This window comes from Paraburkholderia tropica (assembly GCF_900109265.1).
Classification (GTDB): domain Bacteria; phylum Pseudomonadota; class Gammaproteobacteria; order Burkholderiales; family Burkholderiaceae; genus Paraburkholderia; species Paraburkholderia tropica.
In genome coordinates this window covers 57,295-172,637 of sequence record NZ_FNZM01000010.1, presented here as the reverse complement: position 1 = coordinate 172,637, position 115,343 = coordinate 57,295, and the positions used below count along the sequence as shown (strand labels likewise).

At 64.8% G+C, this 115,343-nt stretch carries 97 protein-coding genes, 1 tRNA gene and 1 pseudogene (1 of these 99 running past the window's edge); 26 read left to right on the top strand and 73 right to left on the bottom strand.

The window, feature by feature from the left end:
* Both BMY06_RS18255 and BMY06_RS40185 read left to right on the top strand, forming a co-directional pair.
* Positions 1 to 298, top strand: partial view of a cupin domain-containing protein gene (locus BMY06_RS18255; protein ID WP_074984452.1) — the 3' portion only. The gene continues 953 nt to the left of window position 1, outside the view; the window shows 298 of its 1,251 coding nt (coding positions 954-1,251); its start codon lies off the left edge, out of view; the stop codon is at positions 296 to 298.
* Positions 299 to 529: 231 nt separating this feature from the next.
* Positions 530 to 805, top strand: coding sequence for a hypothetical protein (locus BMY06_RS40185; RefSeq protein ID WP_074984450.1), 276 nt, complete (start codon positions 530 to 532; stop codon positions 803 to 805).
* Positions 806 to 1,033: 228 nt separating this feature from the next.
* Here the strand turns inward: BMY06_RS40185 and yoaA are convergent, their stop codons facing one another.
* The 3 genes from yoaA to BMY06_RS39620 form a co-directional block, all read right to left on the bottom strand.
* Positions 1,034 to 3,274, bottom strand: coding sequence for a DNA repair helicase YoaA (yoaA, locus tag BMY06_RS18240; RefSeq protein ID WP_074984449.1), 2,241 nt, complete (start codon positions 3,272 to 3,274; stop codon positions 1,034 to 1,036).
* Between the two features lie 75 nt (positions 3,275 to 3,349).
* Positions 3,350 to 3,583, bottom strand: coding sequence for a DUF465 domain-containing protein (locus BMY06_RS18235; RefSeq protein WP_074984447.1), 234 nt, complete (start codon positions 3,581 to 3,583; stop codon positions 3,350 to 3,352).
* An 82-nt stretch (positions 3,584 to 3,665) separates the two neighbouring features.
* Positions 3,666 to 4,589: a hypothetical protein gene (locus BMY06_RS39620; RefSeq protein WP_074984445.1), complete on the bottom strand. Its 924-nt coding sequence runs from the start codon at positions 4,587 to 4,589 to the stop codon at positions 3,666 to 3,668.
* Positions 4,590 to 4,874: 285 nt separating this feature from the next.
* On the opposite strand from BMY06_RS39620, the gene BMY06_RS18225 reads away from it, so the two are divergent.
* Positions 4,875 to 7,220 carry a Tex family protein gene (locus BMY06_RS18225; protein ID WP_074984444.1) on the top strand — a complete coding sequence of 782 codons (2,346 nt, stop codon included), beginning with the start codon at positions 4,875 to 4,877 and terminating at the stop codon, positions 7,218 to 7,220.
* A gap of 147 nt (positions 7,221 to 7,367) precedes the next feature.
* Here the strand turns inward: BMY06_RS18225 and BMY06_RS18220 are convergent, their stop codons facing one another.
* From BMY06_RS18220 to ndk, 17 genes are all read right to left on the bottom strand, one after another.
* Positions 7,368 to 9,254, bottom strand: a complete 1,887-nt coding sequence (locus BMY06_RS18220; protein WP_065060226.1) for a potassium transporter Kup — start codon at positions 9,252 to 9,254, stop codon at positions 7,368 to 7,370.
* A gap of 305 nt (positions 9,255 to 9,559) precedes the next feature.
* Positions 9,560 to 10,135 carry a phosphoribosyltransferase gene (locus BMY06_RS18215; protein ID WP_065060227.1) on the bottom strand — a complete coding sequence of 192 codons (576 nt, stop codon included), beginning with the start codon at positions 10,133 to 10,135 and terminating at the stop codon, positions 9,560 to 9,562.
* 23 nt (positions 10,136 to 10,158) lie between these two features.
* Positions 10,159 to 11,505 (bottom strand): adenylosuccinate synthase, encoded by a 1,347-nt coding sequence (locus BMY06_RS18210; RefSeq protein WP_065060228.1) that lies wholly within the window; start codon positions 11,503 to 11,505, stop codon positions 10,159 to 10,161.
* A gap of 189 nt (positions 11,506 to 11,694) precedes the next feature.
* Positions 11,695 to 12,846, bottom strand: a complete 1,152-nt coding sequence (locus tag BMY06_RS18205) for an ATP phosphoribosyltransferase regulatory subunit (protein WP_065060229.1) — start codon at positions 12,844 to 12,846, stop codon at positions 11,695 to 11,697.
* A 123-nt stretch (positions 12,847 to 12,969) separates the two neighbouring features.
* Complete coding sequence (locus BMY06_RS18200; RefSeq protein ID WP_065060230.1) at positions 12,970 to 13,161, bottom strand: DUF2065 domain-containing protein; 192 nt, start codon at positions 13,159 to 13,161, stop codon at positions 12,970 to 12,972.
* Positions 13,162 to 13,205: 44 nt separating this feature from the next.
* Positions 13,206 to 14,105 (bottom strand): protease modulator HflC, encoded by a 900-nt coding sequence (hflC, locus tag BMY06_RS18195; protein ID WP_074984442.1) that lies wholly within the window; start codon positions 14,103 to 14,105, stop codon positions 13,206 to 13,208.
* 12 nt (positions 14,106 to 14,117) lie between these two features.
* Positions 14,118 to 15,590, bottom strand: a complete 1,473-nt coding sequence (gene hflK, locus BMY06_RS18190; protein WP_065060232.1) for an FtsH protease activity modulator HflK — start codon at positions 15,588 to 15,590, stop codon at positions 14,118 to 14,120.
* An 83-nt stretch (positions 15,591 to 15,673) separates the two neighbouring features.
* Positions 15,674 to 16,846 carry a GTPase HflX gene (hflX, locus tag BMY06_RS18185; RefSeq protein WP_173816756.1) on the bottom strand — a complete coding sequence of 391 codons (1,173 nt, stop codon included), beginning with the start codon at positions 16,844 to 16,846 and terminating at the stop codon, positions 15,674 to 15,676.
* A 73-nt stretch (positions 16,847 to 16,919) separates the two neighbouring features.
* On the bottom strand, positions 16,920 to 17,156 hold the full coding sequence (gene hfq / locus BMY06_RS18180; RefSeq protein ID WP_027814901.1) for an RNA chaperone Hfq: 237 nt from the start codon (positions 17,154 to 17,156) through the stop codon (positions 16,920 to 16,922).
* Positions 17,157 to 17,320: 164 nt separating this feature from the next.
* Positions 17,321 to 18,658 carry a ribosome biogenesis GTPase Der gene (der, locus tag BMY06_RS18175; RefSeq protein ID WP_065060365.1) on the bottom strand — a complete coding sequence of 446 codons (1,338 nt, stop codon included), beginning with the start codon at positions 18,656 to 18,658 and terminating at the stop codon, positions 17,321 to 17,323.
* 499 nt (positions 18,659 to 19,157) lie between these two features.
* The gene (gene bamB / locus BMY06_RS18170; RefSeq protein WP_074984576.1) at positions 19,158 to 20,303 is read right to left on the bottom strand and encodes an outer membrane protein assembly factor BamB; all 1,146 of its coding nucleotides are present in this window, start codon (positions 20,301 to 20,303) and stop codon (positions 19,158 to 19,160) included.
* An 87-nt stretch (positions 20,304 to 20,390) separates the two neighbouring features.
* Positions 20,391 to 21,020, bottom strand: coding sequence for a tetratricopeptide repeat protein (locus BMY06_RS18165; RefSeq protein ID WP_065060235.1), 630 nt, complete (start codon positions 21,018 to 21,020; stop codon positions 20,391 to 20,393).
* A 133-nt stretch (positions 21,021 to 21,153) separates the two neighbouring features.
* The gene (gene hisS, locus BMY06_RS18160) at positions 21,154 to 22,491 is read right to left on the bottom strand and encodes a histidine--tRNA ligase (protein ID WP_065060236.1); all 1,338 of its coding nucleotides are present in this window, start codon (positions 22,489 to 22,491) and stop codon (positions 21,154 to 21,156) included.
* 124 nt (positions 22,492 to 22,615) lie between these two features.
* Complete coding sequence (gene ispG, locus BMY06_RS18155; RefSeq protein ID WP_074984440.1) at positions 22,616 to 23,938, bottom strand: flavodoxin-dependent (E)-4-hydroxy-3-methylbut-2-enyl-diphosphate synthase; 1,323 nt, start codon at positions 23,936 to 23,938, stop codon at positions 22,616 to 22,618.
* A 114-nt stretch (positions 23,939 to 24,052) separates the two neighbouring features.
* The gene (locus tag BMY06_RS18150; RefSeq protein ID WP_074984439.1) at positions 24,053 to 25,192 is read right to left on the bottom strand and encodes a helix-turn-helix domain-containing protein; all 1,140 of its coding nucleotides are present in this window, start codon (positions 25,190 to 25,192) and stop codon (positions 24,053 to 24,055) included.
* 220 nt (positions 25,193 to 25,412) lie between these two features.
* Positions 25,413 to 26,576 carry a dual-specificity RNA methyltransferase RlmN gene (gene rlmN, locus BMY06_RS18145; RefSeq protein ID WP_065060239.1) on the bottom strand — a complete coding sequence of 388 codons (1,164 nt, stop codon included), beginning with the start codon at positions 26,574 to 26,576 and terminating at the stop codon, positions 25,413 to 25,415.
* A 122-nt stretch (positions 26,577 to 26,698) separates the two neighbouring features.
* Positions 26,699 to 27,124 (bottom strand): nucleoside-diphosphate kinase, encoded by a 426-nt coding sequence (gene ndk / locus BMY06_RS18140; RefSeq protein ID WP_027814909.1) that lies wholly within the window; start codon positions 27,122 to 27,124, stop codon positions 26,699 to 26,701.
* Between the two features lie 325 nt (positions 27,125 to 27,449).
* Between ndk and BMY06_RS18135 the strand changes: the two genes are divergently transcribed.
* Entirely contained in the window at positions 27,450 to 28,145 is a 696-nt protein-coding gene (locus tag BMY06_RS18135; RefSeq protein WP_065060240.1) for a Bax inhibitor-1/YccA family protein, read from the top strand.
* Between the two features lie 122 nt (positions 28,146 to 28,267).
* Here the strand turns inward: BMY06_RS18135 and BMY06_RS18130 are convergent, their stop codons facing one another.
* The 10 genes from BMY06_RS18130 to BMY06_RS18085 form a co-directional block, all read right to left on the bottom strand.
* Positions 28,268 to 29,041, bottom strand: a complete 774-nt coding sequence (locus BMY06_RS18130; protein WP_074984437.1) for an MBL fold metallo-hydrolase — start codon at positions 29,039 to 29,041, stop codon at positions 28,268 to 28,270.
* A 7-nt stretch (positions 29,042 to 29,048) separates the two neighbouring features.
* Complete coding sequence (bamC, locus tag BMY06_RS18125; RefSeq protein WP_065060242.1) at positions 29,049 to 30,188, bottom strand: outer membrane protein assembly factor BamC; 1,140 nt, start codon at positions 30,186 to 30,188, stop codon at positions 29,049 to 29,051.
* Between the two features lie 105 nt (positions 30,189 to 30,293).
* The gene (dapA, locus tag BMY06_RS18120; protein WP_074984436.1) at positions 30,294 to 31,199 is read right to left on the bottom strand and encodes a 4-hydroxy-tetrahydrodipicolinate synthase; all 906 of its coding nucleotides are present in this window, start codon (positions 31,197 to 31,199) and stop codon (positions 30,294 to 30,296) included.
* A gap of 45 nt (positions 31,200 to 31,244) precedes the next feature.
* Positions 31,245 to 31,916, bottom strand: coding sequence for a class I SAM-dependent methyltransferase (locus BMY06_RS18115; RefSeq protein ID WP_124263162.1), 672 nt, complete (start codon positions 31,914 to 31,916; stop codon positions 31,245 to 31,247).
* Between the two features lie 8 nt (positions 31,917 to 31,924).
* Positions 31,925 to 33,127, bottom strand: a complete 1,203-nt coding sequence (locus BMY06_RS18110) for a tryptophan--tRNA ligase (protein WP_065060244.1) — start codon at positions 33,125 to 33,127, stop codon at positions 31,925 to 31,927.
* Positions 33,128 to 33,131: 4 nt separating this feature from the next.
* A complete protein-coding gene (locus BMY06_RS18105; protein WP_065060245.1) occupies positions 33,132 to 33,797 on the bottom strand; it encodes a site-2 protease family protein in 666 nt (221 codons plus the stop codon).
* Positions 33,798 to 33,923: 126 nt separating this feature from the next.
* The gene (locus BMY06_RS18100; RefSeq protein WP_074984434.1) at positions 33,924 to 34,559 is read right to left on the bottom strand and encodes an L-threonylcarbamoyladenylate synthase; all 636 of its coding nucleotides are present in this window, start codon (positions 34,557 to 34,559) and stop codon (positions 33,924 to 33,926) included.
* A gap of 176 nt (positions 34,560 to 34,735) precedes the next feature.
* Positions 34,736 to 35,566 carry a 3',5'-nucleoside bisphosphate phosphatase gene (locus BMY06_RS18095; RefSeq protein WP_074984432.1) on the bottom strand — a complete coding sequence of 277 codons (831 nt, stop codon included), beginning with the start codon at positions 35,564 to 35,566 and terminating at the stop codon, positions 34,736 to 34,738.
* A 106-nt stretch (positions 35,567 to 35,672) separates the two neighbouring features.
* Complete coding sequence (locus BMY06_RS18090; protein WP_074984431.1) at positions 35,673 to 36,569, bottom strand: alpha/beta fold hydrolase; 897 nt, start codon at positions 36,567 to 36,569, stop codon at positions 35,673 to 35,675.
* A gap of 70 nt (positions 36,570 to 36,639) precedes the next feature.
* Positions 36,640 to 37,539: a ferritin-like domain-containing protein gene (locus BMY06_RS18085; RefSeq protein ID WP_074984429.1), complete on the bottom strand. Its 900-nt coding sequence runs from the start codon at positions 37,537 to 37,539 to the stop codon at positions 36,640 to 36,642.
* Positions 37,540 to 37,776: 237 nt separating this feature from the next.
* On the opposite strand from BMY06_RS18085, the gene BMY06_RS18080 reads away from it, so the two are divergent.
* From BMY06_RS18080 to BMY06_RS18070, 3 genes are all read left to right on the top strand, one after another.
* Positions 37,777 to 38,301, top strand: coding sequence for a gamma carbonic anhydrase family protein (locus BMY06_RS18080; protein ID WP_065060248.1), 525 nt, complete (start codon positions 37,777 to 37,779; stop codon positions 38,299 to 38,301).
* 63 nt (positions 38,302 to 38,364) lie between these two features.
* Positions 38,365 to 39,312, top strand: a complete 948-nt coding sequence (gene hslO / locus BMY06_RS18075; protein WP_065060368.1) for an Hsp33 family molecular chaperone HslO — start codon at positions 38,365 to 38,367, stop codon at positions 39,310 to 39,312.
* 165 nt (positions 39,313 to 39,477) lie between these two features.
* Positions 39,478 to 39,921, top strand: coding sequence for a hypothetical protein (locus tag BMY06_RS18070; RefSeq protein ID WP_074984427.1), 444 nt, complete (start codon positions 39,478 to 39,480; stop codon positions 39,919 to 39,921).
* A gap of 143 nt (positions 39,922 to 40,064) precedes the next feature.
* On the opposite strand, the gene ftsB is transcribed toward BMY06_RS18070, so the two are convergent.
* From ftsB to BMY06_RS18025, 9 genes are all read right to left on the bottom strand, one after another.
* Complete coding sequence (ftsB, locus tag BMY06_RS18065; RefSeq protein ID WP_065060250.1) at positions 40,065 to 40,490, bottom strand: cell division protein FtsB; 426 nt, start codon at positions 40,488 to 40,490, stop codon at positions 40,065 to 40,067.
* A 101-nt stretch (positions 40,491 to 40,591) separates the two neighbouring features.
* On the bottom strand, positions 40,592 to 41,875 hold the full coding sequence (eno, locus tag BMY06_RS18060) for a phosphopyruvate hydratase (RefSeq protein ID WP_065060251.1): 1,284 nt from the start codon (positions 41,873 to 41,875) through the stop codon (positions 40,592 to 40,594).
* Positions 41,876 to 42,288: 413 nt separating this feature from the next.
* Positions 42,289 to 43,143, bottom strand: a complete 855-nt coding sequence (gene kdsA / locus BMY06_RS18055) for a 3-deoxy-8-phosphooctulonate synthase (protein ID WP_027814924.1) — start codon at positions 43,141 to 43,143, stop codon at positions 42,289 to 42,291.
* On the bottom strand, positions 43,140 to 44,801 hold the full coding sequence (locus tag BMY06_RS18050) for a CTP synthase (protein WP_065060252.1): 1,662 nt from the start codon (positions 44,799 to 44,801) through the stop codon (positions 43,140 to 43,142). The genes kdsA and BMY06_RS18050 overlap by 4 nt, the downstream gene beginning before the upstream one ends.
* A gap of 139 nt (positions 44,802 to 44,940) precedes the next feature.
* Entirely contained in the window at positions 44,941 to 45,756 is an 816-nt protein-coding gene (locus BMY06_RS18045; protein WP_065060253.1) for an alpha/beta fold hydrolase, read from the bottom strand.
* Positions 45,753 to 48,482: a ComEC/Rec2 family competence protein gene (locus BMY06_RS18040; RefSeq protein WP_074984425.1), complete on the bottom strand. Its 2,730-nt coding sequence runs from the start codon at positions 48,480 to 48,482 to the stop codon at positions 45,753 to 45,755. The genes BMY06_RS18045 and BMY06_RS18040 overlap by 4 nt, the downstream gene beginning before the upstream one ends.
* A 67-nt stretch (positions 48,483 to 48,549) precedes the next feature.
* The gene (locus tag BMY06_RS18035; protein WP_074984423.1) at positions 48,550 to 49,338 is read right to left on the bottom strand and encodes a TatD family hydrolase; all 789 of its coding nucleotides are present in this window, start codon (positions 49,336 to 49,338) and stop codon (positions 48,550 to 48,552) included.
* A 135-nt stretch (positions 49,339 to 49,473) separates the two neighbouring features.
* A complete protein-coding gene (gene lolD / locus BMY06_RS18030) occupies positions 49,474 to 50,217 on the bottom strand; it encodes a lipoprotein-releasing ABC transporter ATP-binding protein LolD (RefSeq protein WP_065060256.1) in 744 nt (247 codons plus the stop codon).
* Positions 50,210 to 51,463: a lipoprotein-releasing ABC transporter permease subunit gene (locus BMY06_RS18025; protein ID WP_065060257.1), complete on the bottom strand. Its 1,254-nt coding sequence runs from the start codon at positions 51,461 to 51,463 to the stop codon at positions 50,210 to 50,212. The genes lolD and BMY06_RS18025 overlap by 8 nt, the downstream gene beginning before the upstream one ends.
* A gap of 413 nt (positions 51,464 to 51,876) precedes the next feature.
* Between BMY06_RS18025 and BMY06_RS18020 the strand changes: the two genes are divergently transcribed.
* From BMY06_RS18020 to BMY06_RS18000, 5 genes are all read left to right on the top strand, one after another.
* Positions 51,877 to 52,989 (top strand): regulator, encoded by a 1,113-nt coding sequence (locus BMY06_RS18020; RefSeq protein WP_074984574.1) that lies wholly within the window; start codon positions 51,877 to 51,879, stop codon positions 52,987 to 52,989.
* 17 nt (positions 52,990 to 53,006) lie between these two features.
* On the top strand, positions 53,007 to 54,713 hold the full coding sequence (recJ, locus tag BMY06_RS18015) for a single-stranded-DNA-specific exonuclease RecJ (protein WP_065060258.1): 1,707 nt from the start codon (positions 53,007 to 53,009) through the stop codon (positions 54,711 to 54,713).
* 97 nt (positions 54,714 to 54,810) lie between these two features.
* Positions 54,811 to 55,915, top strand: a protein-coding gene (gene prfB, locus BMY06_RS18010; RefSeq protein ID WP_110328271.1) for a peptide chain release factor 2 whose coding sequence is annotated in 2 segments (ribosomal slippage) — positions 54,811 to 54,891 and positions 54,893 to 55,915 — 1,104 coding nt in all. Because the reading frame shifts where the segments join, the coding sequence is not laid out codon by codon here.
* Between the two features lie 103 nt (positions 55,916 to 56,018).
* Complete coding sequence (lysS, locus tag BMY06_RS18005; RefSeq protein WP_074984421.1) at positions 56,019 to 57,566, top strand: lysine--tRNA ligase; 1,548 nt, start codon at positions 56,019 to 56,021, stop codon at positions 57,564 to 57,566.
* A 348-nt stretch (positions 57,567 to 57,914) separates the two neighbouring features.
* A complete protein-coding gene (locus BMY06_RS18000; protein WP_074984420.1) occupies positions 57,915 to 58,655 on the top strand; it encodes a glycine zipper 2TM domain-containing protein in 741 nt (246 codons plus the stop codon).
* 122 nt (positions 58,656 to 58,777) lie between these two features.
* Here the strand turns inward: BMY06_RS18000 and iscX are convergent, their stop codons facing one another.
* The 12 genes from iscX to BMY06_RS17940 all read right to left on the bottom strand — a co-directional run bounded on the left by iscX (position 58,778) and on the right by BMY06_RS17940 (position 68,303).
* Positions 58,778 to 58,975, bottom strand: a complete 198-nt coding sequence (iscX, locus tag BMY06_RS17995) for a Fe-S cluster assembly protein IscX (protein WP_065060262.1) — start codon at positions 58,973 to 58,975, stop codon at positions 58,778 to 58,780.
* A 25-nt stretch (positions 58,976 to 59,000) separates the two neighbouring features.
* On the bottom strand, positions 59,001 to 59,342 hold the full coding sequence (gene fdx / locus BMY06_RS17990; RefSeq protein ID WP_065060263.1) for an ISC system 2Fe-2S type ferredoxin: 342 nt from the start codon (positions 59,340 to 59,342) through the stop codon (positions 59,001 to 59,003).
* Positions 59,343 to 59,497: 155 nt separating this feature from the next.
* A complete protein-coding gene (gene hscA / locus BMY06_RS17985; RefSeq protein WP_074984418.1) occupies positions 59,498 to 61,369 on the bottom strand; it encodes a Fe-S protein assembly chaperone HscA in 1,872 nt (623 codons plus the stop codon).
* A 93-nt stretch (positions 61,370 to 61,462) separates the two neighbouring features.
* Positions 61,463 to 61,999, bottom strand: a complete 537-nt coding sequence (hscB, locus tag BMY06_RS17980) for a Fe-S protein assembly co-chaperone HscB (RefSeq protein ID WP_065060265.1) — start codon at positions 61,997 to 61,999, stop codon at positions 61,463 to 61,465.
* A 75-nt stretch (positions 62,000 to 62,074) separates the two neighbouring features.
* Positions 62,075 to 62,398 carry an iron-sulfur cluster assembly protein IscA gene (gene iscA, locus BMY06_RS17975; RefSeq protein ID WP_065060266.1) on the bottom strand — a complete coding sequence of 108 codons (324 nt, stop codon included), beginning with the start codon at positions 62,396 to 62,398 and terminating at the stop codon, positions 62,075 to 62,077.
* Between the two features lie 171 nt (positions 62,399 to 62,569).
* Positions 62,570 to 62,974, bottom strand: coding sequence for a Fe-S cluster assembly scaffold IscU (iscU, locus tag BMY06_RS17970; protein WP_065060267.1), 405 nt, complete (start codon positions 62,972 to 62,974; stop codon positions 62,570 to 62,572).
* Between the two features lie 85 nt (positions 62,975 to 63,059).
* On the bottom strand, positions 63,060 to 64,283 hold the full coding sequence (locus BMY06_RS17965) for an IscS subfamily cysteine desulfurase (RefSeq protein ID WP_065060268.1): 1,224 nt from the start codon (positions 64,281 to 64,283) through the stop codon (positions 63,060 to 63,062).
* A gap of 67 nt (positions 64,284 to 64,350) precedes the next feature.
* A complete protein-coding gene (gene iscR / locus BMY06_RS17960) occupies positions 64,351 to 64,884 on the bottom strand; it encodes a Fe-S cluster assembly transcriptional regulator IscR (protein ID WP_065060269.1) in 534 nt (177 codons plus the stop codon).
* Positions 64,885 to 65,038: 154 nt separating this feature from the next.
* Positions 65,039 to 65,521: a low molecular weight protein-tyrosine-phosphatase gene (locus tag BMY06_RS17955; protein WP_065060270.1), complete on the bottom strand. Its 483-nt coding sequence runs from the start codon at positions 65,519 to 65,521 to the stop codon at positions 65,039 to 65,041.
* A 157-nt stretch (positions 65,522 to 65,678) separates the two neighbouring features.
* Entirely contained in the window at positions 65,679 to 65,915 is a 237-nt protein-coding gene (locus BMY06_RS17950; protein ID WP_065060271.1) for a hypothetical protein, read from the bottom strand.
* A gap of 136 nt (positions 65,916 to 66,051) precedes the next feature.
* Positions 66,052 to 67,491 (bottom strand): lactate utilization protein B, encoded by a 1,440-nt coding sequence (locus BMY06_RS17945; protein ID WP_074984417.1) that lies wholly within the window; start codon positions 67,489 to 67,491, stop codon positions 66,052 to 66,054.
* A gap of 89 nt (positions 67,492 to 67,580) precedes the next feature.
* Complete coding sequence (locus BMY06_RS17940; protein ID WP_065060273.1) at positions 67,581 to 68,303, bottom strand: (Fe-S)-binding protein; 723 nt, start codon at positions 68,301 to 68,303, stop codon at positions 67,581 to 67,583.
* A gap of 223 nt (positions 68,304 to 68,526) precedes the next feature.
* On the opposite strand from BMY06_RS17940, the gene BMY06_RS17935 reads away from it, so the two are divergent.
* Entirely contained in the window at positions 68,527 to 69,327 is an 801-nt protein-coding gene (locus tag BMY06_RS17935) for an IclR family transcriptional regulator (protein ID WP_065060371.1), read from the top strand.
* A 101-nt stretch (positions 69,328 to 69,428) separates the two neighbouring features.
* On the opposite strand, the gene BMY06_RS17930 is transcribed toward BMY06_RS17935, so the two are convergent.
* The 3 genes and pseudogenes from BMY06_RS17930 to pbpG form a co-directional block, all read right to left on the bottom strand.
* Entirely contained in the window at positions 69,429 to 69,953 is a 525-nt protein-coding gene (locus BMY06_RS17930; RefSeq protein WP_074984415.1) for a helix-turn-helix transcriptional regulator, read from the bottom strand.
* A gap of 161 nt (positions 69,954 to 70,114) precedes the next feature.
* Positions 70,115 to 70,351: pseudogene (locus tag BMY06_RS40180) on the bottom strand (hypothetical protein); the annotation flags it as partial.
* Between the two features lie 249 nt (positions 70,352 to 70,600).
* Positions 70,601 to 71,776 carry a D-alanyl-D-alanine endopeptidase gene (gene pbpG, locus BMY06_RS17920; protein WP_065060275.1) on the bottom strand — a complete coding sequence of 392 codons (1,176 nt, stop codon included), beginning with the start codon at positions 71,774 to 71,776 and terminating at the stop codon, positions 70,601 to 70,603.
* A gap of 743 nt (positions 71,777 to 72,519) precedes the next feature.
* Between pbpG and BMY06_RS17915 the strand changes: the two genes are divergently transcribed.
* Positions 72,520 to 73,092, top strand: coding sequence for a phasin family protein (locus BMY06_RS17915; protein WP_065060276.1), 573 nt, complete (start codon positions 72,520 to 72,522; stop codon positions 73,090 to 73,092).
* A 321-nt stretch (positions 73,093 to 73,413) separates the two neighbouring features.
* Here BMY06_RS17915 and lpdA read toward each other — a convergent pair whose 3' ends face one another.
* From lpdA to aceE, 3 genes are all read right to left on the bottom strand, one after another.
* A complete protein-coding gene (lpdA, locus tag BMY06_RS17910; RefSeq protein ID WP_074984414.1) occupies positions 73,414 to 75,180 on the bottom strand; it encodes a dihydrolipoyl dehydrogenase in 1,767 nt (588 codons plus the stop codon).
* A 97-nt stretch (positions 75,181 to 75,277) separates the two neighbouring features.
* Positions 75,278 to 76,945 carry a dihydrolipoyllysine-residue acetyltransferase gene (gene aceF / locus BMY06_RS17905; RefSeq protein WP_065060278.1) on the bottom strand — a complete coding sequence of 556 codons (1,668 nt, stop codon included), beginning with the start codon at positions 76,943 to 76,945 and terminating at the stop codon, positions 75,278 to 75,280.
* Between the two features lie 78 nt (positions 76,946 to 77,023).
* A complete protein-coding gene (aceE, locus tag BMY06_RS17900) occupies positions 77,024 to 79,720 on the bottom strand; it encodes a pyruvate dehydrogenase (acetyl-transferring), homodimeric type (RefSeq protein ID WP_065060279.1) in 2,697 nt (898 codons plus the stop codon).
* 295 nt (positions 79,721 to 80,015) lie between these two features.
* Here aceE and fixL point away from each other — a divergent pair, with 295 nt between their 5' ends.
* From fixL to BMY06_RS17880, 4 genes are all read left to right on the top strand, one after another.
* Positions 80,016 to 82,544, top strand: coding sequence for an oxygen sensor histidine kinase FixL (fixL, locus tag BMY06_RS17895; protein ID WP_074984412.1), 2,529 nt, complete (start codon positions 80,016 to 80,018; stop codon positions 82,542 to 82,544).
* The gene (gene fixJ / locus BMY06_RS17890) at positions 82,541 to 83,191 is read left to right on the top strand and encodes an oxygen response regulator transcription factor FixJ (protein WP_065060281.1); all 651 of its coding nucleotides are present in this window, start codon (positions 82,541 to 82,543) and stop codon (positions 83,189 to 83,191) included. The genes fixL and fixJ overlap by 4 nt, the downstream gene beginning before the upstream one ends.
* Positions 83,192 to 83,479: 288 nt before the next feature.
* On the top strand, positions 83,480 to 84,334 hold the full coding sequence (gene folD, locus BMY06_RS17885) for a bifunctional methylenetetrahydrofolate dehydrogenase/methenyltetrahydrofolate cyclohydrolase FolD (RefSeq protein WP_074984410.1): 855 nt from the start codon (positions 83,480 to 83,482) through the stop codon (positions 84,332 to 84,334).
* 313 nt (positions 84,335 to 84,647) lie between these two features.
* Entirely contained in the window at positions 84,648 to 86,744 is a 2,097-nt protein-coding gene (locus BMY06_RS17880) for a M3 family metallopeptidase (RefSeq protein ID WP_074984408.1), read from the top strand.
* Positions 86,745 to 86,855: 111 nt separating this feature from the next.
* On the opposite strand, the gene BMY06_RS17875 is transcribed toward BMY06_RS17880, so the two are convergent.
* The gene (locus tag BMY06_RS17875) at positions 86,856 to 88,154 is read right to left on the bottom strand and encodes an amidohydrolase family protein (protein WP_074984406.1); all 1,299 of its coding nucleotides are present in this window, start codon (positions 88,152 to 88,154) and stop codon (positions 86,856 to 86,858) included.
* Between the two features lie 283 nt (positions 88,155 to 88,437).
* Between BMY06_RS17875 and BMY06_RS17870 the strand changes: the two genes are divergently transcribed.
* Positions 88,438 to 89,136 carry an aspartate/glutamate racemase family protein gene (locus BMY06_RS17870; RefSeq protein ID WP_074984573.1) on the top strand — a complete coding sequence of 233 codons (699 nt, stop codon included), beginning with the start codon at positions 88,438 to 88,440 and terminating at the stop codon, positions 89,134 to 89,136.
* A 77-nt stretch (positions 89,137 to 89,213) separates the two neighbouring features.
* Here the strand turns inward: BMY06_RS17870 and BMY06_RS38770 are convergent, their stop codons facing one another.
* The 3 genes from BMY06_RS38770 to BMY06_RS17860 are packed head-to-tail and all read right to left on the bottom strand — an operon-like array spanning position 89,214 to position 90,862.
* On the bottom strand, positions 89,214 to 89,633 hold the full coding sequence (locus BMY06_RS38770; RefSeq protein WP_124261188.1) for an OmpA family protein: 420 nt from the start codon (positions 89,631 to 89,633) through the stop codon (positions 89,214 to 89,216).
* A gap of 1 nt (position 89,634) precedes the next feature.
* Positions 89,635 to 90,330: a M35 family metalloendopeptidase gene (locus tag BMY06_RS17865; protein ID WP_074984405.1), complete on the bottom strand. Its 696-nt coding sequence runs from the start codon at positions 90,328 to 90,330 to the stop codon at positions 89,635 to 89,637.
* A gap of 1 nt (position 90,331) precedes the next feature.
* Positions 90,332 to 90,862, bottom strand: a complete 531-nt coding sequence (locus BMY06_RS17860) for a PAAR domain-containing protein (RefSeq protein WP_074984403.1) — start codon at positions 90,860 to 90,862, stop codon at positions 90,332 to 90,334.
* 641 nt (positions 90,863 to 91,503) lie between these two features.
* Here BMY06_RS17860 and BMY06_RS17855 point away from each other — a divergent pair.
* Complete coding sequence (locus BMY06_RS17855; RefSeq protein WP_124263161.1) at positions 91,504 to 92,151, top strand: hypothetical protein; 648 nt, start codon at positions 91,504 to 91,506, stop codon at positions 92,149 to 92,151.
* Positions 92,152 to 92,321: 170 nt separating this feature from the next.
* Here BMY06_RS17855 and BMY06_RS17850 read toward each other — a convergent pair.
* Positions 92,322 to 92,398, bottom strand: a tRNA-Met gene (locus BMY06_RS17850).
* 147 nt (positions 92,399 to 92,545) lie between these two features.
* Positions 92,546 to 93,082 carry a PadR family transcriptional regulator gene (locus BMY06_RS17845; protein ID WP_065060287.1) on the bottom strand — a complete coding sequence of 179 codons (537 nt, stop codon included), beginning with the start codon at positions 93,080 to 93,082 and terminating at the stop codon, positions 92,546 to 92,548.
* 235 nt (positions 93,083 to 93,317) lie between these two features.
* Between BMY06_RS17845 and BMY06_RS17840 the strand changes: the two genes are divergently transcribed.
* Entirely contained in the window at positions 93,318 to 94,307 is a 990-nt protein-coding gene (locus tag BMY06_RS17840) for an NAD(P)H-dependent flavin oxidoreductase (protein ID WP_065060288.1), read from the top strand.
* 88 nt (positions 94,308 to 94,395) lie between these two features.
* Here BMY06_RS17840 and BMY06_RS17835 read toward each other — a convergent pair whose 3' ends face one another.
* Positions 94,396 to 95,016: a 2-hydroxychromene-2-carboxylate isomerase gene (locus tag BMY06_RS17835; protein ID WP_065060289.1), complete on the bottom strand. Its 621-nt coding sequence runs from the start codon at positions 95,014 to 95,016 to the stop codon at positions 94,396 to 94,398.
* A gap of 80 nt (positions 95,017 to 95,096) precedes the next feature.
* On the opposite strand from BMY06_RS17835, the gene BMY06_RS17830 reads away from it, so the two are divergent.
* Together BMY06_RS17830 and xth are read left to right on the top strand one after the other, a co-directional pair.
* Positions 95,097 to 95,825, top strand: coding sequence for an SDR family oxidoreductase (locus BMY06_RS17830; protein ID WP_074984400.1), 729 nt, complete (start codon positions 95,097 to 95,099; stop codon positions 95,823 to 95,825).
* A 163-nt stretch (positions 95,826 to 95,988) separates the two neighbouring features.
* A complete protein-coding gene (xth, locus tag BMY06_RS17825; RefSeq protein ID WP_065060291.1) occupies positions 95,989 to 96,774 on the top strand; it encodes an exodeoxyribonuclease III in 786 nt (261 codons plus the stop codon).
* A 75-nt stretch (positions 96,775 to 96,849) separates the two neighbouring features.
* On the opposite strand, the gene BMY06_RS17820 is transcribed toward xth, so the two are convergent.
* From BMY06_RS17820 to glnA, 4 genes are all read right to left on the bottom strand, one after another.
* Positions 96,850 to 98,931 (bottom strand): prolyl oligopeptidase family serine peptidase, encoded by a 2,082-nt coding sequence (locus tag BMY06_RS17820; protein ID WP_074984399.1) that lies wholly within the window; start codon positions 98,929 to 98,931, stop codon positions 96,850 to 96,852.
* A 102-nt stretch (positions 98,932 to 99,033) separates the two neighbouring features.
* Complete coding sequence (gene ntrC, locus BMY06_RS17815; protein WP_065060293.1) at positions 99,034 to 100,608, bottom strand: nitrogen regulation protein NR(I); 1,575 nt, start codon at positions 100,606 to 100,608, stop codon at positions 99,034 to 99,036.
* 40 nt (positions 100,609 to 100,648) lie between these two features.
* The gene (gene glnL, locus BMY06_RS17810) at positions 100,649 to 101,791 is read right to left on the bottom strand and encodes a nitrogen regulation protein NR(II) (protein ID WP_065060294.1); all 1,143 of its coding nucleotides are present in this window, start codon (positions 101,789 to 101,791) and stop codon (positions 100,649 to 100,651) included.
* A 185-nt stretch (positions 101,792 to 101,976) separates the two neighbouring features.
* Positions 101,977 to 103,392 carry a type I glutamate--ammonia ligase gene (glnA, locus tag BMY06_RS17805; RefSeq protein ID WP_065060295.1) on the bottom strand — a complete coding sequence of 472 codons (1,416 nt, stop codon included), beginning with the start codon at positions 103,390 to 103,392 and terminating at the stop codon, positions 101,977 to 101,979.
* A 504-nt stretch (positions 103,393 to 103,896) separates the two neighbouring features.
* Between glnA and BMY06_RS17800 the strand changes: the two genes are divergently transcribed.
* Positions 103,897 to 104,364 (top strand): rhodanese-like domain-containing protein, encoded by a 468-nt coding sequence (locus tag BMY06_RS17800; RefSeq protein WP_065060296.1) that lies wholly within the window; start codon positions 103,897 to 103,899, stop codon positions 104,362 to 104,364.
* A gap of 154 nt (positions 104,365 to 104,518) precedes the next feature.
* Here the strand turns inward: BMY06_RS17800 and BMY06_RS17795 are convergent, their stop codons facing one another.
* The 5 genes from BMY06_RS17795 to hrpA all read right to left on the bottom strand — a co-directional run bounded on the left by BMY06_RS17795 (position 104,519) and on the right by hrpA (position 113,549).
* Positions 104,519 to 105,376 (bottom strand): competence/damage-inducible protein A, encoded by an 858-nt coding sequence (locus tag BMY06_RS17795; RefSeq protein WP_074984397.1) that lies wholly within the window; start codon positions 105,374 to 105,376, stop codon positions 104,519 to 104,521.
* A gap of 34 nt (positions 105,377 to 105,410) precedes the next feature.
* Positions 105,411 to 106,244: an EI24 domain-containing protein gene (locus BMY06_RS17790; protein ID WP_065060298.1), complete on the bottom strand. Its 834-nt coding sequence runs from the start codon at positions 106,242 to 106,244 to the stop codon at positions 105,411 to 105,413.
* A gap of 188 nt (positions 106,245 to 106,432) precedes the next feature.
* The gene (locus BMY06_RS17785; protein ID WP_074984396.1) at positions 106,433 to 107,461 is read right to left on the bottom strand and encodes a sterol desaturase family protein; all 1,029 of its coding nucleotides are present in this window, start codon (positions 107,459 to 107,461) and stop codon (positions 106,433 to 106,435) included.
* A gap of 29 nt (positions 107,462 to 107,490) precedes the next feature.
* Positions 107,491 to 108,531: a YVTN family beta-propeller repeat protein gene (locus tag BMY06_RS17780; protein ID WP_065060300.1), complete on the bottom strand. Its 1,041-nt coding sequence runs from the start codon at positions 108,529 to 108,531 to the stop codon at positions 107,491 to 107,493.
* Positions 108,532 to 108,731: 200 nt separating this feature from the next.
* Positions 108,732 to 113,549, bottom strand: coding sequence for an ATP-dependent RNA helicase HrpA (gene hrpA / locus BMY06_RS17775; RefSeq protein WP_244144391.1), 4,818 nt, complete (start codon positions 113,547 to 113,549; stop codon positions 108,732 to 108,734).
* A 23-nt stretch (positions 113,550 to 113,572) separates the two neighbouring features.
* Here hrpA and argA point away from each other — a divergent pair, with 23 nt between their 5' ends.
* Positions 113,573 to 114,976: an amino-acid N-acetyltransferase gene (argA, locus tag BMY06_RS17770; protein WP_065060301.1), complete on the top strand. Its 1,404-nt coding sequence runs from the start codon at positions 113,573 to 113,575 to the stop codon at positions 114,974 to 114,976.
* 41 nt (positions 114,977 to 115,017) lie between these two features.
* Positions 115,018 to 115,293, top strand: coding sequence for an oxidative damage protection protein (locus tag BMY06_RS17765; RefSeq protein ID WP_065060302.1), 276 nt, complete (start codon positions 115,018 to 115,020; stop codon positions 115,291 to 115,293).
* The last annotated feature ends 50 nt before the right edge of the window (positions 115,294 to 115,343 follow it).

Here is a 115,343-nt window from a genome sequence, read left to right as displayed (position 1 = left end):
CAATGTGGTCTTCGACGCCCCCGAAAAACCCCTCGACGAGGCCCGTTTTGTTGCGCGCGCCGCGAAAAGCGGGATAAGACTCGACCGCAGGACGATCCTGCTTTACGATGCGCGGTCGTACTACCTGAACGGGGAACAGTACTTGCTCAGAGAAGCCCGAAAGTGGCTGCCGGCCTTGGCCGACAACCGCTTTCTGGATGGGAAACGCTTTGTAACACTCTCACACGATTCGTGTGTGACAGCGTTACTACACGAATGGTATTGTGCGGGCTGGATACGGACCGGGGAGCTTGCGTAAGCGCTTCGGACTGTTATACCGTACTAATATAGTGCTTGTATGAGAAAGACAACGTATTGTCCCCGGATTTGTCGACGGTCGATACGAAAGTGCCTATAATTTCCGCCCAGGCCGTAGGGAAGATTCACGCTCTTGCAGTGCATCTCCACCAGCGGCTCAGGTCGGTGTTGGGGCACATTACCGGTATTATTTTGCGCTGTTGCTTACCTTTAACCATAAAAGGACGTGATCATGAAGAAATCCCTCCTCGTAGCATCCCTGCTGGCAGCTGTTGCACTCGCTGCGTGCAACAAGAGCAGCGACCAAGCCGCTGCGCCGGCTAGCGACGCAACGGCTGCTTCGGCACCGGCTGCTGCCGCTTCGGACGCTGCTGCTGCTGCTTCGGGCGCTGCTGCTGCTGCGAGCGACGCTGCTGCTTCGGCTACGGCTGCTGCTTCGGACGCTGGCGCTGCTGCTTCGGACGCAGGCGCTTCGGCTGCTGCTCCGGCATCGGGCGCAAGCCAGTAAGCTGCATTCGCACGAGGCCCGTGCCGAGCTTCGGCTCCAGCGGGCATCGCTGCGAACCGCGGTGCAGCCTGGCGACATCGTCAGTCGCACAGCGGGCAAGCAAAAAAGCCACGAACGCAAGTTCGTGGCTTTTTTGTTTTCTCTATCGAGATATCGAGACTTTCTTCATGCGCCGCGCATGTAACAAGCGCGACGCATCTGCAAGCGCGTATTACGCGCACAGCCTGTTCAGCTCGCTTGCGCGCCCTCTTCTTCGCCATCGAAGAACGCCTTGACGACTTCGATTTCGCGCGTGCGCTTGAACGGCGGCAGACTTTGCCAGATGCGACGCCCATAGGGCTTATCGACAAGACGCGTATCGCAGATCATCAGCACGCCGCGATCGGTCTCCGCGCGAATCAGGCGGCCCGCGCCCTGCTTGAGCGTGATCACCGCTTGCGGAAGTTGATGTACCGCAAAAGGACTCAAGCCTTTCTTGGTCAGCGCATCGAGTCGCGCGGCCAGCACGGGATCGTCGGGCGGCGCGAACGGCAGCTTGTCGATGACGACGAGCGAGAGCGCATCGCCGCGCACGTCCACACCTTCCCAGAAGCTCTGGCTACCCACCAGAATCGCGTTACCGTAAGCGCGGAAGCGTTCGAGCAATTCGGTGCGGCTCGCGTCGCCCTGCACGAGCAAGGGCGTGTTCCAGCCGCGCGCCTCGATCGTGTCGCGCAGCTTCGCGGCGATGCGATCAACCGCGCGCAGCGTCGTGCACAGCATGAACACACCGCCACCCGATGCCTCGATCGCCGGCAAGGCCGCATCGAACACGGCGTCGGTGAATTGCGGCGACGACGGCTGCGGCATATTGCGCGGCACGTACAGCAAGCCCTGCTCGGGATAATCGAACGGACTCGGCAAGGTCATCGAACGGCGCGAGCTCAAGCCCATTTGCGCCGCGTAGTGCGTGAAGTCGCCGCGCACCGACAAGGTCGCCGACGTGAAAATCCATGTGCGCGGCACGCCCGCGCGCTGCTTCGCGAAGATCGGCGCAACCGAGAGCGGCGTCTCGTGCAACTGCACCGTGTGCGAGAACACTTCGACCCAGCGGACCTTTTCGTCGTCGCTCGGGTATTCTTTGGCGGCTTCGCCCTCGCCTTCGGGCTTGCGCGCCGGCTCGGCCACTGCGGCGCCGGTCCAGCCCGCGAGAATGCCCTGCAACTCGCGTGCGCGGCGCAGGCACGTACCCAGCGATTCCGCACGCTCAGCCTGACCGGCAAGCGCCGTCGCGAGCGTGCCCAGTTCGGTCTGCAACGCGTCGAGTGCGTCGAAAAGCGGATGGTCTTCCGGCAACTGCGTGATCGACAGCCGCAGCGAATCTTCCTTGAACGCGAGCCGAACGTCGCGCGCGGCGCGTTCGACACCGGCGGCCAGTTTCACCCACTCCACCGCATCGCGTGCATGCGCCAGGCCTTCGGCGACGCAATCGCGCGCAAGTTCGAGGAACTGCGCCGTCGAGAGCGTCTCGCCGAAGAACAGCGTGGCGGTTTCAGGCAGTTGATGTGCTTCGTCGAAGATGATCGTGTTCGCGCTCGGCAGCAATTCGGCCATGCCGGTGTCGCGCAGCATGATGTCGGCGAAGAACAGATGGTGATTCACCACCACGATGTCGGCCTGCTGCGCTTCGCGGCGCGCGTGCATCACGAAGCAATCCTTGTAATGCGGACACTCCTGGCCGAGGCAGTTGTCGCGCGTCGAAGTGACCATCGACCACACGGCCGCCGTCTCCGGCACGCTCGCGAGTTCGGCCTTGTCGCCCGATCGCGTGATCTTCGCGAAGCGGATGATCTCCTGCAGATACGAGGTTTCCTGGCGCGACGGCAAGCGGCCGTTGTCGGCCGTGCGTTGCAGGTAGTAGTGGCACAGGTAGTTCGAGCGGCCCTTGAGCATCGCGACGCTCACGGGCACCGCGAGCGCGTCGCGCACGGTGGGAATGTCGCGGGCGAAGAGCTGATCCTGCAAGTGCTTCGTGCCCGTGGAGACGATCACCTTGCCGCCCCACAACATGGCCGGCACGAGATACGCGTAGGTCTTGCCCGTGCCCGTACCCGCTTCGACGATCAGCGTGTTGTCGCCCGAATCGGCACGCGACGCTTCGTCGCCATTCGCGGCAGCCGGCGCGGGTGCGCCGCGTTCCAGACGGCGCGCCGGACGCGATTGCAACTCGAACGCGGCGGGATCGGGCTGCGCCTGAGCGGCGGCTTCCATCGCCGCGGCCACGGCACTCGCCATCTCGATCTGCGCGGCACGCGGACGATAGCCGTCGATCTCGCGCGCGAGCAAGCCGTCGGCGGCAAAGAGTTCCTGGAGTTCGGCGGCGCGACGCGTGCTCAGCGCGGGCGATGCGGCTTGCGCGGCGCGAGCGTCACCAGCCTGCGCGCCGCCATCGCGTGCAGGCTGGGTTCGGGAAACGGTCGTTGAATTCAAGGCAAGCGGTTCCTGCTCGGTCCTCGAGGCACAGCCCGACTGCGGCCGCGCCCCGGCGCCTGCCGGGACCCGGAATCAGGCGTGCCCGTTCGAGGTCTTCGTTGAATCGGGGTCCAGCTGCAGTTGCAGCAGGATGATGTTGTCCTTGAGCTTGAGCTTGCGCCTCTTCAGCTTCTGCAATTCGAGATCGTCGAAGTCCGACGTCTCGCAGAGCCTCTCGATCTGACGATTGAGGTCGCCGTGTTCCGATTCCAGTTGCAGAATGCGGTCACGAAGGACCTCGCCTTTGACTTCACGATGCTCGCGCATGCTCGCCTCCTCGTCATGATCGGCGCGCGCCGTGCGAAGGGTCGCGCGCCTGAGGTTGCTGACCGGCTGAAAAAGCGTGGTGCTACTGGCCCTGCGATTGCTGTTTTTGTTGCTGTTGCTGCTGTTGCTGCTTTTGATCCTGTTGCTGCTTCTGTTGCGCCTGCTGCTGCGCCTTCTCGGCCGCCTGTTTCTGACGCGCTTCGACGTCGGCCTTGTGCTTCGCCGCTTCGTCCTGCTTCTGCTGGAAGCGTTCAGCCTTCTGGTTGCGCTCCTGCGCCTTCTGCTGGCCTTCGGCGCGCGCCTGGTCGAGCTGCTTCTGGAAATCCGATTGCTTCTTGTCGTACGCAGCCTGGTTCGCCGCGCGTTGCGACTGGGCCTGTTCGCCCTGACGCTGCGCCTGATCCAGCGCGTGCTGGCGCAGCTTGTCCTGATACGCCTGCTCGTTCGCGGCGCGCTGCGGCGCTTCGGCCTGGCGCTGCGCCTGATCGAGCTCGTGCTGACGCTGCTTGTCCTCGAACGCCTGCGCGCTCTTCGCCTCATTCGCGGCGCGCTGCGGTGCGTCCGCCTCGTCGCGCGCGCGTTGCAGGGCGGTCTGCTCGTCGCGGCGGCGCGCGTTGTCGGCGCGCTGCTCTTCGTCGAGCTGCAACTGTTTCTGGCGGATGTCCGCCTGCACCACGCGCATCGCGTCGCGCGCCTTGCCCAGACAGTGATTCACGAAGAACGTGTCGTAGCAGTCGTGCTGCGCCACGCCATAGCGATAGTTGTTCTCCGCCGTGCGCCGGTCGAGCACCTTCTGACGCGCGGCAAAATCGTTCTGCACATCGGCGTTCGTTGCACCCGACGCCGCGATCGCAGCCGAAGCCGGCAAGCCCGCAGCCGCCGCGCCCGAACCGATCGGACCGCCCACTTCCACCGGGCTCGCGATTTGCGCGCCGCTAGCCGCGGGAGCGCCCGACACCGCCTGCTGGGCGGCCTCGTCTTGCGCGAGGGCCGGAACGTTCGCCATCGCCAGCAACGCGACGGCACAAACCGCCGCGCGGGCGGAGGTCCGCCATGCAGCGCCTTCGCGCGCGACGGACCGGACAGGTGACAAACGGAATGGGATCAACGTCTTCTGAGGGCAGCGGAACATGGGGGAAATTCTAACACCCCCCGACTCGAGCGCTCCGCCATTTATGGCAAAATGCCCCGCTCCACCGGCCAGCGGGCGTTCCCTCGCGGGTGCGCTCCGCCCGGTCGTCGGACCGAAAACCGGACTGCAAACCGATCCTCGCAGGAATATCCAGACCCTATGACGGAAACCGTAGCACTCAAGATCGTCCAGCGTATCGCCACCGAATTGAACGTTCAACCGCGTCAGGTGGCGGCCGCCGTCCAGCTTCTCGACGAAGGAGCGACCGTTCCGTTCATCGCCCGCTACCGCAAGGAAGTCACGGACAATCTCGACGATACCCAGTTGCGCACGCTCGAAGAGCGTCTGCTGTATCTGCGTGAACTCGAAGAGCGCCGTGCCGCGATCCTCGCGAGCATCGAAGAGCAAGGCAAGCTCACCGACGAACTGCGCACCGCCATCGAGACCGCCGACAGCAAGCAGGTTCTCGAAGACCTCTATCTGCCGTACAAGCCCAAGCGCCGCACGCGCGCGCAGATCGCACGCGAAGCCGGTCTGCAGCCGCTCGCCGACGCACTGCTCGCCAATCCGCTGCTCGATCCGCAGACGGAAGCCGCGCAATACGTGGACGCGGAGAAAGGCGTCGCCGACGTGAAGGCCGCGCTCGACGGCGCGCGCGACATCCTCTCCGAACAATTCGGCGAAACGGCCGAACTGCTCGGCAAGCTGCGCGACTGGCTGCAAAACCAGGGCGTGGTGACGTCGACCGTGATCGAAGGCAAGGAGAAAGAGGAAGGCGAGAAGTTCCGCGACTACTACGACTACTCCGAGACCATCAAGACCGTGCCGTCGCACCGCGCGCTCGCGCTGTTCCGCGGCCGTAACGCGGGCGTGCTGATGGTCAAGCTGGGCCTCGGCGGCGAGCTCGACACGCAGACGCCGCATCCGGGCGAAGGTCATATCGCGCGCCACTTCAACATTTCGAATCTGGGCCGCCCCGCCGACAAGTGGCTCTCCGACGTGTGCCGCTGGTGCTGGCGCGTGAAGGTGCAGCCGCACCTCGAAAACGAACTGCTGACGAACCTGCGCGAACTGGCCGAGACCGAGGCGATCCGCGTGTTCGCGCGCAACCTCAAGGATCTGCTGCTGGCCGCGCCGGCCGGCCCGAAGGCCGTGATCGGCCTCGATCCGGGTCTGCGCACGGGCGTCAAGGTGGCCGTGGTCGATCGCACCGGCAAGCTGCTCGCGACCGACACGATCTACCCGCACGAGCCGCGCCGCGACTGGGACGGCTCGCTCGCGAAGCTCGCGCGCATCGCCGCGCAGACGCAGGCCGAACTCGTCAGCATCGGCAACGGCACCGCTTCGCGCGAGACCGACAAGCTCGCGAGCGAACTGATCGCGAAGCATCCCGAGTTGAAGCTGCAGAAGATCGTCGTGTCGGAAGCCGGCGCGTCGGTTTATTCGGCGTCCGAACTGGCGGCGAAGGAATTCCCGGAACTGGACGTCTCGCTGCGCGGCGCCGTATCGATCGCGCGTCGTCTGCAAGACCCGCTCGCCGAACTCGTGAAGATCGAGCCGAAGGCGATCGGCGTCGGCCAGTATCAGCACGACGTGAACCAGCGCGAACTCGCGCGTTCGCTCGACGCCGTAGTCGAGGACTGCGTGAACGCCGTGGGCGTGGACGCGAATACGGCTTCGGTCGCGCTGCTCGCCCGCGTGTCGGGCCTGAACTCGACGCTTGCGCGCAATATCGTCGATTACCGCGATGCGAACGGTCCGTTCCCGTCACGCGAACATCTGAAGAAGGTGCCGCGCCTCGGCGACAAGACCTTCGAGCAGGCCGCGGGCTTCCTGCGCATCAACAGCGGCGAGAATCCGCTCGATCGCTCGTCGGTGCACCCGGAAGCGTATCCGGTCGTCGAGCGCATGCTCGCGAAGATCAAGCGCACGATCGGCGATGTGCTCGGTAGCCGCGAGGCGCTCTCGGGTCTCTCGCCCGCCGAATTCGTCGATGAGCGTTTTGGTTTGCCGACCGTGCGCGACATCCTCTCCGAACTCGAAAAGCCGGGTCGCGATCCGCGTCCCGAATTCAAGACGGCCACGTTCCGCGACGGCGTCGAGAAAGTCTCCGATCTCGTGCCGGGCATGGTGCTCGAAGGCGTCGTGACCAACGTGGCGGCGTTCGGCGCGTTCATCGACATCGGCGTGCATCAGGACGGTCTCGTGCACGTCTCGGCGATGTCGACGAAGTTCATCAAGGACCCGCACGAAGTCGTGAAGGCCGGTCAGGTCGTGAAGGTGAAGGTGCTCGACGTCGACGTGAAGCGTCAGCGCATCGCGCTCACGATGCGTATGGACGACGATCCCGCGAGCGCGGCGCAGCGCGCCGGTGGCGGCGCGGCGAATGGCGGCGGCCGTGATCGCAATGATCGCGGCGGCAACGCCAATCGCGGTGGTCAACGTTCGCGCGGCGAAGAGCCGGTGAACGCGATGGCGGCGGCGTTCGCGAAGCTCAAGCGCTGAGATCGGCCACACGCGGCGCGGGGCGCGCGAAATGCAAGCCCGCGCCGTGCCTGAAGCGCTTGAAGTCCATGAAGCGCTGAGCCGCGCGAAAATCGCGCAATAAAAAAGCCGCCCGCGGGCGGCTTTTTTGCGTCATCGAGCAGACGATCAGATCTCGATCTTCGTCCCCAGCTCGACCACGCGATTCGCGGGAATGCTGAAGAAGTCGGTCGGCTTGGCGGCGTTCTGGTGCATCCACGCGAACACGCGCTCGCGGAAGATCGACATGCCCGGCAATTGCGTCGGCACCACCGTTTCGCGCGCGAGGAAGAACGACGTGTCCATCATCTCGAACGACATGCCTTCGATGCGGCCGATCTCCTCGAGCACCGCCTTCACGTCCGGCGTTTCGTTGAAGCCGTAATCGGCCTTCACGAGATAGAGACCGCCGCCGATATCCTTCACGCTCACGCGCTCCGCGTTCGACACGTACGGAATATCGCGAATCTTGAACGTGAGAAAAATCGTGCGCTCGTGCAGCACCTTGTTGTGCTTGAGGTTGTGCAGCAGGCTCACCGGCACGAGCGTGTCGCTGCCCGTGAGATAGATGGCGGTGCCCGACACGCGGTGCGGCGGATGCGCGAGCAGACCTTGCAGGAAGGGCATCAGCGGAATGCCGTCGGCAGCCGTGCGTTCCTTCACGATCATGCGGCCTTTGAACCACGTCATCAGCAGGAAGAACAGCAGCGCGCCGATACCGAGCGGCAGCCAGCCGCCTTCCTCGACCTTGAGCAGATTCGCGCCGAAAAAGCCGAGGTCGATGATCAGCAGGCCCGCGATGATGAGCCCGACCAGCCACTTGTTCCACTTCCACAGCTTCGTCATGACGACGCTCACGAGGATCGTGGTCATCACCATGGTCGCGGTCACGGCGATACCGTACGCCGCCGCCAGGTTATCCGAGCTCTTGAAGCCGACCACGATGCACAGAATGATGAACAGCAGCATCCAGTTCACGACCGGCACGTAAATCTGGCCGATGGCGAGATCGGACGTGTGCAGCACCTTCATGCGGGGCACGTAGCCGAGCAGGATCGCCTGGCTAGTCAGCGAGTACGCGCCCGAAATGACGGCTTGCGACGCGATCACCGTGGCGACCGTCGAGAGCACGACGAGCGGCAGGAGCGCCCAGTCCGGCGCGAGCAGGAAGAACGGATTTTCGATCGCGCGATGGTCCTGCATCAGCAGCGCGCCCTGACCGAAGTAGTTGAGGACCAGCGAGGGCATCACGAGCCCGTACCACGCGCAGCGGATGGGCTTCGCGCCGAAGTGCCCCATGTCGGCGTAGAGCGCCTCCGCGCCGGTCAGCACCAGCACGACCGAGCCGAGCACCACGTAGGCCTGCAGCAGATGCGCGCTCATGAACGAGAAGGCGTAGTACGGATTGAGCGCTGCGATCACGCCCGGCTGCTGCACGATGCGCGAGACGCCGAGCACGGCGATGGTGATGAACCAGATCACCATGATCGGCCCGAACAGGCGGCCGACGAGCGCGGTGCCGTGACGCTGGATCCAGAACAGCGCGATCAGGATCACCATCGTGAGCGGCAGCACGAGATGCGTGAGCTTGGGCGCGGCGATCTCCAGACCTTCGACGGCCGACATCACCGAGATGGCCGGCGTGATCACCGCATCGCCGTAGAACATGCAGGCGCCGAAGATGCCCAGCGCGGTGAGCACCACGACCGAGCGGCTCTTGCGGTCGAGCGAGCGCAGCGCGAGCGCCATGAGCGCGAGTACACCGCCTTCGCCGTTGTTGTCGGCGCGCATCACGATGAGCACGTATTTGACGCTGACGACGATCATGATCGCCCAGAACAGCAGCGAGATGACGCCAAGGATGGACGTATTGGTAAGCGGAATGCCGTGAGAAGGGCTGAACGCCTCTTTCAGGGAGTACAGCGGGCTCGTGCCGATATCGCCGAACACCACGCCGATGGCCGCTACGGCCAGGGAAGGTAGCGGCTGTTTTGCCACGTGCGTGCTAGTTGTCATATACGCAGAGATCCGTTTGAGGCGGAAAAATTCGAGCGCTATTCTAAACCGGCTACGGGCGGAACCCGAGTGGCCGTTGTGACCCCGCGACGTACTCTTGTCCCCGCGCAGTTTAGCATTGGCGCTTTGCCGCGGTCAGCCGTCTGTGCCCCGACCGGCGACCTTGCGCGTAAAAACGCGCCGAAACCCGCCGAAACGCACCGACGCGCGCCTCGGCAGCAAAAAAAACGGAGCCTCGAAAGGCTCCGTTGATGGTCTGGCCGCACCGCACCCGCCCGAAGGCTGCGGCGGCACGCCAGCGTGCTTCAACCCTGCGAATTCTGCTGCTGGGCTTGTTGCAGACCGCGCTTGATCCACGCGCCGAGATTATGCGGACGCACCGTGTCCCACTCCTCGAACGGCTGATGAATCCAGGGGTTCGTCGGCAGATGCTGGACGAAATAGTCCGGCTTCACCTTCGAGCAGCCCTTGTACCAGAGCACGGCCGAGCGCACGCCGGTCACGGCCGGGTAACGCTCTTTCAGGTGATCCTGCACGCGCGCGAGCGTGACGCCCGAATCGACGAGATCGTCGACGAGCAGCACGTTGCCTTCGAGGTGACCGCGCGTCATCGTGATGTACTGCGCGATGTCGAGATCGCCCTGCTCCGTGCCAGCCGCTTCGCGGTACGAGCTGGTCGCAAGAATCGCCAGCGGCAGATCATAGATGCGCGAGAGCTGGTCGCCCACGCGCAGGCCGCCGCGCGCGAGACACAGGATCTGATCGAATTTCCAGCGCGACTCGTGCACCTGAAGCGCGAGCATTTCGATCAGCCGGTGGTATTCGTCCCAGCCGACCCACAGGTTCTTGTCGTCGTTGCGCGGGTCCATCATTTGAATCATCTTTGCTTCTACCTTCTTGCTACTTAGACCTTGAACGGATGACGCAGCAGGATCGTTTCGTCGCGATCCGGGCCGGTCGAAACCATGTCGATCGGCACGCCGGCGACTTCCTGCACGCGCTTCAGGTATGCCTGCGCGCTCTGCGGCAGCGCGTCGAACTGCGTGATGCCGATGGTGCTTTCCTTCCAGCCCGCGAAGGTCTCGTAGACCGGCTCGCAGGCCGCAACTTGCGAGGCGCCGCGCGGCAGGATGTCCACGTCCTGGCCGTCGACCTTGTAGCCGACGCAGAGCTTCACTTCTTCGAGGCCGTCGAGCACGTCGAGCTTGGTGATGCACAGGCCCGTCACGCCGTTGATCTGGATCGAGCGGCGCAGCGCGGCGGCGTCGAGCCAGCCGGTGCGGCGCGGACGGCCCGTGACCGAACCGAATTCCTTGCCGACCTTCGCGAGCGTGAGGCCCACTTCTTCCTGGCGATCAGCGTTGTCGGCGTCGTACAGTTCGCTCGGGAACGGGCCCGAACCGACGCGCGTGCAGTACGCCTTGGTGATGCCGAGCACGTAGTTGAGCTTTTGCGGACCGACGCCCGCGCCCGCCGACGCCGCACCTGCGACGCAGTTGCTCGACGTGACGAACGGATAGGTGCCGTGGTCGATGTCGAGCAGCGTGCCTTGCGCGCCTTCGAACAGCAGGTTGCCGCCTTCGTGATTCACGTCGTACAGGCGACGCGACACGTCCGTGACCATCGGCTTCAGGCGTTCGGCGTACGACAGCATCGTGTCGAGCGTCTGCTGATAGTCCACGGCCGGCGCGCCCAGGTACTGGGTCAGCACGAAGTTGTGGTAGTCGAGGTTCTCGCGCAGACGCGCGGCGAACGTTTCCGGCTCGAACAGATCCTGCACGCGCAGACCGCGACGCGCGACCTTGTCCTCGTACGCCGGGCCGATGCCACGGCCGGTCGTGCCGATCTTCGCGGCGCCGCGCTTGGCTTCACGCGCCTGGTCGATGGCGATGTGGTACGGGAGGATGAGCGTGGTGGCTTCGGAGATGAAGAGGCGCTTCTGGACGTCGATGCCCGCTTCTTCCAGCTCGCCGATTTCCTTGAACAGGGCTTCAGGCGAGAGCACCACGCCGTTGCCGATGTAGCAGGCGACGCCGGCGCGCATGATGCCCGACGGGATCAGTCGGAGAATGGTCTTCTTGCCGCCGATGATGAGTGTGTGGCCGGCGTTATGACCGCCCTGGAAACGCACCACGCCTTGCGCGTGGTCCGTCAGCCAGTCGACGATCTTGCCCTTGCCTTCATCGCCCCATTGGGTGCCCACGACGACGACGTTGCGTCCCGGGGTTACATTCACTGCGCTGGCAGACATGGTGTTTCGTTAGCTGGTTAAAAACGTATTCTACCTGGGTTCGGCGACAAGACCGCCTTTTTTTCCCGAATTTCCAGGAATTTCCTTTTGCGCTCAACAGCCTGCGCAGCGAGACGCCCTGCCCGGCAAGTATGCCGGGCGTCGCACTATGTCCGCTTTGTGGCTGCTTTGTGACGGCTTTGCGGTCGTTTAAGCGCGCGCTTCGACGACCCAGACGCCATTGCGCTCGACCAGCGTGCGGTCGCAGGCAAACTCGTCCATGTCGTGATCGTGACCCGGCAGCGCCTGGATGACGACTTCACCCGAATCGCGCAGGGCCGCAACGGCCGCACGCAGCGCCTCGTCGTGCTTCCACGGCGCGAGAATCGCGCTGCTGCGCGCTTCGACCGGCGAAATACGCGCCACTTCGCGCAGATCGAGCGAGAAACCGGTTGCCGCGCGCGCGCGGCCGTAGGCCTCGCCCACCTTGTCGTAACGGCCGCCGCGCGCGACGGCGTTCGGCACGCCGTCCACGTAAGCCGAGAACATCACGCCGCTGTGATACGCGTAGCCGCCCAGATCGGCGAGATCGAGCGCCAGTTCCGCGCCTTCGATTTCGCCGACGAGGAACGCCAGGTCGTCGAGCGCGCGCGCGATGCCGGGCAGCGCCGGCAGACGCTTGCGGGCTTCGTCGATCACGCTCGCGTCGCCGTACAGCGTCGGCAGCGCGCGCAGCGCGTCGCGCGTGACCGGCGCGAGCTTCGCAGTGAGTTCTGCCAGGCGCGGCACGTCCTTTCCGGCGAGCGCTTCATACAATGCGTCGCCGAGCGCGGCAGCCGCCGGATCGGCTTCGAAGATCGCCGCGAGCACGCCCGCGTGCGACAGATCGAGGCGCACCTGCGTGAGGCCCGCGAGACGCAGCGCGTCGAGCATCAGCTGCTGGATTTCGAGGTCGGCTTCGAGGCCGGCGTGGCCATAGATTTCCGCCCCGATCTGGATCTGCTCGCGCGTGGCGTGCAGACCGCGCGGCAGCGTATGCAGCACGTTGCCCGCGTAGCACAGGCGCGTCACGCCTTGACGGTTCAGCAGATGCGCGTCGATGCGCGCGACCTGCGGCGTCATGTCGGCGCGCAGCCCGAGCGTGCGGCCCGAGAGTTGATCGACGAGCTTGAAGGTGCGCAGGTTCAGATCGCGCCCGCTGCCCACCAGCAGCGACTCGAGGTACTCGAGCAGCGGCGGCATGACCATTTCGTAGCCATAGGCGCGGAAGCGGTCCAGCAGGCGGCGGCGCAGTTCTTCGATCTTGCGCGCCTCGGACGGCAGCACGTCGGCGATATTCTCGGGAAGTAACCAGGTCGACATCGGTGAGTCCTACGACAAAAAGGGCCACGCAGGCCGGCGGCGCACGCGAAGGCGCGCCTCACTCGGGCCATGAACGGACCGGACGATAGAAACGGCGCGCCCCTCACGGCGCGCGCCTTGAATTCAGGTGGCGAGCATGAGCAGCACGAGGCCGAGCGCCATCACGATCAACCCGCCAATCCGGATGTGATGCGGCGGCCGTTCCGCAATTCTACGGAAAGTGTCGCGCCACGCCGTCGGAAAGACGAACGGGAACATGCCCTCGATAATCAGCATCAGTGCGATCGCGAGCAACAGGGAGCCGGCTATGTCCATGCGAAGAAATGCGCCGCGCACACGCGCGGCGCCTGTGTCTCAATTTAGTGTTTGCGCGACGCGGCGGGAGCCTGCGGCGCGTCTCCGTTCGGACTGCGCATGAAGCGGAAGAAGTCGCTCGACGAATCGACCACGACGACGTCGCCCGGCTTGAAGCTCTCGCGATACGCCTGCATGCTCTGATAGAAGCGATAGAAGTCCGGATCGCGGCCGAATGCCTGCGCGGCGATTGCAGCGGCCTTGCCGTCGCCTTCGCCCTTGATGGCCTGCGCCTGGCTGTATGCGTCGGCGACCACGTCCTGCTGCTTGCGCTCCGCGTCGTCCTTGATCTGCTGCGCTTCGGCGGCGCCCTTCGCACGCTCGTCGGCGGCGGCCTGCTCGCGCGCCGCGCTCATGCGCTTGTAGACCACGTTGGCGACTTCCGCCGGGTAGTCGATGCGCGTGAGTTCGATGGCGATCACGTCGATGCCGAGCGGCGCGGCGGCCGTCTTGAGCGCGTCGCGCGCGGCATTGGCGATGGCTTCCTGCTGTTGAAGCGCGTCGGACAGCGTGACCTTCGAGAAGGCATCGGCGAGTGCGTCGCGCGACAGCGACGCAAGCCGGTCGGCGAGCGTCTGCGTATCGCCCTTGGTCGCGCCAAAGAGCTTGAGCGGATCGGCAACGCGATAGCGCACCACCGGATTCACGAGCAGCTCCGACTTGTCCGAGGTCGTGTAACGATCGGCGTCGGGCGCGTCGAATGCCTGAATGCGCGTGTCGATAAACGTCGCGACCTGGAACGGCGGCGGCAGCTTCACGTGCAGGCCGGGCTCCGCGAGCGAAGCCTTCGAGCCGCCCGAGGACGACACGACCGCCACATGACGCGGATCGACGACGAAGACCGACGACGAAGCCAGCAACACCACCACCACGAAGGCGACGACGAACGCAATGATCTTGTTCATATCGGCGCTCCGTTATTGCACGTCGTCTTCGCGACCGCGCGAACGCAGTGCGTCGCGCGAACGGAAAGCGTCGCTGGCCGCCTGCGCGGCGTCGCTAGCCGAGGGCGCGGGCGCTGCGCCTTGCTGCTGGGCGCCCTGCTGCGTATTTTGCGGCTGGGCGCTCTGCGGCTGCGTGTCGCTGTTCGCGGACGGCGCGGCGGCATTCGCGTCGGGCGCCGACGCAGCGTTGGCGGCTGCGTTGGGCGCGACATTCTGCGCCGCGGCTCCGGTCGCGGCCGCGGCTCCCGCCGCTGCTGCGGCGCGTTGACGCGTTGCCTCGACGAGCTTGTCGAGCGGCAGATAGATCACGTTATTGCCGGACTTGCTGTCGACGAACACCTTCGTCGTATTCGAGTAGATGTGTTGCATCGTGTCCAGATACATGCGCTCGCGAATCACGGCCGGCGCCTTCGCGTATTGCTCGTAGACGCTGTTGAAACGCTGGGCGTCGCCCTGCGCCTGCGCGACCACGCGGTCGCTGTACGCCTTGGCGTCGTCGATCAGACGGGCGCCGTCGGCTTGCGCGCGCGGCAGCAGCTGGTCGGCGTACGCCTGCGCGTCGCGCTTCGCACGCTCGCGGTCCTGATGCGCCTTCGCTTCGTCGTCGAACGCGGCCTGCACCTGGTCGGGCGCGGTGACGCTCTGGATCGTCACGCCCGTCACGCCGAGGCCGGTCCTGTATTCGTCGAGCGCGTGCTGAATGGTGTCAGCCAGTTGCGCGCGGATCGGTTCGCGGTCGGCGTATAGCAGATCGTTGGTGCTGTGCGCACCCACGACCGTGCGCACCGCCGCCTGCGCGGCCTGGCTCACGGTGAGATCGGGATCGACGCTGCGGAACAGATAGTCGGTCGGCTGCTTGACCTGGTATTGGACGGTGAAGCGCACGTCGAGAATGTCGCCGTCGTGCGTGAGCACCGAGGCGTCCTTCACGTTGGACGGACGCACGAGATTGTTGCGGCCGATCTCGACGCTGCGGATCTGGCCGATGTTGACGATTTCATGCGTCTGGAACGGGAACGGCAGGCGCCAGTGCACGCCCTGACCGACCGTATGGCGATACTGGCCGAATTGCAGCACCACGCCGGCCTGGCCGTCCTGCACCACGAACACGCCGCTGCCGACGTAGATGGCGATCAGCACGCCGAGCACGAGGCCCACGCCGATGCGCGCTCCGTGACCGTTGTCCTGGCGCGGGCCGATGCCGCCGGGGCCCTTGCCCTTCTTGCCGAACAACGACGACAGACGGCGATTGAAGTCGCGCCACATTTCGTCGAGGTCGGGCGGGCCGTCGCCCTTGCCGCCGCCGTTGTTGCCGTTATTGCCCGACGGGCGACGGGTGTCTTCCGTGCGCTGGCCATTGCCCTCGCCACGGCCCCAACGCGGGTCGTTCAACGAGAAAATGGCGCGGGGGCGCTGCCAGCCAGTCCGCTTGTTGTAATCGTTCACCTGAGTTCGTTCACCAGAGTAGACAGCGGGTCATGTGCGTGGGAGAAACCGCCGGGACGCCGCATGGGCGCCCCACGGACCGCTCAGCGGCCGTGCTCGGCTTCCCTGCTGGGTTCGTGCGGCACCGCATTCCAGTCGGTTGCGGCCTGGGGCTGCGACGCCCCGGCAAGCGGTTCGGCGGTCGCGATTTCGGCGATGGCGGCGCGCAGCGCATCCAGTCCGACGCCCGTGCGCGCGCTCAAAAAGACGCGCGAAATATTACCATATTCGTCCCGCTCGACCGTCCCGCCTCGCGCCGCCAGTTCGGGCACGGCGTCGATCTTGTTGAACACCAGCACCTGGCGGATCGTGTCGGCGCCGATCTCGTGCAGCACGTCGTTGACCTGATCGATCTGATCGAGTCGCACGGCGCTCGAGGCGTCCACCACGTGCAGCAGCAGGTCGGCCTGCACGGTTTCCTGCAACGTTGCGCGGAACGCGGCCACCAGCTGGTGAGGCAGTTCGCGGATGAAACCCACGGTGTCGGACAGCACGATCTGGCCCACTTCGTCGCCGAGCCAGACGCGCCGCGACGTCGTATCGAGCGTCGCGAACAGCTGGTCGGCCGCGTAGGCCTGCGCTTTCGTGAGCGCGTTGAAGAGCGTGGACTTGCCCGCGTTGGTATAGCCGACGAGCGACACGCTCATCGTGCGCGTACGTTCGCGCTGACGACGCTGCGTGCCGTGCTGACGGCGCAGCTTGGCGAGCTTGCCCTGCAGCATCTTGATGCGCTCGCCGATCAGCCGGCGGTCGGTTTCGAGCTGCGTTTCGCCCGGCCCGCGCAGACCGATACCGCCCTTCTGACGCTCCAGGTGAGTCCAGGCGCGCACGAGGCGCGTGGCGAGGTACTGGAGCTGGGCGAGTTCGACCTGCAGCTTGCCTTCGTGGCTGCGGGCGCGCTGGGCGAAGATGTCGAGAATGAGGCTCGTGCGATCCACCACGCGGCGGCCGAGTGCGCGCTCCAGATTACGTTGCTGGGCGGGCGACAGCGCGTGATTGAAGATGACGATTTCGATGTCGTTCGCTTCACAGGCGAGACGGAGTTCCTCGGCCTTGCCGCTGCCGATGAACATGGCGGCGTCGGGGCTGGAACGACGCCCGGTGAGCGTGACAGCAGGATGGGCGCCCGCGCTTTTGGCGAGCAGGCTGAGTTCTTCGAGGCTGGCTTCGAAGTCGGTCTTGCCGAAGTCGATGCCGACAAGTGCGGCGTTGATCAAATTAGCTGATGTCAAAATGGAAACGGCCGGTCCGGATCGCCAGCGAGGCGCCCCGGACCGGCCGCGTCATGGGTCAGGACGCTTCCGAATCCGGGTGGAAGTTCACCGGACGGGCCGGGACCACCGTGGAAATGGCGTGCTTGTAAACCATTTGCGTAACCGTATTACGGAGCAACACGACGTACTGGTCGAACGATTCAATGTTCCCTTGAAGCTTGATGCCGTTGACCAGATAGATCGAAACAGGCACGTGCTCCTTGCGCAGCGCGTTCAGAAACGGGTCTTGTAACAGTTGCCCTTTGTTGCTCATAGCAAACTCCGTATTTTTTTGCAGGTTTAACTTAAATTGGCGACGAAGAAAAAGAAATCCGCCGCCAATCGCTACACTATAGCTGATTCTCGCTCCCCCGCGCCTGTACTGGCCGTCCGGCCAGGGCGGTGAACGACCAGGTTAAGCGCGGTAGCGAACGAAGCTCAACTCTTGTCAGTGTAGGGATTCGTCGAGGAACGAAACTCTATGCGCAATGGAGTCCCCGTCAGCGAGAAAGTTTCCCGGAAACGGTTCTCCAGATAGCGTTTGTAAGTATCGGTAATCGCATCGAGCGCATTGCCGTGGATCACGATGATCGGCGGGTTCTGTCCCCCCTGGTGCGCGTAGCGCAGTTTCGGGCGAACCGGACCGCGGCGGCGCGGCTGCTGGAATTCCACCGCTTCGATCAGCGCGCGCGTGAGACGCGGCGTCGGCAGCTTGGCCATGGCGGCGGCGTAGGCGTCGTCCACCGAGCGCATGAGCGCGCCGATGCCGAACTTTTCCGTCGCCGAAATGAAGTGCATCTTGGCGAAATCGAGGAATTTCAGCTTGCGTTGCAGGTGATGCTTGGTGCGGTCGCGTGCGTGGTCGTCCATGCCGTCCCACTTGTTCACGCCCACCACCAGCGCACGGCCCTGCTCGACCACGAAGCCCGCGATATGCGCGTCCTGGTCGGAGATTTCCTGGTGCGCATCAAGCAGCAGAATCACCACGTTAGCGTCGGCGATCGACTGCAGCGTCTTCACGACCGAGAACTTCTCGATGGCTTCGAACACCTTGCCGCGACGGCGCAGGCCGGCCGTGTCGATCAGCGTGTACTTCTTGCCGTTGCGCTCGAAATCCACATAGATCGAATCGCGCGTCGTGCCGGGCATGTCGAACGCGATCACGCGATCTTCGCCGATCAGCGTGTTCACGAGCGTCGACTTGCCGACGTTCGGGCGACCGACGATCGCGATTTTCACGCCGTGCTTGCTGGCGTCGTCTTCGTCCTCTTCCGGACGATCGGTGTAGGCCTGGTCGAGCGCCTCGTTGATCATTTCGGTCACGCCGTCGCCGTGCGCAGCCGAAATCGCGCGCGGGTCGCCGAGGCCGAGTTCGTAAAAGTCGGCGGCCACGGCACTGTATTTCATGCCCTCGGCCTTGTTGACCACGAGGAAGATCGGACGGCCGGTCTTGCGCAGGTAATCGGCGATGTGCTTGTCCTGCGGCGCGAGGCCATTGCGGCCGTCGCAGATGAACACGACGATGTCGGCTTCTTCCACGGCCTGACGCGTCTGGCGCGCCATTTCATGCAGGATGCCGTCCTTCGCGACGGGTTCGAAACCGCCCGTGTCGACGACCAGATACGCGCGATCGCCCACGCGCCCTTCGCCGTAGTGGCGGTCGCGCGTGAGACCGGGCAAATCGGCCACCAGCGCATCGCGCGAACGCGTGAGCCGGTTGAAGAGCGTGGATTTCCCCACATTGGGGCGCCCGACGAGGGCGATAACGGGTTTCATCTGATCTTTTCTACAGTAAGGCGCGGCGCCGGAACGTCCGGCGCGATGCGCGGCAAGCGCCTGCATGGTAGCCCGCAGGGCTGCATCAGTTGCAAATTATCACGAAATGGACACCGGACCCGACGCTCGCGGCCATTGAGCAGCCATTGAGCGGTGATCGGGACCCGGCAGGTGCCGGGTAAAGCCTCGGGCGGACCAGATCGACTTTCTTCTTCGGCCTCGCAGTCCGGCCCGGCGCACTGGCCCGGCAGTCAGAAGCATTCGCCTGGTACAGTGGCCGGTCCCGGAATGCGCGCGACGCGCGTGGCGTCATGCGGGGCCGTGCCGACATGCGCGCGGCCGGCGTGCGCCGGCCCGCTCGACGGCGCGCCGCATCATGCCCGGACGCCGTCCTGATTTCCGCATGTGGCGCTATGACGCACCAAATGCAAGAGGCCGCACCCCGCAGGGGCGGCCCCTTCAGTGCGACCGGCAAGGTGCGCCGGACGCCTTGATTTGCTTAACGCGGACGCAGACCGTACAGGTCGCCGTCCTTCGTCTGCACGACAAGCGTGTTGCCCGCGAGCACCGGGGCGGCAACGATCGGGCTGCCGTCGGTCTTCACGCGCGAGACGAAGCTGCCGTCGTCGAGCGAGAGGAAGTGCACGTAGCCTTGATAGTCGCCCACCACGACTGCGTGACCCAGCAGTGCCGGCACGCTGACGTCGCGATTCTTGAGCTTGTCGGTGGTCCACGTTGGCGCGCCGGTCGACACGCTGTAGGCCTTCACGACCGACCAGTCGTCGCCGCCGACCACGGTGGCATCGTCCTGAGCAATACCGGTCGTGCTCGAGAATGCTTTTTCCCACATCGCACGGCCCGAGTTGGCGTCGAAGCAGCCGAGCTGGCCCTGGAACGTCACCGCGCAGGTCGTGGCGCCGACGAGCGTGGGCGGACCGCTCACGTCGTTGATACGCTCGACTTCGGTCACGCCCTTCGGATACGACACCGGCGTTTCCCAGAATGCGTCGCCGCTTTGCAGGTTGATCGCCGCGAAGGCGCCGCCCGGGAAGCCCGCGAGCACCGCCTGGTCACCCGCGAAGGTCATGCCGGCCGAGACGCGCAGGTTCAGCGGTACCGCGCGATTGCGATAGAGCCACTTCTGCTCACCCGTCTGCGCATTGAACGCGACGATCTGGCCGTCGATCGTACGCACGATCACGAGACCGTTGCCGACCAGCGGCGGCGAAATGATTTCGCCGGGCGCTTTGGCTTGCCACGAGAGCTTGCCGTTCGAGTCGAGGACGTAGACTTCGCCCTTCAGGCCGCCGACGGCCGTCAGGTTGCCGTCGCTGCCGACGCCTGCCGAAATGTCGTCCTTGAGCTTCGTGCTCCAGACTTCCTTGCCGGAAGCGGCGTCGATCTTCTTGACCGAACCGTTGGCGCCGGCGGCATAGACCGAGTCGCCGACGGCGACCGGCGAGAACAGGTAGCGGCCGGCCTTGCCGACGCTTGCCTTCCACACCTGCTGGACGTCCAGCACCGGCTTGAACTCGGTCAGCGGCACCGGCACGCGGCGCTCGTCCTTCGTCGATGAGCAGGCCGCCAGAGCAAGGACGGTCATCGCGCAGGCGACGGGCACAACGGTTCGTTTCAGCAGATTCATCGGTGAACGAAGCATCAAAGGAGTTGAGTTGAATTGTTTGATTCGATTCGCGGGCGACGCGCACACGGCACCACGCCCGCCGCTTGCTTAGCCGCCCAGCGCGTCGAGCTTGAACTGGATCAGTTGACGCTCGGAGGCGTCGGTCTTCGGCAGGCTGTCGAGCGCGAGCTTGTACGAAGCGCGCGCGTCGTCGCGCTTGCCGGCCGCTGCCAGCAGGTCGCCGCGGCCGTCAGCAACGACGCCCTTGAACGGACCCGCATCCGGCTGCGGAATCAGGGCGAGGCCCTGATCGTAGGCCTTTTCGTCGAGCAGCAGCGAAGCGAGACGCAGCTTCGCGACCTGGCGGAATTCTTCGTCTTTCGCGTGGTCGGCGGCCCACTGCAGCTGCGCCTTCGCGCCTGCCGTGTCGCCCGCCATGTAGAGCGCCTTCGCGACCGCGAGCGCCGACATCTGCGCATACGCGGTACCGCCGAAGCGGTCTTCCATATCGCTCGCGACGCGCGTGATGAGCGCCTTGTCGCTGCCGTTCACGGCCTGCTGGACCTGGTCGTACAGCACGGCGGCCTCGGCCGCCTGGCGGCGCTGCCAGAAGTTCCAGCCGTTCCACGCGGCGAGCGCGAGCAGTACGATCAGCACGAGCCACGTAGTGGCGTTACCCCACTGCGTCCACCATGCCTTGAAACTCTCGATCGATTCCTGTTCGTCGTGGTAACTCATCGCGTCGCGATTCCTCGTTTATTCTGAAGCCTGTTATGGGGCGCGCCGCCGCACTTCATGCCGATATTTCAGGCGATTCGTGCCGTCCGGGCGCGCCGCAAATCTTGATCCAATCTTGATTCGAGCGTCGCGATCAGTCGTCGCCGTCTTCGGCGGATGCAACCATCGCATTGATCAGATATTCGGTCAAGTCCTCAAGCGCTACCGTTTGTTGCTCGTTGCGGGCGTCGGCGGCCACTCCGCGCAGCGGTTTAACACCCGCCACACCCTTCGCCACTTCGTCCTCGCCGAGCACCACGGCGAACGCTGCGCCACTCGCGTCGGCACGCTTCATCTGCGACTTGAAGCTCGCCGCCTGACCGTCGGCGCTGCAATGCAGGATCACATCGAGGCCGGTATCGCGCAGACGTTCCGCGACGATGAAAGCCTGATCGCGCGCCGCTTCGCCCTGGTGCACGACGTAGACGTCGCAACCTTCGGCTTCCGGCACGAGGTCCTCTTCCTTGAGCAGTTCGAGAATGCGCTCGATGCCCATCGCCCAGCCGCAGGCCGCCGTGGGCTTGCCGCCGAGTTGCTCGATCAGCGGGTCGTAACGACCGCCGGCAGCGACCGTGCCCTGCGCGCCGAGCTTGTCGGTGATCCACTCGAACACGGTCAGATTGTAATAATCGAGACCGCGCACGAGACGCGGATTGATCGTGAACGGAATGTTGTTCGACTTGAGGATGCGTTGCAGCCCCTCGAAGTGCGCACGCGAATGCTCGCCGAGGAAGTCGATCAGCTTCGGCGCGTTGTTCGCCACTTCCTGCAGCGCGGGATTCTTCGTGTCGAGCACGCGCAGCGGGTTCGTATACAGGCGACGCTTGCCGTCTTCGTCGAGCAGATCGACGTGCTGTTCCAGATACTTGATGAGTTCGACGCGATGCGCCGCGCGCTCTTCCGCCAGACCCAGCGAGTTGATTTCGAGCTTGATACCGGTCAAGCCGAGATCGTCCCAGAGACGCTGGCACATCAGGATGATTTCTGCGTCCGCGTCCGGGCCCGAGAAGCCGAGCGCTTCCACGCCGACCTGGTGGAACTGACGATAACGGCCGCGCTGCGGACGCTCGTGACGGAACATCGGACCGACATACCAGAGACGCTTCGGGCCGTCGTAGAGCATGTTGTGCTCGATCGACGCACGCACGACCGCCGCCGTATTTTCGGGGCGCAGCGTGAGATGTTCGCCGTTCAGCGAGTCGGTGAAGCTGTACATCTCTTTTTCGACGATGTCGGTCACTTCACCGATACCGCGCGTGAAGAGTTGCGTGTGCTCGACGATCGGCGTGCGGATATTTTGATAGCCGTACGAACGAAGCATGGACTTCACGGTGGTTTCGAAGAAGTCCCACAGCGCGGCGTCCTGCGGCAGGATGTCGTTCATGCCCTTCACGCCGGTCAGCTTTTCGGGCTTTCTTTTCTGTTCGCTCATGGTGTTGCGATTGACGATGTTCGGTTGTGCGTGGCGGTCGATCTGCCCGATGGCGCCGCTAATTCAGCAGCCCGGCCATCGGACGCGCGGTCGGAAGCGCGCCGCTCGGGCGCGCCGCAATCTCTTACTGAGCCGCGACTTCGGCCTTGCCGTACTTGCGCGCGACGTAGTCGCTGACGATCTGCTGGAACTCTTCGGCGATGCGCTCGCCGCGCAGCGTCTTGACCTTTTCGCCGTCGATGAAAACCGGCGCGGCCGGGTTTTCGCCCGAGCCCGGCAGGCTGATGCCGATGTTCGCGTGCTTCGACTCGCCCGGACCGTTGACGATACAACCCATGACCGCGACGTTCATGGTTTCGACGCCCGGGAATTCATCACGCCAGAGCGGCATCTGCGCGCGCAGATAACCCTGGATCTGCGACGCCAGCTCCTGGAACAGCGTGCTGGTCGTGCGACCGCAACCCGGGCACGCGATGACCATCGGCGTGAACGAGCGCAGACCCATCGTCTGCAGGATTTCCTGGCCGACCACGACTTCGCCCGTGCGCGATGCGCCCGGTTCCGGCGTGAGCGAGATACGGATGGTGTCGCCGATGCCCTGTTGCAGCAGCACCGAGAGCGCCGCCGTCGATGCGACGATGCCCTTCGAGCCCATGCCCGCTTCGGTGAGGCCCAGGTGCAGCGCGAAGTCGCATCGTTTCGCGAGTTGCTGGTACACGGCGATCAGATCCTGCACGCCGCTGACCTTGCACGACAGGATGATCTTGTCGCGGCCGAGGCCGAGTTCGACCGCGCGTTCCGCCGAACCGATCGCCGACTGGATGAGCGCTTCGTACATCACGCTCTGCGATTCCCACGGCACCGAACGCGCTGCGTTTTCGTCCATCATGCGCGCGAGCAGGTCTTGATCCAGGCTGCCCCAGTTCACGCCGATACGCACCGGCTTGTCGTACTTGATGGCCGCTTCGATCATCTGCGCGTACTGCGTGTCGCGCTTGGCGCCCTGACCCACATTGCCCGGGTTGATCCGGTACTTCGAGAGCGCTTCCGCGCAGGCCGGATGGTCGCGCAGCAGCAGGTGGCCGTTGTAGTGGAAGTCGCCGACGAGCGGCACCATCACGCCCATGCGGTCGAGCTGGTCGCGCACGTGCGGCACGGCAGCCGCCGCTTCCGGCGTGTTGACCGTGATGCGCACGAGTTCCGAACCGGCTTGCGCCAGTTCCTTGATCTGGATTGCCGTACCGATCGCGTCAGCGGTGTCGGTATTGGTCATCGATTGCACGCGCACAGGCGCGTCGCCACCGATCGTCACCAGCTGGCCGCCCCAGCGCACGTGCACGGCGTGCGACTTGCGGCGCAGCGCGTGGCCGCCGAGGATCGGTTCGTTCGACACGATCTGACTGTTGCTGGACGGGGATTGCGTTTCGCTCTGCATCGAAAAACCCATTTACACCTCGCGCGCACCGCCGCTGCTCATGCAGCTGCTGCGCCGCGCGAATTGAAAAAGCGTCGCGGCCGGCTTTTGAATACTTCGCCGGCCGCGACGCATGCCATGTCTCTATCAGGGCAGCACGAAGCGCGCGACATTGCCGCGCGACGACGCGTACTTCGCCGCGTCGACCGGCTGACCGTCGATGGTCATCGACTCGATGCCGGCCTTGTTGCCCACTGTAATCTTCATCGGCGCGGCGGCGCTGATCTCACGCGAGTCGGCGCCGTGGACGAGGCCGGAGAAAACCTCCTTGCCATCCTTGCCGCGCACGCTGACCCAGGTGTCCTGCGTCACGCGAATCGCGAACGTCGAGGTGTCGCCGGCCGCAGCAGCAGCCGATGCGCCCTGCGCGGTCGTTGCGACTGCCGGTGTACTGGCCGCCGCGGCTTGCGTTGCGCTCGCCGCTGCAACCGTTGCCACGGTGGCATTCGTCGCCTTCGCCGCGGGTGCGGCGCTTGCCGCTTGCGGCGCGCTGGCAGTCGCTTGCGCCGCGGCCTGCGCCGGTGCCTGGTCGCCTGCCTGCGCACCGACCTGATCGCCGCTCTGCGCCGCCTGATCGGCCTGCGCACCCGACGCCGCGTCGTCGCCGTTCGCCGTCGCGCCTTCGGCCACCGTTGCCGACGATGCACCCGACTCCGCCGTCGCGCCGTTGGCCATCGACTTGATCCGCGCGAACCATGCCGACGACTCACCACTATTCGTATGCAGCATCGAGAGCGCGATCACCGCGATCACGATGATGCCGAGGCCCCACAGCCACGACGCACGCCGACGCGGCGCACGCGCCCCGCCGCCGCCGAGCGACAGCGACACGCGCCCGCGCGGCAGGTCGGCGCCCGCCGAAGCCGGCATCGACAGATCCTGTTCCGGCACGCCGCGCTCGCGGCGCAGCGCCTGGGTGAGCGGCGCGGGGTCCGCGCCGAGCAGCTTCGCGTAGGCACGCACGACGCCCACCGCGAACGTGGTGTCCGGCAGATGGCTGATGTCGCCCGCCTCCAGCTCGCGCAGCTTCGACACCGCCACCTTCAGGCGCGCCGAGACGTCCTCGACCGACCAGCCCTTCGCCTCGCGCAGTTGCGCGAGACGCGCACCCACTGCGCCCAGCGTGTCCGGCACGGCCTGCACCGGCGACGGCGCGCCCTCCTGCGCCGTACGGCCTGCGTGGGTCTCTGTCCCGTCTGTCCCGAAGGGGTGCTGCGGCTCGCTCATCCCAAAGTCCTTGCGTCGATTCTTTTCAATCCCGGAACCGGCGGGCGCAGCGCGCCCGGCCCCGATTCGCAGACCGTTTTATAACAAAATGCGCGGCCTCTGTGCCGCTTCCGATCGCTTCTGCAACGTTTCTTGTCAAACTCGCCGATGCCGCCGCGTACCCCCGCGCGACCGCACCCGCGTTGCATCCGGCCCGGGCCCCTCGCCCGCGCCGCCGCCCTCAATGCTGCACGGGACGGACTTCGATGACCTTCTGCCCGGCGCGCTGGGTGCGCTCGGCAAGACGCGTGCGGTCCTTCACCTCGCCGGCGAGCTGACCGCAGGCCGCGTCGATGTCGTCGCCGCGCGTCTTGCGCACGGTGGTGACGACGCCCGCATCCATCAGAATCTGCGCGAAACGTTTGATCTGCTCGTTCTTCGAGCGCAGCAGACCCGACTCCGGGAACGGGTTGAACGGGATCAGATTGAACTTGCACGGCACGTCGCGCGTCACGGCGAGCAACTGGCGTGCGTGCTCCTCCGTATCGTTCACGCCGTCGAGCATGCAGTACTCGAACGTGATGAAGTCGCGCGGCGCCACCTTCAGATAGCGCTGGCACGCAGCCATCAGCTCGCGCAGCGGATACTTGCGATTGAGCGGCACGAGTTCGTCGCGCAGCGCGTCGTTCGGAGCGTGCAGCGACACCGCGAGCGCCACCGGCAGGTCGGCGCCCAGGCGGTCCATCATCGGCACGACGCCGGACGTGGAAAGCGTGACGCGACGGCGCGACAGGCCGTAGGCGTTGTCGTCGAGCATCAGGCGCATGGCGGGCACGACCGCGTCGTAATTGAGCAGCGGCTCGCCCATCCCCATCATCACCACGTTCGTGATGACGCGCTCGCCCTTGCCTTCACCGCCGTTGGCACGGCCGCCGGCCTCGCCGAGCAGCGACGCGCGCAGGGCGAACTCCGCCATACGCAGCTGACCGATGATCTCTGCGGTGCTCAGATTGCGTGAAAAACCTTGCTTGCCGGTCGAACAAAACCGGCAATTGACCGCACACCCCGCCTGCGAGGACACACACAGCGTGCCGCGCGTTTCTTCGGGGATGAACACGGTTTCGACCGCGTTGCCATTGCCGACGTCCACGAGCCACTTGCGCGTGCCGTCGGAGGAAACGTTGTCGGAAATGATGTCGGGCATGCCGATACATGCGCGCCCTTTCAGCTTCTCGCGCAGCGATTTGGCCAGATCCGTCATGCCGTCGAAGTCGGCGGCATTGTATTGATGGATCCAGCGCTGAAGCTGTTTGGCGCGAAACGGCTTCTCGCCCAGGCTTTCGCAATAAGCGACAAGCCCTTGGGCGTCGAGATCGAGAAGGTTGACGGTGGAACTGCTCGTCATGTCGAATCCTGCCATTTCAGTGCGAGAGCGCGTGCACCGCCGGTTTCGAGAGAACCCGGCACCGGACGGTGGACGTCATCGCCGTTCGCGACCCTATGCTACTTTGAACTGCCGCTTATCGCTTAACGCGAGTAAACGTTGACTTCCGGGAAGAAGAACGCGATTTCAACGCGTGCCGTTTCCGCTGCATCCGAACCGTGGACTGCGTTTGCGTCGATGCTGTCTGCGAAGTCGGCGCGGATCGTGCCCTTTTCCGCCTTCTTCGGGTCAGTCGCGCCCATCAGGTCGCGGTGCTTCAGGATTGCGTTTTCGCCTTCCAGCGCCTGGATGACGACCGGACCCGAGATCATGAACTCGACCAGGTCCTTGAAGAACGGACGCTCAGCGTGAACAGCATAGAACTTCTCTGCGTCGGCGCGCGAGAGTTGGACCATGCGCGATGCCACGATCTTCAGGCCAGCGTTTTCGAAGCGGCTGTAGATCTGGCCGATCACGTTCTTTGCCACTGCGTCCGGCTTGATAATCGACAGGGTGCGTTCGATCGCCATAAAAACTCCAGAAAATTAAGAGGTTACAAGTTCAAATGAATCCGCAATTGTAGCATGTTCCCATGTATGATTGCGATTGAACCCTGATTGGCGTGCAAACCGCGCCAATCAGGTGAGCGCAAGGTACAAACACCGTACAAACGCCACACAGCCGCGCCTTTCAGCGAGGCTTAAGAATGGCGGCTTACGCTGGTGAAACATAACGGAAACTGTGTGGCATCCCGTTGAAACTCTGGGCGGTCGCACCTATCTTACGAGGGAGCGCGCCACGCATTTGCGCGCGCCCTCAATTACGTGAACCACGCGTCTCACGCAAGGAGAAAGCATGAACGAGTCCTACAACTTCGGCCGTGGTGGCAGCGTCACCAGCGCCGAGACCCGCAACCGCGTACTGCGCAACACCTACTGGCTGCTCGCGCTCTCGATGGTGCCGACCGTCATCGGTGCGTGGGTGGGCGTGGCCACGGGTTTCTCGCTTTTCGCCGCCACCAGCCCGGCCATGAGTCTGCTGGCGTTCTTCGCCATCGCTTTCGGCTTCATGTTTGCTATCGAACGCACCAAGAACAGTTCGGCCGGCGTCTTCGTCCTGCTCGGCTTCACGTTCTTCATGGGCCTGATGCTCTCGCGCCTGTTGTCGTTCATCCTCGGCTTCTCGAACGGCCCGTCGCTCATCATGCTCGCTTTTGGTGGCACCGGCGTGATTTTCGCGGCCATGGCCACGATCGCCACGGTCAGCAAGCGTGATTTTTCGGGCCTCGGCAAGTGGCTGTTCATGGGCGTGGTCGTGATCCTGCTCGCCAGCGTCGCGAACATCTTCCTGCACCTGCCCGCGCTGATGCTCACCGTGTCCGTGCTGGCCATCGTGATCTTCTCGGCGTACATGCTGTTCGACGTGCAGCGCGTCGTGAACGGCGGCGAGACCAACTACATCTCGGCCACGCTCGCGATCTACCTGGACCTGTACAACGTGTTCACGAACCTGCTCGCAATCCTCGGCATCTTCGGCGGCAACCGCAACTAAGCGGCGCCAAGCGGGCCGGACCTGATCCGGCCCCGGTCGCCGCCCGCGCAACGAAAGCGGCGGCCAACAAAAAAGCCCATGACCTTCGTCATGGGCTTTTTTTCGTCTGCAACCTGGCTCGCTCAGAGTGTCAGCCAGTCGAACCCTTCGTCTTGCGATGCCACCCCGGTTTCGGTAGCCGCGTTGCCGAGCACCGCGGCCATCGCCGCGCGCGCCAGTTCCGGCGTGTTGTTCTGCTGGCTCAGATGCGCCGCGATCAGATGGCGCAGCTTCGAGCGGTCGAGCGCGGCGAGAATGTCGCCCGCCGCGTCGTTGTTCAAATGTCCGTGCGACCCGCTGATGCGCGCCTTGAGCGACGCCGGATAACGGCTGCCCGTCAGCATGTCGAGGTCGTGGTTGTATTCGAGCACGAGCGCGTCGCAGCCGCTCAGCACGGTGTTGATATGCGACGTCGATTCGCCGACGTCGGTCAGCACGCCGAGACGGCTCGCGCCGTCGTTGAAGACAAATTGCAGCGGCTCGCGGGCATCGTGCGGCACCGTGTAAGGCAGCACACCCAGCTCGCCGATTTCGACCGTCTCGTCGCCCCAGAGAATGTTGAGCTCGACATTGGCGTCGTCGGCACCGACGGCTTGCGCCGTCCCCCAGCTCATATAGAGCGGGATCGACCAGCGGCGCGCCAGCGTGAGCGCGCTGCCGATGTGGTCGCTGTGTTCGTGCGTGATGAGAATGCCGCTGAGCGTATCGGCGGCGAGGCCCGCGCGTGCGAGCCGCCGCTCGACTTCTTTCGCCGAAAATCCGCAGTCCAGCAGCACGCGCGTGGGCGTCGCGCCGCTGCCTGCTTCTACGACGAGCGCGTTGCCCTCGCTGCCGCTGCCGAGGCTTGCAAAGCGCACGGCGGGATCAGTTCAGCTGGGCGTGCAGCGCGGACACGATGCGCTGGGCGTCCGACGAGGTATCGACCTGACCGCTTTCGTTGAGCACTGCCACCTGGGTGGAGCTGCCGTTCGGGCGCACCGCGATCTGGAACTCCGGACCCTGGTTCTTGTTCGCTTTCTTCGGGTTGTAGAAGAGCTTGCCGAACAGGCCGTCGCCCTTCAGTTCCTGCATCGAATCGGCGTAACGCACGTAGTAGATGCCCTTTTCGCGGTCGCGGTTGTCGACCGTGAAGTTGGTGCGATCGAGTGCGAGGCCCACACGCAGCCAGGCCGTGTCGAACGCTTCAGGCAGGTTCAGCGTGGTGCCGTCCGGACCCGCCGCGACCTTGACCGCGGCCACCGACGGACGCGCGTCGGTCAGCAGCTGCTTCGACTGCGCGTCGGTCAAGCCGAACTTCTGCATGATCTTGGCGAGGAATTCGGCTTCGAGCGCCGGATCGCGCGGACGCTCGACCCACTTCGAACCCGTCTTGTCCTGGCCCGTGAGCATTTCTTCCATCGCGCTATGCGTGACCGAAATGTCGGTCTGGCCATCCGGACCGCGCGACACCAGCGTGCGGAAGCGGTCGCGCGTGCCCGACGAGTACGCGAAATCGATCACGCGGCCAATCGTGCGACGGAACCAGTCGTCCGGAATGTTGGCGCGGTTTTCCGCCCAGTCCGTGGTCATGATGCCGGTGTTGGGCGAATCGGTCGTCAGCGTGAAACCGTTATCGCTCCAGAATTCCTGCAGTTGCGGCCAGACGTCGTCGGGCGTGCGGCCGTCGACCACCAGCCAGCGGCGGTCGCCGTCGCGTTCGACGTGCATGCCGAGCGGGTCTTGCGCGCTGGGCACGCCGAGCACGGCGTTGCCCTGCTGCGTGACGGTGCGCTGCGCGGCGCCGCCGAGCGCCACCGTCGCGGGCGGCGCGACATATTTCTGATCGCCCGGCGCCGAGGACAGATCCTTCGGCACGGCCAGCGGCGGCGCGCTCGACGTGTCCTTGTAGTTGACGCGATCGGACGCGAACATGTCGTTCAGCGACTCGCAGCCTGCGAGCGAGCCGAGTGCGAGCGCCAGCACCGCCATGCGGGTTGCGTGGAGGGAAAAAGCGGAACGTTTCATGTGGACCTTCGTGATACCAGGAACGCTAAGCCTCGGTCTGCCAGAAAACTGTCAGCGCTTGGGCGATGGCGACGTCGATTGAAAATTCGGCGGCTTGGCTGACGATCAGCCCAGCAAACCGGCTTCGCGCAATGCCGTGCGCACCACGTCGTGGTAGCGCGCGTCGAGCGGCGTGAGCGGCAGTCGGATGCCGCTTTCGATGCGGCCGAGTTCCTGCAGCGCCCACTTCACCGGAATCGGATTCGATTCGATGAACAGGTTCTTGTGCAGCGACAACAGCTTCAGGTGGATCTCGCGCGCGGTCTTCACGTCGCCGGCGATGGCGGCCTTGCACAGGTCGCTCATCTGACGCGGCGCGACATTGGCCGTCACCGAGATATTGCCGTGACCGCCCAGCAGCATCAGGGCGATCGCGGTGGGATCGTCGCCGCTGAAAATCTTGAAGCCGTCCGGCGCGTGCTTGATCAGGTGCGCCGCGCGGTCGATGTTGCCCGTGGCTTCCTTCACGCCGACGATGCCCGGCACCTGCGCGAGGCGCAGGATGGTCTCGTTCGTCATGTCGGCGACGGTGCGGCCCGGCACGTTGTACAGGACGACCGGCAGATCGACCGTCTCCGCGATCTTCGCGAAGTGGCGATACATGCCTTCCTGGGTCGGCTTGTTGTAGTACGGCACGACCTGGAGCGTCGCCTGCGCGCCCACGTCCTTCGCGTGCTTCGAGAGTTCGATGGCTTCGGCGGTCGAATTGCCGCCCGCGCCGGCGATGATCGGCATGCGGCCCGCGGCGTGTTCGACGGCCGTCTTGACCATCAGGATGTGCTCTTCGACGTCCAGCGTGGCGGACTCGCCGCTCGTGCCGACCACGACGAGACCATCGGTCCCCTCTTCCACGTGCCAGTCGACCAGTTTGCGGAATGCCGGCAGGTCGAGACTGCCGTCTTCGTGCATGGGAGTGACGATCGCGGGAATGCTGCCGCCGAGCGTAATGCCGTCCTGAGTGCCGTTAGCCATTGAAACGTCAGAAAAATGAGTACGTTAAACCGCGATTGTAGCGGATTAGCCGGTCAGATCGTAACGCGGTACGGGTAGTACCTGAGTCACAGGCCCGTTACCGGAATTTTCGGCCTGATTTGCGTCCGACCCCGAGCGCGGTGCAGCGGAAGATTTTTCCGCCTCGCGCACCGCGCAGATCCGCTGAACGAACGCCTCACGCGGTTGTGAGAGGAATCCGTCTTCGTAGGCGACGACGCGCAGCGTCGGCGCGCAGATCGCCAACAGCTCTCCCGCCGCCAGCAGGAACGCGGGATTCGACGGTTTTCCGACCGTCTCGTTCCCTTGCGCGAAAGTTTCGTAAATAAGTACGCCGCCCGGCGCGAGCGCGTCGATAAGGCGCGCCATCAGCGGACGATGCAGGTAATTCGTGACGACGATGCCGGCGAAACGCACATCGGCGGGCAGCGGCCAGGGCGCGCCTTCGAGGTCGCACTCTAATGTGCCGATGCCGGGAATCTCGCGCATCGTGGCGAGCGCCGCGCCGTCGCGATCGAGCGCGGCCACCGGATGGCCGCGCTGCGCGAACCAGCGCGCGTGCCGCCCCGCGCCGCAGGCCAGATCGAGCACCGTGCCGCCGGGCGAGACCAGATGCGCCCAGCGGCACACCCAGGGCGACGGCTCGCCGAGCCCGTGCATGCCCGCGGCAACGGGCGTGGACCCCGAGATGAGCGTCATCGCGCGCCTTAGCTGTACGAGAGGCCCATCGCCTCGCGCACGTCGCGCATCGTTTCCGTGGCGTACTTGCGCGCGCGGTCGCAGCCGTCGGCGACGATGGCGCGCAGCAGTGACGGATCGTCCATGTACTTCTGCGCGCGTTCGAGCATCGGCTGCTGCTCGCGCAGGATGCCTTCGATCACCGGCTGCTTGCACTCCAGACAGCCGATGCCCGCCGAACGGCAGCCCTTCTCCACCCACGCGTGCGTCGCTTCGTCCGTGTAGACCTGATGCAACTGCCACACCGGGCACTTGTCCGGATCGCCCGGATCGGTGCGGCGCACGCGCGCCGGATCGGTCGGCATGGTGCGCACTTTCTTTTCGATCGACTGGGCGTCTTCGCGCAGCGCGATGGTGTTGCCGTACGACTTCGACATTTTCTGACCATCGAGGCCCGGCATGCGCGATGCCTCGGTCAACAGCACCTGCGGCTCCGGCAGGATGATCTTGCGTGAGCCTTCGAGATAGCCGAACAGACGCTCGCGGTCGTTCATCGACAGGCTCTGCGACTCGGACAACATCGCGCGCGCCTGTTCGAGCGCCTCTTCGTTGCCTTCCTGCTGATAGGCGTTGCGCAGCTCGTGATAGAGCTTCGAGCGCTTGCCGCCGAGCTTCTTCGCGGCCTCGTTGGCCTTCTCCTCGAAGCCCGGCTCGCGGCCGTACATGTAGTTGAAGCGACGCGCCATTTCGCGCGCCATCTCGACGTGCGGCACCTGATCTTCGCCGACCGGCACGAGCGAGGCGCGGTACAGCAGGATGTCGGCGGCCATCAGCACCGGATAGCCGAGGAAGCCGTAGGTGCCGAGATCCTTGTCGCGCAGCTTCTCGATCTGTTCCTTGTAGGTCGGCACGCGTTCGAGCCAGCTAAGCGGCGTGCTCATGCCCAGCAGCAGCGCCAGTTCGGCGTGCTCGGGCACACGGCTCTGGATGAACAGCGTGGCCTGATTCGGATCGATGCCCGACGCGAGCCAGTCGATCAGCACGTCCCAGACGTTTTTCTCGATGACATCCGGCGTCTCGTAGTGCGTGGTGAGCGCGTGCCAGTCGACCACACAGAAGAAGCACGGGTACTCGGACTGAAGCCGGACCCAGTTTTTCAGCACGCCGTGGTAGTGGCCGAGGTGCAGCGACCCGGTCGGCCGCATGCCGGAGAAAATACGGTCTGGGAACATGATGTTATGAGAATAGCGATACGAGGGGACTGAGGATGACGTTCAGGGCCAGTTGACCGACTTGAACCAACGGATACATCCAGAAACGCGAAAAGATGCCGGTCACCAGCAGCGCCATGACGATGAAGAAACCATACGGTTCAATCCGCATGAGCGCAATGCTCGCGCGCGGCGGCAGCAGCGCGGCCAGCACGCGCCCGCCGTCGAACGGTGGCAAGGGGAAGAAGTTGAGCACGCAGAGCACGATATTCACGGTCATACCCGCGCGCGCCATCAGCAGGAAAAACGGCTCGTCGACGCCCGCCGCGCTCAGCGCGATGAGGAAGACGCCCCACAGGATCGCCTGCACGAAATTGCAGAGCGGCCCCGCCGCCGACACCCACAGGCTGCCCCAGCGCGGATTGCGCAGATTGCCGAACGCGATCGGCACCGGCTTGGCGTAGCCGAACACGAAGGCGCCGCTCGTCAGCACATACAGAATGAGCGGCATCGCGATCGTGCCGACCGGGTCGATGTGGCGCATCGGGTTGAGCGAGACGCGCCCGAGGACGTAGGCCGTGTTGTCGCCGAGCAGGCGCGCGACGTAGCCGTGAGCGGCTTCGTGCAGCGTGATCGCGAAAATAACGGGCAAGGCGTAGACGGCGAGCGTCTGAATGATCGTGGATTCCATGGCGGCGTATTGTAACAACGCGCTAGCGGCGCGCCGCGGTGCGCGCGGCCACACGCGCAGCGAATGGCCGGATTGCGCGGTTCGTCGACATCATCGGCGCCGTCGGGATCGCCGCCCGCGCCGCCATCACGCCTCCTCTTCCAGCCCGAACGGCGCGAGCGAACCGCGCCCTGCACGCACGAGCACCGGCTCCGCGCCGGTCAGATCGATGATGCTCGACGGCTCCCACGGACACGCCCCGCCGTCGATCACCAGATCGAGCTGCTTTTCCAGCCGTTCGCGGATCTCGTCGGGGTCGTTGAGCGGTTCCGTGTCGGGCGGCAGGATCAGCGTGGACGCCAACAGCGGCTCGCCCAGTTCTTCGAGGATCGCGAGCGGAATCGGATGCCCCGGCACGCGCAGACCAATTGTCTTGCGCGACGGATGCGAAAGCCGCCGCGGCACCTCTTTGGTCGCTTCGAGCACGAACACGTACGGCCCCGGCGTCACCGATTTGATCAGCCGGTACTGGCGGTTGTCCACCATTGCAAAATTCGCCAGCTCGGACAGATCGCGCACCATCAGCGAGAGCAGCGCCTTTTCGTCGAGATGACGGATGCGGCGCAGGCGCTCGGCCGCGTGTTTGTCGTCGATGCGGGCGGCCAGCGCGTAGCTCGAATCGGTGGGCAGCGCGATCACGCCGCCATCGCGGATGATCTGCACGGCCTGTTTGACGAGGCGCGGCTGCGGATTCTCAGGGTGAAGCCGAAAAAACTGTGACATGGCAGTAATCAGCTGACGAATTCGGAACGGTCGGAACAGTCGATACGGCAGTCGCGCGGCACGACGCGCGACGCGCACGCGCTATCGTAAAGCGTAGCGAACGGATAAAGCGGACGTCGCGCAGCGGTGCAAGGCGCAGGCCGCGCGGCGGGAACGGAAGCGTTGGGCCACGCGGCTTACAGCCATCGCTCCCAGACGGGCTTGAGGTCGGAGGGAAGCGGCGGCAGCGTGCCGGGCTCGATGGCGTCCGGACCTTTGGCGTGGAAATCGGAGCCGCGCGAGGCCTCGAAGCCGAAACGGCGCGCGACGGCGGCATATTCGCCGTACTGGTCGGGCGTGTGGCTGCCCGTGACGACTTCGATCGCTTTGCCGCCCAGATCGATGAATTCGCCGAAGAACGTGTCGAATTCGAGCTGCGTGTAGTTGTAGCGCCCCGGGTGCGCAACGACGGCCTCGCCGCCCGCAGCCTTGATCCACGAAACGGCATCGGCCAGCTTCGCCCAGCGATGCGCCACATAGCCCGGTTTGCCGTCGCCGAGCCAGCGCGAGAACGCGTCCTGGGTGTTCTGCGCGCGGCCGGATTCGACGAGAAAGCGCGCGAAGTGCGTGCGCGAGATCAGGTCGGGATTGGAGACGTACTGGAGCGCGCCCGCATAGGCGTCGGGAATGCCGAGTTCCTCAAGCCGTTCACCGATGGCTTCGGCGCGCGCCGCGCGGCCGTCGCGCGTGCGGGCCAGCCCTTCGACGAGCGCCGGAGCGGTCGGATCGACATGCAGACCGACGATATGCACCGTGCGCGACGCCCACGTGACCGAAATCTCGACGCCCGAGAGATAACGCATGCCGAGCGATTCGGCGGCTTCGCGCGCCTCGCGCTGGCCGCCCAGCTCGTCGTGATCGGTGAGCGCCCACAGCGTCACGCCGCCCGCCTTCGCCAGCTGCGCGACGGCAGCCGGGGCCATCTGGCCGTCGGAAACAGTGGAGTGACAGTGGAGATCGGCGTTCATTGCGGGCATCTGGAAAATGAAGCCTTATTTTACTGCAACGCGGCGAAGCCGTCCGGGGCCGCTCCGACCGCGTTTAGCAGGCATTCGGCCCACATTCGGCGGGCATTCAGGCCGCGCAGAATGCCTCGATGAGACGCGCAATGGCCTCCGGCTGATCGTGATGAACCATATGGCCCGCGTCGTCGATAAAGCGCTCGCGCCAGTCGGGAAACGCCTCGAATCGACGCTTGAATTCGCCGATCGGCACCTTGCCCGCGATGCGCGCGAGCGTTTCCGAATCGGTGGCCTCGACGTGCAGCACCTTGGCGCGCACCTGCGCCCAGATCGCCATGATTTCCTCGAGCCGGTAGAGCACGGGATTGACCATCTTGTGCGCCGGATCGCCGAGCAGCATGTAGCCCTCGCCCTGCGCGCCGCTCACCGGCTTCGACCAGTGCTGCGCGAGAAAACGCGCCCTTGCGGGCAGCAGGCGCGGATTCGTCTTCGTGAGGCGCGCCGCCACGTCGTCGAGCGTCTTGTAGGGACGCAGTTGCGGCGGCGAGCGCATTTCGTCGAGCCAGTCGCGCAAACGGCCGGGCGCCTGCGCGGGCGTCGTGGCGGGCATGCCGAAGCCTTCGAGATCGACCACGCGCCGCACGCGCTCGGGCCGCACGCCCGCATACAGACAGACGACATTCGCGCCGAGGCTGTGCCCGACGAGGTTCACTTCGCCTTCGGGCGCGTAGTGATCGAGCAGCGCGTCGAGATCGGCGACATAGTCGTGGAACCAGTAGTTGCCGGCACCGCGTTGCGCCACGGGCCAGTCCGAGAGGCCGAAGCCGCGCATGTCCGGCGCGATCACCTGCCAGTCGCCGCCCAGCGCGTCGACGACGAACTGGAACGACGCGGCCACATCCATCCAGCCGTGCAGCATGAACAGCGTGGGCGCGTCCTCGGCGCCCCAGCGGCGCACATGCAGACGGATGCCGTTCACGTCGATGAATTCGGATCGGGAAAGATTCATTGCGCTCGCGCAAAAAAACGAATGGTCGTTCGATTATATCGACAGGTTCTGACAGATGGGCGGCGCGCGTTTATTTTTCGGCGTCGCCGTCGCCACCCTGGGCTTTCAGCGTTTCGAGTTCGGCGTCGTCGAAACCCGCCGAACGGCGCGCCTCGAAGTTGAACGGCCCCCGCATTTTCGGCGCATGGTATTGCGCGGCGAGTTCGAGCCACGCCGCATGCGGATCGAATCCGCGCTGCGCGCACAGATGGCGAAACCAGTGATTGCCGATGCGCACGTGCCCCACTTCGTCATGCAGGATGATGTCGAGGATCGCGGCGGATTCGTCGTCGCCGGCCTGTTTCAGACGCGCGCGGATCGGCGGCGAGGCGTCGAGCCCGCGCGCTTCCAGCACGCGCGGCACCAGCGCCATGCGCGCGAGCACGTCGCCGCTGGTGCGCTCGCACATTTCCCAGAGGCCGTTGTGCGCCGGGAAGTCGCCGTAGGCGTGGCCGTAGTCCGCCAGCCGCTTGACCAGCAGCGAGAAGTGATACGCCTCCTCCGCCGCCACCTTCAGCCAGTCGGCGTAGAAGTCAGCGGGCATGTCCGGAAAGCGCCAGACCGCGTCGAGCGCGAGATTGATCGCGTTGAACTCGATGTGCGCGAGCGCATGCAGCAGCACCACGCGCCCTTGCGGCGTGCTCATGCTGCGGCGCTGGAGGCTGCGCGGCTCGACCAGATCCGGGCGCGCGGGACGGCCCGGCAGGTCCCCGGGCGCGCTGAGCGTCTGTTCGGCGTGCCAGTGCGTCTCGCCGCGCGCCGCGCCGTCCTGGGCGAGCGCGTAAAGCGCGCTCACCGCGCCGGACTTGGCGAGCGGATCGGCTTCGTACAGCGCCGCAAGCGCGGCGGCGCGCCAGCCTGGCTGCGACGTGGCGGCATCGACGGATAATTCGGCGCCGGTGCGCGCGGAGTCGGGAAATACGGAATTCATCGTCAAGCAGGCAGAAAAGCGGGCAGAAAACAGGCGGTCGAACGGCGTAGTACGAACGCACGGCACGGCGGCGCGGCGGCCCGCGTGAGACCTGCCGCACGCGGCACGCAAGCCGGGCCAGGCGGACTCGGGGCGCAACCGTTTACAATACGCGATTCACCCGCTCTGCGCCGCCCGCGCCCGCTCTCACCCGCCCGCGCGCCGCAGCCTCGCAAGACAAAAAGGAGACGCAACACCGTGGCCATCTACAAGCTTGGCGAAGCCGCACCCACCATTCACGAAAGCGTGTTTGTCGCGGACAACGCGACCATCGTCGGCAAGGTCGAACTCGCCGAAGACTCGAGCGTCTGGTTTGGCGCGACGCTGCGCGGCGACAACGAGCTGATTTCGGTCGGCGCGCGCAGCAATGTGCAGGAAGGCGCTGTGCTGCATACCGACCCCGGTTTCCCGCTCACGCTCGAAGCCAACGTGACGATCGGCCATCAGGCCATGCTGCACGGCTGCACGGTGAAGGAAGGCGCGCTCATCGGGATTCAGGCGGTGGTCTTGAATGGCGCGGTAATCGGCCGCAACTGTCTGGTTGGCGCGGGCGCGGTGGTCACCGAAGGCAAGGTGTTCCCCGACAACTCGCTCATTCTCGGCGCGCCGGCCAAGGTCGTGCGCGAGCTGACCGAGGCCGACATCGCCGGCCTCAAGCGTAACGCGGACGGTTACGCGCAACGCCGCGAGTATTTCAAGGCGCAACTCGTACGCATTGGCTGACGGCTGCTCGCCGCCGTCATGCCGCGCGAGCGCGCCGCACGCATCGAAACGAAGGAAAAGATTGTGAACGACCAGTTGCAAAAATTCATGTTCAGCGCCGCTCCGGTGCGGGGCGAGATCGTCTCGCTGCGCAACACGTGGCAAGAGGTGCTGACGCGCCGGCAGTACCCGGCGCCGGTGCGCACCGTGCTCGGCGAAATGATGGCCGCCTGCGCGCTGCTCTCCGCGAACCTCAAGTTCGACGGCACGCTGATCATGCAGATCCTCGGCGAAGGCCCGGTCCGCATGCTGGTCGTGCAGTGCAGCTCCGACCTCTCCATGCGCGCCACGGCGCGTCTGGCCGAAGGCGTGGAAACCGTCGCCGACGACCTCTCGCTCGCCGAACTCGTCAACGTGAACGGCCGCGGCCGTTGCGTGATCACGCTCGATCCGGCCAACAAGCAGCCCGGCCAGCAGCCTTATCAGGGCATCGTGCCGCTGAACGGCGAAGACGGCGCGCTGAAGTCGATCTCGGAAGTGCTCGAGCATTACATGCACCACTCCGAGCAGCTCGACACGCGCCTGTGGCTCGGCGCGAACGAAGATCGCGCGGTCGGCATGCTGCTGCAGAAGCTGCCCGGCGACGGCGGCATCGTGCCGCACCCGCACGAACTCGACGCCGACACGTGGGAACGCGTCTGCACGCTCGGCGGCACGCTCACGCGCGAAGAACTGCTCGAACAGGAGCCGGAAACGCTGTTCCGCCGCCTCTTCTGGCAAGAGAACGTGCAGCACTTCGAGCCCGCCACCACGCGCTTCCTGTGCAGCTGCTCGCGTGAAAAAGTCGGCTCGATGCTGAAGATGCTGGGCCGCGAGGAAGTGGACAGCGTGATCGAAGAACGCGGCCACGTCGAAGTTCACTGCGACTATTGCAACCAGCGCTACGAGTTCGATCCCGTCGATGTGGCGCAACTTTTCGCCACGCCGGGGCTCTCAGAAGGAGTCTCTCCCGCAGCGGACCAGCGCCACTAAGCCAGCAAAGCAGTGATTGCTTCCCCGGCTCATGGCACGCCGTCTTCCGCCACGCGGACGGCGCCGCCGCGCGGCACCATGAGCCGATTCACGGAACCGGCTGTCCAGGCGGCCGCGCGCGTGGCCCAGAGATCCGGAATCCGACCGATACAGGGAAGCAAGAACATGAAGACGAACCTCGGGGCTGCATCACCTCACCTGCCCGCGCGCACCGTGCGCCGCGCCAGAACGCTCATCTCCCTGACCGCGCTGACGGCCGCCGCCGCAGGCGTCGTGCTGATGAGCGGCTGCACGCTCGATCCGCCTGGTCCTTCGCCGATCTACAGCCGCCTGCCCGCCGATCAAGCTGGCGCGACCGCCACGGTCGCGCCGCAGCAGCAGGCCGCCCCTGCCCTCACGCCCGAGCAGCTTCAGCGCTACGACGCGATCGACCAGCAGGCGCTGGCCGAATCCAATCGCGCCGCGAACGCCGAAGCGGCCGCGCAGGCGTGGTCGCGCGCGTACACGCCGCCCGTGAACGTCTACGGCAGCTACTACAGCGGCGGTTGGGGCGGCGGCTGGGGCACCGGGATCGGCTACGGCTATCCGGGCTGGGGTTGGGGCTGGTGAAATCGTAGCGTGCGCAACGATCGGGGCGACGATCGTATAAGGCTCGCCCCGCAAAATCACGCGGCAATAAAAAAGCGCGGCATCCGCTGGATGGCCGCGCTTTTTATTTCGACGCTATCGAACCGCATCGTTGGCTGTGACGCTCAGCCCGCCTTCTTCTTCGTTTCCTTGCCGTGTCCGTGATGTTTCTCGGGCACGCGCGACACCGGATTCGGCACCACCTTGACGGGCGCCGCCGACATCTCGCCACGCGTCGACGTATTCGACGACCCCGCGGGCGTAGCCGGCAACGGCTGATTCGGCGAGACGAACTGCACGAACACCTCGCCGTCCTTCACCATACCCATCTCGTAGCGCGCACGCTCCTCGACGGCCGCGGTGCCGTTTTGCAAATCCTGCACTTCGCCCGCGATGCGTTCGTTGCGCAGTTTTTCGTCGTCGTTCAGCTTTTGCTGCTGTGCGAGCTGCCCTTGCAGTTCGTGCACGCGCAGCCACCCGCCGTGGCCCCACCAGAGCGGATACTGGATCAGCGCGAGCAGGATGATCAGGACGACAGTGACAAGCCGCATGGATGGTGCCGGATAAACATACGCCGCCCTGCGCTGAACGCAGGGCGGCGAAGAGGGATGACGAAGAGTGACAGCAAGGCGGCTGTCGCGTTCAGGTCCGCTTAGCGGAGGTTATAGAACGCCGACTTGCCCGGGTAGCTGGCGATATCACCGAGATCTTCCTCGATGCGCAGCAGCTGGTTGTACTTCGAGATGCGGTCGCTGCGCGAGAGCGAACCGGTCTTGATCTGACCGGCGTTCAGGCCGACGGCGATGTCCGCGATCGTCGAATCTTCGGTTTCGCCCGAACGGTGCGAGATCACGGCCGTGTAGCCCGCGCGCTTCGCCATTTCGATCGCTGCGAAGGTTTCCGTCAGCGTGCCGATCTGGTTGATCTTGATCAGGATCGAGTTGGCGATGCCCTTCTCGATGCCTTCCTTCAGGATGCGCGTGTTGGTGACGAACAGGTCGTCGCCCACCAGCTGAACCTTCTTGCCGAGCTTTTCGGTCAGGAGCTTCCAGCCGGCCCAGTCGCTTTCATGCATGCCGTCTTCGATCGAGACGATCGGGAACTTGTCGGCGAGCGTCGCGAGGTAGTCGGCGAATTCCGACGACGACAGTTGCAGGCCTTCGCCCGCGAGCTGGTACTTGCCGTCGTGGTAGAACTCGCTGGCTGCGCAGTCGAGCGCGAGCAGCACGTCTTCACCGGCGCGGTAGCCTGCCTTCTCGATGGCTTGCAGGATGGTCGACAGGCATTCGTCGTTGCTGCCGAAGTTCGGTGCGAAACCGCCTTCGTCGCCGACCGCCGTGCTCATGCCGCGATCCGAGAGGATCTTCTTGAGCGCGTGGAAGATTTCCGCGCCGCAACGCAGCGCTTCGCGGAAGGTCGGCTGGCTCACCGGCACGATCATGAATTCCTGAATGTCCAGGCTGTTGTTCGCGTGCGCGCCGCCGTTGACGATGTTCATCATCGGGACCGGCAGTTGCATCGCGCCCGAACCGCCGAAGTAGCGGTACAGCGGCAGGCCGGCTTCTTCGGCAGCGGCCTTCGCGACGGCCATCGAAACGGCCAGCATCGCGTTCGCGCCCAGACGCGACTTGTTGTCGGTGCCGTCGAGCTCGAGCAGGGTCTTGTCGAGGAAGGCTTGTTCCGACGCGTCGAGGCCCATGATCGCCTCGGAGATTTCGGTGTTGATGTGCTCGACGGCCTTCAGCACGCCCTTGCCGTTGTAGCGGCCGGCTTCGCCGTCGCGCAGTTCGATCGCTTCACGCGAGCCGGTCGACGCGCCCGACGGCACAGCCGCGCGGCCCATCGTGCCCGATTCGAGCAGCACGTCGCATTCGACAGTGGGATTGCCGCGCGAATCCAGAATCTCGCGACCGATGATATCTACGATTGCACTCATGGTTTCCTCAGGAAATGACAGTAATTCTTGCGAGACACGCACCATCTGCGAGTCCGGCGAAGCGCGGTCTACGCGCTCGCGCGGGACACACCGTCACATGGGACAGGCGGCGCGGTCGTCGGGTTCAACTTGTTGCGTCGCGAGGATCACACACTGCGTAATCGCTGCGCCGCCACGCTGCCTTGTACATCTGGCGCGGCGCGGTTCCCGTCTGGCACAGCATGGCATCGCTTCATGACACCTGCTGCGCCGGCGGGCCGCTCGCCGCGGCTCCTCCATCGCGCCGCTCATGCAATCGAAGCGGCGCGCGATGCTTCAGCACTACGGTAGAACTCCGCGATCCAATCTTGCGGTGAAGCCATACGACAAAGCACACGACGCGCATGAAGCGCGCCGGTGCCTGACTACGTGAATCAGTTGAAGTCGTTCTCGAGGAACGGCGTGCGCTTGACCGCCTGGTCGAGCGTGACGAGCGTTTCGAGCAGGTCGGCCATGCGGTTCAGCGGCACGGCGTTGGGACCGTCGGACTTCGCTTGCGCCGGGTTCGGGTGCGTCTCCATGAAGAGACCCGCCACGCCCGTTGCGACGGCCGCGCGCGCGAGCACCGGCACGAATTCGCGCTGACCGCCCGAGCTGGTGCCCTGGCCGCCCGGCAGTTGCACCGAGTGCGTGACGTCCATCACGACCGGCGCCGCCGTCTCGCGCATGATCGCGAGCGAGCGCATGTCGGACACGAGGTTGTTGTAACCGAACGAGACGCCGCGTTCGCAAGCCATGAAGCGGTCTTCGGAAAGACCCGCTTCACGCGCCGCGTCGCGCGCCTTGTCGATCACGTTCTTCATGTCGTGCGGCGCGAGGAACTGGCCTTTCTTGATGTTGACCGGCTTGCCCGAACGCGCGCACGCGTGGATGAAGTCGGTCTGGCGGCACAGGAACGCCGGCGTCTGCAGCACGTCGACGACCGAAGCCACCGGGCCCACTTCCTCTTCCGTGTGCACGTCGGTCAGCACGGGCAGGCCGAGCTGGCGCTTCACTTCGGAGAGGATGCGCAGGCCTTCGTCCATGCCCAGGCCGCGGAACGACTTGCCGCTCGAGCGATTGGCCTTGTCGAACGACGACTTGTAGATGAACGGAATGCCGAGCTTCGCCGTGATTTCCTTCAGGCGGCCCGCCGTGTCGATCGTCATCTGTTCGGATTCGACGACACAGGTGCCTGCAATCAGAAAGAACGGCTTGTCGAGGCCGACCTCGAAACCGCACAGATTCATGCTTTCTCCTGAGCGCGCGACTGCTGGTGCGCGAGCGACGCTTCGACAAACGCCTTGAAGAGCGGATGGCCGTCACGCGGCGTGGACGTGAATTCCGGGTGGAACTGAACGCCGACGAACCACGGGTGCATGTCGCGCGGCAGTTCCATCATTTCCGGCAGGTCTTCAGTCGGCGTACGGGCGCTGATGATAAGGCCGCCGGCTTCGAGCTTGGGCACGTAGCCGTTATTGACTTCATAACGGTGGCGGTGACGTTCGTTCACGTCCTTGCCATAGATTTCCGAAGCGAGCGTGCCGGGCTTGATCGGGCAGCGCTGCGAGCCGAGGCGCATGGTGCCGCCCAGGTCCGAATCTTCCGTGCGCTTCTCGACCTTGCCTTCGCGGTCGGCCCATTCGGTGATGAGCGCGACGACGCGGTCCGGCGTGTCGGCGTCGAATTCCGTGCTGTTCGCGTGCTTCAGGCCCACCACGTCGCGCGCGAATTCGATCACGGCGAGCTGCATGCCGAGGCAGATGCCGAGGTACGGCACCTTCGATTCACGAGCGTACTGAATGGCCTTGATCTTGCCTTCGGTGCCGCGACGGCCGAAACCACCCGGCACGAGAATCGCGTCGAGATGCTTGAGGCTGTCCACGCCCTGTTCGTCGATCTCTTCCGAGTCGATGTACTCGATGTTGACCTTGGTCGAGGTCTTGATCGATGCGTGACGCAGCGCTTCGATGAGCGACTTGTACGACTCGGTCAGGTCGACGTACTTGCCGACCATGCCGATCGTGACTTCATGCTGCGGATGCTCGAGCTTCTCGACCATTTCGGCCCACATCGACAGATCGGCGGGCTTGGCGGACAGCTTGAGTTCGTCGCAGACGATCGAGTCGAGACCCTGGTCGTGCAGCATCTGCGGAATCTTGTAGATGCTGTCGGCGTCCCACACCGAAATGACGGCGTCTTCGGGCACGTTCGAGAACATCGAGATCTTCGAGCGCTCGTCGTCCGGAATGCGGCGGTCTGCACGGCACAGCAGCACGTTCGGATAGATACCGATTTCGCGCAGCTTCTGCACGCTGTGCTGCGTGGGCTTGGTCTTGAGTTCGCCGGCCGTGGCGATGAACGGCACCAGCGTGAGGTGCACGAAGCACGCGCTGTTGCGGCCAAGGCGCAGGCTCATCTGACGCGCGGCTTCGAGGAACGGCAGCGACTCGATGTCGCCGACCGTGCCGCCCACTTCAACGATCGCCACGTCGGGCTCACCGCACGTCGCGGATGCCGCGCCGCGCTCGATGAACGCCTGGATTTCGTTGGTGATGTGCGGAATGACCTGCACCGTCTTGCCGAGATAATCGCCGCGGCGTTCCTTGCGGATCACCGATTCGTAAATCTGGCCCGTGGTGAAGTTGTTGGCCTTGCGCATCTTCGTGCTGATGAAGCGCTCATAGTGGCCGAGGTCGAGGTCGGTCTCCGCTCCGTCTTCCGTCACGAACACTTCGCCGTGTTGAAACGGGCTCATCGTGCCGGGGTCGACGTTGATGTAGGGATCAAGCTTGAGGAGGGTGACTTTCAGACCGCGCGATTCGAGGATCGCGGCGAGGGAGGCGGCGGCAATACCCTTGCCAAGGGAAGAAACTACGCCGCCGGTGACGAAAACATATTTGGTCATCGCTGGATGCTCGCGGGAAAAACGGATTATACCGTAAAGCAAGGGCTAACCCTGAATTTTGAAAGAGCATCTTGCGTGACGGGGCGCGGCGCGAATGAAGCATGTGCCGAATTGATCGTGCCCCGCCAGACGGCGGCCATCAGGCGCGCGTCCAGCCGCCGTTACCCATCGCGTAGAGCATGCGCTGCACCGCGCGCGCGGTCTCGATGGGCCGCTCCATCGGATACAGATGACTGCCTTCGATCCACTCGAAGCGCTCGCCCGCGATGCGCCGCGTCGCGCCGAGACCGACCTGCCGCACCTCCTTCGAATGCGTGCCGCCGACGAAGCTCACCGGCACCGGCGAGCCATGCGCGAGGCGCGTGCCGAAGGTGTGCGGCAGTGTGCGGTAAATGAGGTATTCGGTGCGGCGGTCGAAGGCGAGCGTGCGTGCGCCGTCGGGCGAAGTCTGAGGAATGCCGAAGTCGATGTAGTCCGACAACACGCGCTCGTCCCAGCGCGCAAACGCGGGCTTCGAGTGGAAATGACGCCAGGCTTCGTCGCGACTCGCCCAGCTGGTGCGGCGCGTGCGCGTCGCGGCGGCGGGCGACAGGCGCTCGTCGAGCCCGGTCCACTGCGACACGCGCAGCATGCCGCTGCGCCAGCCGGCGATCACGGGCGAATCGAGCATCACCACGCCCCTCACCCACTGCGGCTTCCTGAGCGCCGCCATCAGCGAAAGATAGCCGCCGAGCGAGTGGCCGACGAGCCAGACCGGCTGCTCATAGCGGCTGCCGATGTCCTCGATCAGTTGCTCGACGAGGTGCGGCCAGTCGCGCGTGACGGGATAGCGCGCGTCGTGGCCGATGCGCTCGATATAGCGCAGCTCGTAGGTGTCGCCGAGTTCGGCGAAGAAAGTGCGATAGGTCGAGGCCGGGAAGCCGTTCGCATGGGAAAAATGGATGACGTTCTTCAATCTGGGCCTGTCTCCGTTCCGTTCGTTCTTGTCGGATTGTCGTTGTCGTCGTTGTCTTGCGTGCCGGGCGGGCGGACCGCAGCCGCCCCTTGCATCGCGCCCACCGCCGCCTCTTCGGTCCGATCCGGCCGGTCCAACCGGTCCATCCAGTAACGCCGCCGCGTATCGCGAAAGCGCTCGACCGTCAACGCGCCGGGGGCGGCCTCGATGCGCGCCGCGCCGTCCCAATCGCTGCGCGCCAGCACGATGTGGCGCGACGCGTAACGCGCATAGACACCCGGATAAGGATGATGAAAGCGATTGATGAAGCCTACCTGAAATATCGCGACGAGCGGCCAGACAGAGTCGAGGAACGGTTCAGTCGACGACGTGCGGCTGCCGTGGTGCGGCACGACGAGAATCTGGGCGCGCAGCTTGTCGGGGTCGCGTGCCATCAGCGTGCGCTCGGTGGCGGCTTCGATATCGGCGGCAAGCAAGGCGGTGACGGCGCCATCCGGCGCCGACGCGGCCCCGGATATGCCCGCCGTGCTCACGCGCAGCACGCAGCAATGCGCATTGGGTTTGCCCGCGAGCGGCCCCGCATCGGGCCAGAGCACCTCGAAGGTCACGCCGTCCCACTGCCAGCGCTGCCCTGCCGCGCACTGCACGCGCTCCGCCCCGCGCGACTGCGCTGTCGCCCACAACGGATGCGCGGGCAGAATGCCCGCCACGAACTGCCGCACCCGCAGCGCTTCGAGCACGGCCTGAGCGCCGCCCGAGTGGTCGGAGTCGTCGTGGCTCACCATCAGCATGTCGAGTTGCGTCACGGCGTGGGTCTGCAGATAGGGAACGACGATCCGCTCGCCCGCGTGGGTGGATTCCGGGCCTGGCCCGGCGTCGAACAGCAAGGTGTGGCGCGCGGTCTCGATCAGCACGGAGGTGCCCTGCCCGATGTCCAGCGCGGTGAGGCGGAACGCGCCTTCCGGCGGGCCGCCCGGCGACGGCGCAAGCAGCGGCAGCCACGTGAACGGCGCGAGCCAGCGCAACGGCCACCCGCGCGGCGCGAGCAACCACGCGACGCCCACCGCCGCACAGGCCAACGCCCAGCCGGACGGCTGCGGCAGACGCAGCAGCGCCCACGGCAGACCGTCGAGCGCGCCGAGCGCCATCGCGAGGCGGTCGAGCAACGCGTGCGCGGCGCGCAGCGCGAAGGCGTCGAGCGGCTCGGGCAAGACCGCGCCCGCCAGCACGGTCGGCGTGACCAGCATGCTGACCCACGGAATCGCGAAGGCGTTCGCCAGCGGCCCGATCAGCGGAATCTGCAGGAACCAGTACGCGGTGAGCGGCGCGAGCGCCAGCGTGACCGCCCATTGCACGCGCGCGCCGTCATGCAGACGGGCCGCGAAACGCCTGGCGGCGCGGCGCCAGCGCTGCCAATCGACGAGCGAGGCAAAGCGTTCGCGCCAAGGCCCACGCGGCACCTCGGCCGCCACCGGCTCCTTCTCGCGCATCGGATCGACTTCATCGGGTGTGAGTTCGGCATCCTCTTCGCGGCGCATGCGCGGCACGCCGCTGGCCGCATACAGAATCGCCGCGACGGCGCAGAACGACAACCAGAATCCCGGCGCGGTCACCGCCCACGGATCGCGCAGCAATACGAGCCCGAGCGCCCACGCCAGCACATGCGAACGCGACACCTCGCGCGAACCCAGCAGCGCCACCGCCGCCACCGCCAGCATCCAGAGCGCGCGCTGCACCGGCACGTTGAATCCGGCCAGCGCGGCATAAGCCGCACCCGCGCACAGCGCGCCCGCGAGCGCCACTTTCTGGGCGGGCAGGACGAGCGGCGCTTCCATGCCGCGCCAGCGCGCTCGCCGCCAGAGCGCGCCCGACAGCCAGCCCGCAAGCCCGGCGACGAAGGCGAGATGCAGCCCGGAGATCGCAACGAGATGACTCGTGCCGGTGTTGCGCATCAGTTGCCAGTCGGCATCGCTGACATCGTCCTGTGCACCGGTCGCAAGCGCGACGACGATGCCGCGATGCGGCGCGTCCGCCAGCACCTCGCCGATGCGCGCACGCACCGCCGCCCGCCTGCGCTCGATGGCGATGCCGATGCCCTGCGCGTCGCGAGTCAGACGTTGCGCGTGCGCGGCGTCGCTGACGTAACCGGTCGCGCGCACGCCGCGCGCAAGCAAGGCCGCCTCTGTATCGCGCAAATCGAAATTGCCCTCGCCGTGCGCCGGCTTGAGCCGCACCGTCAGCCGCCAGCGCGCGCCGGACACGAGCGGCGGCACGGGCGCGTCGCGCGCGATCCAGTTCAATTGCAGCAGACGCGGCGCACGCGAGAAACGCAAAGCGCTCGCCGCAAGCTCGCGCCCCGGCCAGGATTCCACCGCGAAGAGAAAGCGCGCCGAGCCTTCACCGAAGGCAGGCATCCGCGCGATATACCCGATTACGTCGACGTCGCGCGCCTGCCAGGCTTCGGGCAACGATGCGGCCAGGCGGATTTCCGCGCGCCACGCCGCATAACCGAACCCGACACACGTTGAAGCAAGCACAAGCGCGGCCCAGCTCACAGCACAACGCGCAATACGCCCTCGCGCACCCCACCGCCCCATCCGCACGCCGCCGATCGCCGCGCCCAACATCAACGCGATCAATCCACACCACGCACCGCGCCCCGGCAACGCCGCCTGCTGTTGCAGCGCGATCACGCCCAGCGCGAAGCCGCACCACATCGCCCGCATAGCGCCTCCGCGAAACGGCGGCGCAAGCCCTCACACCCTGCCGTTTCGCGCGCCACCCATGCGGAAATTATGCCGACGAAAGCGCGAGCCGCGGCAGCGCGGCCGTCGCGTTAGCCGTCGTGCCAAGGGCGATATCCTCGGGCGTCACGCCCCGCAAGGCGGCGAGCACGGCGCCGATGCGCGGCACCTGATCCGGCGTGTTGCGCTGCTTGTAGAGCCAGGACGGCGAGATGTCGGGCGCGTCGGTTTCCATCACGATGGCGTCGAGCGGCAACTGCTCCGCGAGCCGGCGAATCTGCAACGCGCGCTCGAAGGTCAGATTGCCGCCGAAACCCAGATGCATGCCCTGCTCGATAAACGCCTGCGCCTGCTGAAAGCTGCCGTTGAACGCATGCGCGATGCCGCAGCGCACGCCGTTGCGGCGCAAGCCCTTGAGCACCTGATCCTGCGACTTGCGCACATGGCAGATCGCGGGCAGCTCGAATTCGCGCGCGAGCTTCAACTGCGCGTCGTAGATGAATTGCTGACGCTCGGCGTCGAGCCCCGGCACGAAAAAGTCGAGACCGATTTCGCCGATACCCACGAACTTCGGATCGTCGAGACTCGCCTCGATTTCGGCGCGCAATGCGGCGATGTCCTCGTCGCGCGCCTGCGGCGTATAGAGCGGATGAATCCCGAGCGCGTAGACCGCGCCCGGCGTGCGCCGCGCGAGCGCGCGCACGGTCGCGAAGTTCTCGCGCGCCACCGCGGGAATCACGATGCGCGCCACCCCCGACGCCCGCGCCGCCGACGCCACCGCGTCGCGATCCGCGTCGAATTCGCCGGCATCGAGATGACAATGCGTGTCGATCCACATGGTTACGCGCTCCTGCCGCAAACGGCGAACGTCATCGAAATAGACCCAAAAACAAGGCCCGCGAATCACGCGGCAGAACTGCGGCGCAACTCGCGGGCGCGAGGCGTGGCGCAAGGCGACGCCGTTGCTGCGCGCCTAGACCGGCAGAACCGGCTCCTCGTGCAGCATGCCTTCGCGCAGACGCACGATGCGGTCGCAACGCGCCGCGAGATCGGGATCGTGCGTGACGATCACGAAGCTCGTCTGGAACTGGTCCGAGAGTTCGAGCATCAGGTTGAACACCGTGTCCGCCGTGCTGCCGTCGAGATTGCCGGTCGGTTCGTCGGCGAGCACGCAGGCGGGCCGCGTGACCAGCGCACGCGCGATCGCCACGCGCTGACGCTCGCCGCCCGAGAGTTCGCCCGGACGATGACGCGCGCGATGCGCGAGGCCCACGCGATCGAGAATCGCCATCGCCTCGCGGCGCGCGTCCTCTTGCGGCATGCGGCGGATGCGCAGCGGCATCGCCACGTTGTCGAGCGCCGAGAATTCCGGCAGCAGATGATGGAACTGATAGACGAAACCGAGCGCGCGGTTGCGCAGATCGTTGCGGTCGCGTTCGGACAGTTCGGTGAACGGCTTGCCGAGCAGCTTCACGTTGCCGGTGCCCGGTTCGTCGAGACCGCCGAGCACGTGCAGCAGCGTGCTTTTGCCCGAACCCGACGCGCCCACGATCGCGAGCTTCTCGCCGCGCTTCACGGAGATTTCGGTGTCGTGCAGCACCTGCACCGAGAGCGCGCCCTGGCCGAACACCTTCGAAATGCCGTGCGCCTCGATCACATACGGATAGTCGCTTGCCACGCCGCTCATGATGGTGTTTTTCGCTTGACGATCATTCATAGCGCAGTGCCTCCGCCGGTCGAACCCTGGCCGCGCGCCAGCTGGGATAAAGCGTCGCGAGCGCGGACAGCACGAACGCAATCAAACCGATACGGATCACGTCGCCGGCGACGAGTTCCGAAGGCAGTTCACTGATGAAATAGACCGAGGGCGGCAGGAACTGCACGCCGAGCAGATGCTCGATCATCGGCACGAGCCACGGAATGCTCCACGCGATCAGGCAGCCGAGCGCGACGCCGATGGCCGTCCCCACGAAGCCGATCGTCACGCCCTGCACCACGAAGATCTTCATGATCGAGCCGGGCTGCGCGCCGAGCGTGCGCAGAATGGCGATATCGGCCTGCTTGTTGGTCACCGTCATCACCAGCGACGACACCAGATTGAACGCCGCCACCGCGATGATCAGCGTGAGGATGATGAACATCATGCGCTTCTCGATCTGCACGGCCGAGAACCACGTCTTGTTCTGCTGCGTCCAGTCGCGAATATAAAGGTCGCCCGAGAGCGTGTGCACGAGCTGCCGCGCGACGGCGGGCGCGCGCTGCATGTCCTTCAGGCGCAGGCGCACGCCGCTGGGTGCGGCCAGGCGGTAGAGCACTTCGGCGTCGCGGATGTTCACGAGCGCGAGCGTGCTGTCGTACTCGTAATGCCCCGATTCGAACACGCCCACCACGGTGAACTGCTTCAGGCGCGGCAGCATACCCGCCGGCGTGATCGTGCCTTCGGGCGCGACGAGCGTGACCTTGTCGCCCTTCGTCACGCCGAGATTCACGGCCAGATCGGAGCCGAGCACGATGTTGAAGCTGCCCGGCGTCAGATCGTTCATGGTGCCGATCTTCATTTCCTTGCCGATGTCCGAGACCTGCGGTTCTTCCGAGGGCTCGACGCCGCGCAGCGCCACGCCGTTCACGCTGTCGCCGCGCGTGAGCAGCGCCTGGGCGTCCACATAGGGCGCCGCGCCGATCACCTCGGGATTGGTCTTGGCCTCTTTCGCGGTCAGTTGCCAGTCGGGCATCGAACCGGTGGGCGAGAAGATTTCGACGTGCGCGAGCACGGAGAGCATGCGGTCGCGCACGTCGCGCTGGAAGCCGTTCATCACGGAGAGCACGACGATCAGCGCCGCCACGCCGAGCGCGATGCCCGACATCGAGATCAGCGCGATGAACGAGATGAAGCCATTGCCGGTCGTGCGCTTGCCGGCGCGGGTGTAGCGCCAGCCTATCTGCCATTCGTAGGGAAGTTTCAAGCGAATCCTTTAAAGCGTCTTCGTTGCGCGGGCATGGGCGCGCGGGCTGCGTCGCGGGTTACGTCGCATCGTGCTGGTTACGTCGCATATTTGCGTCGCGATCACGTCGATGCAGGACCACCGGTCCGCGCGCCGCCCGATTTCCGTGCCGGAACATGTCCGCAACCAAGCGCGAAGTTTGCCACACTACGGGGGTCTCACGGACTTTGCGCCATCCCGGGCCGCCTGTACCCGCCCAGTCTGCGCCCCTGCCCCTTGGATGCGGATTCGGCGCGCAGGTGCCCGCCTGCCGCGCCGATCGTCGGTAAGTTACTGATTCGTATGGCACGGCACGCCAACGCGGTGCACTCGACGCGCCGGATGCGCCGCCCGCCGCGCCCAGCAGCCGCGAGCGCCGAAGTACAATGCGCACCATGCCTGCCGACCGCCTCCATCTCCTCGTGCCTTTCGCGCTGCCGTCCGCGGCTGTTGCGCCGACCGCCCTCGCCGGCCTGCAGTTTCCCGCGCTCTCGAAGCTGATCGCGCGCGCGACGCTCGGCGAGCAGGTCATCGGCGAAGATTTCCAGCGCACGCTGCCGCATGAGCGCTGGGTCGCGCGTCAGTTCGGCGCGCTCGGCGACGGCGCTGCGAGCGCCAACGCCAAAAGCGCCAGCGCCGACGACGAAGCGCCGCTCGCGCCCTGGATGCTGCTTGCCGACGGCGGCACGCCCGGCGACGCCACGTGGGCCTGCATCCAGCCCGTGCACGTGCGCATCGCGCACGATCACCTGGTGCTGATCGATCCCGCCTCGCTCGAACTCACCGACGCCGACGCCGCCACGCTGTACGCCATCGCCCGACCGCTGATCGAAGAACTCGGCGTGCGCATCGAAGCGCCCACGCCGCAACGCTGGTATCTGTCGAGCGACCAGTTCGGCACGCTCGCGGGCGCGTCGCCGCTGCGCGCGAGCGGCCGCAATATCGAAATCTGGCTGCCGCACGAGGCCCATTCGGGCCAGCGTTCGCGCGCGTGGATGAAGGTGCAGAACGAGGTGCAGATGGCCTGGTTCGAGCATCCCGTCAACGAAGCGCGCGAGGCGCGCGGCCTGCCCGCCGTCAACTCGATCTGGTTCCACGCGCAAGGCGCGCTGCGTCCGGTGCGCAAGCCGTTTGCGCGCGTGCAGTCCGACGCCGCCGCCACGCGCGGCCTCGCCATGGCGTCGGGCGCGGCGCTGGCCAGGGCGCCGGCCGATTTCGCCACGCTGAAAACCACGCTCGACGCCGCCGCGAGCGGCATCACGCTGGTCGAGCTCGATCCGTTCTCGGCGGCGTATATCCAGCAGGACTGGGGCCGCTGGAACGCGGCCTTCGCGCAGATCGAACGCGACTGGTTCGCGCCCGCGCTCGATGCACTGCAAGCCGGCGAGCTGAACCAGCTCGACGTCACGCTCTGCGGCGATACCGGCTCGGTCACGCTCGCGCTCACGCGCGGCGACCTGCGCAAATTCTGGCGACGCCGCGAGTTCGCGTCGCTCTTCATCGAATAATTTCCGAAGTCGTCCGCATGACCCGAATCGTCACCCGCGCCTGCTCTCCCGCCGATACCGAAGTGCTGATCCGTCACGGCCTGCACCCGGTGCTCGCGCGCCTCTACGCGTCGCGCGGCGTCAGCCAGCCCGACGACATCGAAACCGGCCTCGGCCGCCTGATTCCGCCCGCCGGCATGAAAGGCCTCGACGAGGCCGCCGCGCTGCTCGCCGACGCGCTCGAACAGAAACGCCGCATGCTGGTGGTCGCCGACTACGACTGCGACGGCGCAACCGCCTGCGCGGTGGCCGTGCGCGGCCTGCGCATGTTCGGCGCGCAGATCGACTATCTGGTGCCGAATCGCTTCGAGTACGGCTACGGCCTCACGCCCGAGATCGTCGCGCTCGCCGCGCAGCGCAAGGGCGGACCGCCCGACCTGCTGATCACCGTCGACAACGGCATCGCCAGCGTGGAAGGCGTGGAAGCCGCGAACACGCTCGGCATCGACGTGCTCGTGACCGACCACCACCTGCCCGGCGACGTGCTGCCGGCCGCGCGCGCGATCGTCAATCCGAATCAGCCGGGTTGCGAGTTTCCGAGCAAGTGCATCGCGGGCGTCGGCGTGATGTTCTACACGCTGCTTGCGCTGCGCGCCGAACTGCGCCGCCGCGGCGCGTTCGCCGACGGCAAGCCCGAGCCGCGTCTGGACGGTCTGCTCGATCTGGTCGCGCTCGGCACGGTCGCCGACGTCGTCAAGCTCGACGGCAACAACCGCGTGCTGGTCGCGCAAGGTCTGCAACGCATCCGCAACGGCCGCATGCAGCCGGGCATCGCCGCCCTGTTCCGCGCCTCGGGCCGCGACGCGAAAAGCGCCTCGGGCTTCGATATGGGCTTCGCGCTCGGACCGCGCCTGAACGCGGCGGGCCGCCTCTCCGACATGTCGCTCGGCATCGAGTGCCTGACCACCGACGACGTGGGCCGCGCCTGGGATCTCGCGCAGCAGCTCGACGCGATGAACCGCGAGCGCCGCGAGATCGAGGCCGGCATGCAACAACAGGCGCTCGCCGATCTCGCCGACATCGATCCGCAGGACGGCGCCACGCTCACGCTGTTCAACGAAGGCTGGCACCAGGGCGTGATCGGCATCGTCGCGGGACGGCTCAAAGAGAAGTTCCACCGCCCGTCCTTCACCTTCGCGCTCGCCGACGACGACGGCGCGCTCGTCAAGGGCTCGGGCCGTTCGATCCCCGGTTTCCATCTGCGCGACGCCGTCGACCTGATTTCCAAGCGCGAGCCGGGCCTGATCCACAAGTTCGGCGGCCACGCGATGGCCGCGGGCCTGACGATCGCCGCCGCCGACGTGCCGCGCTTCGCCGCCGCCTTCGAGCGCGTGGGCCGCGAATGGCTGACCGCCGAGGCGCTCGCGCGCACCGTGGAAACCGACGGCGACCTCGAAGACGCCTATTTCACGCCCGATTTCGTCGAGATGATCGACGCCGCCGTGTGGGGCCAGGGCTTCCCGGCGCCCGTGTTCGCGGGTGAATTCGAGGTCGCGTCGCAGGCACTCGTGAAGGACAAGCACCTGAAACTGCAACTGCTGCGCGGCCGCCAGCGCTTCAACGCGATCTGGTTCAACCACACCGAGCCGCTGCCGCAGCACACGACCGTCGCCTATCGCCTCGTGCGCGACACGTGGAACGGGGTTTCGCGCGTGCAACTGGTGGTGGAGCACGCGGCGCTCTGACCGGCGTGGACGAGAGGCCACGCATGGGGTCGCCGCGCCCTTGATGCATGGCCAATCGGCTATAATTGCGTGTTTTACACGCCGGATCACGACACAAATGGAAGCGGAACGTCTCAACGCGATCGAAGCCCTCTTGGCGGACCTGCGCGCACGCGCGGGCGAGCTCCGGGGGTATCTTTGACTACGACGTAAAAGCCCGACGGCTCGTCGAAGTCAATAGCGAACTCGAAGACCCCAACGTCTGGAACGACTCCAAGCACGCACAGGGTCTCGGCAAGGAAAAGAAACTGCTCGAAGGCGTCGTGCATGTGCTCGACGGTATCGAGAACGACGCGCGCGACGCGCAGGACCTCTTCGAGATGGCGCGCGAGGAAGGCGACGAGGACACGCTCGTGGCCTGCGAAAGCGACGCCGCTGAAATCGAAAAGCGTATCGCCGACGTCGAGTTCCGACGCATGTTCGCGAACCCGGCCGACCCGAACAACGCCTTTATCGACATTCAGGCGGGCGCGGGCGGCACGGAAGCCTGCGACTGGGCGTCGATGCTGCTGCGCCAGTACGTGCGCTACTGCGAGCGCAAGGGCTTCAAGACCGAAGTGCTCGAAGAGTCCGAAGGCGACGTGGCCGGCATCAAGAGCGCGACCATCAAGGTCGAAGGCGAATACGCCTACGGCTTCCTGCGCACCGAAACCGGCATTCACCGCCTCGTGCGCAAGTCGCCGTTCGACTCGTCGGGCGGCCGTCACACGTCGTTCTCGTCGGTGTTCGTGTATCCGGAAATCGACGAATCGTTCGAAATCGACGTCAATCCGGCCGACCTGCGCATCGACACGTATCGCGCTTCGGGCGCGGGCGGTCAGCACATCAACAAGACCGACTCCGCCGTGCGTATCACGCACATCCCGTCGGGCATCGTCGTGCAGTGCCAGAACGACCGCTCGCAGCACCGCAACCGCGCCGAAGCCATGGCCATGCTCAAATCGCGCCTGTACGAAGCCGAAATGCGCAAGCGCCAGTCGGAGCAGGACAAGCTCGAAGCGGGCAAGTCGGACGTGGGCTGGGGTCACCAGATCCGCTCCTACGTGCTCGACAACAGCCGCATCAAGGATCTGCGCACGAACGTCGAAATCAGCAACACCAAAGCCGTGCTCGACGGCGATCTCGACGCGTTCATCAGCGCAAGCCTGAAACAGGGCGTGTAAGCGGCGCCAACGTCCGCCGCCCTCTCCCGCCGTGCCGCCGCCCGCGTCTTTCGAGACGCGCGGCGCGCGCGGCGGAACCGAATTTCCCGAACCCCGAGCCATCATGACCGAACCGACCCAGCCGAATACGGCCGCCGCAGCGCCTGCCGCGTCGCCCGACCTGGACGACAACCAGATCATCGCCGAGCGCCGCGAGAAGCTGCGCACGCTGCGCGAAGCGGGCGTCGCCTATCCCAACGACTTCCGCCCGACTCACCACGCCGCCGACCTGCAGCGCGAATACGCCGAGACCGACAAGGAAGCGCTCGAAGCGAATCCGCTCGAAGTCGCGATCGCCGGCCGCATGATGCTCAAACGCGTGATGGGCAAGGCAAGCTTCGCCACGGTGCGCGACGGCTCGGGCCAGATCCAGTTCTTCATCACGCCCGCCGACGTGGGCGAAACGACCTACGACGCGTTCAAGAAGTGGGACCTCGGTGACATCGTCGCCGCGAAGGGCGTCCTGTTCCGCACCAACAAGGGCGAACTCTCGGTGCGCGTGACCGAACTGCGTCTGCTCTCGAAGTCGCTGCGTCCGCTGCCGGACAAGTTCCACGGTCTGTCGGACCAGGAAATGCGCTACCGCCAGCGCTACGTCGACCTGATCGTCACGCCGGAAGCCCGCGACACGTTCGTGGCGCGCGCGAAGGCGATCGCGTCGGTGCGTCAGTTCATGGCCGGCTCGAACTTCATGGAAGTCGAAACGCCGATGCTGCACCCGATCCCGGGCGGCGCGGCGGCCAAGCCGTTCGTCACGCACCACAACGCGCTCGACATGCAGATGTATCTGCGTATCGCGCCCGAGCTGTATCTGAAGCGCCTGATCGTCGGCGGCTTCGAGCGCGTGTTCGAAATCAACCGGAATTTCCGTAACGAGGGCGTTTCGCCGCGTCACAATCCGGAATTCACGATGATGGAGTTCTACGCCGCGTACACCGACTACGCGTGGCTGATGGACTTCACCGAGCAACTGATCCGCCAGGCCGCGATCGACGCGTCGGGCACCGCCGTGCTCACGTATCAGGGCCGCGAACTCGATCTGTCAAAGCCGTTCCATCGTCTGACGATCGTGCAGGCAATCCAGAAGTACGCGCCGCAATACACGACCGAACAGCTCGCCGATGCCGCGTTCCTGCGCACGGAACTGAAGAAGTTCGGCGTCGACGCGAACCAGCCGCAGTTCCTGAACGCCGGCGTCGGCGCGCTGCAACTCGCGCTGTTCGAGGAAACGGCCGAGTCGCAACTGTGGGAACCGACCTACATCATCGACTACCCGGTCGAAGTCTCGCCGCTCGCGCGCGCCTCGGACACCACGCCGGGCATCACCGAGCGTTTCGAACTGTTCATCACGGGCCGCGAAATCGCCAACGGCTTCTCGGAGCTGAACGATCCGGAAGACCAGGCCGCGCGCTTCAAGAAGCAGGTCGAGCAGAAGGACGCGGGCGACGAAGAAGCGATGTTCTACGACGCCGACTACATCCGCGCGCTCGAGTACGGCATGCCCCCGACGGGCGGCTGCGGCATCGGCATCGACCGTCTGGTGATGCTGCTCACCGATAGCCCGAGCATCCGCGACGTGCTGCTGTTCCCGCACCTGCGCCGCGAAGACTAAGCGACGCCTGCACGACAGACGCGCCAGACGGGGCGCATGCGGTTCACGCCGCATGCGCCCCGTTTCTTTTGGCTGCGGCGTGGCACGTGCGTCGGACGTTTGTAACTATCGGTAAAAGCTTCCGCCCTGCTTCGCGCAAATTTCGCGCGGCAAATGGGCATGCGGATTGCGTCAGGACGGAAAACCGCGCCGGGCAAAGCCGTGCGGCGATCGGGATCTGATGGATGCGTTACCGGTTCGTCGCGCACGCAGGATGGGTTACAAAATGAAACGCCCGTGCCACGGCTTTGGCTCACACTGGTTTTGACCCAAGCTTTTGAGCCAACTCTGCAAAAGACGGAGCCTGTCATGAACGAACTCGATCCTAAAACCACGACCACCACTACGCCCGACACGTCCGCCAAACGCCGTCTGCATCCGCTCGTCGCGACTGCCGCGGGTGCGGTGATCGTCGCGAGCCTGGCAGCCACGGCGGCGATTACCGGCGTATTTCCCAAGGCTTCCAGCACGGCCGAACAGAGTGCCCAATCGCAAACCGGCCAGACCACGCTGATGGCGACGCTGCCCGCGACGCAGGATTCCACGCGGCCCGCGACCGGCGCGCAGTATGCACAAAACGGCGCGCAAAGCACCGCGCCCACCGAGCCGCAACCCGCTCCGGCGGCGGCGCAGCCAGCGCAGCCGGCCGCGCCCGCGCCGCAGTACGCGCAACAGCCTCAACAAGCCGCGCAGGAAGCGCCGCCGCAATCGGCCGCGTGCGCCTCGTGCGGCGTCGTTGAAGCGATTTCGGCGGTCAAGCAGGAAGGCCACGGCACCGGCATCGGCGCGGTGGGTGGCGCGGTGGCGGGTGGCGTCGTCGGCAATCAGTTCGGCCGCGGCGGCGGCCGTACCGCGATGACGCTGCTCGGCGCGCTCGGCGGCGGCCTCGCGGGCAACTCGGTCGAAAAGCATATCCGCAGCACGACGGCCTATTCGGTGCGCGTGCGCATGGATAGCGGCAAGATGCGCTACTTCACTTATCACAAAGCACCGCCGTTCCAGCAAGGCCAACGCGTGCGGATCGAACGCGGGGCGCTCGAAGCGGCCTGAGGTCGCCTGAACCCGGCCGCATCTGCAAACGCAGGCAAACAAAAAGGCGATTCGCCATCACAGCGAATCGCCTTTTTTATTCAGACCGCGCCGCAGCGCGGAGCCTTCATCGACCGGAGCAATCAGTAATCGGCGTCTTCAATCCACGCCGCCTGGATCGCTTCGAGGATCCGCTCGTTCGAGCTTTGCGGATCGTCGTCGAAACCTTCGAGTTCCGTGATCCAGCGATGCAGATCGGTAAAGCGCACATACTGCGGATCGACTTCGGGATGCGTGTCCGTCAAGGCCATTGCGATGTCCTGCGTATCGGTCCATTTCATGGCTGTGCGCTCCTCTTCGGGTGGATCAGTGGTTTTCCTTGGCGTGGTTGATCGAGTAACGCGGAATCTCGATCACCAGGTCGTCTTCCGCCGGCACGAGCGCCTGGCACGACAGCCGCGAAGTGGGCTCCAGACCCCATGCCTTGTCGAGCAGGTCGTCTTCGGCTTCTTCAGACGGTTCGAGCGCGTTGAAACCTTCGCGCACGATCACGTGACAGGTCGTGCACGCGCACGACTTCTCGCAGGCGTGTTCGATCTCGATGCCGTGTTCCAGCAGCGCGTCGCACACGCTTTCACCCGGCTTGGCGTCGATGACCGCGCCCTCGGGGCACAGTTCGACATGGGGCAGCACCACGATTTGAGGCATTGTGATTTCCGTATCCAATAACTTTCAATTCGGGCGCGCCCCGCCTGACGGCGGCGGCATCGCCCATTCTACTGACCTCGCGCGCTTCGCCACATCGGGAAAGCACGCACCCGGCGCGCGATGCGCGCACAGGTCGTTTTCTCTGCGTTCGCTACTTAGCCGATCTCGTCGAGCCGCTTGCCCGCCAGCGCGCGCTTGATGCCCTTGTCCATGCGGCGCGCGGCGAATTCGTCGGTGCCTTCGGCCAGCGCCTTGGTGGCGGTTTCGATTGCGTCGGTGTCGTCGCTCTGCACGATCTGCGCAAGTGCGGCGATGAGCGTGTCGAGCGCGGCGCGCTCGTCGGCGTCGAGCAGTTCGCCGTCGGCGGCCAGCGCCGATTGCGTCGCTTCGATCACGCGTTGCGCCTCGACCTGCGCTTCACGCAGCGCACGTGCGCGCATGTCGATGTCGGCGGTCTTGAAGCTCTCTTCGAGCATCTTGGCGATGTCGTTGTCTTCGAGGCCGTACGACGGCTTGACCACCACCGACGCCTCCACGCCCGAGAGCTGCTCGCGTGCGAACACCGACAGCAGCCCGTCCGCGTCCACCTGATAGGTCACGCGAATGCGCGCCGCGCCCGCCGCCATCGGCGGAATGCCGCGCAGCTCGAAGCGCGCAAGCGAACGGCAGTCGGCCACGAGCTCGCGCTCGCCCTGGACCACGTGGATCGCCATCGCGGTCTGGCCGTCCTTGAAGGTCGTGAAGTCCTGCGCACGCGCGACCGGAATGGTCGAGTTGCGCGGGATGATCTTCTCGACGAGCCCGCCCATCGTTTCCACGCCCAGCGAGAGCGGAATCACGTCGAGCAGCAGCCAGTCGTCGTCGCCGCCACGGTTGCCCGCCAGCAGATCGGCCTGAACCGCCGCGCCGAGCGCGACGACCTGGTCGGGATCGAGATTGGTGAGCGGCGCCTGGCCGAAATACTGTTCCACCGCGCGGCGGATCACCGGCATGCGCGTCGCGCCGCCGACCAGCACCACGCCCTTCACGTCCTTCGCGCCGACCTTCGCATCGCGCAGCGCCTTCTTCGTGGGCGTGAGCGTGCGCTGCACGAGCGTCTGCGTGAGCGCCTCGAAACGCGCTTCGTCGATGACGACCGCGAGCGTCTTGCCGTTCGACAGCGTCACGTCGATGCGCGCTTCAGGCGCCGACGAGAGCGCTTCCTTCGCGTCGCGCGCGTGGTCGAGCAGCAGACGCACGTCTTCGGGCGCGAGCGTCGCGCGCTCGATGCCGCTCTGCTCCAGCACGTAATCGAACACGACGTGGTCGAAATCGTCGCCGCCGAGCGCCGAATCGCCGCCCGCCGCCAGCACTTCGAACACACCCTTGGTGAGCTTCAGGATCGACAGGTCGAAGGTGCCGCCGCCGAGGTCGTAGACCGCGTAGAGGCCTTCGGCGCCGTTGTCGAGACCGTAGGCGATGGCGGCCGCGGTCGGTTCGTTCAGCAGGCGCAGCACGTTCAGGCCCGCGAGGCGCGCGGCGTCCTTGGTCGCCTGGCGCTGCGCTTCGTCGAAGTACGCCGGCACCGTGATGACCGCGCCGACGAGATCGTCGCCGAGCGTGTCTTCGGCGCGCTGACGCAGCGTCGCGAGAATTTCCGCCGACACTTCCACCGGGCTCTTCACGCCGTCCACGGTCTCGATCTGCACCATGCCGGGCGCGTCGACGAAGACGTAAGGCGCGTTCGCCGCGCCTTCGACGTCGGCCTTGCCGCGGCCCATGAAGCGCTTGACCGAGACGATCGTGTTGCGCGGATCGCTGGCCGCTTCGGCTTTCGCCGTGCGACCGATGCGGCGGCCGCCGTTGGCCAGATAGCGCACGACGGAAGGCAGCAGCACGTGGCCGTCCGCGTCGGGCAGCACGTCGGGCACGCCGCTGCGCACGGCGGCGACGAGCGAGTTCGTCGTGCCGAGGTCGATGCCGACGGCGAGTCGCCGCTGGTGCGGCGCCGGCGCCATGCCGGGTTCGGAGATTTGCAGTAATGCCATCTGTTTGATCTGTTGCGGGCCGCCACGGGCAGCCCTGTCCTATGTTCTACGCTTTTTTCCGTGCAGTCGGGCGCGTGGCGCCCGGCAACGGTCTCAGCCTTCCAGCCGTTCGATCTGCGTCTCGATCTCGGCTGCGACGCGCTCGATGAACATGAGCTGGCGCACCGCTTCCGCCGCCGGCTGGTTCGAGCCGCTGTCGATCAGCGCCGCGAGCTTGGCGAGGCGCGCGCGCTCGTCGTCGCGCAGTTCGCCCGAGAGCGCGTCGAGCGCGTCGACGTTCTTCGCATGCACTGCGTCCTCGATCGCCTCGCGCCATTCCATCTGCTGCATCAGGAACGCCGGCTCCATGGCCGTATTGTCCTCGGCGCCGACGTCGACGCCGCGCAGATGCAACAGGTATTTGGCGCGCTTGAGCGGATCGCGCAGCGTCTGATACGCCTCGTTCGCGCGCGTGGCCCATTGCATCGCCACGCGTTTTTGCGCGTCGCCGGCCGCGGCGAAGCGGTCCGGGTGAACCTGCGCCTGCACGGTGCGATATGCGTGGTCGAGCGAATCGGCGTCGATCGCGAACTGCTCGGGCAGGCCGAACAGCACGAAGTGGCTATCGGAAAGCGATGAAAGCGAGGTCATCGGATAAAGCGTTCTTGTGGGGCCATCAAAATCAAAAAGGCGGCACAGGCCGCCTTTTCACCGCAACACACGGGCTCAAACGCGGAAGGACTCGCCGCAACCGCACTCGTCCTTCACGTTCGGGTTGTTGAACTTGAAGCCCTCGTTGAGGCCTTCGCGCACGAAATCGAGCTGCGTGCCGTCGATATAGGACAGGCTTTTCGGATCGACGATCACCTTCACGCCGAAGCTCTCGAACACGTTGTCCTCGGGCGCCAGGTCGTCGACATACTCGAGCTTGTACGCCAGTCCCGAGCAACCCGTCGTGCGCACGCCGAGGCGCAGGCCCACGCCCTTGCCGCGCCGGGTCAGGTACTTCTGCACGTGCTGTGCCGCTTTTTCCGTCAACGTAATAGCCATAGCGTTTTCGCCGCGCCCCGCCCCGCGTGTCTCAGGCTCGTGCCTGTTTCACCACGGTGCGGCGCAACCTGCCTGCATCCAAAATCGTTAATCCCGCGGCGGCGCACCCGAAGGTTCGCCGCCGTTCTGCCCGCGCCGCGTTGCCGCTCGCCGCGCGACCTGCCGTGCGCCTTAAACGGCGTCGGCCTTCGCTTCGGTCGTGTGACGCGTGCGGTAGTCGGCGACCGCTGCCTTGATCGCGTCTTCCGCGAGGATCGAGCAGTGGATCTTCACCGGCGGCAGCGCCAGTTCTTCGGCGATCTGCGTGTTCTTGATCGAGAGCGCTTCGTCAAGCGTCTTGCCCTTGACCCATTCCGTGACGAGCGAGCTCGAGGCGATTGCCGAGCCGCAGCCGTAGGTCTTGAACTTCGCGTCTTCGATCACGCCGTCCGCGCCCACGCGGATCTGCAGCTTCATCACGTCGCCGCAAGCCGGCGCGCCGACCATGCCCGTGCCGACCGTGTCGTCGTCTTTCGAGAACGAACCGACGTTACGCGGGTTTTCGTAGTGGTCCAGAACCTTGTCGCTATATGCCATGATCACACTCCTTCAATTCGTTGGCCGCGCGGCATGTTCGTGTGCGCTGCGGCCGGGTCGATATTCGCTTTGCGTCGCGTGAAACTTAGTGCGCTGCCCACTGGATGGTCGACAGATCGATGCCGTCCTTGTGCATTTCCCACAGCGGCGACAGTTCGCGCAGCTTGGCGATCTTCGTCTTCAGCAGGTTGATCACGTAGTCGACGTCCTGCTCCGTCGTGAAGCGGCCCACCGTGAAACGGATCGAGCTGTGCGCCAGTTCGTCGTTGCGGCCGAGCGCGCGCAGCACGTACGACGGCTCCAGCGAAGCCGACGTGCACGCCGAACCCGACGACACCGCCACGTCCTTCACCGCCATGATCAGCGACTCGCCTTCGACGAAGTTGAAGCTGATGTTCAGGTTGTGCGGGACGCGCTGCTCCATGTCGCCGTTCACGTAGGTTTCTTCGATTTCCGAGAGGCCCTTGAGCAGACGGTCGCGCAGCATGCGCACGCGCTCGTTTTCCGTAGCCATCTCTTCACGCGCGATGCGGAACGCTTCGCCCATGCCGACGATCTGGTGCGTGGCCAGCGTGCCCGAGCGCATGCCGCGCTCGTGACCGCCGCCGTGCATCTGCGCTTCGATACGCACGCGCGGCTTGCGACGCACGTACAGCGCGCCAATGCCCTTCGGGCCATAGGTCTTGTGCGCCGAGAACGACATCAGGTCGACCTTGAGCTTTTGCAGGTCGATCGGCGCCTTGCCCGTCGATTGCGCGGCGTCGACGTGGAACACGATGCCCTTTTCACGGCAGATTTCGCCGATCGTCTCGATGTCCTGGATCACGCCGATCTCGTTGTTCACGTGCATCACGGAAACGAGGATCGTGTCCGGGCGAATCGCCGCCTTGAACGCTTCGAGGTCGATCAGGCCGTTTTCCAGCACCGGCAGATACGTGACTTCATAGCCTTCGCGCTCGAGTTCGCGACAGGTGTCGAGCACAGCCTTGTGCTCGGTCTTCACCGTGATGATGTGCTTGCCCTTGCTCTTGTAGAAGTGCGCGGCACCCTTGATCGCGAGGTTGTCCGATTCGGTCGCGCCGGAGGTCCAGATGATTTCGCGCGGGTCGGCGTTGACGAGCGCGGCGACCTGCTCGCGCGCTTCCTCGACCGCACGTTCCGCGTCCCAGCCGTAGGCGTGGCTGCGCGAAGCCGGATTGCCGAACTGCTCGCGCAGGTACGGAATCATCTTGTCCACCACGCGCGGGTCGACCGGCGTCGTCGCGCTGTAATCCATGTAAATGGGCAGGTGGGGAATATCGTTATTCATCTATCGCTCCGGGGAATCTTTGTGCTGCGCTGTACTGTGTAGTGCGTCCTGACGGCTCGGATCAAGCTCACGAACCCGCCATGTTGAAAATCGAGTTCGGCCCTAGCGGCACGGCCCTCACCGGCTCGACCGCGGGGGCTTCCGCGCGGCGGTCGCGCAGGACCGTGGGCGCGGCGCCTTCGCGAGCGCGCTGCTTGTCCACCAGATCCTTGAGCGACACGGAATCGAGGTACTCGACCATCTTCTGGTTCAGCGTGGACCAGAGTTCGTGCGTCATGCAGTGGCCGTCGTGCTGCTTGGTACCCTCGCACGCGCCCTTGCCGCCGCATTGCGTGGCATCGAGCGGCTCGTCCACGGCGATGATGATGTCCGCGACCGTGACGTCCTCCGCGCGACGCGCGAGGTTGTACCCGCCGCCCGGCCCGCGGACCGATTCGACGATTTCATGGCGGCGGAGCTTGCCGAACAGCTGTTCGAGGTACGACAGCGAAATGTGCTGGCGCTGGCTGATACCCGCAAGCGTCACCGGGCCCTGCTCCTGGCGCAGGGCCAGGTCGATCATCGCCGTGACGGCGAAACGGCCTTTCGTGGTGAGTCTCATGATGGTAGGGGAACCGCAATTCTCGACAATTTTCGTCAAGTATAAATACATGACTAGTTTAGTCAAGTATCCGTGCCGCCATTCGGGTTATTAGGCACATGACGAAAAGGTAAAACGGCGCACTTCCTGCAACGCGTGCACCGCACCGTTCACTTCAATCCACCAGTTGCGGACGCAGCGCCGCCAGCAAACCCGCGCAGGCGGCCTCGCACTGGTCGAGCACCGACTCGAAGCCCGCCGCGCCGCCGAAATAAGGGTCGGTTACCACACGATCCTCCGCGTTCGGCGCGAATTCCATCAGCAAGCGGATCTTGTCTCGCTCGCCGGCCGGCGCGACCTGATGCAGCGCGGTCACGTTGGCGTCGTCCATCGCGACGATCAGATCGAACGCCGCAAAATCTTCCTGCTCGATCTGGCGCGCGCGCAGCGGCGCGAGATCGTAGCCGCGCTGTTTGCCCGCGCGCTGGGCGCGCTCGTCGGGCGCCTCGCCGATGTGCCAGTTGCCCGTGCCCGCGGAATCGACCACCACACGGCCATTCAGGCCCGCCTCGTCGACCATGCGCAGCATCACCGCTTCAGCCGTGGGCGAGCGGCAAATGTTGCCGAGGCAAACGAAACAAACGGAAACCTTGTTCATCGTGTCGGGGTGCGGGCTGGGCGAGGTGTGACCGGGTCTGCCGAATCCGCCAGGAAGCCCGTACTATCGGGCTCGAACCGGACTGGCGACAGCCGAATCCGCAATTATACAAAGTGCGGCAAATGCGCGCTTGGCACGCCTGCGGCGCACCGGTTGCTCAGATCGTGCTTGCGTGCGGCAGCGGGCTCGCGCCGCGCATGGCCTTCACCGGCGCTTTCACGTCGCCGGCATCGCCGACGAGACCATACGACACGGCGCGCGCCAGTTCGGCGCTCACCTGATCGGCGGCGAGCGGCAGTTGCTGCTCGGCGGTATCCCAGGCATGAACCCATGCAATCGCCGCGAGCGGCACGATCAGCGCCAGCGGCCAATACACCACTATTTTCTTTCTCATGATGCGACTCTCTCTCGACTATGGGGCGAGGTGCTTGAGACGCACTATCGCCAGTCGAAATGATATAGACGATCGCAATCAGGAAAAACCCGACAAAGACGAACACACTGTTGCCGCAGGTTAAACAGTGGCGGATTTACGGTTGACGAGCCCGCGTTGCGTTCGCGTCGAGATGCGTCTGGCGCGCCGCGTACAGTTCGCGGAACGTACGTCCGACCGGCGTGGGCATGTCGCGCCCCTCGGTCCAGCCGCGCGCGAACGGCAGCTTGCGGATCGACTGCCCCTGCCGCCCCAGGCGCTCCAGCACGCGCACGCCGAGTTTGGTCAGCAGCGCATACGCCGTGGGATGCAGCGCGAACCAGCCCCAGACGGCCAGCGCCGCGCGTTCGCGCCACGGCCGCAGCTTGCGTTCGGTCTGCTTCTCGCGCAGCTTGCGCAGCAGGTCCGAAAGCGGAATGCCGACCGGGCAGACGCTGTTGCACTCGCCGCAAAGCGTGGCGGCCTGGGGCAGATCCAGCGCTTTCTCGATCCCGACGTAGCTCGGCGTAAGCACCGATCCCATCGGCCCCGGATAAACCCAGCCATACGCATGGCCACCGACCTTTTGATAGACGGGGCAGTGGTTCATACACGCGCCGCATCGTATACAGCGCAGCATTTCCTGGAACTCGCCGCCGATCAGCCCGGTGCGGCCACCGTCGACGAGCACCACATACATATGCTCGGGCCCATCCTGGTCGCCCGGACCGCGCGGGCCGGTGAGCATCGAAAAATAGTTCGAGGTGGCCTGCCCCGTCGCCGAACGCGGCAGCAGGCGCATGGCGGTGGCGAGATCTTCCAGCGTGGGCAGCACCTTTTCGATGCCGGTGACCGCCACGTGCACGCGCGGCATCACCGTGCACATGCCCTCATTGCCCTCGTTCGTGACCAGCACGACCGAACCCGTTTCCGCGACGAGGAAGTTGCCGCCCGTCACGCCCATGTCCGCCGAGAGGAAGTGTGGCCGCAGCACCTCGCGCGCCTCGCGCGTCATGTCGGGAATTTCCGTCAGACGCGCTGTGTGATGCGTCTGCGCGAACAGGTCGGCGATCTCGTCTTTGTCCTTGTGGACGACGGGCGCGATGATGTGACTCGGCGGTTCGTTGTTGTTGATCTGAAGGATGTACTCGCCGAGATCCGTCTCGATGGACTGCACGCCCATTTGCGCGAGCACGGTGTTGAGCTGCATCTCCTCCGAGACCATTGACTTCGTCTTGATGACCTTGCGCACCTCGTGCTTGCGCGCGATGTCGGCCACCAGTTGCGCCGCGTCGCGTGCGGTCTCCGCAAACAGCACCGTGACGCCGCGCCGCGTGGCCTCGGCCTCGAACTGCTCGATCCAGACGTCGAGATTCTCCAGCGCACGGTTGCGGCGCGCTTTCAGCGCGGCGCGCGTGGCCTCGAAGTCGATGGCCGTGATCGCCTCCGCCCGTGCCGTGACGAACTTGGTAGAGAGCTTCTTCAGGTTCTGTTGCAGACGCTGGTCGGCAAGCTTCTGGCCGGCGCGCGCCTTGAACTGCATCGATTGGACTTGCATGGCGGAGTGTCGGGCAATTAAGTGGCGTGAACGTGCGGATGGAGCAGCGTACGGCGTTGGCGTACGCGTTGGCGCGACAGCGCGACGCGTCAGACGTCGCCGGCCAGCACCTGTGCGATATGCAGCACACGCGTATGTGCGTCGCCGGTGCGACGCAGTCGCCCTTCGATGTTCAGCATGCAGCCGAGGTCGCCGAGCACCACCGCGCCCGTGCCGCTCGCCTGCACGTTCATGCATTTTTCGTCGGCGATCGCGGTGGAAATCGCGCCGTACTTGACCGCGAACGTGCCACCGAAACCGCAGCAATGCTCGCAGTCCTTCATCTCGTGGACTTCGACACCCCGTTGCGCAAGGAGCGCGCGCGGCTGCGCCTTCACGCCCAGTTCGCGCAGCCCCGAGCACGAATCGTGATAGGTGACCGGACCGCGAAACTCGCCTTCGGGCAACGCGACCTTCGCCACGTTGACCAGAAAGTCGGTCAGCTCGAATACGCGCTCGCGCAGCTTGCCGTAGCGCGACATGAGCTCGGGGTCGTCGCGAAACAGGTCGCCGTAGTGCGCGCGGATCATGCCGCCGCACGAGCCCGACGGTATGACCACATAGTCGAACTGTTCGAATTCGCGCAGCGTCTTTTCGGCCAGATCGCGCGCCAGCGCGCGTTCGCCCGAGTTGTAGGCCGGCTGACCGCAGCAGGTTTGCGCGGGCGGCACGACGACTTCGTAGCCCGCCGATTCGAGCAGTTTGATCGTCGAAAAACCGATCTCGGGACGCATCGTGTCGATGAGGCAAGTGACGAACAAACCGACTCGCATGGGATTCCTCCTAAAAACCGTCCCCGATTATCCGATGTTTCGCGCCCGTCACCAACGCGGGGCTGCCCGGGTTTCTCTCGCCCCGCGGCGCCCAACAGCTAGCCTCAGTGCGCTTGATCCGGCACTGCGGCAGTGCAGCAACGAGGCTCGCTAGGCGCTTACTTTTTTCACAATACGAGATACAATGAATTTTCCGCTTCACGCGTCAAACGAAATTGCACCCATGAGCGACACGAATCCGGATCCGAAGACCTCGATTCAGGTGATCGAGCGCATGATGCGGCTCCTAGACGCACTTGCCGCGCACACCGACCCCGTCAGCCTGAAAGAACTGGCGCAACGTACCGAGCTGCACCCCTCGACTGCGCACCGTATCCTCAACGATATGGTGAGTTGCCGTCTGGTGGACCGCTCCGACCCCGGCACATACCGGCTGGGCATGCGTCTGCTCGAACTCGGCAACCTCGTGAAAGCGCGCCTTTCGGTGCGTGACGCAGCGCTTTCGCCGATGCGCGAACTGCACCGCCTCACCGGGCAGACGGTCAATCTCTCCGTACGCCAGGGCGACGAAATCGTGTATATCGAACGCGCGTATTCGGAGCGCTCGGGCATGCAGGTCGTGCGCGCCATTGGCGGCCGCGCGCCGCTGCACCTCACTTCGGTGGGCAAGCTTTTTCTCGCCGCCGACGAAGCCACCCGCGTGCGCGCTTATGCAACGCGCACCGGCCTCTCGGGTCATACGCGCAACAGCATTACTGACCTCAGCCGCCTCGAACGCGAACTCACGCATGTGCGCCAGGAATCGTGCGCGCGCGATAACGAAGAGCTCGAGCTGGGCGTTCGCTGCATTGCCGCGGGTATTTACGACGACACCGGCAAGCTCGTGGCGGGCCTCTCACTTTCCGCGCCTGCGGATCGCCTGCAGGACTCGTGGCTCGGTCAGTTGAGCAAGACCGCGCTGACGATTTCGGAGTCGCTGGGTTATCACCCGGAACCGGTCGACGGACACGTTCACACCGCGTGAGACCGGCACACTGACGCACGGCGTCGCGGCACACGAAGCGGAGGCAGGTCCTCCGCTTTTTTGCGCCCGCAAATTCCCGCGCGCGAGCTAGCGTGCAGAACTCATCCCACGAGTGCTTCGAGTTGCCGGTCAATCTGCGTATCGAGCGCACGCGCCTCTTTCGCGAGATTGACCTGCCGGGCCGAGCGCGCCGTTTCGAGCAGCGCCGCGCTGATGCTGTAACCATCGCGGCCAACGAGCCACGCAAGAATGTCGCTCAGATGCCAGAGCGAGGGACTGCCTTCGTGGACCGGCTGCGGAAAGTCGTCTGCGTGAACGAGCATGAGCTTGCGCATGTTCTGTCGCGACATGCCCGTCATGTCCGCGACGTCGGTCAAACCGACGAAGTCGGGCGCCGCTTCCACGAGCCGCGCGGACGGCACCGCCTCCTTCACGTTCTGCAAGGCCGTGTAGATGGCTTCCCATGCCGTTGCGCTGTCACGCGTGAACGCCAGCGCAATGCGCCCCGGCAAGCCTACGCCGATGGTGGCGTCGTCGCAGCCCGCCTGCGCGAGCCGTTCGACGAGCACGTTGTGGTCGCTGTCTTCCGGTGCAAGCTGATACTTGAGCGTGAAAACGTATTCCATGCCTGACTCCTGCCTTATTCGTGCGTTACTGGTGCATTGCGCGTGCATGACTCGTGCTCGCGGGCTACAACGGGCCGCCGTGACCTTGCCTCATGCGGCACGCCCCCGGCCGCACTGCCCGGCGGCACGCTGAATGGCGTGCCGGGCGGTCCCTTCGGCTGCGCCGTACAGTTGTCCACCACGCGCCTGAGCATGTTCGCGTGATTGCCCGCGTTGCGCGGGGTGCTCCAGATGCTCGTGATGCAAAATTCGCCGCAACGGCAATCGCCCTGGTTGAGCGGACAAAACATCTTCCCCCACGCATGGCTGCGGCCTTTACCTGGTATAACTAACCAACCTCGAGTCTCGGCATAAACCAGTGCCGCCTCGACCTCTTTCTTCGCATGCGATCGTCTCATCGACCCACCCAGTGTATGTATCGTCAAGATAGTTGTCAACTGACAACTATCAAACTCCAGCCGAACTCGATGCCCGGCCGGCCGCCTTGATTCATCACTGGAAATCTTGCCGATTGAACCGGCGCCCATAAAGCTGGCCGGATGGCGTAGGCGCTCGCCCGACGCTCGTTGGAGCGACGCCTGAAAACAAAAACGCCCCGCAGTAGCGGGGCGTTTTGCGAGACGAACTCGGTATTGGCGCGATGCGGCTCAGGTCCCCGCGCCGCCCGCGTCCGCGCTCGTGATACGCGGCTGCTGGTCGGCGCCGCCGTTGTCCAGCCACGTGCGCACGCGCGTAGCGTCGGCGAAGCGCGAGTACTTGCCGCTCGAATCGAGCAGCACCATGATCACCGGACGGCCATGCACGACCGTCTGCATCACGAGGCACTCGCCGGCTTCGTTGATAAAGCCGGTCTTCTGCAAGCCGATGTCCCACGACGGATTGCGGATCAGCGCGTTCGTGCTGTTGTAGGCGAGGTTGCGCTTGCCCGTGAACACGTCGTAGCTGCGATCGGTCGAGAACTGACGGATCATCGGGTACTGATACGCCGCGTTGACCATCTTCACGAGGTCGCGCGCGCTCGACACGTTGTGGCTCGTCAAACCCGTGGAGTTCTCGAAATGCGTGTCGGTCATGCCGAGCTGCTTCGCCTTGGCGTTCATCGCGGCGATGAACGCCGGACGGCCGCCCGGGTAGTAGCGCGAGAGCGCGGCGGCCGCGCGGTTTTCCGACGCCATCAGTGCGATGTGCAGCATGTCTTCACGCGACAGCACCGAGCCGACCGACAGGCGCGAGCCCGTGTTCTTCTCGTAGTCGCGATCTTCGTCGGTGACTTCGATCTGCTCGGTGAGCGGCGCCTTCGAGTCGAGCACGACCATCGCGGTCATGAGCTTCGAGATCGAGGCGATCGGCACCACGGCGCGCGAGTTCTTGTCGAACAGCGGTTCGAGCGAATTCTGATCGACCACATAGGCCACACCCGAGCGCAGCATCAGCGAATCGGGCGTCTCGTGGAGGCCAAACGCCTGACCGGCGGTGGGCTGACGCGGCTCGAACGCCACGCGGCGCACGGCCGTGTGATGGCGGCCGTTCATCGTGTAGGCCACGCGGCGTTTCTTGGCCACCGGGCGCGCGTCGTCGTCCTTGGCCGCGACGGTGCGGGCAGCGCCCGCCTTCTTCGCAACCTTGGCCGATGCCGGCGCAACCTTCTTGGTGGACTTCTTCGCCTTGGCCGTCTTGGCCGCAGCGGTGTTCTGCGACGCAGCAAACGCGCCTTCGGGCACGAATAGCGTCGTGCTGATGGCCACGGACACAGCCACCGACAGCGCGGTGCTGACAACCGATGAGGGCACCAGCTTGAACGACAGGAATTTGTCGGATTTCATTGGTGTTCTGGATGGAGCGGCGGGATCGTTCGCCAAGTGTAGTAAAACCACGAAAAATTCGCAAATTGAAGCACTTATGGCTACTCGTTAAACCGAAATCTGGTTCTTGATTGAGTAGACCAATATGCTTCGCATTCTCGATGGACAGAGACAATCGTCCGGGCGGTCCCGCCCTGCTGCGCCAATGGCCGGCGACTATTGCTGTCGCCTACGCATTAACGGCGCACGTCATGCAGAACTTGATGTGGGATAAATACCGGGGACGATGCTCAGACGCCTATGCCGCCTAAACGCACGACGCGCGTTCGACCGGAATGAATCTTTAACGTTCCGTGACGCAATCTGGTGGACGCGTTAAGTGAAATCCCGCATGAGGCTTCCTCGAATCTGACGGCACAACCTCCGATGCGCCGTCAGCCTCAATCTTGCCAGAATCAGCGCGCATATGCCTGGCCTTGTCCAGCAAGGCCAGGCGCCGGTTTGCGCGTGCGCGCCCGTGGCGCCATGCCGCACATTGCCAACAGGCATGCAAATTGCCACATGCCAATCGCATAAGTGCTTGTTTAATAACAATTAAATGACATGGTGCGACGCACCACAAGACGCTTGACTTTCGCCTCAGGCATCCTAAAATCGTCTTCAATGTTGCGACGCACCAAAGCGTCCGGCAGATCACCAGCGTCTTGCCACTTACTCCAGGCGGCGCACCCACACGAGGCCGCTAACCATCCAGGAGCGTAAACATGAGTCTGCTGACCCCTGAGCAATTCGTCGCCGCCCAAAAAGCCAACCTCGAAACCCTGTTCGGCCTGACCGGCAAGGCCTTCGAAGGCGTGGAAAAGCTGGTCGAATTGAATCTTCAGGCCGTTCGCTCGAATCTGGCGGAATCGCAGGAACACGCACAGCGCGCGTTGTCGGTGAAGGATGCGCAGGAACTGCTCGCGCTCCAGTCGAGCTATGCGCAACCGCTCGCCGAAAAGGTGCTCTCGTACGGCCGCCACGTGTATGAAATCGCGTCGGCCACGCAAGCCGAATTCGCGAAGGTCGCCGAAGCCCACTACGAAGAGCAGAACCGCAAGGTGCAGTCGCTCGTCGACAACGTCGCGAAGAACGCGCCCGCCGGTTCAGAAACCGCCGTCGCCGTGATCAAGTCGGCCATCAACGCCGCGAACACGACCTACGAAACGGTCCACAAGGCCACCAAGCAAGCGGTCGAAATGGCCGAAAGCAACTTCAACGCCGCCACCGCCGCGGCCAGCAAGGCTGCCGCACAAGCCTCGCGCTCGGCTTCCGCTTCGGCCAAGAAGACGGTCTGAGGCCGGTTGTCGGCACACAGCGCCGGCGCACGCCGGCTGTCGGCTGACTGATAACTGATACCCGCCGAACCGGAGCGCGCGCTGCAACGGCTGCGCGCTCCGGCACCGACGCTCCGGCATGCTGCAAGGCGTGCCGCTTACCCGGTCGCCGACCGGGAATCTTTTTTACCGCTCCGGCGCGCCTCTCGACCTACCCGCCAGCCCGATCAGAAAGATCCAGGCGTCGCATGAAGAAAAACGGCGCACTCCCTGCGGAGTGCGCCGTTTGCTTACGTCTGTCTGCTTACGTGCATGCCGCCTGCGACAGCGGCACGCCACGTCTTACTTCTTTTTCTGCGGCGGCAGATCGGTACAGACGCCTTCGTACAGCTCGGCGGCCATGCCGACGGATTCGCCCAGCGTCGGGTGCGGGTGAATCGTCTTGCCGATGTCAGTCGCATCCGCGCCCATTTCCACCGCGAGGCAGACTTCGCTGATCAGATCGCCCGCGTTCAGACCGACGATGCCGCCGCCGATCACACGATGCGTCTCTTCGTCGAAAATCAGCTTGGTGAAGCCCTCGTCGCGGCCATTGGCGATCGCGCGGCCCGAAGCGGCCCACGGGAACACGGCCTTGCCGTACTTGATGCCTTCGGCCTTGCACTGCTCTTCCGTCTTGCCGGCCCACGCCACTTCCGGATCGGTGTAAGCCACCGACGGGATCTGCAGCGCGTCGAAGTACGCCTTCTCGCCGTGCGCCGCTTCCGCCGCCACGTGGCCTTCATGCACGGCCTTGTGTGCGAGCATCGGCTGGCCAACCACGTCGCCGATCGCGAAGATGTGCGGCACGTTGGTGCGCATCTGCTTGTCGACTTCGATGAAGCCGCGATCCGTCACCGCCACGCCGGCCTTGTCCGCGCCGATCTTCTTGCCGTTGGGCGAGCGGCCCACGGCGACCAGCACGAGGTCGTAACGCTGCGCTTCGGCCGGCGCCTTTTCGCCTTCGAACGTGACGTAGATGCCGTCTTCCTTCGCTTCGGCCTTCGTCGTTTTGGTCTTGAGCATGACATTCGCGAAGCGCTTCGCGTTGTACTTCTCCCAGACCTTCACGAGATCGCGGTCCGCGCCGGCCATCAGGCCGTCCAGCATTTCCACGACGTCGATCTGCGCGCCGAGCGTCGAATAAACGGTCGCCATTTCCAGACCGATGATGCCGCCGCCGATCACCAGCATCTTCTGCGGCAGCTGACGCAGTTCCAGCGCGCCGGTCGAATCGACCACGCGCGGATCTTCCGGCATGAACGGCAGCTTCACGGCCTGCGAACCGGCTGCGATGATCGCCTGCTTGAACTTGACGATCTTCTTGCCGCCCTCGCCCGCCACTTCCATGTGGTGCGGATCGATGAACGAGCCGAGGCCCGTCACGACTTCGACCTTGCGCGCCTTGGCCATGCCGGCGAGACCGCCGGTCAGCTTCTTGACGACGCCCGACTTGAAGTCGCGCAGCTTGTCGAGATCGACTTGCGGCTTGCCGAACGAGATGCCGTGCGATTCGAGCGACGCGGCTTCGTCGATCACCAGCGCCGTGTGCAGCAGCGCCTTCGACGGAATGCAGCCGACGTTCAGACACACGCCGCCGAGCGTCGCATAACGCTCGACCAGCACGGTCTTCATGCCGAGGTCGGCGGAGCGGAACGCCGCCGAGTAGCCGCCGGGGCCCGCGCCGAGCACGAGCATGTCGCATTCGACGTCGGCGCTGCCGCTGAAGCTGCCGGCTTGCGGCGCGGGCGCAGCAGCCTTCGGCGCTTCGGCCGCCTTGGGCGCTTCCGCCTTCGGTGCTTCGGCCTTCGGCGCGGGCGCAGCCGCGCCTTCCGACACTTCGACGATCGCGACCAGCGTGCCTTGCGACGCCTTGTCGCCGGCCTTGATCTTCACTTCCTTGACCGTGCCCGCGACATCGCTGGGCACTTCCATCGTGGCCTTGTCCGACTCGAGCGAGACGAGCGTCTGCTCCTTCTCGATCACGTCGCCCGGCTTGATGTTGACTTCGATGACGTCGATGTCCTTGAAGTCGCCGATATCCGGCACTTTCACTTCGACGAGACTCATGGTGTCCCCTTCAGGAACGACCGGCCGCACCGGTCGCGGCGCGCATCGGCTTGAAGAGCGGATGCGGCGCGTTGGGTGCTGGCCGGTCGAAACGGTTTTACAGGATCACGCGGCGGAAATCGCCGAGGATCTGGCCGAGGTACGCGTTGAAGCGCGCGGCAGCCGCGCCGTCGATCACGCGGTGGTCGTACGAGAGCGAGAGCGGCAGCGTGAGACGCGGCACGAACTGCTTGCCGTCCCACACGGGCTTCATCGCGCTCTTCGACAAGCCGAGGATCGCCACTTCCGGCGCATTGATGATCGGCGTGAAATGCGTGCCGCCGATGCCGCCGAGCGACGAGATCGAGAAGCAGCCGCCTTGCATCTGGTCCGGCTTGAGCTTGCCTTCACGCGCGAGCTTCGACAGCTCGGTCATTTCCTTCGCGATGTCGACGAGACCCTTCTTGTCGGCGTCGCGAATCACCGGAACGACGAGACCGTTCGGCGTATCGGCGGCGAAACCGATATGGAAGTACTGCTTGAACACGAGGTTGTCGCCGTCGAGGCTCGCGTTGAACGCCGGGAACTTCTTGAGCGCCGCAACCACTGCCTTGATGACGAACGCCAGCATCGTGAACTTCACGCCGGCCTTCTCGTTTTCCTTGTTCAGTTGCACGCGCAGCGCTTCGAGATCGGTGATGTCCGCTTCGTCGTTGTTCGTGACGTGCGGGATCATGACCCAGTTGCGGTGCAGGTTCGCGCCCGAGATCTTCTTGATGCGCGACAGCGGCTGCGTGTCGATCGGGCCGAACTTCGTGAAGTCGACCTTCGGCCACGGCAGCAGGTTCAGGCCCGCGCCGTTTGCCGGAGCCGCAGCGGCAGCCGGAGCCGCCGTCTGGCCGCTCATGACGCCCTTCACGAATGCCGTGATGTCGGCTTGCGTGATACGGCCCTTCGGACCCGAGCCCGCAACGCGCGCCACGTCGACGCCCAGTTCGCGCGCGAACTTGCGCACCGAAGGCGAAGCGTGGCTCGGACGGCGCGAACCGCCTTCGCCGGCCGGGATGATCGGGGCTTGCGCGAGTGCCGACGGCGCAGCGGGCGCGGCCTTGGCGGGCGCAGCCTGCGGTGCGTCGGACGGCTGTTCGGCGGGCGCCTTCGCAGCCGGCGCGGGCGCAGCGGCTGCCGCACCTTCCGCTTCCACGACGATGATTTCCGCGCCTTCCGACACGTTGTCACCGACCTTGACCTTGATTTCCTTGACGATACCCGCGACCGGGCTCGGCACATCCATCGTGGCCTTGTCCGATTCGAGCGTGACGAGCGACTGCTCCTTCTCGACGCGGTCGCCGACCTTCACGCCGATCTCGATGACCGGAACGTCCTTGTAGTCGCCGATATCGGGGACCTTGACGGTCTGCACGCCGCCGCTCGCGGCGGGCGCGGCAGCAGCGGCTGCCGGCGCGGGCGCTGCGGCTTGCGCGGCGGCCGGTGCAGCCTTCTCTTCCTTCGCGGCCGGTGCGGCAGCGGGAGCCGCGGCGGCGCCGGCGGCTTCCAGCACGAGGACGAGCACGCCTTCCGAGACGTTGTCGCCAACCTTGACCTTCACTTCCTTCACCGTGCCCGATGCCGGGCTCGGCACGTCCATCGTCGCCTTGTCCGACTCCAGCGTGATGAGCGACTGCTCTTTCTCGACGGTATCACCCGCCTTCACCAGCACCTCGATCACAGGAATGTCCTTGTAATCGCCGATGTCCGGCACCTTGACTTCGATCGCTTGACTCATTGTTAGTGTCTCCGGGGCCGCATAAAACGCGCCTCCCCGCTTCGGGGAGGCGCGCATGCCATGCACAGGGGTGATGCGTTAGACGGTCATCGGGTTGGGCTTCGACGGATCGAGGTTGTACTTGGCGATGGCTTCGCCGACAACCTTGCGTTCGATCTTGCCTTCGTCCGCGAGCGCGTTGAGCGCTGCAACCGTCGTCCAGTAACGATCGACTTCGAAGAAGTGACGCAGCTTTTCACGCGTGTCCGAACGGCCGAAACCGTCGGTGCCGAGCACCACGAACTTGCGCGGCACGAGGCCACGGATCTGGTCGACCAGCGCGCGCACGTAGTCGGTCGAAGCGATGACCGGACCTTCCGTGCCCTTGAGCAGCTTCTCGACGTGCGATTCGCGGCGCGGCTCGCTCGGGTGCAGCAGGTTCCAGCGCTCGACTTCGTGGCCTTCGCGGGCCAGTTCGGTAAAGCTCGGCACGCTCCAGAGGTCGGCTTCGACGCCCCAGTCGTTCTTCAGCAGGTCGGCGGCGGCGATCACTTCGTTGAAGATCGTGCCTGCGCCCAGCAGCTGAACGCGCGGGCCCTTGGCCTTGGCGTCCGCCTTGCGGAACGCGTACATGCCCTTGATGATGTCGGCGGCTACGGCCTCGCCCTGCGGAATCGCCGGGTGCTCGTAGTTCTCGTTCATCACGGTGATGTAATAGAACACGTCTTCCTGGTCCTGCACCATGCGGCGCAGACCGTCTTGCATGATGACCGCGAGTTCATAGCCGAAGGTCGGGTCGTAGCTCACGCAGTTCGGCACCGATGCCGCCCACAGGAGCGAGTGACCGTCTTCGTGCTGCAGACCTTCGCCGTTCAGCGTCGTGCGGCCTGCGGTGCCGCCCAGCAGGAAGCCGCGCGAACGCATGTCGCCGGCGGCCCACACCAGGTCGCCGATACGCTGCATGCCGAACATCGAATAGAAGATGTAGAACGGGATCATCGTCTCGCCGTGCGTCGAGTACGACGTCGCGGCCGCGATCCAGTCCGACATGCCGCCGGCTTCGTTGATGCCTTCCTGCAGAATCTGACCGCTTTCCGATTCCTTGTAGAACATCAGCTGGTCCGAATCTTCCGGCACGTACTTCTGGCCTTGCTGATTCCAGATGCCGATCTGGCGGAACAGACCTTCCATGCCGAAGGTACGCGATTCGTCCGGCACGATCGGCACGACGCGCTTGCCGAGCTGCTTGTCCTTCAACAGGATGTTGAGGATACGCACGAACGCCATCGTCGTGGAGATCTCGCGGCCTTCGCCCGTGCCCTTGAGCAGCGGCTCGAATGCGTCGAGCGCCGGCACCGGCAGCGAGGCGGCCTTCTGGCGGCGCGCCGGCAGGTAACCGCCGAGGTCCATGCGCTTCTGGCGCATGTATTCGAGTTCCTTCGAGCCTTCTTCGAACGTCAGATACGGCACGTCGACGATCTGCTCGTCGGTGATCGGCAGACGGAACTGGTCGCGGAACTTCTTGAGCTGATCCACCTGCATCTTCTTCTGCTGGTGGGTGATGTTCATCGCCTGACCGGCTTCGCCCATGCCGTAGCCCTTGATCGTCTTCGCGAGGATGACGGTCGGCTGGCCCTTCGAATTCGAAGCTTCATGGAACGCCGCGTAGATCTTGTGCGGGTCGTGGCCGCCGCGGTTCAGGTTCCAGATGTCGTCGTCGGACCAGTCGGCGACCAGCGCCTTCAGTTCCGGCGTGTTGAAGAAGTGCTCGCGAACATACGCGCCCGACTCCGACTTGTACGTCTGGTACTCGCCGTCGACGACTTCCATCATGCGGCGCATCAGCGCGCCCGACTTGTCGCGCGCGAACAGCGCGTCCCAGCGCGAACCCCAGATGACCTTGATGACGTTCCAGCCGGCGCCGCGGAACTCGCTTTCGAGTTCCTGGATGATCTTGCCGTTGCCGCGCACCGGGCCGTCGAGACGCTGCAGGTTGCAGTTGATGACGAACACGAGGTTGTCCAGACGCTCGCGGCCGGCCATGCCGATCGCGCCGAGCGATTCCGGCTCGTCCGTTTCACCGTCGCCGAGGAAAGCCCAGACCTTGCGGCCTTCGGTCTTCACGATGCCGCGCGCCTGCATGTACTTCATGAAGCGGGCCTGATAGATCGCCATGATCGGGCCGAGGCCCATCGAGACGGTCGGGAACTGCCAGAAGTCCGGCATCAGCCACGGGTGCGGATACGACGAGATGCCCTCGCCGCCCACTTCCTGGCGGAAGTTGTCGAGTTGCTTTTCGCTCAGACGGCCGAGCAGGAACGCGCGCGAGTAGACGCCCGGCGACGAGTGGCCCTGCACGAAAATCAGATCGCCGCCGTGGTTGTCCGACGGTGCGTGCCAGAAGTGGTTGTAGCCGACGTCATAGAGCGTGGCAGCCGACGCGAACGAGGCAATGTGACCGCCCACGTTCGTGTGCTTGCCCGCGCGCAGCACCATGGCCATGGCGTTCCAGCGCGTGTACGAGCGGATACGGTGTTCGATGTCCTGGTCGCCGGGGTTCTTCGCCTGGTTGGCGACCGGGATGGTGTTGATGTACGGCGTGTTCGCCGAGAAAGGCAGATGCTCGCCGTGGACACGGGCGAATTCGATCTGCTTTTCGATCAGGTAATGGGCGCGGTCGGGACCGATGGTCGAAATGACGCCATCGAGCGCCTCGAGCCATTCTGCGGTTTCCTGGGGATCCTCGTCCTTGTCGGCGGCAACGTACTTCAGGACTTCGTCGGGTACAGCGGACATGCTCGTCTCCTGGATGTAGGGGAACGCTGTTGATCGGACCATGCGGGCGACGACGCCCAGACGTAACCGGGCCGACCGCAGCAGCTTTGCGGGCGATTGTAATGACGCCCCCCGAACTCGCGCAAGGAAATTTTCGAATCGCGAGATGACATTTCATAATGCAAAAAATTGCTGCAGCGCACGCTGAATCGTTCGGGCCCTTGCGCCTATATCAACCAGTTTGGGCCGGTTTATCTGCGATTTAATGCTTTTTTCACGGCATTTTGGACTCTTACGCTGAGCTACAATCCTTGCCATGTTGACCGAACGGCTTTTCGCACGCTCGGCGCGGCCGCCCGGTTCGCCCGGCGAGTCGTCGCCGTCTCGCTGGCACCACGGACCCTGGTGGTCGAACTCCTATTTGTTGACGCCGCTCCTGTCGATCCTCGTATTTCTGATCGTCATGAGCCTGATCCTCTGGAGCCTCAACCGCCGCGAGCAGCAGCAGCAGGAAGACACGCTCTATCGCAACGTGGCCTGGGCCCAGCAACAGATCCGCCTCTCCATGACGGGCGCGCAAGAGCAATTGCAGGCGCTGGCGCGCGATCTGGTCGCGGGCCATAACGACCCGCAGTCGTTCCAGGTGTCCACCACGGACATCATGCAGGGCCATCCCGAAATCCTTTACCTGAACTGGTACACCAGCCAGCAGGAGCCGCGCTGGCCCAATACCGCGCTGCCGGTCTTCGGACAGCGCCTCGCCAAGCCCAACGACTCGCAGATGGACGATGCCGTGAAGGCCGCGTTCGCCGAGGCGCGCTCCACGCGCCGCCAGGTCTATTCGCCGCTCATTTACGACGACGTCGGCAACGGCTACATCACGCTCCAGACGCCGGTATACCGCGATCGCGAATTTCTTGGCTCCATCGCGGCCGTGTTCTCGGTCGAAGGCATCCTGAAGCACGACATCCCGCCGGAGCTGTCGGCCAAGTACAAGATTTCGATCCTCGACGCGAACAACCGCGAACTCGCCACTACCTCGACGCGCCCGCGCCTGCCGCGCGACGTCTATTACGATCTGCCGCTCGATCCGCCGGGTCAGGGCGTCTCGGTGCGCGTCTATTCGTATCCGCAGATGACCAACTTCACGAACAACACGCTCGTGTGGCTGGTCGCGGGGCTCTCCTGCTTCGTGCTGTGGAGCCTCTGGAGCCTGTGGAAGCACACGCGCCAGCGCTTCGAGGCGCAGCAGGCGCTCTATGCGGAAGCGTTCTTCCGCCGCGCGATGGAAAATTCCGTGCTGATCGGCATGCGCGTGCTCGACATGCATGGCCGCATCACGCACGTCAACCCGGCCTTTTGCCGCATGACCGGCTGGGACGAAAGCGATCTGGTCGGCAAGACCGCGCCGTTCCCCTACTGGCCGCGCGACAGCTATCCGGAAATGCAGCGCCAGCTCGACATGACGCTGCGCGGCAAAGCGCCCTCCTCGGGCTTCGAGCTGCGCGTGCGCCGCAAGGACAGTTCGCAGTTCCACGCGCGCCTCTACGTCTCGCCGCTGATCGACAGCTCGGGCCGCCAGACCGGCTGGATGTCGTCGATGACCGACATCACCGAACCGAAACGCGCGCGCGAAGAACTCGCCGCCGCCCACGAGCGCTTCACGACCGTGCTCGAAAGCCTCGACGCGGCCGTCTCCGTGCTGGCCGCCGACGAAGCCGAACTGCTGTTCGCCAACCGCTACTACCGTCATCTGTTCGGCATCCGCCCGGACGGCCATCTGGAACTCGCGGGCGGCGGCGGTTTCGATTCGTCGAGCGCCTCGTCGGACTCCATCGACATGGTCGACGCCTTCGCCGGCCTGCCCGCCACGGCGCTCACCGAGAGCACCGCCGACGCGCAGGAGATCTACGTCGAGAGCATCCAGAAGTGGTTCGAAGTGCGCCGCCAGTATATTCAGTGGGTCGACGGCCACCTCGCCCAGATGCAGATCGCAACCGACATCACCACGCGCAAGCAGGCGCAGGAACTGGCCCGCCAGCAGGACGAAAAGCTGCAGTTCACGAGCCGCCTGATGACGATGGGCGAAATGGCCTCGTCGCTCGCGCACGAGTTGAACCAGCCGCTCGCGGCGATCAACAACTACGCCTCGGGCACCGTCGCGCTGGTGAAATCGGGCCGCGGCGCGCCCGAGAACCTGCTGCCCGCGCTCGAAAAAACCGCGCAGCAGGCCGTGCGCGCGGGCATGATCATCAAGCGCATCCGTGAATTCGTGAAGCGCTCCGAACCTAAGCGCCAGGCCGCGCGTGTCGCCGACATCGTCGCCGACGCCGTGGGGCTCGCCGAGATCGAAGCGCGCAAGCGCCGTATCCGCATCGTGACCGACATGCGCTCGCGCATGCCCGTGATCTACGTCGATCCGGTGCTGATCGAGCAGGTGCTCGTCAACCTCTTGAAGAACGCCGCCGAAGCGATGGCCGACGCGCGTCCGAATGCGCCCGATGCGGCGATCGACCCGGTGATCCGCGTGATCGTGAAGCGCGAAGGCGGCCACGTCTGCATCAGCGTGATCGACCAGGGGCCGGGCGTGGACGAAGCCACCGCCGAGCGCCTGTTCGAACCGTTCTACAGCACCAAGTCCGACGGCATGGGCATGGGGCTGAATATTTGCCGCTCGATCATCGAATCGCATCGCGGGCGTCTCTGGGTGGTCAACAACGTCGAAGCAGACGGCCACATCAGCGGCGCCACGTTCCATTGCAGTCTGCCCATCGGCGAGTCCGACCAGCCCTCGCGGGACGGTCGTGACGAACCGACTCCACAAACCGTTACGGGAGAGCCATGAACAGCCCAGTCACCACCCAGGAAACCGTCTTTGTCGTCGACGACGACGAGGCCGTCCGAGACTCCCTGCGCTGGCTGCTCGAAGCGAACGGCTACCGCGTTCAGTGCTTCACGAGCGCGGAAGAATTCCTCGAGGCGTACCAGCCCGCGCAGCAAGCCGGTCAGATCGCCTGTCTGATTCTGGACGTGCGCATGCAGGGCATGAGCGGGCTCGAACTCCAGGAGCGCCTGATCGCCGACAACGCGTCGCTGCCGATCATCTTCGTCACGGGCCACGGCGACGTGCCGATGGCCGTCTCCACGATGAAGAAGGGCGCGATGGACTTCATCGAGAAGCCGTTCGACGAAGCCGAACTGCGCAAGCTGGTCGAGCGCATGCTCGACAAGGCGCGCAGCGAAAGCACCAACGTGCAGCAGCAGCGCGCGGCGGCCGAACGTCTGGGCAAGCTCACGGCGCGCGAGCATCAGGTGCTCGAGCGCATCATCGCGGGCCGCCTGAACAAGCAGATCGCCGACGACCTCGGCATCAGCATCAAGACCGTCGAAGCGCACCGCGCGAACATCATGGAAAAGCTCAACGTGAACACGGTCGCCGACCTGCTCCGTCTGGCGCTCTCCAACAAGCCGCAACAGGCGCAGCAGCAGTAATCGCTGCGTCATTCGTGAAGCCGCTGCGGCAACCGCCGCACGGCTTCACCGTCATTCTCCGCAGTTTTCCTTCCAGAACCGGCCGCCGATCCGTCCGGCCGCGACAAGTCACGCCCGTCGCACGGGTATAATGTCGGCCTCCACAGCGGCGCCCGCTTTCGCGCGATTGTTCATCCGCGCGGCGACGCAGGATTCGCTTAGGATTCGCTTCGTTTGCGCCCCGCCGCTTGCCCCGGCGACTCGCGCTCCGCGCTTTTGTCATCTGCCTCACTCGACTCTCGACCGACCATGACTGCCACCCTCATCGACGGCCTCGCCCTCTCCAAGAAACTGCGCGCCGACGTCGCCACGCGCGCTGCCGCTCTCGCCGCACGCGGCCATCAGCCGGGCCTCGCGGTCGTGCTGGTCGGCGACAATCCGGCGAGCGAGGTCTACGTGCGCAACAAGATCAAGGCGTGCGAGGATAACGGCCTCCATTCGTCGTACGACCGCTATCCGGATACGCTCTCGGAAGCCGATCTGCTCAAGCGCATCGACGAACTGAACAACGATCCGAAGATCCACGGCATCCTCGTGCAACTGCCGCTGCCCAAGCATATCGACAGCCACAAGGTGATCGAAGCGATCGCGCCCGAGAAGGACGTCGACGGCTTCCACGTCGCCAACGCCGGCGCGCTCATGACCGGCCAGCCGCTGTTCCGCCCCTGCACGCCTTACGGCGTGATGAAGATGTTCGAGGAATACAAGATTCCGCTCGAAGGCGCGAACGCCGTGGTGATCGGCCGCTCGAACATCGTCGGCAAGCCGATGGCGCTGCTGCTGCTCGAAAAGGGCGCGACGGTCACGATCTGCCACAGCAAGACGCGCGACCTCGCGAATCACACGCTCGACGCGGACATCGTCGTGGCCGCCGTCGGCAAGCGCAACGTGCTGACCGCCGACATGATCAAGCCGGGCGCGACCGTGATCGACGTGGGCATGAACCGCGACGACAACGGCAAGCTGTGCGGCGACGTCGACTTCGCGGGCCTCAAGGACAAGGCCGGCTTCATCACGCCGGTGCCGGGCGGCGTCGGTCCGATGACCATCACCATGCTGCTCGTCAACACGATCGAAGCCGCGGAGCGCGCAGCCGGCGTGTAGGATCTCTGTTGGCCCGCTGTTTGCCGCCCGTTGCACCAAGCCTCGCATTGCGCGGCGCAACATGGCGCCGCCTGCGTCGATATTAAAAAAGCCCCGGAAATCCGGGGCTTTTTTACGCCTGATGCCCGTGCGCGCGCCGTTTCGCGCGTCGGGATTTCGCCGCCGCGAGCCGACTTCTGCTAATTTGCTCGCATGACCCGGTTGGAAAGCGCGCACTGCGCCCCAATAACCGATCTAACGAACCCACAGCCGGGGCGCGCGACCACGCGGCGCCCCGAATCGATTAACCGCGACAGAAGGAACAGGACGCACCATGGCAACGACTTCCTCCGATAATCCGCTGCTCGACTTCTCCGGCCTGCCGCGCTTCGGCGAAATCCGCCCCGAACACGTGACGCCCGCGCTCGACGTGCTGCTCGCGAACGCCAACGCCGCCGTCGAACGCGCCGCGCAACCAATGACGCCCGCGCAATGGAGCGACGTGGTCGAGCCCGTCGAGCGCGTCACCGAACCGCTCTCGCGCGCCTGGGGCGTGATCGGCCACCTGAACGCCGTCGCCGATACGCCCGAGCTGCGCGCCGTCTACGGCGAGAATCTGCCGCGCGTGACCGAGTTCTGGTCGAGCGTCGGCCAGAATCTCGCGCTGTACGAGAAGTACAAGGCCATCACGAATCACAACTCGTTTCAGTTGCTCACGAGCGAGCGCAAGAAGATTCTCGACAACGCGCTGCGCGACTTCCGCCTCTCGGGCGCGGAGTTGCCCGAAGAGCAGAAGCCGCGTTTCGCCGAATTGCAGGAGCGCCAGGCCGCGCTCTCGAAGGCGTTCTCGGACCACGTGCTCGACGCGACCAACGCCTACGCGTTCTACGCAAAGGACGAAAAGGAACTCGCCGGTCTGCCCGAAGACGTGATCGCCGCCGCGCGCGAAGCCGCCGAGCACGATAACCAGGAAGGCTGGAAGTTCACGCTGCACTTCCCCTCGTATTTCCCGGTGCTCCAGTATTCGGAAAACCGCGCAATGCGCGAAACGATGTACCGCGCCTACGTCACGCGCGCATCGGAACTTGGTCCGGTCTATGGCGGCGGCAAGCCTGAATGGGACAACACCGCGATCGTCGACGAACAGCTCAAGCTGCGCGCCGAAGAAGCGAAGATGCTCGGCTACAACAACTTCGCCGAAGTCTCGCTCACGCCGAAGATGGCCGAATCGCCCGCGCAGGTCATGAGCTTTCTCGAAGACCTCGCCACGCGCGCGCGTCCGCACGCCGAGAAAGACTGGGAAGAACTGCGCGAATTCGCCGCCAGCGAATTCGGCCTCACGCAACTCGAACCGTGGGACATGGCGTTCGCGGCCGAGCGTCTGCGCCAGAAGCGCTATTCGTTCTCCGAAAACGAGGTGAAGCAGTACTTCCCCGAAGACTTCGTGCTCAAGGGCCTCTTCAAGGTCACGGAAACGCTGTTCGGCGTGCGTATCCGCGACGACAGCGCGCCGGTCTGGAACAACGACGTGCGCTTCTTCCGCGTCGAGAACACCGACGGCTCACTGGTCGCGCAGTTCTATCTCGACCTCTACGCACGCGAAGGCAAGCGCGGCGGCGCATGGATGGACGACGCGCGCTCGCGCCGCAAGCTCGAAGCCAATGGCGTGCAGACGCCGGTCGCGTACCTCACCTGCAACTTCTCGGCGCCGGTGGGCGGCCGTCCGGCCTGCTTCACGCACGACGAAGTCATCACGCTGTTCCACGAGTTCGGCCACGGCCTGCATCACATGCTCACGCGCGTCGATGAACTCTCGGTCTCCGGCATCAACGGCGTGGAATGGGACGCGGTCGAACTGCCGTCGCAGTTCATGGAAAACTTCTGCTGGGAATGGGACGTCCTCACGGAGATGACCTCGCACGTCGATACGGCCAAGCCGCTGCCGCGCGAACTCTTCGACAAGATGCTCGCCGCCAAGAACTTCCAGAGCGGTCTGGGCACGCTGCGCCAGATCGTGTTCTCGATGTTCGACATGGCGCTGCACGTGGACTTCGACGCCTCGAAGGGCAAGACCGTGAACGAACTCGCGCGCGAAATCAACGAGCGTTATCACGTGATTCCGCAGGCGCCGTTCTCGCGCTGGCCGAATACGTTCAGCCACATCTTCGCGGGCGGCTACGCAGCGGGCTACTACAGCTACAAGTGGGCCGAAGTGCTGTCCGCCGACGCCTACGCGGCGTTCGAGGAAGCCGCGCAAGCCACGAAGTCGAGCGTGCTCGACGCGGCCACCGGCACGCGCTATCGCAAGGAGATTCTGGAAGTGGGCGGCAGCCGGCCGGCGATGGAATCGTTCAAGGCGTTCCGCGGCCGCGAGCCGAGCATCGACGCGCTGCTGCGCCACAACGGCATGGAGCAGCCGCCGGCGCATTGAGCTTCGCGGCGTTCACAGCGGTTCACGACCGCTACGCCGAAAAGCAAAACCGCGCACTTCGGTGCGCGGTTTTTTTATGGCCGCTCGATACCGCTGCTAGCGCTTCGTCATTCAGCGATGCAGCTTGAAATCGACGCTGCCAGGCCGTCCGTCGAGCGTGAGCGACGCGCGCTGCGGCGGTTGGCGGCTCACCACCCTGCCCCGGCTCACGACCGCGAGTCGCGCGGCGCGCAAACGAATTGCCTCGATCGGATCGCGGGCATCGAGCACGACGAGATTCGCGGCACAGCCCGGCGCGATGCCATAGCCTTCGAGCCCGAGAATCTGCGCGGGATTGACAGTAACCGCATCGAAGCATGCGCGCGTGGCGTCGACGCCCGTCATCTGCGCGACGTGCAAGCCCATGTGCGCGACTTCGAGCATGTCGCCCGAGCCGAAGCTGTACCACGGGTCCATCACGCAATCGTGGCCGAACGCGACCGTCACGCCCGCCGCCATCAACTCGGGCACGCGCGTCATGCCGCGCCGCTTCGGATAGGTGTCGGCGCGCCCCTGCAACGTGATGTTGATGAGCGGATTCGCGATCGCCGACACGCCCGACTCGCGAATCAGCGGAATCAGCTTGCTCACGTAGTAGTTGTCCATCGAGTGCATCGACGTCAGATGCGAACCAGTCACGCGCCCATGCAATCCGAGGCGGTGCGTCTGCGCCGCCAGCGTTTCGATGTGACGCGAGAGCGGATCGTCGGACTCATCGCAATGCATGTCCACGCGCAGGCCTTTTTCCGCGGCGAATTCGCAGAGCAGTCGCACGGATTCCGCGCCGTCGGCCATCGTGCGCTCGAAATGCGGAATGCCGCCGACCACGTCGACGCCCATCGCAATCGCACGCTTGAGATTGTCGAACGCGCCCGGACTGCGCAGTACGCCGTCTTGCGGAAAGGCCACGAGTTGCAGATCGAGATAAGGCGCGACGCGACGCTTCACTTCGAGCAGCGCCTCGACCGCGAGCAGTCGTTCGTCACAGACATCGACATGCGAGCGGATCGCGAGCAACCCGCGCGCGACGGCCCAATCGCAGTACTGTAACGCGCGTTCGACCAGCGCTTCCTGAGTGAGATGCGGTTTGAGTTCACCCCACAGCGCAATGCCTTCGAGCAGCGTGCCCGATGCGTTCACGCGCGGCAGCCCGTACGACAACGTGGCGTCCATGTGGAAATGCGCGTCGACGAATGGCGCGCTCACGAGCATGCCGCCCGCGTCGATCACCTCGCGCGCCTGGGCGTCCGCCTGCGTGTCGATATGCGGCTCGACGGCCACGATGCGCCCCGACTCGATACCGATATCGACAGTGGCATGGCCGGCGGGATGGCCATGCGCAAGCACGGCGCGGCGAACGATCAGGTCCATGGCGAAGCTCCTGGGTGGCGTCTTGTTGTGGGCCCGATGCGGCCAGCGCATCGCGGCATGTGATCCGATTCTATCGGCGACAGAAATGAGGTGCCAGTTCGGAAGCCACAGCGCAGCACCCATACACCCGCGCCCGACTGTACTGAAGTGATCGAATTTCGCGATAACTGTCCGCGCGCTGTGCCCAATCCGTATCGTGACACTTGCGCCGCACCGTACCTGTACAGCGCAGGACACACGCCTATACTCGTTCGATCCTTACCTCTTTCGGCATTGGCAGATGATGAAAACGATCGGCGTAATTGGCGGCATGAGCTGGGAATCGTCGGCGGAGTATTACCGCCTGCTCAACACGTATACGAAGGCACGGCTGGGCGGGCACCACAACGCGCGCAGCCTGATGGCGACCGTCGATTTCGCGGATATCGAAGCGCTCCAGCGCGCGGGCGACTGGGACGCGCTCGGCGTGCAGATGGCGCAGGCGGCGACGCAACTCGAACGCGGCAGCGCAGGGATCGTGCTGCTCGCGACCAACACGATGCATCGCGTGTGCGCGTCGATCGAAGCGGCGATCGCGATTCCCTTCCTGCATATCGCGGACCCGACCGGCGCGGCGCTACGCGCGGCGGGCGTCACACGCGTCGGCCTGCTGGGCACGCGCTACACGATGGAGCAGGACTTCTACGTGGGGCGGCTGCGCGACGTTCACGGCATCGAGGCGATCGTGCCCGACGACGCAGCGCGCGCCGACGTGCATCGCATCATCTATGACGAGCTGTGCCACGGGAATGTGAAAACAGAATCGCGACAGATTTATCAGCGCACGATCGAAGCGCTGGCACAGGCCGGGGCGCAAGCGGTGATACTCGGCTGCACCGAGATCACGCTGCTGATACGTGCTGAGGATTCCGCGCTGCCCGTGTTCGACACGACGGCGCTCCATGCGCAGGCGGCAGTGGATTGGGCGCTGAATGAAGCGTGACAGGAAGGCAAAGGTAGCGCCGCGCTGATGCGGCGCTGCAAAGGATAAAGCCCGCACGATTTGGCGTGCGAAAAACGTTACTTCTCCAGACATTCCGGAATAAGCGTTAATTCCGCTCTGGTTCCTGATGGCTCAAATTTGTCGTTTGGCAAGGCGGGCCTGTAAAGGTGCGCTGTGACTTCATACTGCGCTGCCTGCACGCCAAGCACGTCCAAGGTTTTCTTGACGACGTTCGCCCGCGCTTCTGCGATATGTTGAGCGTTATGCTCGCGCTTGTCCGCCAAGCCGGTAATAGAAACACCCTTAAGGACGGAGCGCTTACTATGCGTGTCTACGACCCAGTTTGCGAGTGAAAGAATCTCCGCATTACTTATCTCACTCGAATTAAATCCGAAATTTATATCTCTCGTTACGCCTGGAATCGGCGACGATCCCTCACAGGCGAGCGCACAAGGCATCGAAAGCGCGAGTGACAGCAACAGAATGACTCGTTTCAATTTAGTCGCCCTCGACAATATAGCCAGCAACACTATCGGCGTTATTGAGCGCAAGATCAGAATTCGATTGTGCCCAATCACGAAGCGTAAACGCAATCGTATATTGATGATCTTTGCTAGCCATTGTGTCCAGGAAGTGTGTGACTTCGTGAATTACGGTCGATACGCGCGAATCCGCATTGTCCGACCAATGCCGCATGGTGCAAAACAGCGGACTAATGCTAATAGTGTGCGTTGCCGTATCCGGCGCGCATACATGCGCGGCCTCCTGGCCAGACCTCGCAGGATTCGGCATACAACCTGTCGCTCTGTCGCGGTCGCTTCCAGTTCGAACGAAATTTGCCGGACTAAGCCCGCGCAGGACCGCGCTCACACGCGCTATACCGTTTAGCAGAATCGTGCGCGCTGTTTCATCATTTCGCCCAAACCAGCGCTGTACGCGTGCGCGCTCGTTCGGCGTCCACAACTTCAAGGCGCGCACGCGGGCTTCGACTAGTGGAACTGCACGCTGGAGAATGCTATTAATAATTTCTCTGAATTCTTTGTTGGACATGTCCTCGCAGATTCTTTCGGTATTGATTTTTACCGTTACCATCGATCCGGGATTCGTGTTTGTGACCGCAGTAGAATGAACCGTAATCCATTCTTCTTCATTGACTTTGAATCCATATTCATTTTTTCCAGGAAGATCGCTCATTTCATCTTCCCACAATGATTTCAACTTCTACCCGCCGCGATGTTTCCGTACTGATACGCACGGTGCGCCCCTCTGAGTCAGTCACGCCGCTTGCGACGACCGCTGAGTCAGATAGGACGCGATAGCGAACCTTCGAAAGTGCGCGCCCGGTGCTGTCAGTGAGCGTAAATTGCTCATCGTATGGGGCGCGCTGCATGTCCTGTAGTGCGGCGAGACTCGCGCTATAGCCCATTTCCCCCCATTCGTCCTCCCAGTTGTGAAAAGCACTTGCTTGCGACGCGTGGAAAACGGGCGGCGGTGAACACTTGCAGATGCAGATGTCGCCTTCCAGTGCCTGCTGCTTTCCGAGCATCGTTGCGGGATGGTGCGGACCTACCGACTCGATGTAACCGTTCGATTTACAACCTTCGCACCAGACCTGCGCGCCGATAAACGTAATCGGTATTCCGTGGTGCGTGCAGTTTTCCGCGCCTTCCAGGACAACACCGCCCGCCGTGGATTTATCTCCTAGCCTCAACAGATAACGCCTCATGTGCGTGCCTCCGTTCGATTGCAGGTATGGGAAACCGTACAGGTACGCGACCGGCACAGTCACGGCGGACCCTCCGCCGCTAACCGGTAATCGTCGAATTACGCAAGGGGGCAGACCATCAGACAATCTTTAAAGTGGAGTTTGATTTATCCGTTCTGCGTCGTGAGCGAAACGCGATTTGACATTCCACAAACTGAGCGTGCTATCGCAATTTATTCGGAAGCCAGAGCGCTTCCCGAATAAATGAACCCGCCCCAAGGGGCGCGTCTTTAGTTTCTACGGCTGTTTAAACGGCCTGGGAGCCTTTCACCATGCGCGAGCAATACCGCCGCTCTTCACGCCGACGCATGAGGAATTGTGGCGCATCTGGAAGGAACACCACAGCGAGATAGTGAGGCAGTTTGCCCTGGAAGTGCGGACAGGACGGCATGCGCTTGCGGAACTGAACGCGTTAGCGGCGGAAGAGTATTGGTACGTCCAGAAAGGACAGCTCGACGGTAAAGGACGCACGCAAGGCGATTGCGCGAATTCCACACAGGCCTGGAAATGAGATGGAGCGGATTGGACCGCTCACAGGGGACGAAGTACGGCGGCGCCAGGCGATACTATTAGCGCCAGCATTCAGAGCAAACGGGGGCTTGATGGAAGTACTGAAATGGATACTCGCCGCGCTGGGCGGTGCTTCGGCTGTGACTCTCGCGATCGTGTTGGGCATCTCCATCATTTTCAGAGACACGATAGCGGCTTGGCTAACCAGGCGAGTGGCCAAAAACCTAGAGCGCGACGCGGACCACTACAAGCACGAACTCGCGCGCGAAATGGAGAGGTACAAGGCTGAACTTGCCAGCAAACAGAGCGCAGAGCGCTTGCGTGCTGAAATGCGCAAGGTCGTAGCGGAGAAGATGTTTGCCTTAAAGCTTGATGCCTATCACGAAGTGCACGACGTGCTGGAACGTGTCCCTCATGATTTTCTCGCGAACGTCGGTTTGCCGCCGGAACAGCGCTGCACATACAGCGTGGTAATCCAGGATATGAGCAAATTTGCGGATACGGTCCAGCGCGTCAGTCTCTATCTGCCCGGGGAATTTCAGGACTCGTATCTGAAACTTCTTCGCCTCATGCAAAACGCAGCCGCCGATGAAGTGATATGGACACATACGCCACCGCGCACGACAACCCAGCCAGAGATGGCGGCCATACTTTTGCAGACCGTCAGATTGCTTTCCGACCTGATGGCCTTGCATCAACGTTTGCCCGACGATGTAGCAGACAGCCTGGTTCGGCCTTGAGGCCAGTGACGGTGAGGAACGAGACGCCAGATCAACAGGCAACAAAAAACCCGCTCAAGGCGGGTTCGATGTTTCGGAAAAAATCACCTAAGTTTCGCGGCGATTTTCCTACGGGCAAAACAGCGCGATTCCGTGATACACAAGAAACCGGCTGCAAGCCTTGACGGTATTGGTTGCGGGGACAGGATTTGAACCTGTGACCTTCGGGTTATGAGCCCGACGAGCTGCCAGACTGCTCCACCCCGCGTCCGTCAGAGAAAAGAATTATAGGACCACGATTCCTTTACGTCAACACTTTTTTCATCATCGTGTTCATGCGCCACCTGGTGCGATCGTTGCCCCACCCCATTACTTCGGCATCCGAATCATATTCAAACGGCGTGCGCACCGGGATTCAAGCCGCTTCATCGCCCACGATCGCACGCAATTCCTCGGCCCACGCAAGCCACTGGGTCTGCGTCTGAATACCCGCCTTGAGAATCGCATACTGCAATTGCTGGGCACGCGTGAGCTGCGCCGCACCGAAGTCGCGCCGCTCGATCTCGCGATAGGTCTCCAGCCGCGCGCTCGCCTCGTCGATCAAGCGCCGCAATTCCTCGCCGAGCCCCAGCGGACCAATCACCGCATCCGCCCGCAGCTTGAGCAGGAACACGTTGCGATCATCCACGCCGAGCCGCGTCTCGCGCACCCAGCGCGCGACTTCCTCGCGCCCGACGGGCAGCACCCGGTAAATCTTCTTGCGCGACGCCGCCGCGCCCTCCTCGACCACCGTCACCCATCCCGACGCAACCATGCGGCCGAGTTCGCGGTAGATCTGCTGATGCGTAGCCTGCCAGAAGTAGCCGATGGCCCGGTCGAAGCGCCGGGCAAGGTCGTAGCCCGACGACGGCTTTTCGAGCAGGGCGATGAGGATGGCGTGAGGAGTCGACATGCGGCGATTCTAAACCACGCCTCCCGCGCCGCCGCCCTGGTTCCGTCCCGAATATCTCCCGCCACGAATCTCCCGCCGCGGTTCCGAACGCGTCCCGAGAAACAGCACTATGCAACTGGTTGCATAGTGCTGTCGCCTTTGCTATGTTTAGCCCTGCCGGCGCGTGCAAGCGCCGCCCTACGAACAACGCGTCGGCGCCCATCGCGGGCCGCCGCCATCATCAAGGAGATAAGGGATGTCCCTGCCCGCCGTGCTGCGCCGTGGCCTGTCGATTCCGGTCGTCGGCTCGCCGCTCTTCATCATCTCGAACCCCGATCTCGTGATCGCGCAGTGCAAGGCAGGCGTGGTCGGCTCCTTCCCGGCGCTCAACGCGCGCCCCGAGCACGTGCTCGGCGAGTGGCTCGACCGCATCACCACCGAACTCGCCGAATACAACGCGAAGCACCCCGATCGCCCCGCCGCACCGTTCGCGGTGAATCAGATCGTCCACAAGTCGAACGATCGGCTGCAGCACGATCTGGGGATCTGCGCGCAATACAAGGTGCCGATCGTCATCACGTCGCTCGGCGCGCGCGAGGAAGTGAATCAGGCGGTGCATAGCTGGGGCGGCATCGTGCTGCACGACGTCATCAACAATAAGTTCGCGAAGAAAGCCATCGAGAAAGGCGCCGACGGTCTGATCGCCGTCGCGGCCGGCGCGGGCGGTCATGCGGGCACGCTCTCGCCGTTCGCGCTGATTCACGAGATCCGCGAATGGTTCGACGGCCCGCTGCTGCTCTCGGGCGCGATCGGCAACGGCAACGCGATTCTCGCCGCCCAGGCGGCGGGCGCGGACCTCGCGTATATCGGCTCGGCCTTCATCGCCACGCAGGAAGCGAACGCCGTCGAAGCCTACAAGCAGATGATCGTCGACAGCGACGCCGCCGATATCGTCTACTCGAATCTCTTCACGGGCGTGCACGGCAACTATCTGCGTTCGAGCATCGTCGCGAGCGGCCTCGATCCGGACGCGCTGCCGGAATCGGATCCCACGGCCATGAATTTCGGCTCTAACCGCGTGAAGCCGTGGAAGGACATCTGGGGTTCGGGCCAGGGCATCGGTGCAGTGAAAGCGATCGTGCCCGCCGCCGATCTGATCGCGCGTCTGAAGCGCGAATACGATGCGGCGCGTGAGCGGATCGGCGTGATGTCGGCGAGCGAAGCCGAAGCGCCCGCCGCGGCCTGATACGCGGCACGCGACAGGCACCATCGAAACGGGGAAGCGCATGTACCGCATCTGCGCTCCCCGCTCTGCCGCCAAGGCCGCTACAACACTACGCGCCGCCTTTCACGCGCACGATTTCGTCTTCGACATCGCGCAGTTGATCCTTCCCAAAGAACATCTCGTCGCCGACAAAGAACGTGGGCGCACCGAACGCACCGCGCTCGAACGCCCGTTGCGTATTCGCGAGCAGGCCCGCTTTCACATCGGCGTCGGCGAGCAGCGTTTCAAAACGCGCGACGTCGAATCCATCGGCTTGCAGCGTGGCGCGCAGCACGTCGGGATCGTCGAGCTTGAGGCCGTCCTCCCACATATGCGCGAACATGCGATCGACGTAACGTTCGAACACGCCCTCGCGCTGCGCCGCCACCGCGCCACGCATGATCTGCAGCGTATTCACCGGAAAATGCGGATTCATCCGGTACGCACTGAGGCCGTGCTTCGCGATAAACCGCTTCATCTCCACGAACAGATATTTGCGCTTGTTCTCGATCTGCGCGGTGCTTTCGGCCGGCGAGCGATTGCCCGTCATCTTGAACAGGCCGCCGAGCAGAATGGGCACATACTCGAAGCGCACGCCGTGACGCGCCTCGATCGCGGGAATGATCTTGTGGCTCAAATAAGCATTAGGACTGCCAAAGTCAAACAGAAACTGCACGCTGATGTCCTGCATTGTCGCTCCTCCATGCGTGTGTGAATTCGTTTGACGCATATTCCTCCATGCAGGCAAACATGACAAGGAGACAAACCACCATGACGCAAAAGAAAGCCGTGCTCGTGATCGGCGCAGGCGATGCAACCGGCAGCGCAATTGCCCGGCGTTTCGCACGCGAAGGCTATATCGCCTGCGTGACGCGCCGCCATGCCGACAAGCTCGCGCCGCTGGTCGCGCAGATCGAAGCCGAAGGCGGCATCGCGCACGCGTTCGGTTCGGACGCGCGCAAGGAAGAGGACATGATCGCGCTGTTTGCGGAGATCGAGGCGAACATCGCGCCCATCGAAGTCGCGATCTTCAATATCGGCGCGAACGTGCGTTTCAGCATCACCGAAACCACGGCGCGCGTGTATCACAAGGTGTGGGAAATGGCTTGTTTCGCGGGCTTTTTGATGGGACGCGAGGCGGCGAAAGTCATGCTGCCGCGCGCGCGCGGCTCGATCTTTTTCACCGGCGCGACAGCAAGCGTGCGCGGACGCGCGGGCTTCTCCGCCTTCGCGGGCGCGAAGCACGCGCTGCGCGCGCTCGCGCAATCGATGGCGCGCGAACTCGGGCCGGAAGGCGTGCACGTTGCGCAGATCATCGTCGATGGCGCGATCGATACCGAATTCATCCGCGAGAATTTTCCGGAGCGCTACAAGCTCAAGGAGCGCGACGGCATTCTGAATCCCGACCATATCGCCGACGCTTACTGGATGCTGCATCAGCAGCCGCGCGATGCGTGGACGCATGAACTCGACCTGCGTCCGTGGTTGGAGGAATGGTGAAATTTGCGCCCTTCGCGCGCGGGTTGACTCATGATCGCCCGCAGCCAGGTATGATGCGGGAAACGCCGGTTCGCGGCGCGCGTCCTTTCGCTTGACGCACGCGCGGCCGCCGGCCCGATTTGTCGCGCCTGCTTCACCGCGCTCATTACCTGTTCAGCAACTCATGAAAATCGCCACCTGGAACGTCAATTCCCTGAAGGTCCGCTTGCAGCACGTTATCGACTGGCTCGGCGAGAGCAAGGTCGACGTGCTCTGTCTTCAGGAACTGAAGCTCACCGACGATAAATACCCGCGCGCCGAACTCGAAGCGCAGGGTTATCGCAGCTGGTTCACCGGCCAGAAGACCTATAACGGCGTGGCCATTCTCGTGCGCGACGGCCTGAACGTCGACGAAAGCAGCGTCGTGCGCAATATTCCCGGCTTCGAAGATCCGCAGCAGCGCGTGGTTGCCGTGACGGTCGAAGGCACGCGCATCGTGTGCGCGTATTTCCCGAACGGTCAGGCGCCGGGCAGCGAAAAATTCGCGTACAAGCTCGACTGGCTCAACGCGATGCACGACTGGCTCGCCGCAGAAATGCAGCAGTATCCGAAGCTCGCGCTGCTCGGCGACTACAACATCGCGCCCGAAGACCGCGACGTGCACGACCCGAAAGCGTGGGAAGGCCAGAATCTCGTCTCGCCCGAGGAGCGCGCGCAGTTCCAGCGGCTCATCGCGCTCGGTTTCGTCGATGCGTTCCGCCAGTTCGAGCAGCCGGAAAAACTCTTTACGTGGTGGGATTACCGCATGTTCGCGTTCCGTCGCAACGCGGGCTTGCGCATCGACCACATTCTGCTTTCGCCCGCGCTCGCGACCACGCTCATCGCGTGCGAAGTCGACAAGGTGCCGCGCAAATGGGAGCAGCCGTCCGACCACACGCCGGTCATCGCCGAAGTCACGCTCGCGGCCTGAGCGCGCCGAATAGCCGCGCGCGAACACTCAAGCGCGCGGCGAACGTGAGGCGCGCACGCGCCTCACGCTGATCTTTCACCACGTCCCGCCGAGCGTGGTCCAGAGGAAGCGATAAACGAGCGCATCGTACTGCGCGCGTTCCAGCGAATCGCTGCCCGGCCCGTGGCCGCCTTCCGTGTTCTCCAGATACCAGACGTTCGCGTGCCCCTGCTCCTGCATGCGCGCGACCATCTTGCGCGCGTGCGCGGGATGCACGCGATCGTCGCTCGTCGAGGTCGTGAACAGCACCGGCGGATACGCAATGCCCGGCTTCACGCGTTGATACGGCGAGTACGCCGCGAGCGCGGCGCCTTCTTCGGCATCCTCGGGATCGCCGTATTCGTCCATCCACGATGCGCCCGCATGCAGCAGCGGATAACGCTCCATGTCGAGCAGCGGCACTTCGCAGACCACCGCGCCGAACAGCTCGGGCCGCTGCACCATGCACGCGCCGACCAGCAGCCCGCCGTTGCTGCCGCCCTTGATGCCGAGTTGCGGCGCGCTCGTATGGCCTTGCGACACCAGCGCCTGCGAGACGGCGATGAAGTCGTCGAACGAACGCTGCCGATGCTCGCGCTGCGCCTGTACGTGCCACGCCGTGCCGTATTCGCCGCCGCCGCGGATATGCGCGATCGCGACGATGCCGCCCTGCTCCAGCCAGCCGATGCCCGAGCCCACGAGATACTGCGGCGTCAGCGCGATCGAAAACCCGCCGTAACCCGTCAGCAGACACGGCAGCGGCTTGCGGGCGTCGCCTTCGAGCGCGGCGCGCGGACCGACGACCGTGAACGGCACCATCGTGCCGTCGGCCGAGCGGGCGTGCGAGCGGATCACCGTGAACGGCCCGGCGTCGAATTGCGTGGGCCAGCGGTCGAGCAATTCCCAGTTCTGCAGATCCTGCTGCGCGAGATCGGCGAGCCAGTATTCAGGCGGCAGCAGATAGTCGTCGACGTCGACGAACACTTCATCGTTGAGCGTGTCCTCGATCGGCGAGACATCGACCTGCGAACTCGCGCGGCCCGGAAAGCGGCGCGAATGCCACGTCCACGCGCCTTCGTGCTCGATCGGCTGCCAGAGCATCGTGCGGCTTTGCACGTCGTCGAGCCAGGACACGATCAAGACGTTTTTCGTATTGGTCCAGTCGCATGCGGACGTCACGGGCGTCGGCGTAAAGAGCGGCGTGAACGTGCGCTCGCCGGCCACGAACGCGTCCTCGCGGATCGCGAGCAGCGAACCGCCCGCATACGTGTGCGCGCCGATCGTCCAGTCGAGACGCGGTTCGAGCATGAGCCAGCCATGCCACGCGCCCACGGCCACGTGCGCAGGCACGTCATAGAGTTGCCATTCGCCGCGCTCATCCAGGCGATAGGTATGGGAATCGAAGAAGTCGACCGCGCGCACCACGTCGTGGCGTTGCTCGACCGGATCGTAGTCGCCCTCGACGCTGATGTCGTCGAACTCGCCACGAAACACCACGGGCGCATCGACGAGGCGCGTGCCGCGCGTCCAGCGCCGCACCTCGCGCGGATAACCCGAGCGCGTGAGCGTCTTCTTGCCGTGATCCCAGCCGACGTAAACCGTGTCGCGATCGATCCACGAAATCGTGTGCTTGCCTTCCTTCTCGATGCAGAAACCGCCATCGACGAACACGCGCCGTTCGAGATCGAACTCGCGCACCGTGACGGCGTCGGCGCCGCCATCGGAAAGCTGGATCAGCGCGCGGTCGCCATCGGGATACAGAATGTCGATGCCCGCGCAGACCCACGGCATGCCTTCAGCCGCGCCGAGCGCATCGAAGTCGAGCAGCGTTTCCCACACCGGTTGATGCGCGCGCCAGTCGGCCCATTTCGCGCGGCGCCACAGGCCCTTCGGATTGTCCTCGTCTTCCCAGAGATCGTAGGCCCATTCGAGCCAGCGGCTCGGAATCACCGGCCGTTCGCGCGGCAGATAGGCTTGCGCGAGGCGCTTCTCCAGCGCGTCGAAGCGCGCGCCGCCCTGCCACGCAGCACGCGTGCGCGCGTTCTGCGCCTCGACCCACGTCATGGCGGCGGGGTCGTCGAGCGATTCGAGGGAGAGAAAGGGATCGGCCTCGGCGGGCCAGGGAGAAATCACGGGCATGTTCGATCGTCTGCAAGAAACCAGCGTCGATTATGCCCCAGCGCGTGAGCCGGCACGCGTACGGTGCATCGGCCCGCCTGGAGCCGATGCACCGTGCCCTGCTTATTCCAGATTCAATTCCTGGATCTTGCGCGTGATGGTGTTGCGGCCGATGCCGAGGCGCTCGGCAGCCTCGACCTTGCGACCGCGCGTGAAGTCCAGCGCCTCGCGGATCACGGCCGCTTCGAAACGGCGCGAGAGTTCGTCCATGACGTCGGCGCTGTTTTCGCGCAGCAGGCGCGCGACCTCCGTGCGCAGGCCGCTTTCCCACACGCTCACCGCGAGCGCCGCCGCAGCGGCGACGCCGTTCGCCGCGGAGAAACCGCCCACCGCTGCGCCAGCCGCGCCGCCGAATCCCGGCACGCTCGCCGCGCCCGGCACGCCGCCCACGGCACCGGCGCCCGCCGCCGCGCCATCGTATGCGACCGCGCCGGCGCTGGCCAGTTCGCCCGAACCCGCCGCGCCCTCGCCCGCCGCGATATGCGACGGCAGCAGATCCGGCGGCAGATCCTTGATTTCGATGGTCTGCGCGGGCGCCATCACCGTGAGCCAGTTCGCGAGATTCTCGAGCTGGCGCACGTTGCCCTGAAACGGCAGCGACGACATATACGCGAGCGCTTCGTCCGACACGCGCTTGGGTTCCACGCCCAGTTCGCGCGCGCTCTTTTGCAGGAAGTGACGCGTGAGCAGCGGGATATCCTCGCTGCGCTCGCGCAGCGCCGGCAGACGCAGGCGGATCACGTTGAGGCGGTGATACAAATCCTCGCGGAACAAACCCTGACGCACGCGCGTTTCGAGATTCTGGTGCGTGGCCGCAATCACGCGCACGTTGGCACGCAGCGGATTGTGACCGCCCACGCGATAGAACTGGCCATCCGAGAGCACACGCAGCAGACGCGTTTGCAGATCGAAGGGCATGTCGCCGATTTCATCGAGAAACAGCGTGCCGTTCTCGGCTTGCTCGAAGCGGCCCTGGCGCATCGCCTGCGCACCCGTAAACGCGCCGCGCTCGTGGCCGAACAATTCGGATTCCAGAAGATCTTTCGGAATGGCCGCGGTGTTCAGCGCGATGAACGGACCGTTCGCGCGTGGGCTATGTCGGTGCAAGGCGCGCGCGACAAGCTCCTTTCCGGTGCCCGACTCGCCCGTGATGAGCACGGTCGCCGCCGAGTGCGAAAGACGGCCGATTGCGCGGAACATGTCCTGCATCGCGGGCGCCTGGCCCAGCATCTCGGGCGCTTCGGCGGGACGGTCGTCCCACTGCTGTTCACCGCGCATGCTTTCGTCAACGGCGCGGCGAATCAGCTCGACGGCCTTGTCGACGTCGAAGGGCTTGGCGAGATATTCGAATGCACCGCCCTGGAACGCGGCCACCGCGCTGTCGAGGTCGGAGAACGCCGTCATGATGATGACGGGCAGTCCCGGCAGACGCTCGCGCACGGTCTGCAGGAGTTCGAGCCCCGAGCCGCCTGGCATGCGGATATCGGAGACGAGCACCTGCGGGCTGTCGTGGTCGAGCGCGCTCGCGGCTTCGCGCACGTTCGAGAAGCTGCGGGTTGCGAAATTTTCGCGTGCGAGTGCTTTTTCGAGCACCCAGCGAATCGATTGGTCGTCGTCAACTATCCAGATCGGCTTCATAAGGTCGGTCAGAAGTCTTGGTGGCTTGCGGGTCGTGAGATCAGTTGTCGAGCGGCAGCAAAATCTGAAACTCGGTATGACCGGGCCGGCTTTCCACTTCGATCAGGCCGTCGTGCTGTTGCACGAAAGTCTGCGCGAGCGTGAGGCCGAGACCGCTGCCATCCTCGCGTCCGGAGACGAGCGGATAGAAGATGCGGTCGCGAATATCCTCGGGAATGCCGGGGCCGTTGTCGATGATATGCAAGTCCAATGCCAGCTTGCACAGGCGTTTTGAAATCGTGATCTTGCGGGCGATGCGCGTGCGCAATTCGATGCGCGCGTCGCCCTGCGAAATGCGTTCGCGCAGCGCCTGCGCCGCGTTGCGCACGATGTTGAGGAGCGCCTGAATCAGTTGCTCCTTGTCGCCGCGCAGGTCGGGCACGCTCACGTCGTAATCGCGCTCGATCGTGAGGCCGCGCGGAAACTCCGCGAGTATCACGGCGCGCACGCGCTCGCAGACTTCGTGAATATTCACGTCGCCGACGATGTGCGGATGACGATGCGGTTCGAGCAGCCGGTCGACGAGCGTCTGCAGACGGTCCGACTCCTTGATGACCACCTGCGTGTACTCGCGCAACTCGCCACGCTCGAGCGTGCCGAGTTCGAATTCGAGCAGCTGCGCCGCGCCGCGAATCCCGCCGAGCGGATTCTTGATTTCGTGCGCGAGATTGCGGATCAGATGCTTGTTGACCGTCGCGAGGTCGTGAATGCGCTCCTCGCGGTCGGTGCGGATATGCCGCTCGTTCTCGAACAGTTCGAGCAGCACGTAGTCAGGCGCGCTCTCCAGAAAGCCGACGATCGCATGCACATGCAGCGATTCACGGCCCGGCCGTTCGAGCGAGGCGTCGAGCCGCGTCGCGTGAAAGCGGTGTGCGGCAATCGACGCGATGGTTTCGAGCAGTTCGTCGGCATTCGAGAACAGATCGGACCACACCATCTGCGAAAGCTGCCGGCGCGACAGATCGAGCATCGCCTCGGCCGAGGGGTTCGCGAACGCCACGCGCAGGCTGCGCTTGTCGAGCACGAGCACGACGGTGGGCAGCGCCTCGAAGCCGGGCAAGAGACCCGACTCGACGAGCGGCGCGTCGTCCGAAAGCGGCTCGGCGTGGCCCTTTCTTGCCTTGATCAGATTCTTGAGCACCATCTTGCATGGCCGGCCGCCACGCGGCGCACCGGCTCCCTGTCCCTGTCGTTGAGTGACGGCAACGCGGCGAGCGGACCAACGAAAAAGGGACGGCACCGCCGTCCCTTCGTGACCGATCGCCGATGTCGGATGGACACTTCGCTGCGCGATTGCGAGCGAAGCGCCATCGTCGATTACAGCGCGCTTTACAGCGAGTAGTACAGTTCGAACTCGACCGGGTGCGTCGTCATACGCACGCGTTGCAGTTCGCCTTCCTTCAGTGCGAGGTAGGCGTCGATCATCGAATCCGTGAACACACCACCGCGCGTCAGGAACTCGCGATCCTTGTCAAGCGCTTCCAGAGCCTGGTCGAGGCCGGCGCAAACGGTCGGGATCTTTGCATCCTCTTCCGGCGGCAGGTCGTACAGGTTCTTGTCGGCGGCTTCGCCCGGATGGATCTTGTTCTGCACGCCGTCCAGACCTGCCATCATCAGTGCCGAGAAGCACAGGTACGGGTTGGCCATCGGGTCCGGGAAGCGCGTTTCGATACGGCGACCCTTCGGGTTCGAGACGTGCGGAATACGGATCGACGCCGAACGGTTGCGTGCCGAGTAAGCCAGCTTGACCGGTGCTTCGAAGTGCGGAACCAGACGCTTGTACGAGTTCGTCGACGGGTTCGTGATGGCGTTCAGCGCGCGAGCGTGCTTGATGATGCCGCCGATGTAGAACAGCGCGAATTCCGACAGACCTGCGTAGCCGTTGCCTGCGAACAGGTTCTGGCCGTCCTTCCAGATCGACTGGTGAACGTGCATGCCCGAACCGTTGTCGCCAACGATCGGCTTCGGCATGAACGTCGCCGTCTTGCCATACGTGTGCGCCACGTTATGGATGATGTACTTCATCTGCTGCGTCCAGTCCGCGCGCTGAACCAGCGTCGAGAACTTCGTGCCGATTTCGTTCTGGCCCTGGCCAGCGACTTCGTGGTGGTGCACTTCGACCGGGATGCCGATCTGTTCGAGCAGCAGACACATTTCCGAACGGATGTCCTGGAACGTGTCGACCGGCGCGACCGGGAAGTAGCCGCCCTTGACGCCCGGACGGTGACCCGTGTTGCCGCCTTCGAATTCCTTGCTCGACGACCACGGTGCTTCTTCCGAGCCGATCTTGACGAACGAGCCCGACATGTCCGTGTTCCACTGGACCGAGTCGAAAATGAAGAATTCGGGTTCCGGACCGAAGAAGGCCGTGTCGCCGAGGCCCGTGCTCTTCAGGTACGCTTCAGCGCGCTTGGCGAGCGAGCGCGGGTCGCGCTCGTAGCCCTTGCCGTCAGCCGGCTCGACCACGTCGCAGGTCAGAACCAGCGTCGACTCTTCGTAGAACGGGTCGATGAAGGCCGTGTTCGCATCCGGAACGAGCAGCATGTCCGAGGCTTCGATGCCCTTCCAGCCGGCGATCGACGAACCGTCAAATGCATGACCCGACTCGAACTTGTCTTCGTCGAAGTGCGACAGCGGAACCGAGACGTGTTGCTCCTTGCCGCGCGTGTCGGTAAAGCGGAAGTCGACAAACTTGACGTCTTCGTCCTTGACGAGTTGCATGACGTCGGCCACGGATTTACTCATAACCTATTCTCCTGATTAACGATTTCGGCGAACGCTGCCGCCGTCCCAATCCTTGTTAGTCGCCGGTTGCTGCCCGGCCCGCTTGCGCAGACCGGCTGCGAACGATCGCGACAGATAAAGCAGCTTCCGTGCCAAGTAAGCGCCAGCCTGGCACAAACCCAATGCCGACGCGCACCTGGACGAAAAACCCGCGCCTCGTCGGCGAGCAGGCTCGACGACCGGGGCGCCTTCATGCACCAACTCCGTGCGATCCCGAATTTGGCGCGTGAAACTCACTTCATTATGGTGCATAACGGCATTCTTGCACCAAGGTTGCGCAAAAACCTTGCGGCCGCGCGAGCGGACCGCCTGCGCCCTGCCGGCATCGCGATGACGCCGCCCCGCAAGCGGTCATGCGCGCGCCGTCGTTGCGCGAGTATGCCCCGCAATGCGGGGTTCCCGCACTCATGCAGCGCGCTAGAATGATTCTTTGGACCGATCACGCATCTGAGGAGATCCGCTGTCATGAGTACGCTCGAACAATTGCACGCCCAGGCCGACCAGCGCCGCGTCGAGAACCAGTTGCCCTACGCCGGCGCACTGTCGCCCGCCGAGGCGTTCGAGCTTCTGCAACTCGATCCGCGTACCCGGCTCGTCGACGTGCGCACGCGCGCCGAACTCGACTGGGTGGGCCGCCCCGTGATCGGCGACGGCCAGTATGCCCACGTCGAATGGACGCGCTACCCAGGCGGCGTGCCGAACACCGACTTCATCGCCCAGCTCAAGAGCGCCGTCAGCGACACCGACGCGCCCGTGCTGTTCCTCTGCCGCAGCGCGGCCCGCTCGAAGCTCGCGGCCATCGAAGCGGCCAAAGCCGGCTTCACGCACGCCTACGACCTGCTCGAAGGCTTCGAAGGCGACAAGAACGCCGAAGGCCATCGCAAGTCGGTCACGGGATGGTGCTTCCGCGGCCTGCCCTGGCTCGGCGCCTGATTCGTCCCGACTCAAACCGCCCGCCCGACCGGCCCGCACGCGCGGCGTCCGTCCAGCGGGCCACTCTGAGCGCCCCATGTGACACGCCGATGATGCGGTTGGCGTGCCCTTCAAGCGCCTCAAGCGCCTCAAGCGCTTCGAGCACCTCGCAAACTCAGAACCCGGCGCGCGGACCGCTGCGACGCTCGCGATCCGGCGCGTCCTCGCCCGCCTCGGGCGGCTCCACGACATCGCCGCCCAGCTGGTGCACACCCTCGCGCAGCTTCACGAACGCCGCCGCCACCGCCTCGGGCTCGCCCTTCACACCCAGATCGATGTGCCGACGCGCGTAAATGCCGCCGCGCTCCGTGTCGCCCACGCTCGGCAGGCTGAACACGCGCACGCCCGGAAAATCGTGCTCGATACGCTCCATCAGCGGCGTGATCGTCGATTCCGGCAACTCGAACACCAGCAGCGACTTCTCCGCATGCGGCGTCTGATGATGCAGATGCGCGTATTTCGTATCGAGCACCCACTCGATCATCGGCCACGCCATCACCGGAAAGCCCGGCACGAAATAGTGCTCGCGAATCGAAAAGCCCGGAATCTTGTTGTAGCCGTTCGGAATGATCTCGCAGCCCTGCGGGAAGGTGCCCATCTGGAAGCGATGCAGATTCTCCGGCGACGCGAAATCGATCGGATCGGCGCCCGTGTGCATGTCGCGGATACGCTCGCTGATCGCCGCCTCGGCGTCAGGGTGCAGCGCGAGCGGCAGGCCCAGCGCGGCCGCCGCGCACTGGCGCGTGTGGTCGTCGGGCGTCGCGCCGATGCCGCCCGTGGAAAACACGATATCGCCCGATTCGAACGACCGCTTGAGCGTGGCCGTGATGCGCGCCGGATCGTCGCCGACGTATTCGGCCCAGTCGAGCGCGAGGCCGCGCGCGCCGAGCAGTTCGATGACCTTCGGCAGATGCTTGTCGGTGCGACGGCCGGACAGAATCTCGTCGCCGATGATGATGACGCCAAATGCCATGAGTTGCCTCGTCGAGGAAATGAGATGAAGGAGTTCAGTGGACGATGGTGATGTCGTGCCCGCTATGCTGCGTCTCTTCGTGACGCAGGCGCTGCAGCGCGCGCAGGCAGTAATGACCGAACCAGAGCGCCGTGAACACCAGAATGAAAGCGTAGATCCAGATGGTCAGCGCGGCCACCACCGGGAAAAGCAGCACGAGCCAAGCGGACGCGACCCAGATCGCCGTCGGCAGTGAGCCGAGCAGACCGCTCGCCACGCCGATCGCCAGCAGCGGCAGACGATGGCGGCGCACAATCTCGCGGCGTTCCTCGGCGCTTGCGTGCAGCGCCAGCGCGTCGTAAGTCATCACGCGATACGTGAGCCAGCCCCACAGCAGCGGCGGCACGAGCACGCAGAACGGCGGAATGAACCAGAACGGCAGCGTCACGATCAGCAACACGATGCACAGCAGCGTGGTCCAGAGCGAATGCGCCATGCTGCCGAACCAGCTGCCGCCGCGCCGCGGCTCCAGGCCGGCATACTGCCGAGCCGTGAGATGGCGAATGACACGCGGCATCGCCACGGCGACGATCAGCAGCAACACCGTGATGACGATGAGCGGAATCGACAGGATGATGACCACGAACGGCCCGATCATGCTGCGCAGCGCGCCGAAACCGAGCGCGTCGAAGACGTGATAGAGCCAGGACATCGCCGGCCAGTTTTCGAACGTGATCCGCACCGCGTCGATGAGCGGCTGCCAGAAGATATAGAGCACGACGCCCCACGCCCCCGCCGCCACGAGGAACGGCACGATGGTCAGGAGCAGCATGGCGGGATGGAACACGCCGGAAAGCGCGCGGCCAAGCGAGCGCAGCAAGTCGTTCATGCGAGCGGGAAAGTAGCGGAGAGACGGGGAAGCGTCACGAAACCGGTGGCGTCACTGCGACAAAACGACAGCATAAACCACGGCGCGCCGCTCGGGCGAAACGCGCGCAGGCGCGGCGCAGGCACGCGGAGCGTAGCGCTTTCGTCAAGAAGTCATGAAGCGCAGCGCCGGAAGGCGGCGCGAAGCGCTCAGGCAACGGAAGTATCGTCGCGGGCGGCGGCCTTGTTGCGCCCGCGTGCGCCAAGCCGGCGCGCGATGCGCCCGAACGCCAGCCCCTGCTGCGCCCAGAATCCCTCGCCGTAGCGCACGCCTTCGAGCTGGTCGCGAATGCCCGTGGGTTCGAGTTCGCGATTGAACGACGCACTGCCGAACAGCATGTCCCACCACGGAAACAGCACGCCGAAGTTGCAGCCGTAGGTGGTGCCTTCGTGGCCATAGCCGATGGCGTGATGGCGGCGATGAAAGCGCGGACTCACGATCAGCCGCTCGCCGAGCCAGCCGAAATGCGCGCGGATATTGGCGTGCTGGACGTTCTGCACGAAGTTCGTGAGCGCGACGAGCACCACGAACTGCGCGGGCGGCACGCCAATCACGAGCGCGATGGCGGCGAACATGCACGACTGCATCAGCACGTCGAGCAGATGGTTGCGGTTATCGCACCAGAACGACATCCGGCGCTGGCTGTGATGCACGGCGTGCAGCTCCCACCAGATGCCGTAGCGATGCGAGAGCCGGTGATACCAGTAGCCGAAGAAGTCGAGCACGATCAGATAGATCGCGAACGCCACGATGGGCTGCGTCGTCACGCCGGGCCAGAGATTGTCGATATCGACGCTCATCACGCCATGCAGACGCAGCCAGCCCTGCGCGCGGTCGAACACCGGCTGCATCGCGAAGAAGAACAGCAGATTGAGAATGCCGAGCCGCGTGATCCACGTGTAGACGGCGTCCACGCCCACGCCCTTGCGGTCCTGCCATTTTTCCGCGGGCATCAGCGCTTCGAGCGGACGCAGCAGCGCGTACATCACGCCCACTTCCAGCACGCCGACGATCACCCAATAGAGCGCGTCGAATGCGTCTTCGTCCACGTTCATCAGACCGAAGCGGAACAGCAACGGCTGGAGAACGTTCACGTAGACCAGCGTCTGGAGCCACGACACGCAGTCGTCGGCGCCGGACGCGAGCGATTGAATGCCGGAATTCAGCAACGCGAGCATGGGCAAACGCTAGCAGAGTCCGCCGGTTGTCACGCGCCGTTCGGCGACATGACCGGCGCGCGGTCGAAGAAGTAGATACCGTGCGGCGAGCGGCCCACGGCAATCGTCTTGATGAGCTTTTTCGTCTGCATGTCGATCAGACCGATGCGCTTCGCGAAACGGAACGTGACCCACAGATAGCGCTTGTCGGCAGTGAGCTCCATGTCGTCCGGTCCGGGCAGCAGGCCGTTGATCTCGCCCACTTTCTCCAGCGACTCCTCGTCGAGAATGCTGATGACGTTCGAGACGCGGCTCGACACCAGCACGTGACGACCGTCCACCATCGAGCGGAAGTTGTGCGCCGCCTTGCCCACCTGAATCGTCTTGATGACCTTCTGGTTGCGCCAGTCGACGACCGCGACGTAGTCGGCGCCGGTCATGCCGACGAGCAGGTATTTGTCGCCGGGCGTGAGCCACAGGCCGGCCGGCGCGGCGCCCACTTTCATCTTCCAGAGCACTTTCTGCGTGGGCAGGTCGACGGCCGCGATCTCGCCCGACACCTGCAGCGAGACGAACACGATATTGCTGTCCTTCGTGAACGCGAGGTGGCTGGGCATGGCCGAGAGCGGCAGGCGCTTCGCGACCGTGAAATTACCGGCGCCGCCGTAGTGATAGATGTCGAGGCGGTCGAGACGCAGGCCGGTGGTCACGAACCATTTGTTGTCCGGCGAGAAACCGAGCTGATACGGGTCTTCGATGTTCTCGATCCAGCGCTGCGCCTTGCCGGTTTTCGGGTCGACGAACAGCAGATTGTTGGACACCGAATTCGCGACGATCAGCGAGGTATTGTCGGGCGTGGGAAACAGGTGATGCGGCTCCTTGCCCGTGGGCACGGTGCCGACGACTTCGTGCGTCTTGTCGTCGATGAGGCTCAGCGTGGCTTCGCCGGAGTTCAGCACGATGATGTTGTTCGCGTGCGCGATACTCGGCATGGCCGTGGCCAGCGCGGCGCCGACCAGCGCGGAGGAGGCAAACACGGCGGCGCGTTTGGCAAAGCGACCGGCGGCACGGCGGAATTCGTTTTTACGCATGAAGAGTCGTTCCCAGGCAGATCCGTGATTGTAGAACGCTTACCGCTTCGCAAGGTTGACGTAGGGCCCATGAAATACAACGGGGCGCGAAATTTCGCGCCCCGCTCCCGCCTTTTTCGTCTTTTTCTTCTGCCTTTGCGGGCCGATTGTCATGATTGTTATGGCCCGCAAAAATCAGCGTGACGACTACGCGATCGGCCTCATCGCTGCATCGATTCCCACACTTTGTACAGGCGCTTCACGGAGACCGGCATCGGCGTGCGCAATTCCTGTGCGAAGAGCGAAATCCGCAGTTCTTCGAGCAGCCAGCGGAACTCCGCGAGGCGCGCGTCGAACACGCCGCCGCGTTGCGAGAGCGCGCGCTGGTACTGCTGCGCGAGCGGCTGGAATTCCGAAGCCTGGCGCGCGTCGCGGGCGGGATCGGCACGCAGCTTGTCGATGCGTAGCGCGATGCCCTTCAGATAGCGCGGGAAATGCACGAGCTGCGCGTACGGCGTCTCCAGAATGAAGCGCTTGCCGATGAGCGCGTCGAGCTGCGCCTGCATGTCGGCGGCCGGCGCGCCGAACGCCATCGCCGCCACGAGCTTCTTCGACACCGACGCGAATTCCGCCAGAATCTGCCCGACGAGCCGCGCGATTTCCTGCGCGAGCAGCGAAAGCCGTCCGCGCCCTTCGTCCTTGCGGGCATGAAAACTCGCTTCGTCGTCGGGGAGCGGATCTTGCAGGCAGGCGCGATCGAGCGCGAGTTCGACAAGCTGATCGCGCAATTCCTCCTGCGTGGCGCGCGCCATGAACTGCATCGCCATTTCGCGCAGACCCGGCAGATTCCTCTCCAGATAGCGGATCGGCTCGCGCAACTGCAGCGCGAACAGACGACGCAGACCGGCACGATGAATCCGCGCCGCTTCCTCGGGCGAATCGAACACTTCCACGTCGCAATGCGTGGCGCGGTCGACGAGCGCCGGATAGCCGAACAGCGTCTGGCCGCCCCGGCGGATTTCCAGCAGTTCGGGCAACTTGCCGAAATTCCAGGTCGTGAGGTTTTCGTAGAGCGCCGTGGCGGGCGACGCGTCGCTCGAAGCGGGCGTGTGAGGCGCGTTGGCCTTCTTCGGCGCGCTCGCGTTCGGCACTGCGCCGGCGGCAGCGCCGCCGCTTGCATCCTTCGCGTCCTTCGCGCCCTGCGCGTGCGTTTCCAGCGCCGCCAGCGCGGTCGCGCTCGCCAGCTTCTGGAACTGCTGCTGCGCCTGCGCGCCGAGTTCCGCGCGCAACTGCGCGAGATTGCGGCCCATCGCGAGCTGGCGACCGTGCTCGTCGATCACCTTGAAGTTCATGAACAGATGCGCGGGCAGCGTCTCCAGCTTGAAATCCGCGGACTTCAGCTGGAGCTGTTTCTGCTCCCGCACGTCGATGATCAGCGCCTCCAGCAGCCCGCCCGCGCCGAAGCGCTCGCCACTCACGCGATCGGCGAAACCGGCCGCGTACTCGGGCAGCGGCACGCAATGGCGGCGCAGCTTCTGCGGCAAGGACTTCAGCAGCAGTTGCGCCTTCTCCTTGAGCATGCCCGGCACGAGCCATTCGCAGCGGCGCGCATCGACCTGATTGAGCGCGTAGAGCGGCACCGCGAGCGTCACGCCGTCACGCGGCGAGCCCGGCTCGAAGTGATACGTGAGCGCCATCGCCACGCCCGACATCGTCATGCGCTTCGGGAACAGATCGGTCGTCACGCCCGCCGCTTCGTGACGCATCAGGTCGTCGCGAGAGAGATACAGCAGCCGCAGCTTGTCCTCGGACTGGCCGCTCTTTTTCACTTCGTCGCGATACCAGCGCTCGAACGACGCGCCCGAATACATGCCCTCGGGAATCGCCTGATCGTAGAAACCGAAGATCAGTTCGTCGTCGACGAGCACGTCCTGGCGGCGCGACTTGTGTTCGAGTTGCTCGATGTCGGCGAGCAGTTTGCGGTTGTGCGCGAAGAACGGCAGCTTTGTGTCGAACTCGCCCTCGACCAGCGCGCCGCGAATGAACAACTCGCGCGCGCGCGCCGGGTCCTGCTTGCCGAACGCCACGCGGCGTCGCTGATACACCGGCAAGCCGTACAGCACGCCGCGCTCGAACGCGCTGACCTGCGCCGCGCGCTTCTCCCAATGCGGCTCGGAGAGCGACTTCTTGAGCAGATGCGCGCCCACTTTTTCGAGCCATTCGGGCTCGATCTTCGCGATGCAGCGCGCGTACAGACGGCTCGTTTCGACGAGTTCCGCCGCCACGACCCAGCGCCCCGCTTTCTTCACGAGCGCCGAACCGGGCCACAGATGGAACTTGATGCTGCGCGCGCCGAGGTAATGCGGTTCGTCGTCGGCCTTGAGACCGATGTTGCCGAGCAAGCCCGTCAGCAGCGCATGATGGATTTGCTCGTAGGTCGCGTCGGACTGGTTGATGCGCCAGCCGTGCTCGCGCACGACCGTGAGCAGTTGCGAATGCACGTCGCGCCATTCGCGCAGACGCAGATGCGAAAGGAAGTTCGCGCGGCACGCATCGACGAGCTGCCTGTTCGACTTCTTGTGCGCGACGGCGTCTTCGAACCACGTCCAGATCTTGAGCCACTGGAGGAATTCGGAGCGCTCGTCGGCGAAACGACGATGCGCCTGATCGGCCTGCTCCTGCGCTTCGATCGGCCGGTCGCGCGGGTCCTGCACCGACAGCGCGCTCGCGATCACCAGCACTTCGCGCAGCGATTGTTCGTCGCGCGCGGCCAGAATCATGCGGCCGACGCGCGGATCGAGCGGCAGACGCGACAGCTCGCGGCCGAGCGTGGTCAGCGCGTTGTCGTCGTCGACCGCGCCGAGTTCGTTGAGCAGCTGATAGCCGTCCGCGATCGCGCGGCCCGGCGGCGGCTCGATGAACGGGAAGGTTTCGATCGCCGTGAGATGCAGCGACTTCATGCGCAGAATCACGGCCGCCAGCGACGAGCGCAGAATTTCCGGATCGGAAAAACGCGGCCGCGCGACGAAATCGGACTCTTCGTAAAGCCGGATGCACACGCCGTCGGCGACGCGCCCGCAACGGCCCGCGCGCTGATTCGCGGCGGCCTGCGAGATCGACTCGATCTGCAACTGCTCGACCTTGTTGCGGTACGAATAGCGCTTCACGCGCGCGAGGCCCGTGTCCACCACGTAGCGGATGCCAGGCACCGTCAGCGAGGTTTCGGCCACGTTGGTCGCGAGCACGATGCGGCGCGCGTTCGACGCCTTGAACACGCGCTCCTGTTCCTGCGCCGAGAGCCGCGCGAACAGCGGCAGGATTTCCGTGTGCGGCGGATGATGCTTGCGCAGCGCTTCGGCGGCGTCGCGAATCTCGCGCTCGCCGGGCAGGAACACGAGCACGTCGCCCGAGCCTTCGCGGCAGAGTTCGTCGACGGCGTCGACGATCGCGTCCATCAGATCGCGGTCGGTGTCGCGCTGCGATTTCTTCGCGGGCGCGCCCTGTGCGTTCTTCACGGCCGGACTGTCTTCCTGCACCGGGCGATAGCGCACTTCGACCGGATACAGACGCCCGCTCACCTCGATCACCGGCGCGGGCTTTTCGTCGCTGCCGAAATGGCGCGCGAAACGATCCGCGTCGATGGTCGCCGAGGTCACGATCAGCTTGAGATCGGGCCGGCGCGGCAGGATTTCCTTCAGATAGCCGAGCAGGAAGTCGATGTTGAGGCTGCGTTCGTGCGCCTCGTCGATGATGATCGTGTCGTAGGCCTTGAGCAGCGGATCGGTCTGGGTCTCGGCGAGCAGAATGCCGTCGGTCATCAGCTTGACCGACGCGCCCGCCGCCAGATTGTCCGTGAAGCGCACCTTGTAGCCGACCACTTCGCCGAACGGCGTGCCCAGCTCCTCGGCGATACGCCGACCGGTCGCCGACGCCGCGATCCGGCGCGGCTGCGTGTGGCCGATCAGGCCGGAGCCGCCCGCGCCGAGACCGCGCCCGAGCGACAGCGCGATCTTCGGCAACTGCGTGGTCTTGCCCGAACCGGTTTCGCCGCTGACGATCACGACCTGATTGTTCGCGATCGCGCGTGCGATTTCCTCGCGGCGGCCGGAGACCGGCAGCGCCTCGGGAAAGGTGATCGGCGGGATCGGATTCGGCGTGACGTTCGCGCGCGGCGCGCGTTCGCGGCGCTCCTTGCGCTCGCCTTCGGGACGCGGCGGGCGGTCTTCGCGGGCCGTCTGCGGGCGCTCGGTTTGCGGTTTGGCCGGACGCGCGGCGTTGGCCGGCTTGCGCTGAGCGGCGGCTTGCGGGTCACGCGGGGTTTCCGTGCGCTCGGCGCGGGGTTCGCGGGGTTCGCGGGGTTCGCGGGGTTCACGTTGATCGCGCGGCTGACGATCGCCGCCGCGCGAAGCCTCGCCCGACTGCGGCGCACGCGGCGGCTTATGCGCCGCGTTGCGCGCTTCGTCCGTCCGCGACTCGCCTTGCGGCGCTCGCCGAGATTGATCACGCGCGGGCGCGCGAGGCGCCTGGCGATCCTCGCGCGGCGCTTGCGCAGGCGCATCGGCTTTCTGCGGCGTTTTCTGCGGCGTTTTCTGCGATGTTTGCGGCGAAACGGGCTGCGGAACTGATTGAGAAGCGGCTTGAGAAGCGGCTTGAGAAGCGGCCCGAGCAACCGGCGACGTTTTTTGCGCCGTCACCGGCGTCTGCGTTTTCACGGCAGGCGCGTCCGGCAGATCCGGCGCATGCGGCACCACCGGCGCCACATTCTTTTCACTCCGTGTTTCACGCGGCGGCTGCGCATCGGCCGGCTTCGCGGCGGGCGCCTGTTTCCCACGCTGATCCTGCACGCGCGCGCCACCGAGCGCGCCGCTGCCCATCAGCGCGGCGAGCCGGTCCAGCGACGCCGGTTTCTGCGTATCGCCCTGCGCGCCGCCGTACTTCTGCGCGCCGCGCTTTTCCCGCGCGCCGCCGTGCGCGGCGTCATCGCCGGAAGGGGTGTTGCTGCCCTGCCCCGAGGCAGGTCTTTTGGGTACATTCGACATGGGGGCGCATTATAATCCCGGGCATGAATTCCCAAACCGACCTCGTCCCCGCCACCCAAGGCGCGCCGGCCGCCGCCGCCGCCTCGGACCCCGCGTCCCAGCAAGCCGCGCAGCAGGTGGCGCAGCACGCGCAGTTCGTCGACTGGATGCGATCGGTCGCGCCCTACATCCACGCATTCCAGGGCAAGACTTTCGTCGTCGGATTCGGCGGCGAAGTCGTGCACCAGAACCTGCTCAACGCGCTCGTCGCCGACATCGCGCTGCTCCAGGCCATGGGCATCCAGATCGTGCTCGTGCACGGTTCGCGCCCGCAGGTCGAAGAGCAGATGAGCCTGCACGGCGTGGAGTCGGAGTTCTCGCACGGCATGCGCATCACGAATGCCCGCGCGCTCGAATCCGCGAAGGAAGCGGCCGGCGAAGTGCGTCTCGACATCGAGGCCGCGATCAGCCAGGGTCTGCCGAACACGCCGATGGCGCACGCGCACATCAGCGTCGTGTCGGGCAACTTCGTCACCGCGCGCCCGGTCGGCATTCTCGACGGCGTCGACTTCCAGCATACCGGCGTGGTCCGCAAGATCGACGCCGACTCGATCCGCCATTCGCTCGCGAGCCGCAAGCTCGTGCTGCTTTCGCCGCTCGGCTTCTCGCCCACGGGCGAGGCGTTCAATCTGTCGATGGAAGACGTCGCGTCGGCGGCGGCCATCGCGCTGCGCGCCGACAAGATCGTGTTCCTCACGGAGACGCAGGGTCTCATCGACGAGGAAGGCGGGCTGATCCGCGAAATGTCGCTCGACGACGCCTACCGGCTCCAGGAAGGCGGCACCGTGCTCGGCGACGCGGGCTTCTATCTGAAGCACTCGATTCGCGCCTGCCGCGGCGGCGTCGGCCGCGCGCACATCATTCCCTACGCGCTCGACGGCGGCCTGCTGCTCGAACTGTTCCTGCACGACGGCGTCGGCACCATGATCTCGTACGAGAATCTGGAAAGTCTGCGCGAGGCCACGCCCGACGACGTCGGCGGCATTCTCACGCTGATCGAGCCGCTCGAAAGCGACGGCACGCTGGTGCGCCGCGGCCGTCACCAGATCGAACGCGACATCGACCATTTCTCGGTGATCGAGCACGATGGCGTGCTGTTCGGCTGCGCCGCGCTGTACGCGTACTCGCAGGAACGCATCGGCGAAATGGCGTGCCTCACCGTCTCGCCCGAAGCGCAAGGTTCCGGCGACGGCGAGCGCCTCTTGCGCCGCATCGAGCAGCGCGCCCGCGCGCGCGGCCTCACGCGCATCTTCGTGCTCACCACGCGCACGGAACACTGGTTCCTCAAGCGCGGCTTCGTCAAGGCCACGGTCGACGACCTGCCCGAAGACCGCCGCCGCCTCTATAACTGGCAGCGCAAGTCGCTCGTGCTGATGAAACAGCTCTGAGCGCGCCGCCCATCCCCATACGACTACAGGAGAAGCACAGCATGGCCCGTATGATTCAATGCGCGAAGCTCGGCAAGGAAGCCGAGGGTCTCGATTTTCCGCCGCTGCCGGGCGAACTCGGCAAGCGCATCTATGAAAGCGTGTCGAAGGAAGCCTGGCAGGGCTGGCTCAAGCAGCAGACCATGCTGATCAACGAGAACCGCCTGAACATGGCCGATCCGCGCGCGCGCCAGTACCTGATGAAGCAGACCGAAAAGTACTTCTTCGGCGAAGGCGCCGATCAGGCGTCAGGCTTCGTGCCGCCGACGCAAGGCTGATTGTCCGCCCATCCGCGCGCCGATCCGGCCCTTTGCTGATCGACACCGTG

Coding starts and splice junctions, on each gene's coding strand:
- glnL (WP_065060294.1), bottom strand. CDS start 101,791: ATGGTGCTCAAGAATCTGATCAAGGCAAGAAAGGGCCACGCCGAGCCG.
- hisS (WP_065060236.1), bottom strand. CDS start 22,491: ATGAGCGAACAGAAAAGAAAGCCCGAAAAGCTGACCGGCGTGAAGGGC.
- BMY06_RS18115 (WP_124263162.1), bottom strand. CDS start 31,916: ATGACGCTCATCTCGGGGTCCACGCCCGTTGCCGCGGGCATGCACGGG.
- dapA (WP_074984436.1), bottom strand. CDS start 31,199: ATGGCTAACGGCACTCAGGACGGCATTACGCTCGGCGGCAGCATTCCC.
- BMY06_RS17765 (WP_065060302.1), top strand. CDS start 115,018: ATGGCCCGTATGATTCAATGCGCGAAGCTCGGCAAGGAAGCCGAGGGT.
- lysS (WP_074984421.1), top strand. CDS start 56,019: ATGACCGAACCGACCCAGCCGAATACGGCCGCCGCAGCGCCTGCCGCG.
- BMY06_RS17955 (WP_065060270.1), bottom strand. CDS start 65,521: ATGAACAAGGTTTCCGTTTGTTTCGTTTGCCTCGGCAACATTTGCCGC.
- iscX (WP_065060262.1), bottom strand. CDS start 58,975: ATGAAATGGACCGATACGCAGGACATCGCAATGGCCTTGACGGACACG.
- rlmN (WP_065060239.1), bottom strand. CDS start 26,576: ATGACGAGCAGTTCCACCGTCAACCTTCTCGATCTCGACGCCCAAGGG.
- BMY06_RS18220 (WP_065060226.1), bottom strand. CDS start 9,254: ATGACAACTAGCACGCACGTGGCAAAACAGCCGCTACCTTCCCTGGCC.
- argA (WP_065060301.1), top strand. CDS start 113,573: ATGAATTCCCAAACCGACCTCGTCCCCGCCACCCAAGGCGCGCCGGCC.
- BMY06_RS18215 (WP_065060227.1), bottom strand. CDS start 10,135: ATGATTCAAATGATGGACCCGCGCAACGACGACAAGAACCTGTGGGTC.
- fixL (WP_074984412.1), top strand. CDS start 80,016: ATGTTGACCGAACGGCTTTTCGCACGCTCGGCGCGGCCGCCCGGTTCG.
- recJ (WP_065060258.1), top strand. CDS start 53,007: ATGACCCGAATCGTCACCCGCGCCTGCTCTCCCGCCGATACCGAAGTG.
- der (WP_065060365.1), bottom strand. CDS start 18,658: ATGAAACCCGTTATCGCCCTCGTCGGGCGCCCCAATGTGGGGAAATCC.
- BMY06_RS17915 (WP_065060276.1), top strand. CDS start 72,520: ATGAGTCTGCTGACCCCTGAGCAATTCGTCGCCGCCCAAAAAGCCAAC.
- eno (WP_065060251.1), bottom strand. CDS start 41,875: ATGAGTGCAATCGTAGATATCATCGGTCGCGAGATTCTGGATTCGCGC.
- BMY06_RS18040 (WP_074984425.1), bottom strand. CDS start 48,482: ATGCGGGCGATGTGGTGCGGCTTCGCGCTGGGCGTGATCGCGCTGCAA.
- BMY06_RS18070 (WP_074984427.1), top strand. CDS start 39,478: ATGAAGACGAACCTCGGGGCTGCATCACCTCACCTGCCCGCGCGCACC.
- BMY06_RS17820 (WP_074984399.1), bottom strand. CDS start 98,931: ATGCCCGTGATTTCTCCCTGGCCCGCCGAGGCCGATCCCTTTCTCTCC.
- hflC (WP_074984442.1), bottom strand. CDS start 14,105: ATGAACAAGATCATTGCGTTCGTCGTCGCCTTCGTGGTGGTGGTGTTG.
- BMY06_RS18165 (WP_065060235.1), bottom strand. CDS start 21,020: ATGAGTTACCACGACGAACAGGAATCGATCGAGAGTTTCAAGGCATGG.
- BMY06_RS17845 (WP_065060287.1), bottom strand. CDS start 93,082: ATGTCGACTCCTCACGCCATCCTCATCGCCCTGCTCGAAAAGCCGTCG.
- BMY06_RS18235 (WP_074984447.1), bottom strand. CDS start 3,583: ATGCGCGAGCATCGTGAAGTCAAAGGCGAGGTCCTTCGTGACCGCATT.
- BMY06_RS17870 (WP_074984573.1), top strand. CDS start 88,438: ATGAAAACGATCGGCGTAATTGGCGGCATGAGCTGGGAATCGTCGGCG.
- BMY06_RS17790 (WP_065060298.1), bottom strand. CDS start 106,244: ATGAACGACTTGCTGCGCTCGCTTGGCCGCGCGCTTTCCGGCGTGTTC.
- BMY06_RS17800 (WP_065060296.1), top strand. CDS start 103,897: ATGAGTACGCTCGAACAATTGCACGCCCAGGCCGACCAGCGCCGCGTC.
- BMY06_RS18095 (WP_074984432.1), bottom strand. CDS start 35,566: ATGAACGCCGATCTCCACTGTCACTCCACTGTTTCCGACGGCCAGATG.
- hscA (WP_074984418.1), bottom strand. CDS start 61,369: ATGGCATTACTGCAAATCTCCGAACCCGGCATGGCGCCGGCGCCGCAC.
- glnA (WP_065060295.1), bottom strand. CDS start 103,392: ATGAGTAAATCCGTGGCCGACGTCATGCAACTCGTCAAGGACGAAGAC.
- iscU (WP_065060267.1), bottom strand. CDS start 62,974: ATGGCATATAGCGACAAGGTTCTGGACCACTACGAAAACCCGCGTAAC.
- BMY06_RS17965 (WP_065060268.1), bottom strand. CDS start 64,283: ATGAATAACGATATTCCCCACCTGCCCATTTACATGGATTACAGCGCG.
- BMY06_RS18225 (WP_074984444.1), top strand. CDS start 4,875: ATGACGGAAACCGTAGCACTCAAGATCGTCCAGCGTATCGCCACCGAA.
- kdsA (WP_027814924.1), bottom strand. CDS start 43,143: ATGAATCTGTGCGGTTTCGAGGTCGGCCTCGACAAGCCGTTCTTTCTG.
- hscB (WP_065060265.1), bottom strand. CDS start 61,999: ATGACCTCGCTTTCATCGCTTTCCGATAGCCACTTCGTGCTGTTCGGC.
- ndk (WP_027814909.1), bottom strand. CDS start 27,124: ATGGCGATCGAACGCACCCTGTCGATTATCAAGCCGGACGCAGTGGCA.
- BMY06_RS39620 (WP_074984445.1), bottom strand. CDS start 4,589: ATGGCGAACGTTCCGGCCCTCGCGCAAGACGAGGCCGCCCAGCAGGCG.
- BMY06_RS17950 (WP_065060271.1), bottom strand. CDS start 65,915: ATGAGAAAGAAAATAGTGGTGTATTGGCCGCTGGCGCTGATCGTGCCG.
- fdx (WP_065060263.1), bottom strand. CDS start 59,342: ATGCCTCAAATCGTGGTGCTGCCCCATGTCGAACTGTGCCCCGAGGGC.
- BMY06_RS18105 (WP_065060245.1), bottom strand. CDS start 33,797: ATGGAATCCACGATCATTCAGACGCTCGCCGTCTACGCCTTGCCCGTT.
- BMY06_RS18135 (WP_065060240.1), top strand. CDS start 27,450: ATGAACGAGTCCTACAACTTCGGCCGTGGTGGCAGCGTCACCAGCGCC.
- BMY06_RS17930 (WP_074984415.1), bottom strand. CDS start 69,953: ATGGAATACGTTTTCACGCTCAAGTATCAGCTTGCACCGGAAGACAGC.
- BMY06_RS18100 (WP_074984434.1), bottom strand. CDS start 34,559: ATGTCACAGTTTTTTCGGCTTCACCCTGAGAATCCGCAGCCGCGCCTC.
- xth (WP_065060291.1), top strand. CDS start 95,989: ATGAAAATCGCCACCTGGAACGTCAATTCCCTGAAGGTCCGCTTGCAG.
- folD (WP_074984410.1), top strand. CDS start 83,480: ATGACTGCCACCCTCATCGACGGCCTCGCCCTCTCCAAGAAACTGCGC.
- aceF (WP_065060278.1), bottom strand. CDS start 76,945: ATGAGTCAAGCGATCGAAGTCAAGGTGCCGGACATCGGCGATTACAAG.
- BMY06_RS18035 (WP_074984423.1), bottom strand. CDS start 49,338: ATGTGGATCGACACGCATTGTCATCTCGATGCCGGCGAATTCGACGCG.
- fixJ (WP_065060281.1), top strand. CDS start 82,541: ATGAACAGCCCAGTCACCACCCAGGAAACCGTCTTTGTCGTCGACGAC.
- pbpG (WP_065060275.1), bottom strand. CDS start 71,776: ATGAAATCCGACAAATTCCTGTCGTTCAAGCTGGTGCCCTCATCGGTT.
- BMY06_RS17865 (WP_074984405.1), bottom strand. CDS start 90,330: ATGAGCGATCTTCCTGGAAAAAATGAATATGGATTCAAAGTCAATGAA.
- BMY06_RS18085 (WP_074984429.1), bottom strand. CDS start 37,539: ATGAATTCCGTATTTCCCGACTCCGCGCGCACCGGCGCCGAATTATCC.
- BMY06_RS17830 (WP_074984400.1), top strand. CDS start 95,097: ATGACGCAAAAGAAAGCCGTGCTCGTGATCGGCGCAGGCGATGCAACC.
- BMY06_RS18050 (WP_065060252.1), bottom strand. CDS start 44,801: ATGACCAAATATGTTTTCGTCACCGGCGGCGTAGTTTCTTCCCTTGGC.
- BMY06_RS17835 (WP_065060289.1), bottom strand. CDS start 95,016: ATGCAGGACATCAGCGTGCAGTTTCTGTTTGACTTTGGCAGTCCTAAT.
- BMY06_RS18110 (WP_065060244.1), bottom strand. CDS start 33,127: ATGTTCCCAGACCGTATTTTCTCCGGCATGCGGCCGACCGGGTCGCTG.
- ntrC (WP_065060293.1), bottom strand. CDS start 100,608: ATGAAGCCGATCTGGATAGTTGACGACGACCAATCGATTCGCTGGGTG.
- lolD (WP_065060256.1), bottom strand. CDS start 50,217: ATGAATGATCGTCAAGCGAAAAACACCATCATGAGCGGCGTGGCAAGC.
- BMY06_RS17785 (WP_074984396.1), bottom strand. CDS start 107,461: ATGCTCGCGTTGCTGAATTCCGGCATTCAATCGCTCGCGTCCGGCGCC.
- BMY06_RS17945 (WP_074984417.1), bottom strand. CDS start 67,491: ATGCAAGTCCAATCGATGCAGTTCAAGGCGCGCGCCGGCCAGAAGCTT.
- bamB (WP_074984576.1), bottom strand. CDS start 20,303: ATGAATCTGCTGAAACGAACCGTTGTGCCCGTCGCCTGCGCGATGACC.
- aceE (WP_065060279.1), bottom strand. CDS start 79,720: ATGTCCGCTGTACCCGACGAAGTCCTGAAGTACGTTGCCGCCGACAAG.
- BMY06_RS17880 (WP_074984408.1), top strand. CDS start 84,648: ATGGCAACGACTTCCTCCGATAATCCGCTGCTCGACTTCTCCGGCCTG.
- BMY06_RS40185 (WP_074984450.1), top strand. CDS start 530: ATGAAGAAATCCCTCCTCGTAGCATCCCTGCTGGCAGCTGTTGCACTC.
- BMY06_RS18200 (WP_065060230.1), bottom strand. CDS start 13,161: ATGGACATAGCCGGCTCCCTGTTGCTCGCGATCGCACTGATGCTGATT.
- BMY06_RS17940 (WP_065060273.1), bottom strand. CDS start 68,303: ATGCGAGTCGGTTTGTTCGTCACTTGCCTCATCGACACGATGCGTCCC.
- BMY06_RS18000 (WP_074984420.1), top strand. CDS start 57,915: ATGAACGAACTCGATCCTAAAACCACGACCACCACTACGCCCGACACG.
- BMY06_RS18090 (WP_074984431.1), bottom strand. CDS start 36,569: ATGAATCTTTCCCGATCCGAATTCATCGACGTGAACGGCATCCGTCTG.
- BMY06_RS18020 (WP_074984574.1), top strand. CDS start 51,877: ATGCCTGCCGACCGCCTCCATCTCCTCGTGCCTTTCGCGCTGCCGTCC.
- BMY06_RS17935 (WP_065060371.1), top strand. CDS start 68,527: ATGAGCGACACGAATCCGGATCCGAAGACCTCGATTCAGGTGATCGAG.
- bamC (WP_065060242.1), bottom strand. CDS start 30,188: ATGAAACGTTCCGCTTTTTCCCTCCACGCAACCCGCATGGCGGTGCTG.
- hrpA (WP_244144391.1), bottom strand. CDS start 113,549: ATGTCGAATGTACCCAAAAGACCTGCCTCGGGGCAGGGCAGCAACACC.
- ispG (WP_074984440.1), bottom strand. CDS start 23,938: ATGGGTTTTTCGATGCAGAGCGAAACGCAATCCCCGTCCAGCAACAGT.
- hfq (WP_027814901.1), bottom strand. CDS start 17,156: ATGAGCAACAAAGGGCAACTGTTACAAGACCCGTTTCTGAACGCGCTG.
- BMY06_RS18205 (WP_065060229.1), bottom strand. CDS start 12,846: ATGTCGACCTGGTTACTTCCCGAGAATATCGCCGACGTGCTGCCGTCC.
- BMY06_RS18210 (WP_065060228.1), bottom strand. CDS start 11,505: ATGTCTGCCAGCGCAGTGAATGTAACCCCGGGACGCAACGTCGTCGTC.
- iscR (WP_065060269.1), bottom strand. CDS start 64,884: ATGAGACTCACCACGAAAGGCCGTTTCGCCGTCACGGCGATGATCGAC.
- BMY06_RS17860 (WP_074984403.1), bottom strand. CDS start 90,862: ATGAGGCGTTATCTGTTGAGGCTAGGAGATAAATCCACGGCGGGCGGT.
- ftsB (WP_065060250.1), bottom strand. CDS start 40,490: ATGCGGCTTGTCACTGTCGTCCTGATCATCCTGCTCGCGCTGATCCAG.
- iscA (WP_065060266.1), bottom strand. CDS start 62,398: ATGGCTATTACGTTGACGGAAAAAGCGGCACAGCACGTGCAGAAGTAC.
- BMY06_RS17855 (WP_124263161.1), top strand. CDS start 91,504: ATGGAAGTACTGAAATGGATACTCGCCGCGCTGGGCGGTGCTTCGGCT.
- BMY06_RS17780 (WP_065060300.1), bottom strand. CDS start 108,531: ATGCGTAAAAACGAATTCCGCCGTGCCGCCGGTCGCTTTGCCAAACGC.
- BMY06_RS17875 (WP_074984406.1), bottom strand. CDS start 88,154: ATGGACCTGATCGTTCGCCGCGCCGTGCTTGCGCATGGCCATCCCGCC.
- lpdA (WP_074984414.1), bottom strand. CDS start 75,180: ATGAGTCTCGTCGAAGTGAAAGTGCCGGATATCGGCGACTTCAAGGAC.
- BMY06_RS17795 (WP_074984397.1), bottom strand. CDS start 105,376: ATGGCATTTGGCGTCATCATCATCGGCGACGAGATTCTGTCCGGCCGT.
- BMY06_RS18150 (WP_074984439.1), bottom strand. CDS start 25,192: ATGAGCGAGCCGCAGCACCCCTTCGGGACAGACGGGACAGAGACCCAC.
- BMY06_RS17840 (WP_065060288.1), top strand. CDS start 93,318: ATGTCCCTGCCCGCCGTGCTGCGCCGTGGCCTGTCGATTCCGGTCGTC.